This is a genomic window from Cyanobium sp. FACHB-13342, from assembly GCF_014697415.1.
Lineage (GTDB): Bacteria > Cyanobacteriota > Cyanobacteriia > PCC-6307 > Cyanobiaceae > Cyanobium_A.
This window is the reverse complement of sequence record NZ_JACJRT010000007.1, coordinates 55,778-161,937: the sequence shown is the minus strand read 5'-3', so window position 1 is coordinate 161,937 and position 106,160 is coordinate 55,778. Positions and strand designations below refer to the sequence as shown.

The following is a 106,160-nucleotide window of genomic DNA, read 5'->3' as shown; positions in this document are numbered from 1 at the left end:
AGCACCGGCTCGCCGCTGCGACTTACCTCCCGGCTGGCCAGCGTGAGTTCCAGATCCGCCAGTCGCAGGCTCTCCTGCGCATCCGTGCCATTGCTGCGCCGCCGCAGCCGGGCCCGCACCCGGGCCAGCAGTTCTTCGATCGAAAAGGGCTTGGTGAGGTAGTCGTCGGCGCCCGCATCGAGGGCCTCCACCCGCTCGCGCACGTCGTCGCGGGCGGTGAGCATCAGCACCGGCGTGTGGTCGCCGCTGCCCCGCAGCCGGCGGCAGATCTCCACACCGCTGAAATCCGGCAGGGTCCAGTCGAGCAGCAGCAGGTCCCAGCGTTCAGCGCGGATCTGGGCCAGGGCCTGCTGGCCCGTGGCCGCTTCGCTGCAGCCATAGCCCTCGATCTCCAGCTCGGTGCGCAGGAAGTGGCGCAGTTCCGGGTCGTCGTCGACGATCAGCAGCCGGTGGATAGACATGCGCGGAGGTTAGGGGGCGGTGGCGTCGGTGGGAATCAGCTCAAGGGCGCCCTGGCCGCCTGTCACGGCAAGGGTGCTGAGGCGTTTGTCGAGGCTGGCCAGTACCCCTCCCTGGTGCACCGCCAGAGCCAAGAGATAGGTGTCGGTGATTTGGCCCGATTCCACTAGGGCCCTGGGGTTGACATGGTCAAGGCTCAGGAGGCTCGGGGCTTCTGCCCAGAACTGATGCTGGGGATGGGAGACCAGCTCCAGCAGGATCTGGCTCACCACCGCCGGGGATCCCGGGCAATTGGGATAGCGCGGATGTCCCACGATGTGCAGCACCGCGTTCTGGGTCACCGCGCAACTGGCCCAAGGTGCCTTTCCCCGGCTGGAAAACCAACGGTGGCAGCTCTCGTGATGCACATGCCTGGGGTCGATTAAGGCAATCAGCACGTTGGCGTCGAGAAGGGCGACCGGGATCAATTCCCGTCCTCCCGCAGGCTGTTCACCAGCTCGAGATCCACGGGGCCTCCAGTGGGCTGCAGGGGCAGCAACGGAAAGCCATTGCGGTGGGGCTGAGAGGGGCTGGCTGGATCCGCTGGGTTTGGGCTGGTTAGGGCGCGGCGCAGCAATTGGCTGATCACGCTGCCGATGGGCTGGCGCCGTTCCCGAGCCAGAACGCGCGCTGCCGAGAGCACGTCGTCATCCAGCCGCAGGGTGGTGCGCATCTGATGTTTGACATCAAGCATCAAAGTTAGCTCTGCTCGCCATGGCGCTGGAGCCCCGTCTCTGCTCAACTGGTGCCCATTGCTGTCGCCGGCCCTGTGTTTGCAGGCTTCGCCCTTCGCCGTGCCACCAGCCTCTCGGGTCGCATGGCCCGCTGGGGTCTGGTGATCGTGGTGACCTACGCCCTGGTGGCCCTGCTCACACCCCTGCTGGTGCACGCCGGTTGGTTGGCCGATCCCAATGCCGGCCTCCAAAACCCGATCTACGCCGCCCCGTCTCTTGAGCACTGGTGCGGCACCGATCGCCTGGGCCGTGATGTGTGCGTGCGCACCCTCGCCGGCAGCGGCGTGGCCCTGCAGGTGGTGCTGCTGGCCCTGGTGATTGCCCTGGTGATCGGGGTGCCCCTGGGCATGGTGAGCGGCTACCTGGGCGGCTGGGTGGATCGGGTGCTGGTGCTGCTCATGGATACCCTCTACACCCTGCCCGTGCTGCTGCTCTCGGTGGTGCTGGCCTTCCTGCTGGGCCGCGGCCTGCCCAACGCCGCCGCCGCCCTGTGTGTGGTGTACATCCCCCAGTACTTCCGGGTGGTGCGCAACCAAACGGCCCAGGTGAAGGCGGAGTTGTTTGTGGAGGCGGCCCGCTCGCTGGGTGCTGGCCCGATCTGGATCCTGCGCCGCTACCTGCTGCGCAACGTGATCACCTCGGTGCCGGTGCTGCTCACCCTCAACGCCGCCGATGCGGTGCTGGTGCTGGGGGGTCTGGGTTTCCTGGGCCTGGGCCTGCCCGAAACCATCCCGGAGTGGGGCGGCGACCTGCAGCAGGCCCTCACCGCCGTGCCCACCGGCATCTGGTGGACGGCCCTCTATCCCGGGCTGGCCCTGTTTGTGCTGGTGCTCGGCCTGTCGTTCCTGGGGGAAGGGCTTGAGAGCTGGCTCAGTGGGGGCGCCGGTCAGCGCACAGGATCCTGAGGCCGCGCCAGAATTGATCCAGCCGTAGGTCGAACCCATGCCTTGGTGGTTGGATCTGCTCCTGCTGGCCGTCGCGGCCGCCCTGTGGTGCAGCGGCAGCGCCAATGCCGACGACGTCTGGAGTCTGTTCCAGAAGCTGATCGCTGCGGTGGCCCTGGCCGTGGTGTTGCTGGGCGGCCGCCAGATTCCCCTCGAGCTGGCTGCCCTCGGCCTGGCCCTGTGGCTGCCCAGTGCCCGCCGGTTTCAGTAGCGCAGCTTGACCGTGCGGGGCAGGGTTTCGCTGATGGCGCCTTCCGCATCCAGGGCCGGGTAGGGGCGCCCCTCCTTGCGGCACCAGGCCGCCACCTCCGGGTAGGCCCACTCAAACAGCAACGGCCCGTAGCGCCCGGCTGGCACCCCCTCGCCGTGGCTCGGCAGCACCCCGGCCGCCTGCCGCTGGCGCAGCGCTTCAAACAGCAAGGTGGCGCAGGCCACGCTCACGTTCAGCGACTGCACCATGCCCTGCATCGGGATCACGATCGGCTGGTCCACCAGCGCCGCCGCCGCCGCGCTCAGCCCCCACTTCTCGGCCCCCAGCACCAGCGCACTGGGGCCGGTGAAGTCGCACTGGCGGTAGTCCACCGCCTCCACCGAGAGGTCGGTGCCATAGAGCCGGAAGCCCTGGGCCTTCAGCTGGGTGAGCAGCGCCACGCTGTCGCCGTCGCTGTGGCGGTGCAGGGGCACCCACTTCTCGCTGCCCTTCGCCGTGCAGTTGAAGGTGGGCGTTCGGCCTGCCAGGCTCACCACATGGGCCTCCAGCACCCCCACGGCGTCGCAGCTGCGCAGGATCGCCGAGAGGTTGTGGGGTTTGTCGACGTGCTCCAGCACCACGGTGAGATCGCCCATGCGGCGATCGAGCACGGCCTTGAGCCGCTCGAAGCGGCGGGGCAGCAGGGGCATGGGCGGCAGCACTCCTTTGATCAGAGGGTATGGGATGCCGTGGCCCAGATCCCCCCGGGCCAGCTCGCCACCTACGGCCAGATCGCCGAGCTGATTGGTGTTTGGGGTGCGGCGCGCCAGGTGGGTTGGGCCCTGCGCCGCCTGCCCCTGCCCTCGCCGATTCCCTGGCACCGGGTGGTGAATGCCCGCGGCCAGATCAGCTTCACGCCCAGCCGCGAAGGCAGCGACTGGATCCAACGGGAGCTGTTGCTGGCCGAGGGCATCCCGGTGGACGCTGCCGGCCGCTTGCCCCTGGCCCGCCACCGCTGGCAGCCGCGCTAGGTGTGGAGCCATGCCCCAGCCAGCCGCCACCCCTGAGTCGAGCGCCATTGGTTTGGCGCCGCGCCAGCTGGCCTGGCAGGTGTTGCTGGCGGTGGGCGGCGGTGCCTATGCCGACGTGGCCCTGGAGCGGGAGCTGCAGCGCCATCCCCTCGACGGTGCCGACCGCGCCCTGGCCACCGAGCTGGCCTACGGCGCCATCCGCCAGCGGCGCCTGCTGGATGCCTGGCTCGATGCCCTCGGCAAGGTGCCCGCCGCCCGACAGCCGCCCAAATTGCGCTGGCTGCTGCACCTGGGGCTCTACCAGCTGCTGTTCAGCAGCCGGGTGCCCGCCTCGGCGGCGGTGAGCACCACCGTTGAGCTGGCCAAGCGGGGGGGGCTGGGCCGGCTTGCGCCGGTGGCCAATGGCCTGCTGCGGGCCTGCGGGCGCCGGCGCGCGGGGGCCGGGCCTGAGCCCTGGGACGGATTGGGCCCCCTCGCCGACGATCCCGCCGCCGCCTTGGGTCTGCGCCATTCCCTGCCCCCCTGGTTGGCGGAGCTGGTGCTGACCTGGCCTGATCCGGAAGCCTTCGGCCGGGCCTGCAACCAGCCCCCCGCCCTCGACCTGCGCGTCAATCCCCTGCGCACCACGCCTGCTGGTGCTTTGGAGGCCTTCACCATCGCCGGCATCGAGGCGGCCCCCCTGCCGGAGCTGCCCGGCGGGCTCACGCTCCTGGGCCGCAGCGGTGAGTTGCGCGCCCTGCCGGGCTATGCCGAGGGCCACTGGTGCGTGCAAGACCGTGCTGCCCAGGCGGTGGGCGTGCTGCTTGATCCCCAGCCCGGCGAGCGGATCCTCGATGCCTGCGCCGCCCCCGGCGGCAAGAGCACCCACCTAGCCGAACTGATGGGCGACCAGGGCGAGGTGTGGGCCGTGGATCGTTCCGAGGGCCGGTTGCGGCGGGTGGGCGTTAACGCCGCCCGCCTCGGCCTGCACAGCATCCACACCCTGGCCGCCGATGCGGCGGAACTGCTGGCCCAGAAGCCGGAGTGGCGCGGCTGGTTCGACCGCATCCTGTTGGATGCACCCTGCTCGGGCCTCGGCACCCTGGCCCGGCACGCCGATGCCCGCTGGCGGCTGTCCCCTGAGGCGATCGGTGAGCTGGTGGCGCTGCAACGCCAGTTGCTGGAGGCCCTGCTGCCCCTGCTCAAGCCGGCCGGCCAGCTGGTGTATGCCACCTGCACCGTGCATCCGGCAGAAAATGGCGAGCTGATCGAGGCCTTCCTCGCCGACCATCCCGGCTGGGTGCGGCACCAGCAGTGGCAGCGCTGGCCGGGGCCTGCCGGGGGGGATGGCTTCTTCGCGGCCCGGTTGCAGGCGCCGGCGGGAGCTCCCGGCTAGGGCTGCTGCTTTAAGGCAGTGGTGGCGCCACCACCGGCGGCGGCGGCGCGTCCAGCGGGGGGGGCGTAGCCGGGCCGGGGGCCGGCGCCGGTTCGCTGGGCGCAGCGGCCTGGGGAGCGGCGGGGCTGGGGGCCGGAGCGGCGGGGGCGCCGCTGCCGTCGGCGGGGCGCTCCTCAACGCTGGGGGTGGGATCGAGATCCCAAGGCTGGGGCGCGGCGTCCCGCGGGGGGGTGTTGGGGGGCGGGCCGTCGTTGCGGCGGAATGGGCTCTTGCGGCCCGGCTTGTAGCTGTCCTGCAGCAGGGGCCTCGGCGGGAACTGGCGCACCGGCAGGTCCTTGCTGATCGGCGCCATGAAGGCCCGCCAGGCGTAGGTGGCCACCACACTGGTGTTCTTGGTTTCGCGGCTGCTGTCGTAGCCCAGCCACACCCCGGTGGTGAGCTGGGGGATGGAGCCGATGAACCACAGATCCCGGCCCCCCTCAGACGTGCCGGTTTTGCCCGCCACGGGCCGATCGGGCAGGGCCGCCCCACCGCCGGTGCCCGACTGCACCGCCCGCTGCAGCATCCACAGCATCATGGCGGCGATGTCGCTGCTCACGGCGCGCCGGCCAGCATCGCCATCCACCCGACGGCTCCAGAGCAGCTCACCATCGGGGCCAAGGATCTCCTCGAACGGTGTGGGCTTCACATAGATGCCGCCGTTGTTAATGGCCGCATAGGCCGCGGTCATGTCCACCACGGTCTGCTCATAGGCCCCCAGGGCCATCGGGTAGAACCGCCCCATCTCCCGCGTGATGCCCAGGCTCTTGGCCGTGTCGATCACCTTCTCGAAGCCCAGCTCCTGCAGCAGTGCCACCGCCACGGTGTTGAGCGAGTTCTGCAGGGCCACCACCATCGACACCGCGCCCATGTAGCGGTTGCCGAAGTTTTTCGGGCAGTAGCCGGCGAAGCAGCGGGCCGAATCGCGGAACACCCGCTCCGGCAGCATCCCCTCCTTCAGCGCCGTCAAATACACGAACAGCTTGAAGGTGGAGCCGGGGGAGCGCAGGGCCTGGGCTGCCCGGTTGAACTGGCTGGTCTTGAAGTCGGTGCCGCCCACCATCGCCCGCACCAGGCCGGTGCCCGGTTCCATCGCCACCAGGGCCCCTTCCATGCCGCCGGTGGCATAGGTGTCGATCGCCTTCTGGGCCTGGCCCTGCCAGGCCAGATTCACGCTGCTGCGCACCGTCAGGCCGCCTACCTCCAGCTGCTCCTTGGTGAGCACGCTCGGTAGTTCCTGCTGCACCCAGCTGCTGAACCAGGGGGCCTGGCTATCCCAGTATTTGGGCTCCGCAGGCTTCAACTGCAGGGGAGAAGCCTGGGCCTGCAGCTGCTCCGCCTCACTGATGAAGCCCGCCTCCTGCATGCGGCGCAGCACCACGGCCCGGCGCTCCAGGGCCAGGTCGGGGTTCACCAGCGGTGAATACACCGAGGGGGCCGGAGGCAGCCCGGCGATCAGGGCCGCTTCGGCGAGGTTGAGCTGGTCGGGGGATTTCGAGAAGTACACCCAGGCCGCATCGGCCACGCCATAGGCACTCGAGCCCAGATACACCACATTGAGGTATTCGGTGAGGATCTGGCGCTTGCTCAGCTGGCGCTCGAGCTTGCCGGCCAGGGCCGCCTCCTTCACCTTGCGCACCAGGGTGCGGTCCTGGCTGAGGAACACCGTGCGGGCCAGCTGCTGGGTGATCGTGCTGGCCCCTTCCTCCACCGACCGCTGGGTGATGTTGCGCACCAGGGCCCGGCCAATGCCCACCGGGTCGATGCCATCGTGCTGGTAAAAACGCCGGTCTTCGGCGGCGATGAAGGCCTCCTCCACCAGGGCCGGCAGGGTTTCGGGGGTGAGCTTTTCGCGGGTCACCGGCCCGATCTTGTGCACCACCTGGCCATCGGCCGAGAGGATCGTCAGGGTGCCGGGGCGGTTGAAGTGGTTGATGCCGCGGGCGTCCGGCAGCAGGCTGTCAAAGCCCGCCACCAGGGCCGCCTGACCGCAGGCCACGCCGCCCCCGAGCAGGGCCGCCAGCACCCCCACCCCCACCAGATTGGTGCGCCGCAGTTGGCTTGGGGCCTTGGGAGCGGCCTTGGTGCCGGGGCGGCCCACCTCAGGCAACCAGCACGCTGTGGCCGATCGCCAGGGCCGTCACCAGCATCCCCAGCACCAGGAACGGCTGGGCGCTGGCCTGGTATTTCACGTCGAAGGCCACCGGATCGCGCAGCAGCCAGATGTCCTGGAAGGTGATCTGGGGAATGATCAGCAGCACCAGCAGCACCGCGGCGAAGTGCTGGCCGATCGCGATCAGCACGGCCACCATGGCCAGTTGAAACACATCGATCATGCCGGCGCTGATCCAGCTGGCCTTCTCGATGCCGAACACCACCGGCAGGCTCTGCAGGCCCAGGGCCCGATCGCCCTCCACGCTCTTGAAGTCGTTCACCACGGCGATGCCGAGCCCCGCCAGGGAATAGGCCAGGGTGAGGATCGCGGTGGTCCAGGTGAGCTGGCCAAACAGCGCCTGGCCGGCCCACCAGGGCAGGGCGATGTAGCTGGCACCCAGGGCGTAATTGCCCAGCCAGCCGTTCTGCTTCAGCTTCAGGGGAGGGGCCGAATAGATGAAGCTCACAAAGGAGCCGCCCAGGGCCAGCAGAAACACCACCGGCGTGCTGTGGCCTGCCCAGAGATCCAGGCCGTAGGCCACGCCGAGGCCAGCCAGCAGCAGGATCCAGATCTGGGCCTTTACCTGGCCGAGGGGAATGGCCCCGGAGGGAATGGGCCGGTAGGGCTCGTTGATCGCGTCGATGTCGCGGTCGTAGTAGTCGTTGATCGTCTGGGTGTAGCCGGCCAGCAGGGGGCCGCTCATCAGCATGCAGGCGATCGAAGCGCCCACCTCCGGCAGGGTCCAGTGGAAGTTTCCCGACGCCGCGGCGCCGCACAGCACCCCCCAGATCAGGGGGATCCAAGTGACCGGCTTCATCAGCTGCAGCCGGATCTTCCAGATCGAGCTGGTGCCGCTGGCACCCTTCATGCCCAGCAGCTGGCGGGCTCCGGCGCCGCTGGCCGCTTCGGGATTGGGGCTGTTGCTCAACGGCTTAGGCCTCAGGCGAGGGTGATTTCGTCGTCGAAGAACCAGGCGGTCTGGCCACCGCTCAGCTCCACCACCACGCCGATGCCCTTGCCGTCCACGGTGCGGAAGCCGGTCACCGTGCCCGTGGAATCGGCCTTGAGCGAATCCACCATCTCCGTGGAGATGCGGTCGCGCACCCGGGTGACCCGCACCTTCGAGCCGATGTTGATGGTGGCAGCCTGGGACATGGCCGGCGCGACTGGAAAGTGGCGCAACATTAACAGTGCCCAACGGAGCTTCCGGTCATGGTTGCCAAGCGGATCATTCCCTGTCTCGACGTGGCCGATGGCCGGGTGGTGAAGGGCGTGAACTTCGTGGGGTTGCGGGATGCCGGCGACCCGGTGGAGCTGGCCTGCCGCTACAGCGCCGCCGGTGCCGATGAACTCGTGTTCCTCGACATCGCCGCCAGCCACCAGGGCCGCGGCACCCTGGTGGACTTGGTGCGGCGCACCGCAGAGGCCGTCACCATCCCCTTCACCGTGGGGGGTGGCATCAGCAGCGTTGAGGGCATCACCGCGCTGCTGCGGGCCGGCGCCGACAAGGTGAGCCTCAACTCCTCGGCCGTGCGCGATCCGGAGTTGGTGGACCGCGGGGCCGAGCGCTTCGGCTGCCAGTGCATCGTCGTGGCGATCGATGCCCGGGCCCGCGCTGGTGGGGGATGGGATGTGTATGTCAAGGGTGGTCGCGAGAACACGGGCCTCGATGCGGTGGCCTGGGCCCGGCAGGTGGTGGCCCGGGGGGCGGGCGAGATCCTGCTCACCTCCATGGATGGCGATGGCACCCAGGCCGGCTACGCCCTCGACCTCACCCGGGCGGTGGCCGATGCGGTGGAGGTGCCGGTGATCGCTTCGGGTGGTGCCGGCTGCATCGACCACCTCGCCGAGGCCCTCGATCCCGGCCCCGAGGGCGGCCACGCCTCCGCCGCCCTGTTGGCCTCGTTGCTCCATGACGGGGTGCTCACCGTGGAGGCGATCAAAACCGAGTTGTTGAGCCGTGGTCTACCGATCCGGCCGCTCGCCCTGTCGCCCACGTCGGCTTGTTAACGCTTGTAACATCTCGATAAGAGCCCCGTCGAGGCCTGCTTCCTGCCCTGTTTCCGTCCGGTGTTCACCGCCCTGCCTGCCCTCCCTCCCCCCGCTTCCACTGCGATCGCCCTGGGCATGGTGGCGGGCGTGGTGGCCTTGGTGGCCTGGGCCCTGCAGTTGATGCAGGCCGCCAACGACCGGCGTGAGTTTTCGCTGATGCTCGCCGGCTGCATGGTGTGCTCCGCCGCCGTGGGGTTGGCCACGGTGATGGTGCTCACCTTCACCAGCCCCGGCCGCCTCGAAGCCCGCGGCCTGCTACCGCCCTTGCCTGCCGATTCCGGTGTGAGCCTGGATTCCATTGTGTTGCCCTGGGATGGGCAGCTTTAGGCCCGGCGATCCGGCGGCGGTTCAGGAGCTGTTTGAGCAGATCGCCCCGCGCTACGACCAGCTCAACGATTGGCTCAGCTTCGGCCTCCATCGGCTTTGGAAGCGCCAGGCCGTCGCCTGGTTGCAACCCCGGCCCGGGCAGCAGCTGCTGGATCTCTGCTGCGGCACCGGTGATCTGGCCCTGGTGCTGGCATCCCGGGTGCGACCCGGGGGATCGGTGCTGGGTCTCGATGCGGCGGCAGCGCCCCTGGCTGTGGCGGCCCGGCGTGCGGCGTTGCAGCCCTGGTTGCCCGTGCGCTGGCAGCAGGGCGATGCCCTGGCCACCGGCTTGGCGCCTGGCCGTTGGGATGGTGCCGCCATCGCCTACGGCCTGCGCAACCTGGCCGACCCAGGGGCGGGCCTGGTGGAGTTGCGGCGGGTACTGCGCGATGGCGGCCGGGCGGCGGTGCTCGATTTCAACCGACCCAGCGGCGGCGTGGCCGCCTTTCAGCGCTTCTACCTGCGCCGTCTGGTGGTGCCCACCGCGGAACGCTTCGGCATCCCGGAGCATTACGCCTACCTGGAGGAGAGCTTGCAGCGTTTTCCCACCGGCCCTCAGCAGCAAGCCCTGGCCCTGGAGGCCGGCTTCCGTGCGGCGCACCATCGCCCCCTGGCCGGCGGGCTGATGGGACTGCTGGAGCTGGTGGCCTGAAGCCAGCCGCCTGAACTCAGCCGTCTGAAGCGAGTGGACAGCTTGGATCCTGGCTGCTGGTGTTCGCTGCGATTGTGATTACGCTTTCCATATCTCCACCGCGTAGGGGTTGACGCCCCGCAGGGTTTTGGAAAACTTTCACATCCAGCCCATCATCGATCTGGCCTCCGGCCGCGTCTGCGGTGGTGAGGTGCTGTGGCGCCCCAACGACTCGCCCCCCAGCATCGAGGAGCTCCAGGCCCTGGAAGAGGATCCGGCGCTCAACATCTCCGTCACCCAGGACTCCTTCGTGTTCGCCCTGCGGGCCCTCGATCGGATGCAGGCCAACGTCTGGCTGTCGGTGAATCTCTCCTGCCGGTACATCGGCTCGGGCAAGATGTTTTTCAGGCCCATTTCCAAGGCGGTCGGCGACCTCGACAGCATGCGCCGCAAGGTGGGTCGTCGCCTGGTGGTCGAAGTCACGGAGAAGGGGGTTGCGGGTCAGCACGAGTCGTCGTTCATCAACGAGCTCACCTCCCTGCACACCATTGCGGTTGACGACTTCGGCACCGGCGATGCGCCCCTCTCCCACATGCTGAACCTCAACTTCAGCAAGGTGAAGGTGGATCGCTCGATCGTGTCCGGTATCGATGCCGATTCCTTCCGCCAGCGTTTCCTTAAGTGGCTCGTGTCCGGTTGTCACGCCATCAACGTGGACGTGTGCGCCGAGGGCGTGGAAACGGAGTCGGAGGCCACCTTCCTGCGCCGCATCGGCGTCAACCAGGGCCAGGGCTGGCTGTGGAGCAAGGCCATCCCTGCTGAACAGTTCGAAAGCCTCACCGTGCCTAGCGCTGCGGTCACCGAGTCCCTCGGCCGGATGCTCAACGCCTCCTGATCCAGGGCCCCGTCGCCATTGACAATGGCGGCACGACAGGCGCCCATCTCCCGTGCATTTCCAGGACATCATTGCGACCCTGAACCGCTTCTGGGCTGACCAGGGCTGCCTGATCCTGCAGCCCTACGACACCGAGAAGGGCGCCGGCACGATGAGTCCCCACACGGTGCTGCGGGCGATCGGGCCGGAGCCCTGGGCGGTGGCCTATCCCGAGCCCTGCCGCCGCCCCACCGACGGCCGCTACGGCGACAACCCCAACCGGGCCCAGCACTATTTCCAATACCAGGTGCTGATCAAGCCCAGCCCCGACGGCATCCAGGAGACCTACCTCGCCTCCCTCGAAGCCCTGGGCATCCGAGCTCGGGAGCACGACATCCGTTTCGTGGAGGACAACTGGGAATCCCCCACCCTTGGGGCCTGGGGCGTGGGCTGGGAGGTGTGGCTCGATGGCATGGAAGTCACCCAGTTCACCTACTTCCAGCAGTGCGGCGGCATCGACTGCCGGCCGGTTTCGATCGAGATCACCTACGGCCTCGAGCGGCTGGCGATGTATCTGCAGGATGTGGAGAGCATCTGGGACCTCTCCTGGGATGGCCATCGCTCCTATGGCGACATCTGGCTGCCGTTTGAAAAGGGCCAGTGCACCTACAACTTCGAGGCGTCCAATCCGGAGCGGCTCAAGCAGCTCTTTGCCATCTATGAGGCCGAGGCCGCCGATCTGGTGGCCAAGCAGCTGCCCGCCCCGGCCCTCGATTTCGTGCTCAAGTGCAGCCACACCTTCAACCTGCTGGAGGCCCGCGGCGTGATCTCCGTCACCGAGCGCACCGCCACGATCGGACGCATCCGCAACCTGGCCCGTCAGGTGGCGGAGGCCTGGCTGGCCGAGCGCGAGGCCCTGGGCTTTCCGCTGCTGGCCCCGGCCGCGCTGTGAAGCGGCTGCTGCAAAGGAGTCTGCTGGTGGTCGTGTTGGCCGGCGGCAGTTTTCAGTTGGGGCGGCTCAGTGAGCGGGCCGTCTGGCCCTGCCGTCTGCGGCCCGTGGCCCGCTTGGTGGCACCCCTGCTGGGTCAGCAGATGCCCAGCCGGGAACTGTGCGATCTGCTGCTGAAGATCCCCCGTTTCTAGGGCTGTGGGAACCCTGAGGGGTCCCAGTGCGGAGTGGGCGCTTGGCCGAAGAGGGGGGTGTGGCTCGGCGTGGCCGGATGGCCTGGCTCTGGGCTGGGGTGCTGGCCCTGCTGCTGTTGCGGGTGGTGCTGGTGGCCTTCACCCCGGCAGTGCCCGCCGCCGGCGATCCAGTCTTGCGGTTGCAGGCGGCCAGTTCGCTCCCCCTGGAGGTGGAACTGCGGGGGCGGCTGCTGGCGGATCCGGTGGCCAGCGCGGGCAGCGGGCATTCCTGTCGCGCCCTGATGGAGCTGCCCGTGGGGCGCACCGAACTGCGCTTCCCGGTTTGTCCGCCGCTCCAGGAGGGCTGGCGGTTGCGGGTGTGGGGTCGCCTGCGCCGGCCCCAGGCGTCGCCCCATCCGCTGCTGGCGGCCCCCGCCGCGCGACTGGCCCGCCAGGGGGCCTTCACCCAACTGCAGGTCCAGGAGTTTGAGGTGCTGCAACGGCCGGCCACGCCGGTGGCGGATCTGCGTCGGCGCATGGCCCAGGCCCTGTTGCGGCAGGCCGGCCCCGATCGCGGCGGGGTGCTCGCCGCCCTGGTGCTCGGCAGTGCGGTGGTGCCGGTGCCGGCGGAGCTGCGCGAGGCCTTCCGGGCCTCGGGCCTCTCCCACGCCTTGGCGGCCTCGGGCTTTCACCTGTCGGTGCTGCTGGGGGTGGTGCTGCCCCTTGGCAAGCCCTTGCCGCGATGGGGTCGGTTGGGGCTGGCCGCAGCGGCGATGGCCCTGTTTGTGCTGCTGGCCGGCCCCCAGCCTTCCGTGCTGCGAGCCGTGTTGATGGGGGCGCTGGCGCTGGGGGTGGTGGAGAGCGGCCACCGCAGCCGGCCCTTGGGGATCCTGCTGGCCAGTGGGCTGGCCCTGCTGCTGGTGCGGCCCGACTGGCTCTTGGATGTGGGCTTCCAGCTCAGCGTGGTGGCCACCGCCGCCCTGGTGATCTCAGCGCGGCCGCTGGAGCTGGGTTTGCGCCGTTGGCTGCCCGGCTGGCTGGCGGCGGCCACCGCGGTGCCCCTGGCGGCTTCGCTCTACACCCTGCCGCTGCAGCTGCTGCACTTCGGCGTGGTGCCGCTCTATGCCGTGCCCGCCAACCTGGTGGTGGCGCCCCTGCTCACGCCCCTCACCCTGGGGGCGATGGCCCTGGCCGTGATGGCGGTGCTGCTACCGCCGCTGCTGCCCCTGGCCACGGTGCCCGTCGACTGGCTCTGCGGTGGGCTGGTGTTGGTGGTGAAGGCCTTTGCGGCCCTGCCCATGGCCCAGTGGCAATTGGGGCGGCCGGCGCCCTGGCTGGTGCTGTTGCTCAGCCTGGCTGTGGGCGGCCTGGCGGTGCCGGCTCTGGCCCGCCGCTGGAGGGTGCTGGGCCTGGGGCTGCTGGCCCTGGCGGCGGCCCTCCATCTCAGCCTGCTGGGCGCCGACCAGCTGCTGCTGGTGCACCAGGGACGGCTGGATCTGCTGGTGGCCCGGCATCGGGGTCGGGCGGCCCTGGTGAGCGGCGCTGCCGATGGCTTCAGCTGCAGCCAGGCGGGCCAGCTGGCCCGGGGGCTGGGGGTGCAGCGCTTCGACTGGGCCCTGCTGCTTGATCCCGTGGCGCCGGAGCAGCCGGCCTGCTGGCAGGCCCAGGCTGGGTTGGTGCTGGCCAGTGCGGATGGCAGCCTGCCCCTTCACCCCGGCCAGCGCCTGGCCAGCCGCGGTCTTAGTGCTGCCCCCGTGGCGATCGAGAGCCGGGCCATGCAGCTGCAGCTGGGCCCGTGGCGTTGGCTGCTGCTGCCCGATCGCCAGGCGCTCTGGGCCTGGCAGCGGCAAGCAGGAGGGCAGGAGCCTCGAGCTCCGCAGCCTCGAGCTAGGCAGCGGTTGGATGGGGTGTGGCTGGGGTTCCAGCCATCGGGGCGGGAGCGCACCCAGCTGCGCGGCCTGGGCGCCGAACGGGTGTGGCTGAGCGGTGCCAGCCCACCGGGGTGGCCGTCGTCCTGGGCGGCCAGCGGCCCCAGTGGATCCCTGCAGGCGGTGCGGGGCTGATCGATCCTTAAAGTGCCATCGGGCCTGCGGCCCATGGAGAGGTGGCTGAGTGGTCGAAAGCGAACGACTCGAAATCGTTTGAAGGGCAACCTTCCGTGGGTTCGAATCCCACCCTCTCCGTTTTGAGAAGGTCCTGCGAAGACCGTCCGAGTCCCGCTCCTTTGCTTGGGTTGGACTTTGGCGATGCGAGTCGCCTCAGGGCGTCCGCTGCTGCGAATTGAGGTCCAGCTCGACTCTGGGTCTATGAAGGGTGTACCGCGGTCAGCTGCGTCGTTGGCTTCGTTGTTATCGGCGTTCATGGATCGGTTCCCACTCTGCTTTGATGCCGATATCTGGCACTCCTGATTCCTTGTTGGTTTTTTCCATCCACGTTGTTTTGGTCATCCTGTGACCCTTGAGCACCTTTCGCAGTCCTGGGGGTGCATCGGCTGCGGCGCACAAGGCCCCGCCCTTGAGGCAGGCACTCTCTTCTGCGCCACGCTTCTGTTTCCCGCAGGATCCAAGCAGCACAATCAGTGCAAGGGGTAGGGCCAGCACCACGATCGCCTTCATCGTGTCGTTGGACTCAGGGGTTTCGGGAGAGGTCTTGACCGGGCCAAGGATCGCGTGCTCCGCTTGGGCGCGTGAACGCCATCCCCCGAGCCCTCACCCTGACCCTATGTCCCTGATCCCTCGCTGGCGTTACATGACCGATGAGGCAAAGGCGCTCACGCGTCGCTCCGCTGTGTCGGCTTTGGTTGTGCTCTTGGTGCTGGTGGTTTTCAGGGCCCTGTTGCCCTGGGTGCTGCTGGCTGTGGTTGGCTGGTGGGTCTGGAAAGCCGTCAGCAAGTAAGCCCTGCAACCCAACCCTAGGGCTGTCGATACCAAAGTTTTACTGTCTTTCCGCACCACACAAGGCGATGCCATTTACTCTCAAAACCCACGACGCTTGGGGAACGGTCAAAGTCGGGCAGTTCCAGTCATTGGAGGAAGCAAGAAGCGCATTTTCTTCCCTCTGCCAAGATCCTTGGTACACCAGCGATGGAACGGTTAAGGGTATCGAATTGGTTGAGGATGGAGACCAGGCGCAGGATATTCGAGTCGAGTGGTTTGCCTTCAAATGATCCTGGTAGTCGCCCGTTAAATCCACCCATTTCTATAGTCCAAGAAGCGCTATTCAATGACGTATTGGATTGGCTGCTTTTGAAAACACTGCTTTGATCAACCGTGTGCTGGTTTAATCAGTAGTTGTCGCCGTACTTGACATCGGTACTTGCATTCATCAGCTCCACGGTGGTTTGGTAGCCCTGGGCCACGGTGATTTCATGTTGAATGCCGATGTCCCGGAGGGCGTCGACGTCAAATTTTGGAGCGGTGATCCAGCTGAATCCCTTGCCGAAGGTGTTGTCGGGATTCACGATGTACCAATGGCAGGCCGTATCGGGAACGGCCACCGAACACTTGGTCCAGTCGTTGTCCCACTGCGGAACTTGCACGAAGGATAGAGCTGCAAAAAGAAAGCTAAAAATATGAATCACTCGAGGACTCCCAATTTCTTCATGATGATAGCTTATTTTTGATGGCCTTGGGCTTGCGCCCTGAGGATGGGCGCCATGCTGAGTACCGCAGCCCATGGTTAGCCCCGGCTTGGTAGCAGCTCCATTCAGAACGTCTCAAGCGAGAACATCTCAATCGAGAACGTCTCAATCGAGAAACACGTACGTGATGTGCAGGCTGTCGCTCACGTACTCGTGCCGATAGCCGCCTTCGTAGGCGGTGCCCCGGTAGTAGGCGGGCAGGGCCTTGGCTTGGCCCGGTGGCGTGAAGATCTTGGCGTCGCAGGTTCGCACCGGTCCGTTCTGCTTGCAGCGGGTTTCATTGCGCAGCACCTCCACCACGGTGTGGTCGGCAAACACGATCCGGGCCAACTCCTGGTGGGGTGGGGTGGCGCCAGCCACCTGGGTGATGGCGCAGAAGTCCTTTTTGCCGTTGCGCCAGCAGTTTGGGGAGTATTGGGCCTGGGCCGCTGGGCCGTGAAGCAGCAGCTCCAGGGCCGCCAGGGTGAACACGGCAGCGAGGCAACCAGGGTTCGGTGGTCGGTTCATCGCGCGTGGAGCTGGTGCTGGCCTGGACGGTACCTTCAGCGGGTGAGCGATGCCAATGGGCTGGAGAGGGTGCGTGCCCTGGTTTGTGAAGCTGGAAGCTGGTGTGGTGGCCAAGCCGCAGTTTGATGCGGTGATCCCAGCCCATCTCGCCTGGCTGGCGGAGTTGGAGCGGTGCGGCCATGAACCCCGCAGCGGCTATTGGGCTGATCGGGTGGGCCGCAGTGGTGATGGGGCCGGCGGCATGTTGCTGTTCCGCGCGGGCGATTGGGCTGAAGCCGAAGCCCTGGTTCGCACCGATCCGCTGATCCTCCAGGGATGCGTGACCTGGACCCTGCACGAATGGGCCGTGGTCTTCCCGCGCACCGCGGCTGCGGATCAGCTGTGAAACAGCAGCACCAGCCCCGAGTTGAGCTGGTGGAATTCCCGTTCTTCGCGGCTCAGGTCGAGCCCCACCTGCAGCCCTTCCTTGAGGGCATCCTCAAAGGGCGGTGAGCTGGGGGCCGAGCCGGCCTGCCACAACGCCGCGATGCCCACCGGCGTGGCATGCCAGCGGAAGCAAGGCGTCAAGCCGATCTCCGGCTCCAGCAAGGCTTCTTCGAGCAGCTCGCGAATCGGCATGGGTGCAGGGGGCGTGCCCGCAGCTTCGGCAGGCCACCCCGGCGGGGCAATCAGCTGAGAGTTTTCGTGATGAAGGAGCCCAACATGGCCGCCGGCAGGGCGGTGGCGGCGAGCCAGAGCCATTCCAGCCTGCGGTTGAGCTGGAGCATCTGCTGCACGGCTGGCCGATCGGCAGGGGGACAGCCTGCTGCGAGCAGCGGTTTGTCGCGCACCTGGGTGCCGTAGCGGTTGCTGCCCCCCAGCTGGACGCTGCAGGCATGGGCATAGGCGGCCTGGGACACCCCCGCATTGGGGGAGGGATCGGCGGCCCCATCCCGCAGGGCTGCGCTGAGGAGTGGGAGGCAGCGCCACCCTTTCCCGGCGGCCAGCGGCAGGCTGAGGGCCACCAGGCGGCAGGGCAGCCACACCAGCAGGTCGTCGAGGCGGGCACCGGCGGTGCCGAGCCAGCGCAGGCGCCCCTGGCGGTAGCCCAGCATCGAGTCGAGGGTGCTGGCGGCCTTGAAGCCCCACGCCAGGGCCAGGGGGCCGGGCAGGGCGGGGTTCAGGCTCCAGAGCCCGGCCCCCACCAGCATCCAGAACAGCGGCGCAAACAGGCCATCCACCGCGTTTTCGCTGGCGGTTTCAGCGGCCGCCCGCAGAATTTCCGGCACCTCAAGATCGGTGGTGTCCCGACCCACGATCCAGGCCAGGGCCTGGCGGGCGGCGATCAGGCTCTCGGAATCCTGGAGAGGGTGGGGTGCCTCAGGATTCTGTACGGGTTGTACAGAGTCTTGACGGCTGGCTGGAGGTTTGGCCGGCGGCAAGGCTCGCAGCACCTGTTGCACAGCCTGCTCGAGGCTGCGGCCCGCTAGGGCGCTGGCCAGGGCGAACGTCAAGGCGGCGAGGCCCCAGCCTGCGGCCACCGCGCCGCGCCGCGCCAGCTCCTGCACCAGCTGCTCGAGGCCCCAGCCCGCCAGGCCACTGCCGCCCACCAGGAGCAGGGTGATCAGGGCGCCGGCCAGCCGCAGCTTCCCGGGGGCATCACCCGCCCAGGCTTCGGCGAGCCGGCGCAGGCCCGTGATCCACCAGCCCATCACCACCACCGGGTGGAGGCACCAACGGGGGTCCCCCACCAGCCGATCGAGGCCGCAGGCGGCCAGCACCAGCAGCCAGGGCCAGGGGCTCAGGCTGCCTTGAGCCAGCTGAACATCGAGCGCAGGCCCTTGCCCACCTGCTCGATCGGGTGCTGGGCATCCCGCTCGCGGATCTTGGCCATCTCGGGCTTGCCGGCGTCACACTCGGCCACGAAGTTGCGGGCGAAGGTGCCGTCCTGGATGTCGGCGAGGATGCGCTTCATCTCGGCCTTGGTTTCGGCGGTGATCAGGCGCGGGCCGCTCACGTAGTCGCCGTACTCGGCGGTGTTGGAGATGGAATCGCGCATGGCGGTGAGGCCGCCCTTCACCATCAGATCCACGATCAGCTTCACTTCGTGCAGGCACTCGAAGTAGGCCAGCTCGGGCTGATAGCCGGCTTCCACCAGGGTTTCGAAGCCCGCCTTCACCAGCTCGGAGAGGCCGCCACACAGCACGGCCTGCTCGCCGAACAGGTCGGTTTCGGTTTCTTCTTTGAAGTTGGTTTCGAGGATGCCGGCCCGGGTGCCGCCGATGCCCTTGGCGTAGGCCATGGCCAGGCCGCGGGCGTTGCCGCTGGCGTCCTGGTGGATGGCGAACAGGGCGGGCACGCCCATGCCGTTCTGGTATTCCCAGCGCACGGTGTGACCGGGGCCCTTCGGGGCGATCATCACCACATCCACATCGGCGGGGGGCTTGATCAGCTCGAAGCGGATGTTGAAGCCGTGGGCAAAGCTCAGCACCTTGCCGGCGCTCAGATGGGGCGCAATCTCCTTGTCGTAGACGGCTTTCTGGAATTCATCGGGCAACAGCACCATGATCCAGTCGGCCTTGGCGCAGGCGTCGGCGACGCTCAACACCTCCAGGCCGTCCGCCTTGGCCTTCTCGGCCGAGCGGCTGCCTTCGTAGAGACCCACCACCACGTTGACGCCACTGTCCTTGAGGTTGAGGGCGTGGGCATGGCCCTGGCTGCCGTAGCCGATGATGGCCACCGTCTTGCCGTTCAGCAGCGAGAGATCGGCGTCGGAGTCGTAGTAGAGCTTGGCCATCGAGGCGTCAGGGCTGGGCAGGGCAAGATGCGAGCTTACGCAAGCGCCCTTCAGGAGCCGCTCAGGCCTCGCTGGGGTGGGCGATCACCCGGTCGATCAGGCCGTACTCCTTGGCCTCGGCGGCACTGAGGAAGTAGTCGCGGTCGGTGTCCTTCTCGATCTTCGCGAAGGTCTGGCCGGTCATGTCCGCCATCGAGTGGTTGAGCATGTCCTTGATGCGCAGGATCTCCTTGGCCTCGATCTCGATGTCACTGGCCTGGCGCTGGCTGGTGCCGCCCAGGGGCTGGTGGATCATGATCCGGCTGTGGGGCAGGGCCAGCCGTTTGCCCTTGGTGCCGGCCCCCAGCAGGAAGGCCCCCATCGAGGCGGCCAGGCCCACGCAGATGGTCACCACGTCACTTTTGACGTACTGCATCGTGTCGTAGATGGCCAGGCCGGCGGTCACCGAACCCCCTGGGGAGTTGATGTACAGGTAGATGGGTTTGGAGTTGTCCTCGGAATCCAAATAGAGCATCTGGGCCACCAGCGCATTGGCCACCGCATCGTTCACCTCCGAGCCGAGGAACAGGATCCGTTCCACGCCGAGCCGGGTGTAGATGTCAACCCAGCGCTCGTACTGGCTGCCGGGAAGGCGGTAGGGAACGCTGGGGGTGCCGATGGGCATGGGTTTGGTTGGGGTGGTCGGTGGAACGCGGGATGGCTGGCGTAGGGCGGGGGCCTGGCGGGGGCTCAGCCGAGGCCGGCCGCGGAGGGGGGCGGGGCGGGCAGGTCTTTCTGACTGGTGAGCACCCGATCGATCAGGCCGTACTCCTTGGCTTCCTCGGCGGTGAAGTAGGTCATCCGGTCGGAATCGCGGGAGAGCTGTTCCACGGTTTTGCCGGTGTTGACCGACAGCATCTCCATCAGGGTGCGCTTGTTGTGCAGCACCTCCTGGGCCCGGATCTGGATGTCGGTGGCCTGGCCGCGCGCCCCGCTGCGGGGCTGGTGCAGCACGATCGAGGCGTGGGGCAGGGCTGCTCGGTGGCCCTTGGTGCCGGCGCTGAGGATCATGGCCGCGGTGCCCATCGCCTGGCCGATGCAGATGGTGTGCACGGGCGGCTTCACGTAGCTGATCGTGTCGGCGATGGCGAAGGCTTCGGTCTCGAAGCCCACCGCATCGCCGGAGTACCAGCTGGTGCCCGTGGAATTGATGTAGAAGAAAATCGGCTTATCCGGGTTGTCAAACTCCAGATAGAGCAGCTGGGCAATGATCAGCTCGGTCACGTCGATGCCCATCTGGCGCTTGGCGTCGTCGTCGCTGAACAGGGGCAGGCCCAAGTAGACGATCCGCTCCTTCAGCAGCAGGCTCGGCAGATCGGGGGGCGGCGTGCGCATGACCGCGGAATCGCCGTAGTAGGGGGCTGACACCGACATCCGCGGTTGATGGGAAGCACGTTTGCGGAGCCTAGCGGGGGCCGCCGGCCTGCGGATTCGCTGGGCCCGGATTGGTGGGGCTGGCTTTGGTGCGGTTCCGCTCGCTGCGGCTCTTGCGCTTGGCGGCCTCGGCGCCCTCGCCGGCCCCGTTCTCCGTGGCCGGGCCCTCGCTGCGGGCGAACACGATCCGGCCGGTGGGGTTCTGCAGCGCTCCGGTGACCACCACCGGCAGGCGCTCGCCGATGCGGCCCCGCGCCCCTTCCACCACCACCATCGTGCCGTCGTCGAGGTAGCCCACGCCCTGGTCGGCCTCCTTGCCGTCACGGGCGATCTTGAGCAGCAGTTCGTCGCCCGGCTGCACCTCGGGCCGCAGGGCGATCACCAGCTCGCTGAGGTTGAGCACCTGCAGGGCTTTCACCTCGGCCACCTTGGCCAGGTTGTAGTCGGCGGTGAGCAGGGTGCCGCCGGTGTCGGCGGTGAGCAGCAGCAGCTTGTCGTCGACGCCGTTGCCCTCGTAGCGGGTGCTGTTCACCACCAGCCGGCGGCCGTACTGCTCGCGCAGTTCGCTGAGCAGCTTCAGGCCGCGGCGCCCCCGCCCGCGCTTCTCCGCATTGGCCGAGTCGGCCAGGGCCTGGAGCTCATCGATCACGCTCTGGGCCACGATCACCTGGCCCTCCAGCAGCCCCGAGTCCAGCAGGCCGCGGATGCGGCCATCGATGATCACGCTGGTGTCGAGGATCTTGGCGCTGGCCGGCATCAGCACCCCATCGGCCACCAACAGGGCTTCCGTGCTGCTGGGGTTGAACAGGCGCAGCAGGGTGCGGCCGTGCACCTCCGCCAGGTTGTAGCCCGACACCCCGAAAAACACATTGCTGAGCACGGCCGCCAGCGGTTTGACGAACACCACCTCCCAGGGCAGGGGCAGCAGCAGGATCGGGGCGAGCAGCAGGTTGGCCACCAGCAGGCCCAGGATCAGGCCCACGGCCCGGCTCACCAGCAGGTCGGTGGGCATGGAGCGCACCTGGGCCATCAGGCGCTTGCGCAGCTGGCCAAAGAAGAAGCCCGCCAGCAGGCCGAAGAAGGCGCCGAAGCCCCCCAGCACCGTGCGCAGTCCTTCCGGGTTGTCCACCTGCAGCAGCAGGGGCTCGGGCAACAGGTCGACCCCGAGCCAACCGGCTGCCGCCCCGGAGATCAGAAACAGGATCAGGATGAGGGAGTCCACCATTCCCGTCGTGTGTGGCTGCCCATCCGTTCAGGCTCGCAGCATGCCTGATTTCGCCGCCGTTGGCCTGAAGGGGTTTCCGCACTTCACGATGTGTGTACCGCCCCGCAGCGCCTATCTCCACATTCCCTTCTGCCATCGGCGCTGCTTCTACTGCGATTTCCCGGTGGTGCCCCTGGGGGACCGGGCCGGCGGGGAGCCGGGAGAGCCCGGTTCCGCCTCAATCGCGGCCTACCTCGCCCTGCTGGAGCAGGAGATCGCCGCCTCCCCGCCCGGCCCACCCCTGGCCACGGTGTATTTCGGGGGCGGCACCCCTTCCCTGCTGACGCCGGATCAGGTGGCGGCCCTGCTGCAGGCCCTGTGCCAGCGTTTTGGCCTGGCTCCGGGCGCCGAGATCAGCCTGGAATTGGATCCGGCCAGCTTCGATCAGGACCGTCTGGCCGGCTATCTGGGGGCCGGGGTGACCCGGGTGAGCCTGGGGGGCCAGAGCTTTGATGACGCCGTGCTGGCGAGTCTGGGGCGCCGTCACCGCGGCGCGGACCTCCTCGAGGCCGCTGGCTGGCTGGGCGAGGCCCGGCAGCGGGGCCAGCTGGCCAGCTGGAGTCTCGATCTGATCCAGGGGCTGCCTGGGCCGGCGGCCTCGGCGTCATCCGAGGCGGAACAGGCCCTGGCGTCCTGGCGCCAGCAGCTGGGCCAGGCGATCGCCCTGGCGCCACCCCATCTCTCCGTCTACGACCTCACGCTCGAGCCCGGCACGGTGTTTGCCCGCCGCCACGAGCGCGGTCAGCTGGCGTTGCCCGATGCCGATCTGGGCGCCGACCTGATGGAGCTCACCTGGGCCGAGCTCAGCGCCGCCGGCTACGGCCACTACGAGATTTCGAACTACGCCCTGCCCGGCCACGCCTCCCGCCACAACCGCGTTTACTGGAGCGGCGCCGGCTGGTGGGGCTTCGGCATGGGGGCCACCTCCGCCCCCTGGGGAGAGCGCCTCGCCCGGCCCCGCACCCGCGACGGCTACGTCCGCTGGCTGGAGGAGCTGCCGCCGGATCCCCAGCCGGAGCACCGGGGGACGGGCATGCCCCTCGATGAGCGGTTGCTGGTGGGTCTGCGCCGCCGCGAGGGGGTGCACCTGCCCCGGCTGTTGGCGCAGGCGGGCTGGGATGGGGCGTCGCAGCAGCGCTGCCTGGAGGAGCTGCGCCGGCGGCTGGAGCCCTGGTGCCGCGAGGGGCTGCTGCGGATCGAGGGACCCCGCTGGCGGCTGAGCGATCCCGCCGGGCTGGCCCTCAGCAATGGGGTGCTGCGGGAGCTGTTGGCCTGGTGGCAGGAGCAGCCCCAGGGTTCTGGCTGGGATGGCGCTGGCCCGCGATCCAGCGGCGCAACGCCTCCACCCCCAGGCTCCGGCCCGGCAGTAGCGGCGGGCTGAAGGGGGGCTGGCGGCTGGTGAGGCCCAGCAGGTCGGCGGTGACGCGCACCTGGCCGTCGCAGCCCTCACCCGCCCCGATGCCGATCACCGGCAGGGTCAGCTCCCGTTGCAGGGCGGCGCCCAGGGCCTCGGGCACGTGCTCCAGCACCAGGGCGAAGCAGCCGGCCGCCTGCAGGGCCAGGGCCTGGCGCCGCAGCTGCTCCTGGCTGGCTTCGTCGTTGCCCTGGCGGCGGTAGCCCAGCCGGTGCACCGATTGGGGGGTCAGGCCGATGTGGCCCATCACCGGGATGCCGCTACGCACCAGCCGGTCGATCACGGCCAGGGTTTCGGGCTCGGCGCCTTCGAGCTTCACAGCAGCGGCGGGGGTTTCCTTCAGCACCCGGCCGGCGGCGGCCACGGCGTCGTCGGCGCTGCACTGGTAGCTGAGGAAGGGCAGATCGCAGATCAGCAGCGGTTCCTGGCCGGGCGAGCAGCTGCTGGCCAGGCCCCGGGCGGTGGCGCGGGTGTGGTGCAGCATCTCCTCGAGGGTCACCGGCAGGGTGGTGGCATGGCCCAGCACCGTCATCGCCAGGGAATCGCCCACCAGCACCGCATCGGCTCCGGCCTCGGCCACCAGGGCTCCGGACAGGGCATCCCAGGCCGTGAGCACGGTGATGGGCAGTCCGGCCTGTTTGCGGCTCGCCAGGTCAGCGGGGCGCAGGGGCACTGGCGTCGGGGCGGGGGATGCCATTGCTAGCATCCAATCGACTCGGACCCATGCGGCTCCGACGCCCAAATCTGGTCAGGACCGGAAGGGAGCAGCCACACGGGATGCTCAGGGCAGGCGTGGACTCCGGGTCACCACCTTCAACCCATCCGGCCAGGCTTCAGTCGCCGGACTGGCTCTGACGGTTGAGCAGGAACGGGGGGATTTTGGCGCCGCGCTCTTCCTGGGGGCTGTTGAACAGGGTCGTGCCGGCGAAGCTCACCGTGGTGCGCTCGCTCCGGTAGGGGGCACCGCTCTCGAAGCCGGTGGCAATCACCGTCACGTGGATTTCGCCTTCCAGGCGCTCATCCACCACGGCACCCACAATGATGTTGGCGTCGGGATCCACCACCTCGTAGATCACTTCTGACGCGGTGGTCATGTCCTCGAGGGTCATGTCCTTGCCGCCGCTGATGTTGATCACGCAGCCCTTGGCCCCGTCGATGCGGGCCGACTCCAGCAGCGGGCTGCTCATCGCCGCCTGGGCCGCTTCGCTCGCCCGGGAGCGACCGGACCCCACGCCAATCCCCAGAAGGGCCGTGCCGGCATCCGCCATCACCGAGCGCACGTCGGCGAAGTCCACGTTGACCAAACCCGGCTTGGTGATGATGTCACTGATGCCCTTGACGCCCATGCGCAGCACGTCGTCGGCGGCGCGGAAGGCTTCCTGCAAGGGCGCGCCGGCGATCGCATCCCGCAACCGGTCGTTGGGGATGACGATCAGGGTGTCGACACTTTCTGCCAGGCGGGCAATCCCCTCCTCGGCTTGGCGCAGCCGCTTGCGGCCTTCGAAGCCGAAGGGCTTGGTGACGATGCCCACGGTGAGGGCGCCCACTTCCTTGGCCACCTCGGCCAGGATCGGGGCGGCACCGGTGCCCGTGCCACCGCCCATGCCCGCCGCGATGAACACCAGGTCGGCGCCCTGGAGCGATTCCTGCAGTTCGGCCCGGGATTCCTCGGCGGCCTTTTGGCCGATTACGGGGTTGCCCCCGGCGCCGAGGCCGCGGGTGAGTTTCTGGCCGAGCTGGATGCGTTTCTGGGAGGCCGACTGCAGCAGGGCCTGGGCATCCGTGTTGAGCACCCGATAGCCCACCCCCTGGAGGTCGGAGGCGATCATCCGGTTCACCGCATTGCTGCCGCCACCGCCCACGCCAATCACTTCGATCCGGGCCGACTGGCTCGGAACAATGCCGCCCGAGCCAGCGCTGCCCGAGGGCTGCAGACCGTTGGACTGGGGGGTGCCGGATTGGGAGGAGCTCTGGGTCATAGCGGCATCGGGGGAAGCTGGGCTGTGAATCTGCGGCTGCATTATGTCGGCGATTGGAGCCCCTGGATTCCGGCAGTGTCCCACCTTTGCGGGATTCCTGCTGTGGCCCTTGCCGGATTGCTCACCGAGCCGCGACGGGGGGAGCTGCCGGGGTGGGGAGGCCCAGTTCCGGCTGTTCGGGATCACTGAGGTCGATCGACTGGAGTCGGCGACCCTTCACCCGGGCCGGGAGTTCCTGCTGCAGGTGGCTGAGCACCTCGAGTCGCCGGGCCAGTTGGCCATCCGCCGGACCAAGGCGCACCTGGCCTAGCCGGGTGCTCTGCAGCCAGAGGCTGCCGCCCGGTTCAAAGCGGATCTGGCTCAGGTCCGTGCCCAGCCGCTCGCGCTGCTCCAGCACCAGGGCCAGGGCTGGACGGTAGTGGGGTTGCCAGCCCACCACCGTCAGGTTGCTGCTGGCTTTGGCGGCTACGCCCTGACCCTGGCGGCTGCTCATCCAGTGGCCCAGCCGGTCGACGTAGCCCGTTTCGATGCCCTGGGGGGTGCGCCGCTGGGCCCGGGCCACCGCCTGGCGGTCGATCAGTTCCACCCGGAGCCGTGGCGGCGCCATCAGCCGACTGACCTGCACCTGCTCCACCGGCAGGGCCCCGGCGATGGCCTCGGCGATCCGCCGGGGCTGGAGGCCCAGCAGCGGCTGGGGAAAGGTGATCTGGGCGGCCTGCACCACCTGCTCCGGTCCCACCTGCTGGCTGCCCACCACCTCCACCTGGTCGGGGCCCGTCAGCACCCAGCCCTGGCGCAACAGGCCATAGCCCAGGCCGCAGGACAGGCTCAGCAGCACCACCAGGCGCCAGAGATTGCGCAACCGTTCCCGCCGCCGCTGTTGCCGCAGCACACGTCGGCGTTCCGAGCCGGGCGGGGCGGGGGGTGAACTCACCACGGCAGGCTCACAGCTCGCAGCGGGAGCGGGACATCAGTTCGTCGATCCAGCGCCGGGCCCGCTCCGCATCGGCGAAGGGCAGATCCTTCTGGTCGCCCCCTCCCACGAGCCGCAACCGGCAGGCCCCCTGGCTCTCCTCCGTGAGCGGCGCTTCGCCGGAACGCAGGGACAGCAGCTCCACGAGCTCGAGCTGCTTTATCACGAAGGAGCCCTCCTCCTGGAGCTGGCCGGCCTCGAAGGTGCACCAGGTGAGCACCCCATCCACCAGCCGGGCCGCTCCGCAACTGTCGAGTTTGGCCAGTTCCGAGCCTTCGGCCCATTCGCGGAAGAGGCGTTGACGCCGCCGCTCAAGCCAGCCCAGGGCGGTGAGCAGCACGAATACCAGAAGCAGTGGAAGCCACAGCAGCCCGTGACTCATGCCGAAGGGCCTCCCAGGAGTGATGCCTGGTGCCATTCTCGGGCCCCTTCCAGCAATTCGCGCACCAAGATCGGCAGGGGCACACCGGAGGCGGCCCACAGCATGGGGTACATGCTCTGACTGGTGAACCCCGGCAGGGTGTTGATCTCATTGAGCCAGAGCTCGCCGTTGGGGTGGCCTGGGCTGGCCTCGCTGTAGAAGAAATCCACCCGGGAGAGCCCCATGGCGGCCACCGCTTCACAGGCCTGGATCGCCATGGCCCGGGCCCGCTCGGCAATCGCTTCGGGCACCACGGCCGGAATCACCGTGTGGCTTTTGCCCTCGCTGTATTTGGTGTCGTAGTCGTACCAGTCGGCGTCGAAGCAGATTTCCCCCAATACGGAGGCCTGCAGGGGTTGGTGGCCGCCACCGCGCACGGCGCACTCCAGCTCCCGGGCCGTCACCCCCTGTTCGATCACCAGCCGCGGATCCAGGGCGGCGGCGGTCTGCAGACCCGCCAGCAGGCTGGCCCGGTCGGTGGCTTTGCTGATCCCCACCGAGGAGCCCAGGTTGGCCGGTTTCACGAAGCAGGGATAGCCCAGCTGGGCCTCCAGCCGATCAAGCAGGGCATCCGGATCCTGGGCCACCTGGCTGGCGCTGGCGCAGGCGTAGGGCACCTGGGGCAACCCCGCGGCGGCGAAGGCGGCCTTCATGGCCTGCTTGTCCATGCCCACGGCCGAGCCCAGCACGCCCGAGCCCACAAAGGGCACCTGCATCAGGGTGAACAGCCCCTGGATCGTGCCGTCTTCCCCGTTGGGACCGTGCAGCACCGGCAGCCAGATCGCCACCTCGAGAGCTCCGGCCGGGAAGCCGCGGAAGCCCGGTTCGGGCAGGGGCTGGGGCAGTTGCTCAGGCCGCACCGGGGTGCCCTGCTCCAGCACGGCTTCGGCCACGTCCGAGCCCCACCAGCGCCCTTCGGGATCGATGTAGAAGCAGCGCAGGTCGTAGCGGCCGGCGTTGTCGGCATGGCGCACGGCGGCGGCCACGGTGGCTGCCGAGCGGATCGAGACGGCGTGCTCACCGGAGGCCCCCCCGAAGATCAGGCCAACGGGAAGGGGGGAGCGGGTCATGCCGGCCGGAAGGGCCCCGGGGGCCAAAGCTCAGGTCAGTTTGCCGCTGAGGGAGAAGGCGCGCACCCCTTCGATTTGCACCGTCACCAGCTCCCCGGGCTCGATGGCGCGTCCATCGGCGCGTGCGCCGGGGAAAAAGGTGAGCCGGTTGGTGCGGGTGCGGCCCATCACCTGCTGGGGATCCTTGGGATTGGTGCCCTCCACCAGGATCTCCTCGATCCGGCCGGCGTAGCGGGCACTGCGTTGCCGGGCCTGCTGCTCCACCAGGGCGTTGATCTCCTGCAGGCGCTCCACCTTCACCGCTTCGCTGAGTTGGTCGGGCCAGTCGGCGGCCGGGGTGTTGGGCCGCGGCGAGTAGGCGGCGGTGTTCACCGCATCGAAGCCGATCTCCTCAATCAGGGCGAGGGTGCGGCGGAATTGCGCCTCGGTTTCGCCCGGGAAAGCCACGATCACATCGGCGCTGATCGCGGCATCGGGCATGCGCTCCCGGATGCGCCCAACAATGCGGCGGTAGCGCTCCACCGTGTAGCCCCGCGCCATCGCCTTGAGCACGGTGTCGTCGCCGCTCTGGAAGGGGATGTGGAAGTGTTCGCACACCTTGGGCAGGTCGGCGCAGGCGTCGATCAGCCGCTCGGTGAAGTAGCGGGGATGGCTGGTGGCGAAGCGGATCCGCTCGATTCCCTCCACCTCGTGCACGTGATGGAGCAGGTCGGTGAGGGTGTGGGCGCGGCGGCCTTCGGGGGTGATGCCGGGCAGGTCGCGGCCGTAGGCATCGATGTTCTGGCCCAGCAGGGTGATCTCCTTGAACCCCTGGGCGGCCAGGCCCTCCATCTCCAGCTTGATGGCGTCGGGCAGTCGCGACTGCTCCTGGCCCCGCACCGACGGCACCACGCAGTAGGTGCAGCGCTCGTTGCAGCCGTAGATCACGTTCACCCAACCGCACACCTGGCTGTCGCGCCGGGCGGTGGTGATGTCTTCGAGGATGTGGTGCTCTTCGGTGGCCACCACCTGCTGGCCCTGCTCCACCTGGGCCAACAGCACATCGAGCCGGTTGGCGTGCTGGGGGCCCATCACCAGATCCAGCTCTGGCACCCGCCGCAGCAGGGATTCCCCCTCCTGCTGGGCCACGCAGCCCGCCACCACCAGGGTGAGGTTGGGGTTGGTGCGTTTGCGCTGGGCCTGGCGCCCCAGGTAGCTGTACACCTTCTGCTCCGCGTTGTCGCGGATCGTGCAGGTGTTGTAGAGCACCAGATCGGCGCTGTGTTCGTCGTCGCCGGCCCGGTAACCCATCGATTCCAGGATCCCGGCCATCCGCTCGGAATCCGCCTTGTTCATCTGGCAACCAAAGGTGGTGATCCAGTAGCTGCCGCGTGGGCTGAGGATGGGGGCCGTCATGCCATCAGTTTCGGCCATCGGGGTCACCCATCGGCTTCTGCGGCTGGCCTGGCCCGGCGGTGATCGGTAAGGGCCCCGGCCGGTGTCGGAAGTCTGTACATCCTGTACGGAAGGCTGGACGCGTGTCAGCGTGAGGGCAGCGCCCCAGCCCTGATGCAGCTTCGCCTGCAACGCTTTCAGCTCACCAAGGCCGTGCCCCTGGCCATCAGCCGCGGCACGACGGCGGCGGTGGAGCACCTGCTGGTGAGTCTGGAGCACGACGGGCTCACGGGCATCGGCGAGACCGGCGGCTTCGACACCGGCCACCGCCAGTACACCACCGATGCCGTTGCGGCGGAGCTGGAGGCGGTGGCCCCCCAGCTGGAGGCCCTGGCACCCCAGCCCCTTCAGGCCCTGGAGCCCCTGCTGGCGGCCCTCAGCCCGCCGGCCCGCTGTGGCCTCGATCTGGCCCTGCACGACTGGTGGGGCAAGCGGTTGAACCAGCCGCTGCACCGGCTCTGGGGGCTGGATCCGGGGGCCTGTGTCGCCACCAGCGTGACCCTTGGCTTAGGCCCCCCCGAGGCTGTCCTGGCGCGGCTCGAGCGCTGGTGGCTGCAGCTGCCTGCCACCCGGATCAAGCTCAAGTTGGGGAGCCCCGAGGGGGTGGCCCACGACCTGGCCCTGCTGGCCGCCGTGGCCGCGGCCCTGGAGCAGCGGCGCCAGAGCACCGGAGGGGCCTGTGAGCTGCAGGTGGATGCCAATGGCGGCTGGGATCTGGGCACGGCCCGGGCCATGCTGGATCCCCTGGAGCGCGCTGGGGTGGTGCTGCTGGAGCAGCCCCTGGCGCCGCTGCTGGATGAGCAGCTCGATACGGCCGGCTTTGAGGCCCTGGAGCTCGACTGTCCGATGCCGTTGGTGGCCGACGAGAGCTGCTGGAACCTGGCCGATCTGGTGCGGCTCGCCCCCTACGTGGATGGCATCAACATCAAACTGCTCAAAAGCGGTGGCCTTGCCGAGGCTTGGCTGATGGCCCAGGTGGCCCGGCGGTTGGGGTTGGGGGTGATGGTGGGGTGCTACTCCGATGGCGCCCTGCTCAACGGTGCCGCTGCCCAGCTGCTGCCCCTGGTGACCTGGCCCGATCTCGACAGCCACCTCAACCTGGTGGACGACCCCTTCACCGGGCTGAACCTGGCGGGGGATGGGCTGGTGCCGCCCCCTGGCCCCGGCCTGGGGATTGCTCATGACGCCGGCCTGGGAGGCGATCGAGCGTGTTGAGCGCGTCCGCTCCGATCGTGCTGCTGCAGCACGGCGGTCTCGACGACCTGTCCGGCAAGACCGGCCTGGCCATGCTGCGCTACCGCTCCGGGCCGATCGTGGCGGTGATCGATCCGGCCTTCGCTGGCGCCGATCTGAAGGCCACCACCGGCATCGATCGCGCCGTTCCGGTGGTGGCCGACATGGCGGCGGCCCTGGCCTACGGCCCCGCGGTGGCCGTGGTGGGGCTGGCCCCCTCCGGCGGCCGGTTGCCGCAGGGGATGCGGGCCGATGTGCGGGCCGCGCTGCAGGCGGGGCTGAGCCTGGCCAGTGGCCTGCACGGCCGGCTGGCTGACGACCCGGAGTTTGCCGCCATTCCGCTTCGGCCCGGCCAGTGGATCTGGGACCTGCGCCGGGAGCCCGAGGGGCTGGAGGTGGCCACCGCCCGGGCGGCCGCCCTGCCCTGCCGGCGGCTGCTGGCGGTGGGCTCCGACATGGCCGTGGGCAAGATGAGCGCCTGCCTCGAGCTGCAGGCCGAGGCCCGCCGTCGGGGCCTGGATGCCCGTTTTGTGGGCACGGGCCAGGCGGGGATCCTGATCGCCGGCAGCGGGGTGGCCCTCGATGCGGTGCGGGTGGATTACGCCGCCGGCGCGGTGGAGGCGGCGGTGCTGGCGGCCGCGGCTGGGGCTGGGCCGCAGACGCTCGTGCTGGTGGAGGGCCAGGGATCCCTCTGCCATCCGGGCTCCACCGCCACCCTGCCCTTGCTGCGCGGCAGCCAACCCACCGATTTGCTGTTGGTGCATCGGGCCGGCCAGACCCATGTGCGCACCCGGCCGGGGGCGGCTCCGGTGCCGATCGCCCCCCTGCCGGAGCTGATTGGGGCGCTGGAGTCCCTGGCCGCCCTGGCCCGCCCCGATGGCCTGCGGCCGCGGGTGCGGGCCGTGGCACTCAACACCGCCCGGCTCTCCAGCGCGGCAGCCAGTGCCGCCCTGGTGTCCACGGCCGCGGAGACCGGCCTGCCCTGTGCCGACCCGGTGCGGCAGGGGGCCGCTCCCCTGCTGGATGCCCTGGTGGCCGTTTGAAGTCAGAAAAAAACCACCTCGACGCGGGGACGAGGTGGCTGGGTCAACAAGGGCGAGCGAGGGGACTCGAACCCCCGAATAGCGGCGCCACAAGCCGCTGCCTTAACCACTTGGCGACGCCCGCCGTGATCAGCGTCAATGTACCAAGCCACCTGGAGTCCCAGAACCTGACGTCAGTGGGGCTTCAGCCAGAGGATCGGGATCGCCACCAGGCAGAGGATCCCAGCCACCGTGGGCAGCTGGGGCAGGACCGCAGTCAGCTCGGGGCCCAGCTGGCCCAGCGAAGTTGTGAGCTGACTGCGCACCAGGTCGGCTGAACTGGGATCGAGCAGAAAGGCCGCGATGGCTGCGAGGAGGGCCGTGACGACGAGTTTTTGTTCCATCTCCGCCATCCTGATGCCGCATTCAAGCGTGATTGGCGGCTGGCACAAGGATTTGGTGCCAACGTGGGCGTGCCTGATCACCCCATTGGTTTGTCTGGACACCCGGACGTTTCCGCCCGCGCTCCCTGGGCATCGGGGTTGACCGTGGTGGCCCTGGCCGCGGCTGGGCTGGCCATCACCAATCCTGCCCCTGCCGACTTTCAGGCCTTTGCGGCCGAGCGTCTGGTGGATGAGATCAGTGAGGAGCTCTGCGGGGATGGCGGCTTGCCGGTGCTGATGCGCATGGCGGTCACCAACTGCCAGGAGCTGGTGCGGGCCCAGCGGGCTGCCCTGGGCACCGTGGTGGCCGACCACACCCGTCGCAGCAACTTCGGTGTGCTGAGCGTCTACACCAGCGAGATCGGCGGCCAGAGCCTGTTGCGCTGGCGGGTGCCGCGCTTCCGTTCCACGGTGATTGCGGTGGCGGGTCAATTTGTGCTGGTGCGTGCCGCCAGCGACCGCCTCCAGAGCGAACCGTGACCCTTGCTCTGGACCTGCGCCTGCCCCGGGGACTGCTGGATCCCCGTTTGGGGAGTGGCTTTGGCGCCAACGCCGATGGCCTGGTGCCGCTGCGCATCAGCGTGGCCGGGGCCTCCATCGCCGCGATCGAGCCCTTGGCATCGCGAGCTCCCGACGCGGGGCAGGCCCTGCCGCTGGCCCTCACCCCTTTGGTGGAGCCCCACGCCCACCTCGACAAGGCCTTCAGCGGCGATGCCTTCCCGAATCGGCAGGGCACCATGGCGGCGGCCCTGGCGGCCAACCAGCGGGAGTATGCCGAACGCACCGCCGACCAGGTGGCGGAACGGGCCGGCCGGGCCCTTGAGCGGGCCTGGCGCAACGGCGTGCGGGCGATCCGCAGCCATGTGGACAGCGTGGGGCCGGGGGCCCAGCCCAGCTGGGACGCCCTGCTGGAGGCCCGCCAGCGCTGGAGCGGCCGGGTGGAGCTGCAGCTGGTGGCCCTGGCGCCGATGGCCCATTGGCTTTGTCCGGAAGGGGAGGCCCTGGCCCGGCGGGTGGCCGCTGCCGGGGGATTGCTCGGCGGTGTGATCGGTCCTCCCTATGGCCAGGGCCGGTCCCGCCGCGCCGCCGACCGGGAGGCCCTGCTGGCCCTGCTCGATCTGGCCGAGCGCCTCGGCTGTGGCGTGGATCTGCATGTGGATGAATCCGACGCCCATCCCGGAGTCGGCGTGGATCTGGTGGTCCGCGGGGCCCTCGAGCAGCGCCGGGCCGTGCCCATCACCTGCAGCCACGCCAGCAGCATGGCCCTGCTGCCTTCCCGGGCCTGCGACCGGCTGGCCGAGCGACTGGCCGCGGCGGACATTGCGGTGGTGGCCCTGCCCACCACCAACTTCTGGCTGTTGGCGCGCGCCGCTGGCCGCACCCCTTGCCGCCGGCCCCTGGCGCCGATTCGCAGCCTGCAGCGGGCGGGGGTTCGGCTGGCCCTCGGCGGCGACAATGTGCAGGACCCCTGGTATCCGGGCGGCGATTTCGATCCGGTGGAGCTGCTGCGCTGGTCGGCGCCGCTCTGCCAGCTGATGCCCTGGCAGCGCCTCGGTCTGGCCCCATTCAGCACGGCGGCAGCAGCCGTGCTGGATCTGGCCTGGGATGGGGTGCTGCGCGTCGGCGGACCGGCCGACCTGGTGCTCCTGGGCGCGGGCACCTGGGGCGAGCTGCTGGCCCGGCCCCCCCAGCGGCGGGTGCTGCGCGCCGGCCAGTGGCTGCCGCCCCCCGAGGCCGAGCAGCCCTCGGCCCTGCTGCTTCCATGGGGTTGAGCCCCTTGCTCCAACCCGTGGCTGATCCCGCACCCGACCGCTGCCCCGAGGCCCGGATCGCCGCCCTGGCGGCGGAGTTGCAGCGCGAGGATCCGGCGCTGCCGCTGCTGGGGGCGGAGTCGCCTGCTGAGCTGGAGCGCCTCTCGCGCGACTACTACGACTACTCGCCGGTGCTGGTGGCCCTGTTGCAGGGCTGCCGGGCCCAGGTGGTGGCGGCGGCCTCCAGCGTGGAGCAGGTGCGGCTGGTGGCCGGAGCCTGTGCCCGCCACGGCGTGCCCCTGACGGTGCGGGGCGCCGGCACGGGCAACTACGGCCAGTGCGTGCCGCTGCACGGGGGCCTAGTGCTGGATCTGTCCGGGCTCAACCAGCTGCGCCATCTGGACGACGCCACCGGGGTGATCGAGGTGGAGGCGGGCGCCCTGATGGGGGCGATCGACCAGCAGCTGGCGCCCCGGGGGCGGGCCCTGCGGCTGGTGCCCAGCACGGCCCGCAGCGCCACCATCGGCGGTTTTATTGCCGGGGGCTCCGGCGGCATCGGCTCCCTGCGCTGGGGCTTCCTGCGGGATGCGGGCAACCTGCTGGGCCTGGAGGTGGTCACCTGTGAGCCCGAGCCGCGCGTGCTGCGCCTCGACGCGGCCGCCAGTGCCCCTCTCAACCATGCCTACGGCACCAACGGCATCCTCACGGCCCTGCGCCTGCCCACCACGGAGGCCGGGGCCTGGCAGGAGCTGGTGGTGGGCTTCGACAGCTGGGCCCAGGCCCTGGCGGCGGCCCAGGCCCTCCCCGCCACGGCCCTGCTGCTCAATGCCCTCAGCCTGATGGAAGCGCCGGTGGCCCAGCAGCTGCCCTGGCCGGCGAGCTGTCCGAAGCCCGGGGCGGGGGAGCATCGGCTGCTGCTGCTCGCCGCTGCCGACAGCCTGGAGGTGCTGCCGGACTGGCTGGCGGCCCGCGGTGGGGCGTTGCGCTGGCAGGCTCCCCAGGGCCAAAGCCGGCGCCTGCCCCTGCGCGAACTCAGCTGGAACCACACCACCCTGCACTGGCGCGCCCAGCACCCGGGCTGGACCTACCTGCAGATGCTCCTGCCCCAGCCGGAAGCGGCCTGCCTGGAGCGGCTGCGGGCCGACTGGGGGGACGACCTGCTCTGGCACCTGGAGGCCGTCAGGCAGCAGGGGGCAGCCCGGTTGGCGGCCCTGCCGCTGCTGCGTTGGCGGGGTGAGGAGGCCCTGCAGCGTCTGATGGCCGACTGCCGGGCCGCGGGAGCCGTGCTGTTCAACCCCCATGTGGTCAGCGTTGAAGATGGCGGCCTGGGGGTGGTCGATGCCGACCAGGTGGCGGCCAAGGCCGCCTACGACCCCGCCGGTCTGCTCAACCCCGGCAAACTGCGCGGCTGGCTTAGCAACCCAGGCTGAGACGGGTGTCGACGCCGGTCACCGGGTTGGTGCCTTCGGCGTCGCGGCAGAGGGAGCGCTGGTCAACCCGGTCGATCAGGGCGTCGCTGAAGTCGGCATCGGTGACGGTGGCGCCGCGGAAGCTGCTGCCGGAGGCTATGGCGCCGCTCAGCACCGCCCCGGTTAGGTCGGCGCCGGAGAAGTCCACCTTGTCCATCAGGGTACCGCTGAGGTCGGCCCCGGCGAAGTCGGCATCCGGGAAAGCGGCCTGGGTGAGGATCGCGCCATGCAGGTCGGCCCCGCGGAAGTTGGCGTGGCGGCCCGTGGCGCCGGCGAAGGAGGTGTTGGCCAGGTTTTGGCCACTGAAATCCTGCTCGTTCTGGTTGGTGAGCGTGTAGTCCACCCCGGAGAACTCGGCGGCCACCGGCAGCGGCGCCAGCCCCAGCAGCCCGATCAGCAGCAGGAGGGCCAGGCCCAGGCTGCGCCGGCGCAGGGCGGTGGCCAGTCGGCCGAGGAGGGGGGACATGGGGAGCAGGGCCGCGGCCCCTCACTCTGGCTCAGCCCACCCGTGGATCGCCCAGCAGGTGGCCGATTAGGTAGAGGGAGCCCGCCACCACAACCGGCACCGGCGAGCCCGCCTGCTCCAGGCCCCCCTCCAGGTGCGGGGCGGCATGGAGCTGGGCGGCCAGGGCGGGGCAGGCGGCGGCCAGGGCCTCCAGGCTCCAGCTGGGGTGGCCGGGCACCGGCACGATCCAGGCGTGGTCGGTGGGGCCCAGCAGGGCCTGGAGGATCTCCGGCCCCTGCTTGTTGGCCAGGATTCCCAGCACCCAGTGGCGCGGTCCGGGGAGCAGGCCATGGCGCTCGGGGTGGCTATCGAGTTCGGCCCGCAGGGCGATGGCGGCAGGGTGGTTGTGGGCCCCATCGACCAGCAGGGGCTGGCCGCGCCAGCTCAGCCGTTGCAGCCGGCCTGGCCAGCGCGCCGCGGCGAAGCCCTGGCGGATGGTGGCCGCGCTGATCGGCCAGCCCCGTTCGGCCAGGGCCTGCAGCATGCCCAGGGCCACGGCGCCGTTGCTCGCCTGCACGGCACCGGGTAGCCCCAGGGGCCACTGCGCCAGATCCAGGGGCGCCACCCAGCGCAGCTCGGCTCCCACCGCCCCGGCCTGGGCGTTCAACACCGCCGCCACCTCCGGACTCTGGGGGGCGCTGATGGCCACGGCCCCTCGCTGGAGCACACCCGCTTTTTCGGCGGCAATGCGGGCTGGATCCGGCCCGAGAAACTCGGCGTGGTCGAGCCCCACCGAGGCAAAGCCGATCACGGGCCGCTGGGGATGGCAGGTGGTGGCGTCGAGCCGGCCCCCCAGTCCCACCTCCAGCACCACCAGCTCCAGATCCGCTTCGGCAAAGGCCAGGAAGGCCGCGGCGGTGACCAGCTCAAACGGCGTGAGCTGGTGGTGTTGGGCGATCGCAGCCGCGGTTTCCAGATGGTGACGCAGGGCCGGAGCGCTGATCGTGGTGGCGCCCAGGCGGATGCGTTCGGTCCAGCTCACCAGGTGCGGCGAGGTGTAGAGGCCGGCGCGGAGGCCGCTGGCCAGCAGCGCCTGGTGCACCAGGGTGCAGATCGAGCCCTTGCCGTTGGTGCCGGCCACCTGCACGGCGGTGAAGCGGCGCTCGGGATGGCCCAGCTCGGCCAGGGCATCCTGGAGGCGATCAAGCCCCAGGTCGACGCCGCGGCGGCTGAAGGGCTCGATCAGGTCGGCGAAGGTGTCGAGCTCAACGCCCAAGGCTGGCTCAACGCCCAAGGCTGAGCAGGGCCCGCTCGAGGCGATCGACGGCGAAGCGCAGATGGTGGGGTTGGATCACCAGCGGCGGCACGAAGCGCACCACTTCGGGGCCGGCCGGCACCAGCAGCAGACCCTGCTCCATGGCCGCCTTGACGATCTCCGGAGCGCTCGGTGCCTCGGCCCGCAGCACCAGGCCCTGGAGCAGCCCCCAGCCCCGCACCCCCTCCAGCAGGGTGGGGTGGCGGCTCACCAGTTCGGCCAGCAGCTCCTGCAGCAGTCCCCCCATCCGTTGCACATGGTTGAGCAGGTCGCGGCGCTCCAGCTCGGCCAGCACCGTGAGACCGGCCCTGCAGGCGAAGGGGTTGCCGCCAAAGGTGCTGGCATGCTCCCCGGGTCGGAAGTGATCCACTGCGCTCTTCACCGCCAGGGCGCCGATCGGGATGCCGCCGCCCAGCCCCTTGGCCAGGGTGATCGCATCGGGCTCGACACCCAGCTGCTCGTAGCCCCAGAGCTGGCCGCTGCGGCCGACGCCGATCTGCACCTCGTCAAAGATCAGCAAGATGTTGTGGGCGTCGCAGAGCTCCCGCACCCGTTGGAAGAAGGCGCGGTGGCCGGGGTGCACGCCCCCCTCGCCCTGGATCGGTTCGAGCAGCACGGCGGCCACCCGTGGACCCTGCACCTCGCAGGTGGCCAGCAGGGCTTCGAAGGCGGCGGTGTCGTTGTAAGGGAAATAGCGGAAGCCCTGCACCATCGGCTCAAAGCCCTGGTGGTATTTGGGCTGGCCCGTGGCGGTGACGGCGGCCAGGGTGCGGCCGTGGAAACTGGCCTGGGCCGTGAGGATCAGGGGGGCCAGGTCTTCCCCGGAAGGTCCTGTGGTGGGAATGCCGCGGACGGTGTGGCCGTGCTTGCGCGCCAGCTTGATGGCGGCCTCATTGGCTTCGGCGCCGGAGTTGCAGAAGAAGACCCGATCCATGCAGCTCCGGGCCGTGAGGGCGGTGGCCAGCTCCTCCTGCTCGGGGATGCGGTAAAGGTTCGAGACGTGCTGGAGCTTGCCGAGCTGGCGGCCCAGGGCCCGCCGCATCCGCCCGTCGCTGTGGCCCAGGGTGCAGACGGCGATGCCGGCCACGCAGTCGAGGTAGCGCTTGCCCGTGCTGTCCCACACCCACACCCCCCGGCCCCGGGTGAGGCTGATCGGGAAGCGGGCATAGGTGTCCATCACGGCTGAGGCGGACAGGCCTGAGCTGGGGATGGGCGAGATGGGAGCGGTGGGACTCGAACCCACATGCCCGAAGGCGCTCGATTTTGAGTCGAGTCCGTCTACCAATTCCGGCACGCTCCCGCAGTCGAGAGTTTAGGCGGCGATGCTGGCGCCGCTGCCCGGGGCGTTGACGCGCTCAATGCAGGCTCCGGCGGCGTTGAGCTTGCCCTCCAGATTCGCGTAGCCGCGGTCGAGGAATTCCAGGCCCCGCACGCTGGTGATCCCTTCAGCCGCCAGGCCGGCCAGCACCATGGCGGCAGAGGCCCGCAGGTCGGTGCCCTGCACCGGCGCTCCACTCAAGCGGGACACCCCCTCGACGAAGGCGGTGTTGCCTTGCATGCGGATGGCCGCGCCCATGCGCTGCAGCTCAGCCACGTGTTGCAGGCGGTTCTCGAAGATGTTTTCGGTGATCACGCTGGTGCCTTTGGCCGTGGCCAGCAGGCTCATGAACGGGGCCTGGAGGTCGGTGGGGAAGCCGGGGAAGGGCTGGGTGCGCAGGTCGACGGCGTTGAGGTGGTCGGCCTTGAGGGTGAGGCCGATGCCGTCGTGTTCCAGGCTGCAGCCGGCTTCTTCCAGTTTGGTGAGCACGGCGCCAAGGTGCTCGGGGATCACCGGTGCCACGCGCAGGTGGGAACGGGTGATGGCCGCGGCCAGCAGGAAGGTGCCGGCTTCGATGCGATCGGGGATCACGGCGTAATCGGCGCCATGGAGGCGCTCCACCCCCACGATCGTGATGGTGGGGGTGCCGGCACCACGCACCTTGGCTCCCATGGCGATCAGCAGACCGGCCAGATCCACCACCTCCGGTTCCAGGGCGGCGTTGTCGATCACCGTCTCGCCATCGGCAAGGGCGGCCGCCATCATCAAGGTCTCGGTCGCTCCGACGCTGGGGCAGTCCATGTGAATGCGGCCGCCGGTCAGGCGATGGCCTCTCCCGGGCACCACCGCGGTGACGACTCCATGCTCAATGGTCACCTGGGCGCCCAGGGCCTTGAGCCCCTTGACGTGTTCCACCACGGGCCGGGTGCCGATCTGACAGCCGCCGGGCAGGGGCACCTTGGCCATGCCCATCCGGGCCAGCAGCGGTCCGATGCAGAAGAAGCTGGCCCTCAGGCTGTTGACCAACTCATAGGGGGCTGTGGAGTTGTTGATGGCGTCGCCATTGAGCTCCAGGGCATCGCCGTGGCGCGCCACCCGTCCCCCCAGGCTGGCGAGCATGTCGCCCATGGCCGCGATATCCGTCAACGGCGGCACGTTGCGCAATCGGATCGTGTCCCGGGTGAGCAGGCAGGCGGCCATCAGCACCAGCGCCGAATTCTTGGCGCCGCTCACCTCCAACTCGCCGGACAGGCGCCGTCCGCCCCGGATTTCGAGCAAGGGGTTGGCCGTCGTCTGAAAGGAGGAGGACTGGGTGGGGGAGGGGACAGCGATCAAGCCCATGGAACGACTGCCCAGCTCTAGAAACCGCATCTTGACAACAAACCGTGAGACCGTCTAGACGGCCGCTGTCCAAACTGTCTCATTTGGTCCTGGCCTGGGTCGGCCGGAGCGGGGCGTCTGGTCGCGCGATGGCGTATGTTTTGGCTGTCGCTCAGGCGGCAGCCACGCGGATGTGGCGGAATTGGTAGACGCGCTAGTTTCAGGTACTAGTGGCAGCAATGTCGTGGGAGTTCAAGTCTCCCCATCCGCACTTTTATCCATGATCGTCCTCAAGATCACCAATGCCTCCGAGGTGATGGCCTCGAAGCTGGGCAAGTTTCTTGAGAGCCTTACCCCCGATGGTCTCGATCAGTCGACGATTGAAGACATTGTGCTGAAAAAACTGGTCCAGAACCTGCAGGCCGAGGGCCTCAAGGGTGAGGTGGCCTCCGTTCGCGGCCTGGACCTCGACGGCAAGGAGCTGAACATCCACGACGGTCTGCACGTGCGGCGTCACCAGGCCTTCTGAGGTGGTTTGGGGCGGGGACTCCTTGAACGGCCCGGAGCCGATCACCAGCCGCCGCAACCCCCTGGTGAAACGGCTGCGCCAGCTCCATGACGCCCGCGGACGACGGGAGGAGGGCCTGATCCTGTTGGAGGGCACCCACCTGTTGCAGGAGGTGCTGCGGCTCCAGCTCCAGCCCCGGGATCTGCTGGTTACCCCGGCCTGGTTGGAGGCCCACCCCGCCCTGGCGGCGGCCTGGCCGGAGGGATGGGAGCCCCGCTTGGTAGGGGAGGAGGTGCTCGAGGCCGTGGCCACCACCCGCCAGCCCGATGGGGTGGTGCTCACCCTGCCGCCGCCCCCTCCAGCGCGGAGAGCTCCAGCTCCTTTTGTGCTGGCCCTCGATGGCCTGCAGGATCCCGGCAATCTCGGCACGCTCATGCGCACGGCCTTGGCGGCTGGGGTGGGAGCCCTGTGGTTGGGTGATGGGGCCGACCCCTTCCAGCCCAAGGTGCTGCGGGCTTCGGCCGGGGCGGCCCTGGCCCTGCCGCTGCGGCGGGGGAGTCGGCTGGAGCTGGAGCAGTGGCTGGCGGCGGCGGCGGCCGAGGGCTGGCAGGTGGTGGTGACCGTGGTGCCCGGGGCGGGGCCGGTGCCGCCCCAGCCCTATTGGCAACTCGACTGGACCCGACCCACCGTCTTGCTGCTGGGCAATGAGGGGGCCGGCGTCTCCCCCGGCCTCGCCGCCCTGGCCAGCCAGCGGGTCACGATTCCCCACAGCCCCGCTGTGGAATCCCTGAATGTGGCGGTGGCGGCGGCTCCGCTGCTGCTGGAGCGCCTGCGCCAGCGCGCCGGAGCCTGACAGGGGAGAATGCCCGGCAACAACCACAGTGCTGCCCGGTGAGCGACGCCCCCCTCCACGGATCGAGTTTCGACTACGACGTGATCGTCATCGGTGCCGGTTACGGCGGTTTCGACGCGGCCAAACACGCCGCAGACCATGGCCTGCGCACGGCGATCATCGAGAGCCGCGACATGGGCGGCACCTGCGTCAACCGCGGCTGTGTGCCCTCCAAAGCCCTGCTGGCCGCCAGTGGCCGCGTGCGCGAGTTGGCGGATGCCGATCACCTTGCCGGCTTCGGCATCCATGCGGCGCCGGTGCGGTTTGAGCGGCAGAAAATCGCCGACCACGCCAACCAGCTGGTGGCCACGATCCGCACCAATCTCACCAAGACCCTGGAGCGTGCCGGTGTCACGATCATCCGCGGCACGGGCCGGCTGGAGGGCAGCCAGCGCGTGGGGGTGCGGGAGATCAACGGGGTGGATCGGGTGCTCACGGCCCGTGAGGTGATCCTGGCCACGGGCTCGGAGCCCTTCGTGCCCCGCGGCATCGAGACCGACGGCCGCACCGTGTTCACCAGCGATGAGGCGGTGAGCCTGGAGTGGCTGCCCCGCTGGCTGGCGATCATCGGCAGCGGCTACATCGGCCTGGAATTTGCCGATGTGTACACGGCCCTTGGCTGCGAGGTGACGATGATCGAGGCCTTGGATCGGGTGATGCCCACCTTCGATCCCGACATCGCCAAGATCGCCGCCCGCAATCTGATTGACGGCCGCGACATCGATGCCCGGGCCGGTGTGCTGGCCCAGTCGGTGCACCCCGGGGCCCCGGTGCGGATTGAGCTGGTGGACATGCAGACCCGGGAGCCGGTGGAGACCCTGGAGGTGGATGCGGTGCTGGTGGCCACGGGACGGGTGCCCAGTAGCGCCGAGCTCAACCTGGCCTCGGTGGCCGTGGAGACCGAGCGGGGCTTCATCCCGGTGGATGACCGGATGCGGGTGCTGGTGGGCGGCGAGCCCGTACCCCACCTCTGGGCCGTCGGGGATGTCACCGGCAAAATGATGTTGGCCCACACGGCCGCTGCCCAGGGCACCGTGGCCGTGGACAACATCCTGGGCCACAGCCGCAGCATCGACTACCGCTCCATCCCGGCGGCCACCTTCACCCACCCGGAGATCAGCTCGGTGGGCCTGAGCGAGGCCGATGCCAAGGCCCTGGCGGCCCAAGAGGGGTTTGAGCTGGGCACGGTGCGCAGCTACTTCAAGGCCAATTCCAAGGCCTTGGCCGAGCTCGACAGCGATGGCCTGATGAAGTTGCTGTTCAACAAGACCAGCGGCGAGGTGCTCGGGGCCCACATCTATGGCCTCCATGCCGCCGACCTGATCCAGGAGATCGCCAACGCCGTGGCCCGTCGCCAGAGCGTGGTGCAACTGGCCACCGAGGTGCACACCCACCCCACCCTCAGCGAGGTGGTGGAAGTGGCTTACAAGCAGGCTGTGGCGGCCATGCACCCCGCCGCCGTGGGGGCCTGAGATGGAGATCCGTCGCCGGCCTCCCAATCCCAAGGTGAAGGTGGCCTTCCTCGAATACGCCATTCCCCACGAGGAGGGGGAGCCCCGTCACATTCTTGAAAAGATCGTCTGGGAGAAAGACCGGGAGGTGGCCGCCGCCCGCGAGCGGGTGCCCCTGGAGAAACTCAAACAGCAGGTGGCCGAGTTGCCGGCGCCGCGCGACTTCCTAGCGGCCCTGAAGGCCAGCTGCCGCAAGCCGGCGGTGATCGCCGAGGTGAAGAAGGCCAGCCCCAGCAAGGGGGTGATCCGCGAGGATTTCGATCCGGAAGCCATCGCCAAGGGCTACGCCGCCGGTGGGGCCAGCTGTTTGTCGGTGCTCACCGACAAACAGTTTTTCCAAGGGGGCTTTGAGGTGCTGGTACAGGTGCGCCAGGTGGTGGACCTGCCCCTGCTGTGCAAGGACTTCATCCTCAGCCCCTACCAGCTGTATCAGGCCCGGGCCGCCGGGGCCGATGCGGCCCTGCTGATCGCCGCCATCCTCACCGACCAGGACCTGGGCTATCTGCTCAAGGTGGCCCGCAGCCTGGGCCTCACCGTGCTGGTGGAGGTCCATGACGCCGAGGAGATGGAGCGGGTGCTGGCCCTCGACGGGGTGCAGTTGATCGGGATCAACAACCGGGATCTGGCCACCTTCCACACCGATCTGGCCACCACCGAGCAGCTCACCGCCCGCTACGGCGACCAGATCCGCGCTAAGGGTTGCCTGCTGGTGAGTGAGTCGGGCCTGTTCAGCCGCGACGACCTCGACCGCGTGCAGGGCGCCGGCGCCGATGCGGTGCTGGTGGGTGAATCCCTGATGCGCCAGGCCGACGTCACGGCCGCCTTGGAGACCCTGATCGGCGGGTAGATGACGGATTCTCTCCCCCCGGTTCCAGGCTTACCCCCCAAGCCCCAGCCCAGTCAGCAAGAGATCGAGGCGATTCTGGCCAGGACGGAACGGGAGCACCGAGCCCGCTTTCCGGTGGAACAACGATCTCCCTTTGAGATCCTGTCCAACTGGCTGTCGCGCGGTGTGATCGCCCGGGTTCTGTTTGTGATGTCTGGCCTGATTTTGATCAACAATGGCCTGGGTGGACTGAAGGTCAGAGCTGTATCCAGCGACAGTTTGATTGCGGTCAGCATCAACAATCAAGGCGGTCAGTCGGTTGGACTCGGCTTGGCCATGTTTGCTTTCGCCGCCATGCCATTTCCCTCCCGCAAACGCGATTGAGGGAGGACACTCCTGGTCAGCTCCTGGCCTCCCCTTTGGTGGGGCTACAACAAAAAAGCCCCCGCCGTGAGGCGAGGGCTGGGAAACGACCCGGGCAGCTGCCGGATCACACCTTGCGGGAGTAAAACTCCACCACCAGCAGTTCGTTGATCTCGAGGGCGACCCACTCGCGCTCGCACTTGCTGATCACCTTGGCGACGAGCTTGTTCTTGTCCAGCTCGAGGTGGGGCGGGATGTTGGCCAGACCAGGAAACTCCAGGTTGCCCTCGGCCAGTTTCTTGCTTTGCTTGCGCTCGCGCACGGCCACCACATCGCCGGCCCTGCATTGGTAGCTGGGGATGTCCACGACGCGACCATTCACGGTCACGTGGCCATGGTTCACCAGCTGACGGGCACCGGGCACGGTGGGGCCGAAGCCGAGGCGGAAACAAATGTTGTCGAGACGGTTCTCGAGCAGTTTGAGCAGGTTGGTTCCGGTGGAACCCTCCTGGGCACGGGCTTTCTTGACGTAGCGAACCAGCTGACGTTCGGAAATGCCGTAGTTGAAGCGAAGCTTCTGCTTCTCTTCCAGGCGGATGGCGTATTCGGAGCGCTTGCGACGGGCTTGGCCGTGCTGACCGGGGGGATAAGACCGCTTGGCGGACTTACGGGTGAGACCGGGAAGGTCTCCCAAGCGCCGCGTGATCCTCAGACGAGGGCCGCGGTAGCGAGACATGAAGTCGAGTTCGAAGGACGAAGGGCTCCCGAGGGAACACCCGATGGCGATGGGGGATCGAGCATGCTGGGAAAACCCCGCAAACCCGCGCCTTGCCGCGCCAACGGTCGATCCTATCGGTTGGTCCGCCCAGCCTTGAGCTGCAGCCCCAGCCTGGCCTCGCCTCGCTGGAAGCCTCGGATCGGGGGCTGCTGGCCCGGTGGGCTGGGGCCCTGTTGCTGGCCCTCATTGGTCTCTACCGCCAGTGGATTTCCCCCCTGCTGGGTCCCCGCTGCCGCTTTATCCCCAGCTGCAGCGCCTACGGCCTGGAGGCGATCAGCCGCCATGGGGCCTGGCGGGGCAGCTGGCTCACCCTGAAGCGCCTGCTGCGCTGCCATCCCTTCACCCCCTGTGGGTGTGATCCCGTTCCCGATTGACGGCCGGTTCGCGTGATGCCCGTTCTGGTGTTGATGACCCGTCAGGGCTGCTGCCTGTGTGAGGGCCTGGCTGAGAAGCTGCAGGCCCTGGCCTTGCCCCAGGCGATTGAGCAGATCGACGTGGATGGCGATGCCGCTCTCCAGGCCCGCTTTGGCCTGGATGTGCCGGTGCTGGTGCTGCGCTCACCCCAGGGGGACCAGGTGTTGCCCCGGGTGCCCCCACGGCTGATGGGGGACAGCCTGCGGGTTTGGTTGCAGAAGCACGGTTTTTCAGGCCAGGACGCTTAGAAAGGCGCCATTCAGCCATCTGGTGCCATGACCCAGCTGCTCCATCCGATCCTGCGGGACGTGGGTCTGGAGCTGCCGGAGGGCTTGCCCAACGGGGAGGTGAGCGGCATCAGCTGCGACTCCCGGCGGGTGGGCCGGGGCACTCTGTTTGTGGGGTTGCCAGGGACCCAGGTGGACGGGGGCTGTTTCTGGCCCCAGGCGCTGCAAGCCGGCGCTGTGGCGGCCGTGATCAGCCCGGCGGCCGCGGCGGCCCAGCCCCCGGGCCCCGGCGATGCGGTGCTGGTCAGTCCCGAACCCCTGGCGGGCTGGGCGGGTCTGCTGGCGGCTGCGTTCTGGGCCCAACCCAGTCGACGCCTGGCCCTGATCGGCGTCACCGGCACCAACGGCAAAACCACCACCACCCATCTGATCGAACACCTGGCCAACCGTGCCGGCCGCCCGGCGGCCCTGTTCGGCACCCTGGTCAACCGCTGGCCTGGTCACAGTGTGACCGCCCAGCACACCACGGCCTTTGCCGATCTGCTGCAGGCCCAGCTGGCCCAGGCCGTGGAGGCCGGTGCCCAGATTGCGGCCATGGAGGTGAGCTCCCACGCCCTGGATCAGCAGCGGGTGGCGGGTTGCCGCTTCGCAGGGGCGGTGTTCACCAACCTCACCCAGGACCACCTCGACTACCACCCGTCGATGCAGGCCTACTTCGAGGCCAAGGCCCGGCTGTTTGCTCCGCCCCTCTGGGATGGCAGCGGCAGCCGCGCCGTGGTCAACGGCGATGACCCCTGGGGTGCCCCGTTGGCCGCGCGGCTCGGTTCGGCCTGCTGGCGCAGTTCCCTGGAGGATCCCGGAGCCGAGCTGTTCATCCGGGATCTGGTGCTCGGCGCCGACGGGGTGCGCGGGGTGCTGCAGACGCCGCTGGGGGAGGGGGCCTTCCACTCCCCCCTGCTGGGCCGCTTCAACCTGATGAACCTGTTGCAGGCCGTGGGAGCCCTGGTCCAGCAGGGCATCCCGTTGTCCCAGTTGTTGGCGGGCCTGGCCAGCTTCCGCGGTGTGCCCGGGCGGATGGAGCGGGTGCTGGTGGGCGATGGGGCTGGCGACCCGGCGGTGTTGGTCGACTACGCCCACACCCCCGATGGCCTGGCCAATGCCCTGGCCGCCTGCCGCCCCTTCACCGCCGGGCGGCTGATCTGCGTGTTTGGCTGCGGGGGTGACCGCGACCGCAGCAAGCGGCCCCAGATGGGCGCCATCGCGGCTGAACTGGCCGATCAGGTGGTGGTCACCTCCGACAACCCCCGCACGGAAGATCCCCAGCAGATCCTGGCCGACGTGGTGGCCGGTAGCCCGGTGGATCGTCCTGTGGCGGTGGAGGGGGATCGGGCCACAGCGATCGCCACCGCCATTGCGGAGGCGGCGCCGGGGGACCTGGTGCTGATCGCCGGCAAGGGCCATGAGGATTACCAGATCCTCGGCACCACCAAGATCCACTTTGACGACCGCGAGGAGGCGGAGAAGGCGCTGCGGAGGCGCCGGGCCTGAGGGGCAGGACGGTCCAGGGGGATCGCCAACAATCACGACGGACCTCTGGCCGCTCCCCGTTGCGCTGCTTACCGTGCGCGGATCTGTTGACACCCCTGGTTTTTGCCGATGTCCCAGGCCCAACCCCTGTCCAGGCGCTTCCTGGCTGAGCTGATCGGAACGTTCTGGTTGGTGTTCGGTGGCTGCGGCAGTGCCGTGCTGGCTGCCGTGTTCCCCTATGCCCAGGCCGATGCCAACCCCCTGGGCCTGGGTTTCCTTGGGGTGTCCCTGGCTTTTGGTCTCACCCTGCTCACCATGGCCTATGCCATCGGCCATATCTCCGGTTGCCACATCAATCCGGCCGTGAGTTTTGGGCTGTGGGCGAGTGGCCGCATGCCCGGATCCCATCTGTTGCCTTACATCGTGGCCCAGGTGCTGGGCGGCACGCTGGCGGGCGGCTTGCTGTACGGCATTGCCAGTGGCCGGCCGGGCTTTGAACTCTCCGGCTCCAATCCCCTGGCCACCAACGGGTTCGGAGCCCACTCCCCGGGCGGCTACGGCCTGGTGTCGGCCCTTCTGATCGAGGTGGTGCTCACCTTCATCTTCCTGCTGGTGATTCTCGGCACCACCCACCGGGATGCCATCGCGAGCATGGCCGGGGTGCCGATCGGGCTGTCGCTGACGCTGATCCACCTGATCAGCATTCCGGTCACCAACACCTCGGTGAATCCCGCCCGCAGCACGGGTGTGGCCCTCTGGGTGGGCGGGGATGCGATGGGCCAGCTGTGGCTGTTCTGGCTGGCCCCCATCGTCGGGGCCCTGCTGGCGGGCTGGGTGCAGCGGCAGCTGCTCGAGGGTGGTCGCCCCAGCTCCTGAGGCGGCAGCCTGCCCATTCCACGATCAGGCCGCCACCAGCAGGGGGGCTTGATCAGTGCGGGGTTCCTTCCTGGGAGCGCAGGGCCCCGTAGCTGATCACCGCCAGTCCCACCGGCAGCAGCAGCCACCAGAGTTTGGTGCGGTCCACCCGCAGCGCCGCTTGGGTGGCGCCATCGCTCTCCTTGGCCCCGGCAAAGGGTGACTCCTTGGCGTTGCCGGCTTCGGCCTTGCGATCCGTTTCGTCCTGGGGGGCGGCGTAGGGAGAGGCTTTTTGCTCTGTCGTCGCCTGGGCGGCGGGCGGAGCCACCAGTGGGGTGCCCAACAGTGCGGTGCAGCTCAGGCCGGCGCTGCAGGCGCTCAGCAGCAGCAATTGCCCATGGGTGCGGAGGGGTCTCATGAACGGACTCCGGGTTTCCTTCACTGTGGCCAGGGTTGTTCTGTTTGGCAGCGTGGGCCTGGGGGCGTCGGCCCTAAAGGCTGCCCAACAGCTGGTCGATCTCCGCATCCGTGGTGGTGATGTGGGTGCAGGCCCGCAGGCAATGGGGCTCGTCGAGGCTGCGCAGCCAGATGGCCTGCTGGCCTAGGCGGGTCACCGTCGCCTCGGGGACTTCGCCCTCCAGTTCAAAGCTCACCAGGCCTGCCGGCGGGGCCTCCTTCAACAGCGGGCGCACCCGTGGGTGGGCCTGAAGCCCCTGCCAGAGCCGTTGGCTGCGCCGTTGGATTCCTGCCAGCCGCGCTTCGGCGCTGCCTTCGGCCTCCAGCAGCTGCAGCGACTGCTCCAGTCCGGCATAGAGGGGCACGCAGGAGGTGGCCACCTCAAAGCGCCGACTATCGCGGTGGAAGCCGCTGCTGCCGCTGGCCTCGGAGCGGAGACTGCGCCAGCCGATCAGGGTGGGCTGGGCCTGCTCCAACACCCGTTCGGAGAGGGCCACGGCCCCCAGACCTTCAGGGCCGCAGCACCACTTGTGGCCCGTGCAGGCGTAGATGTCGGCGGCGGCGGCGGCTTGTGCCAGGGGGATGCAGCCCAGCGACTGGGCCCCATCCACCAGCAGCCAGGGGTGGCGGCTGTGGACGGCCAGCGCCTGGGCTACCGCGCTGATCGGCATCAGCTGGCCGGTGTTCCAGAGCAGGTGGGAGAGCACCACCAGTCGGGTGGCGGGGGTGAGTCGCTGCTCCAGCCGCTCCAGCACCAGGGCGTCGGTTTCGGCGGCGCTGCCGCGCAGATCGGCCACGGGCAGGGTGGCCAGCTGCAGCCCCTGGCGGCGCGCCAGTTCCCGGCAGGCGGCCACCACCCCCGGGTGCTCGCAGTCGCCGATCAGCAGTTCGTCACCTGGTTGCCAGGGGAGTCCCCAGAGCGGCAACACGCAGCCGCTGGTGACGTTTTCGGTGAAGGCGAGCCGGTGCGGGGGCACGCCAAACCAGCGGGCCAGGTGCTGGCGGAGTCGGCCGGTGGTCTGTTCGATGAAGGGCCACACCGCGCCGGTGAACGGACCCAGCTCCTGGATCTGCACCCAGGCGCCGGTGATGGCCTGGAGCGAGGGGGTGGGGAGGGGGCCCTGGCCGCCATAGTTGAAGTAGGTCTTGTTGGCCAGGGCGGGCAACAGGGCCCGGAAATCAGCGGCCATCAGCGACACCCGTTTTCCGGGATCCTGGCATTGGATTGACGGCTGGGGGAGTGATCCACGAAGGTGATGCCTTCCCCGTGTCGGTTCACCTTGGCGATGCCTATTCCGGATCTTTCTGTGCTCGTGGCGAGCACGATCGTGCCCTTTGTGTTGAAGCTGGTGGGGGCGGTCGCCCTGTGGATCGCCGGTGGCTGGCTCATTCAGATGGCGATGCGCATTTTGCGCAAAAGTTTGCGCCACAGCAGTCTGGATGTCACGGTCGTTGGCTATCTGATCAACATCCTCGCGGCGGTGTTGCGGGTGATCCTGGTGGTGGCCATTCTGGGCTTCTTCGGCATTCAAACCGCCAGCTTCGCCGCCCTGCTGGCCGGTGCCGGCGTGGCGATTGGTGCGGCCTGGAGCGGCATGCTCGGCAACTTTGCTGCCGGCGTGTTTCTGCAGATCTTCCGTCCCTTCAGTGTGGGTGACTTCATCACCGCTGCAGGCGTCACCGGCACGGTCGAGGAGATCGGCATGTTCGTCACCTCTCTGCTGGCGCCCGACAACGTGCGCAACATCGTGCCCAATGGCAAGTTGTTCGGCGACACCATCCAGAACTATTCGGTGCACAGCTTTCGCCGTGTGGATCTGGTGGCCCAGCTCGACAACTCCGCTGATGTGGACCGTGCCATTGCCCTGCTGAAGGAAGGCATCAAGCGGGTGCCCAACCAGGCCGAGGGCAAGCCGGCTGATGTGGAGGTGCTCGAATTCAGCGAGCGCGGTCCTCGCCTCGCCGTGCGCCCCTACACCCACACCAGCACCTACTGGCAGGTCTATTTCGACACCAACCGCATGATTGTGGAGGTGCTGGGCAACAACGGGTTCCCCGTGCCCCGGATTCCGGTGGCGATGGCGACCCCGTCGGTGAACTAGATCGCCTGGCCCACCATCACGGCGGCCACCGCAGAAAACAGGGTGATGCCGAGGGCGGTGAGGGGGTTCTGGCCCTGGGCCACCGCCACGGTGGTCACAACTCCCGCACCCAGGCAGGCCACGGCCAGCTGGCTCACCACTTCTGGACGGCTGTTGGGGGTCGGGGTCATGGTGCGGCGGGCGGCATGGGCCAGACCGTAGGGGTGTTGGCCCTGGTGGTCCCGGCCTCCGCTGGAGCTTGTTACCTGGTGTCGGAGTTCGTTACGCCCCGACATCAGGGCCGCCCTTCAAGCCCGACTCGCTGGCCGGGCCCGACCGCTGCTGGCCCAGATCTGCAGGGCTTCCAGCTGCTCCCTGGCGGTGCGCGAGAGGGGCACCACCTGGCTGGCGGCGGCGATCAGGTCGGCCTCCCCAAATTCCCTGTGTTCCGCAAAGGCCAGGTGCATGGCCTCGATCACGGTTTGCTCCAGCTCAGCCCCCGAGAAGCCGGCGGTCCGGTCCACCAGAACCTCCAGGGGAATGGTGTGCTCGGGCCGGCGCCGCCGCAGTTGCAGGTCGAGGATGGCCCGCCGTTCCTCGGCGCTGGGCAAATCCAGCAGGAAGATCTCGTCGAACCGGCCCTTGCGCAGCAGTTCGGCCGGCAGCTTGTCGACGCCATTGGCGGTGGCCACCACGAACACGGCGCTGGTTTTCTCCGCCATCCAGGTGAGCACCGTGCCCAGCACCCGCTGGCTGGTGCCCCCGTCGCTGCGGGCGTCGCCGCCGAATCCCTTGTCGATTTCGTCGATCCAGAGCACGCAGGGGGCCATGGCTTCCGCCCGCTGGATCATGTCGCGGGTGCGGGCCTCCGACGCTCCCACCAGGCCGGCGAACAGCCGCCCCACATCCAGCCGCAGCAAGGGCATGCTCCAGCTGTGGGCGATGGCCTTGGCGGTCAGCGACTTGCCGGTGCCCTGGGGCCCCACCAGCAGCACCCCCCGGGGCAGGGGCAGGCCGTAGCGCATGGCCTCCTCGCTGAAGGCCATGTGGCGCTGCTCCAGCCAGTGCTTCAACGCCTCCAGGCCGCCAATGTCAGCCGGGGTGGCCTCGCTGGGGCAGTACTCGAGCAGCTCGCTCTTGGCGATCGCCTGGCGCTTCTCCTCCAGCACCTCGGCGAGATCCGCTTCCCCCAACTGGCCCCGCCGGGCGAGGGCCCGGGCGGCCAGTTGGCGCACCCGTTGTTCGCTGAGACCATGGCAGGCTGCCGTGAGCTGCTCACACACCGCGGCAGCCAGCGGCTGGCCGCTGGCGTTGGCGATCGTGCTCAGCAAGCCGCGGATCTCTTCGGCATCGGGTAAGGGCAGATCCAGCAGGGTGATGCTGTCCTCGAGTTCCCGGGGGATCGACCAGTCGGGGGCGGTGATCACCAGGGTGCGGGGGGCCTGACGCAGGCTGGCCGCCAGGTTGCGGAGCCGGCGGCACACTCCCGCGTCTTCGCAGTAGCGATGGAAATCCCGCAGCACCAGCAGGACCCCCTGCTCGGGCGGCAGCGGGTCGAGGCAGGCCAGGGCCGCCATCGGGTTGCGGGCGGCTTCCCCGCTGCGGTTCGGGGCGCCGCTCAGACCATCGATGAAATCCCAGCGCAGCAGGGTGCGGGCCCCCAGCCGTTGGGCGGCCTGCTCGAGGAGGGTCTCCACCCGTTCCTCCTCCAGGCTGCGGATCCAGAGGATCGGGGTGCGGGCCCGGATCAGCAGATCGAGTTGGTCAGCCCAGCTGTCGGTCACGGCGAGATGCTTAGGGGTTGAGGCCCCGCAGGGCGCTCCAGCGGGGATCGCCCCCGGAGCTGTCGCTGGTCCAGGTGGCAGGGCCCGGGCAGTCGCTGCCGCAGTGGTTGACGATGGGTAGCTGCAGGTTGAGCTGCTCGAAGATCCAGTGCTCCGGATCGAAATGGCCGCGGGGATCCAGCTGCTCCATCAGCCCACTGTCGTCGCTGGCTTCCTCCAGTGCTTCCGGATCGCCTGCACCCTGGTTGCTCTCGCCGACCCAGAGCAACTCCCGGCTGGAGGCCTGCAGCGGATGGTTGAAATGCTGCAGGCAGCGGTCGCAGCAGAGGGTGACGATGGTGGCGGCTTCGCCCTCCACCTCCAGCACGTTGCCGCGGTGGGTGGCATGGAGGTGGCCCCGAACGGGGGTAAGGCTGCTGAGGCCGGCGATGGGTTGTTCAATGTTCCAGTGACGCCCGTCCTCCAGGTGTCGCAGCTCCTGCAGGGGCACAGGACGCAGGGCCTCTTCGCTGGGAGAGGGGGGACCCGATTCCGGGATGATGGATTCCGGCGGGGCAGATCTCTCGGGCACGGCGCAGCGGAGGGGGGTTATTTCTTGCCCTTGGGTTCGAAGGGCAGGCGACCGCCGCTGGCACTGACGGTGACGGGTTGCTGGGCCAGTTGCTGATCGAGAATGGCCTGGAGGTTGTCGGGCAGGGCTTCGCGGCTCAGCAGGAAGGTCTGCAGCGCCTGGAAGATGTTGGCCACCACCATGTAGAGCAACACCCCGGCGGGCAGGGGGAAGAACAGAAACATGCCGGTGATCATCACCGGGGTGATCTTGTTGGCGGTGGACTGCTGCGGATTGGGCGGCATGCCCATGCCCGAGAGGATCTGGGACGCAAACAGGCTCGCCCCAAAGCCGGCCACCAGGATGGCGATGTCCCAGTTGACGGCGCCATCGGTCATGAAGCCCACCTGGCCGAGGGCCTTGATGAACAGGAAACCGCTGCGGGCCGCCAGACCAGGAATCTTGCCCTCCACGGTGGCGTCGCCGGTGCCCAGGGCAGTGATGGTGCCGTCGGCATCCACACGCACCACCCCGTCACCCTTGGTGACAGTCCAGGTGGGGGCGAAGGCGTCGCCATGGTCGATGCCCTGCAGCACTGAGGCGAAGCTGTCGCCCTGCTTGGTGTGCAGCTTCACCTGGGCCGAATCCCCCACGCCCAGTTTGGTGCCCCCCTCCAGGGTGGCGATCACGGGCACGTGGGTGGTTTCCGTGACGAAAATCGAGTGGCTGGGGCTGTTGAACGGCTTGGGTTCCACCGCCGCGATCTGCTCGGCCGGCAGCACCTTGAGGTTCAGGGTGTAGGGCACATCGGCGAAGGGTGACCCGCGCAGGGTGGCAAACAGGGCGAACAGAATCGGCATCTGCACCAGCAGGGGCAGGCAGCCAGCCAGGGGGCTGCCGAACTCCTTCATCAGCTGACCCAGTTCCTCCTGCTGTTTCTGGGGGTTATTGGCGTACTTCGCCTTGATCTCGGCCTGCCGCTTCTGCATGGCGGGCTGGGCGATGCGCATGCGCCGGGCATTGCGGATCGAGCCGGCGCTCAGGGGAAACAGGGCCAGCCGGATCACCACGGTGAGCGCAATGATGGCGAGCCCATAGCTGGGCACCAATCCGTAGAAGAAATCGAGGATTGGGAGCAGCAGGTTGTCGGAGATGTAGCCGATCACGGCAGAGGAGCTCTGGGGGTAGGGAGGAGCGTGGGCTCAGTGTGACTGATGGTCTAGGCGGCCATGCCCTTCGGTGTGGAGCTCTTGGCCTGACGACGCTCGTCGATGTACGTCTCGAGCTCGCGGAAGCGGGGCACCGAGCGCATCTCCAGCTTGGAGCCGTCGCTGAGCACCAGCACCATGTCGCCCCAGAGGCCGAAGCCCCGGGGCACGCTGCGCACCTCCCGGATCTGGCTGTACACCACCTGGGTGCGGTCGCGGCCGAGCCAGCCGCCATTCACCTCGATGCGGCGGCTGGTGATGCGGAAGCGCAGCCATAGGGCCCGCACAATGGCTCCCACGGCAAAGGGGATGCCGATGATGGTCAACCCCAGCAGCAGGTTGAACACCAGATCGCCTTTGGCAGGACCGCCCTCGTAAAAGACGGTCTCCTGAATGTTTGCGCCGGTGCCGGTGCTCATGGCGTCAGACCTGCCTGGTGGAGAAGTTGGCTGCATTCTCCCAGCAAGGCCTGGCTGGGGAGATCGGCGCAGCCGGGTTTGAGGCTCAGCAGCAGCCAGAGGCAGCGGTCGCCGGCCTCGATCGGCTGGGCCAGAAGGTGGGTCTGCAGCAGACGACGCAGCCGGTTGCGCCGCACGGCCCGCTTGTGCACCTTGCTGCTCACCACCACCCCACAGCGCCAGGGACTGGGCGGGCAGGCCCGCTGTTCGGCCGGAAGCAACGGGGGGAGAGCGTCGAGAATCCGGAGCACCAGGTGCGGACCGTGGATGCGGCGGCCCTTCTGGTACACCCGATCAAACACGCGTTGCCCCTTGAGCCGGTGGCGCTGGGGCAGGGCCAAGGGCCTCAGACGGCGAGACGGGCGCGGCCACGGCGGCGGCGGGAGCGGATGACGCGACGGCCGGTGTGGCTGCGCATGCGCACGCGGAAACCAGACACCCGCTTGCGCTTACGGCTTGTTCCTTCCAGGGTGCGCTTGGTCATGGCTCTCTGCTCGCTGCGCTCGTCGCGTCGGTAATGGGCGTTGAAGCCAACCTATCAGGCGGGGTTGGCGAGTCCGGCAGGGTTGCCGACTCAGTTGGAGGGGGGATCGATCTGGATCAGCCAGCTGCCGAGGTAGCCGGCGATGGGCACATCTCCCGGTGCCTGGGCCAGGGCATTGAACTGGTACATGCCGATGTTGAACGGGTTGAAGATGTTCATGTACACCCCGATCGTGCCGGTGTCAGGCACGGGGGTATCCGGGAAGATCTCGATGGCGCTGCCGTTTTCGGCAATCTCGATCGTGGCCGGAATCGTTTCCTGGCACTTGGTGCGCGCCATCATGCCCCCCTCGCTCATCTTGCAGAGCTTCACCCGCTTGGGATCGATCTTGGCGTCGAAATACTTCGGGATGCTGATGCTCAGCTTCAGAATCGCGGTCTTGCGATCCTTCGGTTTGAGGATCAAGTAATACTCCGAGCGCTTGAGGCGCTGGGTATCGGTCATGAAGTAGTAGAGCTTGCGGTAGTCCTTGGTGTTGTCCCAGCGGAACTCCATCAGGCTCGGGGTGCCCTGGGCCTGCACGGCTTCGGGCTGACTGCTAAGGGCGATGGCCCCCACTCCGGCGAGGGCGGCGCTGGTGGCCAGGGCGGCGGTGCGCCGGCCCAGCTGGCGGCGGAAGGAGGGGAGACCCATCAGGGCGATACCGATCAAGGATTCAATTCTCATCAGCCGGCGCCGACGCCGGTGGGCCGGGTGGCCGGCGCCACAGCTGGCGGTCCTGCCTAGGGGTGGGCGCGGTCGGGGCGCAGCCGGGCCGCATCCCGCAGGTAGGGATGCACCGGCTCCTGATCTGGACGCAGCCAGGCATGGGCCAGCAACCGGATGCAGCGCGGTAGATCGCCTGCCACGGCCATCTGCTGGCAATCCAGCAGGGCCACCTGCTCCCAGCCGACCTGGCGGCGGGCAATGGCGGCTGGGAAACAGGCATCCAGATCCCGGGTCACCGAAAAGGTGACCGAAACCAGGCGATCTCCGCTCAGGCCGTTGCGGGCTACCAGCACCTCCACCAGCTCCGCCACGGCCGCGTCGATCGCCGCCGCCGTGTTGGCCTCGGCGGTGGTGGCCCCGCGCAGGGCCCGCAGCACAACGTGTTCGTTCATGGCCGATACAGCCACAGGGGTTGGCCGCTCCAGGCCAACTCCAGGCTGAGGGCCTGACGCAGTTGGCGCAACTGGCTGCGGCCGGGCAGCACCCCGGCGAAGCGTTTCGGCGGGCTGCCGAAGGTGATCGGCTGGGTTTTTTCAGGATCGAGACCCGCCAGCTCCGCCGTGAGTCGACGGGCCGTCTCCTCATCCCCCAACACATCCACCAGGCCAAGCTCCTTGGCCTGGGCGCCACTGAACACCCTGCCATCGGCAAAGCTGCGCACCGTGTCGGGGCTGAGCCCCCGGCCACTCGCCACCGCGTCGACGAACTGGGCATAGCTCGAGTCGATCAGGCTCTGCAGCAGCTCCCGTTCCCCCTCGGTGAGGGCGCGATCGGGCGACAGGATGTCCTTGTAGAGGCCGCTTTTCACGGTTTCAAAGCTGACGCCCACCCGCTCCAGCAGTTTGGAGAGGTTGTTGCCCCGCAGGATCACCCCAATGGAGCCGGTGATCGTGCCCGGATTGGCCACGATCTGTTCGGCGGCCACGCCGATGTACACGCCACCGGAGGCGGAGATGTTGCCAAAGCTGGCCACCACCTTGCAGCCCTTCTCCCGCAGGCGCAGCAGGGCGCTGTGGATCTCCTGGCTGTCGCCCACGGTTCCTCCGGGGCTGTCGATGCGCAGCAGCAGGGCGGGGCATTCCCGCTGCTCCACCTGGCGGAGCGCCTTGAGCACCCGGGTGCGGGTGGCTCCGGCGATGGCCCCCTCAATGGCGATGCGCGCCATGGTGCGACGGGTCTTGCGGCGCCAGGGCCAGGGCATCGGGGCGATGTGAAGTGGTTGGATCTTAAAAAGAAAGCCCCCATCGGCCCGGAAGCGCCATGCCCCAGGCCCTGCGTTGGCCCCTGATGCTGTTGCCCTTTGCCCTCTGGGGCACGGCGATGGCTGCCATGCGCCCCCTGCTCGACGGGGGCACTCCCCTGCAGGTGGCGAGTCTGCGGCTGCTGCCCGCCGGTGGGCTGGTGCTGCTGGCGGCCGTGTTGCTGGGGCGCTCCCTCCGGGTGGCCGCCGCCGACTGGCCCTGGCTGCTCGCCTTTGCCCTGGTGGACGGCAGCCTGTTCCAGGGGTTGTTGGCCCAGGGGTTGGGCCAGACCGGGGCGGGATTGGGGTCGGTGCTGATCGACTCCCAGCCCCTGCTGGTGGCGCTGCTGGCGCGGAGCCTGTTTGGCGAGGCGATCAATCCAGTGGGCTGGATCGGCTTGCTGCTCGGCTTGCTGGCCATCCTCTGTCTGGGTTTGCCGGCCCCGGTGTTGCAACACTGGTGGCTGGAGGGCCCGGTGGCCCTGGGTGAGCGGGCTTGGAGCCACGGGGAGCTCTGGATGCTGGCCGCGGCGGCGGCGATGGCCCTGGGCACGGTGCTCTCCCGCTATGCCAGCCGCCAGAGTGATCCAGTCGCGATCACGGGCTGGCACATGCTGATCGGAGGGGTGCCGCTGCTGGCTGGTGTGGGATGGGAAGGGGCCCTGCTGCCCAGCTGGACCGTGGCGGAATGGGGGCTGATGGCCTATGCCACCGTGCTGGGCAGTGCCCTGGCCTACGGCCTGTTTTTCTGGTTTGCCAGCAGCGGCGACCTCACCGGATTTACCGCCCTCACCTTTTTGACGCCGGTGTTTGCCCTGCTCTGCGGGGTGTGGCTGCTGGAGGAGCAGTTGCAACCGCTGCAGTGGCTTGGGGCGGCGCTGGCCCTGGTGTCGGTGGTGTTGATCAACCAGCGGCAGCAGCTCTGGCGCGGAACGGTGCCGGCGGAGCAGCCCTGATGCGGATTCTGGTGGTGAGCACCCCGGTGGGGGCCCTGGGCAGCGGTCGGGGCGGTGGCGTGGAACTCACGGCCACCACCCTGGTGGCCGGCCTGCTGGAGCGGGGCCATGGGGTCACGGTCTTGGCGGCGGAGGGGTCGGTGTTGCCGCCGTCCTGTGGGGCCGCCACGCTCTGGTTGGAGCGGGGGGCCGACCAGCCCAGCTGGCAGCACCGCAGCCGTCAGGACCCGGTCGAACTTCCCGTGGATGCCCTGCTCGGCCGGCTGTGGCGCCGGGCCCTGGCGCAGCAGGCCGACTTCAGCGTGATCCTCAACCTGGCCTACGACTGGTTGCCGCTGTGGTTGACGCCCCACACCGCCACACCCCTGGCCCATCTGGTCAGCATGGGTTCGGTGGGAGAGGCCATGGATGGGGTGATTGCCGAGGTCAGCCGATTGCGCCCCCGTCACCTGGCTTTCCACACCGCCACGCAGGCCGCCGATTTCCAGCTGGCGGAGCCCCCGATCCTGGTGGGCAATGGCTTTGACCTGAGCCGCTACCAGCTGTGTCTGGAGCCGGAGCCCGTGCTGGGCTGGGCCGGACGCATCGCCCCGGAAAAGGGCTTGGAGGACGGGGCGCTGGTGGCAGCCCGGCTGGGCTTGCCCCTGCGGATCTGGGGCTACAAGGAGGACCGGGCCTATGCGGATCGGGTGGCGGCCTCCGTGCCGCCGGGGACCCTGGAGTGGCGGGGGTTCATGCCCACGGAGCAGCTGCAGGCGGAGTTGGGACGCTGTGCGGCGCTGCTGAACACGCCGAAGTGGAATGAGGCCTTCGGCAATGTGGTGGTGGAGGCCATGGCCTGCGGCGTGCCCGTGGCCGCCTATCAGCGGGGAGGTCCCGGAGAGCTGGTGGTGGAGGGGGTGAATGGGGCCCTGGCCGCCCCCGATGATCGCGAGGCCCTGGTGGCCGCCACCCACCGGGCTCTGGCGTTGGGGCGCCAGGGCTGTCGGGCCTGGGTGGAGCAGCACTGCTCCCAGCAGGCCTTTGCGGCCCGCGTGGAGACCTGGCTGCAGGACCTGGCGGGATAGGTTCAAAGCTCCTGTTCCGGCTGGATGTCCCTGCCGCCCGTCGCCCCGGTCCGCCGCCGCCAGGTGTTGCTGCTCACCGCGGTTGCCGCGGCTGTGCTCTTTGTCTGGCGCCTTGGCAGCACCGGCCTGGTGGACGAGACCCCGCCCCTGTTTGCCGCTTCGGCGCGGGCCATGGCCGAAACGGGCGACTGGTTGATCCCCCGGGTCAACGGGCTGCCCCGCTACGACAAACCGCCGCTGATCTACTGGGCGATGGGGCTTCTCTATGCCCTGCCCGGTCAGGACCTCTGGAATCCCCTCGGCACCTGGGCGGCGCGGCTGCCCTCCGCCCTCGCCTGTGGCGCCGTGATGCTCGGCCTGGCGGGCACCCTGCTGCGCTGGCCCCAACGGCCTGAACGCCCAGCCCTGGCCGCCCTCACCGCTGCCCTGGCCTACGGATTGTCGCCGCTGGTGCTGCTGTGGGGGCGGATCGCCGTGAGTGATGCCCTGTTTTCCGGGTTGCTGGCCGGCAGCCTGCTCCTGGCCTGGCAGGCCTATGCGGCCCCGGGACGGGGCTGGCGCAGTGGCTGGTGGTGGCCCTGGCTGCTGCAGGGTCTGGCGGTGCTGGCCAAGGGGCCGGTGGCCGTGGTGTTGCTGGGTCTCACCTTGCTGCTGTTCGGGTGCTCCCAGCGCGACCTGGGCACCCTCTGGCGGCGACTCCGGCCCCTGCCCGGGCTGGCGATCACCGCCGTGGTGGCGCTGCCCTGGTATGGCCTGGCGTTGCTCCAGGAAGGGGAGCCCTTCTGGCGCAGCTTCTTTGGCTACCACAACCTCCAGCGCTTCACGGCGGTGGTGAACAACCACCAGCAGCCCTGGTGGTTCTTCGCTGTGGTGCTGGTGATCGCCAGCCTGCCGCTCACGCCCCTGCTGCTGCTGGGGCTGGTCCAGGGCCTGGGCCAGCCCGTGGCGCCGCCGCTGTCGTTGCAACGCTTCGCTTCCTGCTGGTTGCTGGCCGTGCTGCTGTTTTTCACCGTGGCCGCCACCAAACTGCCCAGCTACTGGTTACCGGCCACTCCGGCGGCGGGGCTGCTGATCGCCCTGGCGGCTCAGCGGGGTGGCCAGCGCTGGTGTTGGACGCTCACCCTGCTGCTCACGGCCGTGCTGGCGGCCGGCTGGCTGGCGTCTCCCCTGTGGGTGCCCCTGATCGTCGCCCCGGAGATGCCCGGCCTGGTGCCGCAGCTCTTGGCTGGCCGCTGGTTGCTGCTGGGCGGCCTTCTCTACGGCCTGGCCGTGGTGCTGGGTCTTGGCCTGGGCCGGTACGGGGGGGCGGCGGCCCTGCTGGGCCTGCAGGGGCCCCTGTTGGCGTTTGTGCCGCTGGTGCTGCAGCCCGCTTGGGAGCTGGGCGATCGCCTGCGGGGCCACCCCGTGCGGGAGATGGCCGCGGCGCTTGTGCGGCAAGCCCGTCCCGCCGAACCGGTGGCGATGGTGGGCATGCTCAAACCCTCCCTCCACTACTACGGCCGTCGGGTGGTGATCTACGAGGGGGCCGAGCCCCACAACCTGGTCAACCTGGCCGACCGGCTGCGGGGGGAGAGCCGCCCAGGCCAACCCGCCAGCAGCCCAGAGGCCCAGCCCACCGTCTTGGTGGTGATCGATGCCGGCACCGCCGGCCTGGTCCATTGGCAGGGCCTGACGCCCCAGCCCCTGGGACGCAGCGGCATCTATGGGCTCTGGCGCCTCGATCGCCGCCAGTTGGAGCAACGGGCCGCGCAGCTGCGTCGTCAGGGCGTGGCGGCGGACTGGCGGGTGCCGCGCCCCGAGCGCTACTGAACCGGCCCTTCCCCAGGGGGCTGGGCCAGCTGCTTCTGGCGGCAGAAGCTGCAGTGGCCCCAGCGGGCCATCTCCCCGGCGGGCGCCGGACTGCCGCAGCTGGGGCAGGTGGCCATGCCGTGCACGTCCACCCGGCTGGGGTGGGCGGCCCACACCGCCGCTTCCTGCAGGCCGCCCGGTGGGGCGACGGCGCCTGGGTGGTGCTGTTCAAGGCGCAGGTCGCGCACCGTGAAGCCATTGGCGCGCAAGGCTCCCAGCAGTTGGTGGCGGTTGTACTGGAGCGCCTGCAGCCAGGGGCCGGGGGCGGCCCCCACGGTGAGCAGGCCGCTGTGCAGGCGCAGGGGGCGGCAGTGGGGGGCCAGCTGGGCTCCGGCGATGCGGGGCCAGGCCTGCCACAGGGCCGCCAGATGCCCCCCCTGGCGCCAGCGCTGCTCCAGCTCCTCCAGACAGCTGGCCAGGCCGCTGGCGGGCGGCCGTGGCGCTGGCATCAGCAGCGTCAGGTTGCCGATCTGGCGGCTTTGCTGGCGTGGTGCCCTGCCCATGGACCGACCCTATCCGGGGTGCGGCAATCTCGCTGGTGAAGAGTGGCGTGAGCTGGCTACCCTCGGGCCCTGCACCTGCAGCCCCAGCCTTTCGCCATCAATGGGCTTTTTTGATCGCCTCAGCCGCCTGATCCGCGCCAACGCCAATGCAGCGGTGGGTGCCATGGAGGATCCGGCCAAGATCCTGGATCAGTCGGTGGCCGACATGCAGTCGGATCTGGTCAAGCTGCGGCAGGCCGTGGCCACGGCCATCGCCAGCCAGAAGCGCATCCAGAACCAGGCGGAGCAGGCCCAAGCCCAGGCCAACACCTGGTACGAGCGGGCCGAACTGGCCCTCAAAAAGGGTGAGGAGGATCTGGCCCGGGAAGCCCTGGGCCGCCGCAAGACCTGCCAGGACACCGCCACCGCCCTGAACACCCAGCTCCAGAGCCAGGCCGGTCAGGTTGAGCAGCTCAAGAAGAGCCTGGTGTCTCTGGAAAGCAAGATCGCCGAGGCCAAGACCAAAAAGGACATGCTCAAGGCCCGGGCCCAGGCGGCCCAGGCCCAGGAGCAGCTGCAGAGCGCCGTGGGCAGCCTGGGCACCAACAGCTCGATGGCAGCCTTCGAGCGCATGGAGGAGAAGGTGCAGACCTTGGAGGCCCGCAGCCAGGCTGCGGCCGAGTTGGCCGGTGCCGATCTCGAAAGCCAGTTCGCAGCCCTGGAGGGAGCCCCGGAGGTCGACGATGAATTGGCGGCTCTGAAAAATCGCCTGGCCGGAGCGACGCCCGTATCCCTGCCTGGGAACAACCCGGCTGCCCCCCAACTGGAGCCTGTCCAGGTGAGTGAGGTGGATCCCGAGCTGGAAGAGCTCAAGCGTTCGATCGACAAGCTCTGAGTCGGAGTGGCCGGTGGTCACTCCGACCGGTGGCCCCGCTCCATACAATCGCCCTAGCACCCGTCGTTCCAGGGCCTCCGCCGTGTCTGTCGCTCACCTCACTGATGCCAATTTCCAAGCCGAGGTGCTCGCGGCGGCGAACCCGGTGCTGGTGGATGTGTGGGCCGAGTGGTGCGGTCCTTGCCGGTTGATGGCGCCGATGATGGACTGGCTGGCCACGGAATACGCCGGCCGTCTGGCGGTGGGCAAACTCGAGGCGGACACCAATCCCACCACCCGTGACGCCCTCCAGATCCAGGGCCTTCCCGCCCTGATTCTGTTCAAGGACGGTCAGGAGCTGGCTCGCCATGAGGGCGCCATGGCGAAACCCCAGCTGCAGGCTTTTGTGGATGCCCATCTCTGAGCGGCTGTCCCGGCTCGGCAGTGGGGTTTTTGCCCGCAACGACCAGCGCAAATCCGCCTACGTCGCCCGGGCGGCCCGCGAGGGCCTGCCTCCCCTGCTCGACCTCTCGCTGGGCTCCACCGACCTCCAGCCACCCGCCGCGGCGATCCAGGCCATGGCGGACCAGCTCCGAGCGCCAGCCAGCGCCGCCTACTGCCTGCATGGGGCCACCCGGCCCTTCCGGCAGGCGGTGGCCCATTGGGCGGAGCGGCGCTTCGGCGTGGCGGTGGATGCGGATGCCGAAGTGCTGCTGCCGGTGGGATCCCAGGAGGGCACGGCCCACCTGCCACTGGCGGTGCTGAATCCGGGTGATCGGGCCCTGGTGCTCGATCCCTATTACCCCTCCCACATGGGCGGTTTGCACCTCGCCTCCGCCGAGCCGGTGCTGCTGCCCCTGGATCCCTCAGCAGGCTGGCGGCCCCGGTTCGAGGCCCTCAGCCCCGAGCAGTGGGATGGCCTCAAGTTGATGGTGCTGGGCTTTCCCCATAACCCCACGGCCACCACCGGTGAGCAGGCCTGGGTGGATGAGGCCGCGCAGCGGGCCGTTCGTCACGGGGTGGTGTTCGCCCACGACAACCCCTACGTGGATCTGGCCCTCGATGGGGAGGCCCCGGCCCTGTTGCGATCACCCCTCTGGCGAGATTGTGGCATCGAGTTTTTCTCCTTTTCCAAGAGCTGGTGCCTCGGGGGCTACCGCCTGGCCTTCGCCATCGGAGCGGAATGGTTGATCACGGCCCTGCGCCAGCTCAAGGGGGTCGTCGATTTCAACCAGTCGTTGGCCCTGCAGGCCGGGGCCATCGCGGCCCTGGAGCAGGCTCCCGCCTGGCCCGGGCAGCTGCGCACGGTCTATCGCCAGCGCCGCGATCGCATGGCCGCAGCGCTGGAGGCGGTGGGTTGGCCGGTGCGGCGGCCCTCGATGGCCCTCTATCTCTGGCTGGAGCTGCCGCCCCAGGTCCGGGGCATGGGCTCGGAGGCCTTCGGTGCGGCCCTGCTGGAGGCCACCGGCGTTGCCCTCACCCCCGGCAACGGCTTTGGTCCGGCGGGGGAGGGCTGGATGCGGCTGGCGCTGGTGCATCCGGAGGAGGAGCTCGCCGCTGGTGCGGCCCGCATCGGTACCTGGTTGGCCAGCCTTTGACCTGGCAGCTGCGCCGCCTGCCGGTGTGTGCCAGCACCGAACGCGAACTGGATCGCTGGCTTGCCCAGCGCCAGTCCCGTGGGCTGGTGGCAGACCCCTTGCTAACGACCCGGTTGGCGGTGCAGGCCCGGCGCCAGCGCTTTGGCCATGGTCAGCAGGGGCGTCCCTGGCTCTCCCCTCCGGGCGGCCTCTGGCTTAGTGCCGCCTTCCCCTGGGCCGGCGGGGTGGCGGAATCGGCCTCCCTGGGGCTGGCGGTGGCCGTGGGGCTGGCCCAGCAGCTGGAGGCCCTCGGCTTGGCGGTGCAGCTCAAGTGGCCGAATGATCTGCTCGTGCACCAGCGCAAGCTGGCCGGCCTGCTGCCCCGGCTGCGGCTGCGGGGCAGTCGGATTCGCTGGGCCCAGGTGGGGGTGGGGCTCAATGGCTGCAACCGGGTTCCGCTTGGCGCCATCTCGGTGGCCGAGGCTCTGGGGCCCGCTCGGAGCCATCCCCAGGCCCGCCCGGAGCGGCTGCGGGGGCGGGTGCTCGCCGCCCTCGACTGGGCGTCGGCCCATGCTGACCAACCCGAGCTGGTGAGGGCTGCCGCAGAAGCGCGCCTGTGGCGGCCGGAGCCGGGTTGGCGGCACGGAGGGGAGGCCTGGGAGGTGCTGGGACTGCACACCGATGGCCGCTTGCGTCTGGCTCGAGGCGGACGGGAGATCGCCCTGCAGCGCCAGTTCTGAGGCCGTCTGCTCCCCGGTGCTGGGACGCATGTGCCGGGGATTTTTACAATTCACTCCATGACCGACCGGAGCCGCTCGCCCCAACCCGCTCGCCCCCGGTGGGCTTCGGCCCTTGCGGGGCTGCTGCCGCTGCTGTCGGCTCCCCTGCTTGGGGTGGGCCTCGCCTGGGGCCAGGACCAGCTCACGCCCGAGCCTGGCGCTGGGGCCCCTGCCGCCATGCCCCCCGCCGGCCCCCAGGCTCCCCCCCTGCCGCCGCCGCCGGTGCCACTGGCCCAACCGCTGCGGCCCGATCCGGCCGCCCTCCCCAGCCGCCCCCCGGCCCGGTTTGACGCTTCCCTGGACGCCCTGGTGCGTGATGGGGTGGTGAGCCCGGCGGAGCGGGCCCGGATCCGCTCCGGCTCGGGCATGACCCCCTTCCATGTGCCCGCCCACCAGCAGGCCTGCCGCAGTGGTGCCCTCTCCCAGCAGGAATGCACCAGCGGCCTGGTGGTGCGCTGGCGGGGGCGGTTCAACCAGGGCTCAGGGGCCGATGGCGGCGGGGACGGCGGCTCCGGCTTTGCCGGTCAGCCCCTTCCCCCCCTCACGGTGCCGGTTTCGGCCCTGCTGGCAGGTGCAGGGGGCACGTTCCGACTGGCGGATGTGTTTGGGGTGACGCCGCGGCCGGCGCCGATTGGCGGCAATGGCAACCGCCAATTGCTGTTTCCCCTGATCGGTTCGGCCGTGACCAGCAGCAATTTCGGCTACCGGCTCCATCCGCTGCTGGGCAGCTGGCTGATGCATGCCGGCCGCGACCTGGCGGCGCCGGAGGGCACGCCGGTGGTGGCGGCCCTCGGCGGCCGGGTGGTCAGCAGTGGCCTGGCGGGGGGCTACGGATTGGCGATTGAGGTGGAACACGACCGCCCCCGCCGCCGCACCCTCTATGGCCACCTCAGTGAGCTGTATGTGAAGGAGGGGGATCGGGTGCGCCAGGGGGAGGTGATCGGCCGGGTGGGCAGCACGGGCCTGAGCACCGGGCCCCACCTCCATTTCGAGCTGCGGCTGCCCGGGGATGGGGGCTGGGTGGCGGTGGATCCCGGGGATCTCGACCCCGGCGGTGGTGCTGCCGGCAGTGACGCCATTGCCCTGTTGATGGGCCAGCTGCTGCAGAGCCTGGAGCGCCCCCGTCCCGTCAGCTGACGATGCGACCGTCGCGGAAGCGCACGATCTTCTCGGCCCGGGCGGCCACATCGTCTTCGTGGGTCACCATCACCACGGTCATGCCGCCGCGATGCAGGGCATCGAAGATGTCCAGCACTTCGGCGGTGGTCTGGGAATCCAGGGCTCCGGTGGGTTCGTCGGCCAGGAGAAGGGCCGGCTGGTTGATGATCGCCCGGGCGATGGCCACCCGTTGTTGCTGGCCGCCGGAGAGTTGGTTGGGCTTGTTGTGCAGCCGCTCCCCCAGCCCCACCCGCTCCAGGGCGGCCTGGGCCCGCTGCTGGCGTTCGGCGGCGGGCACCCCGGCGTACACCATCGGCAGCATCACGTTTTGGAGGGCACTCAGCTGGGGCAGCAGGTGGAACTGCTGAAACACAAAGCCCAGATCCCGGTTGCGCAGATCGGCCAGCTGGTCGTCGCTGAGCTGCTCCACCGGCGTGTCGTTGAGGCGGTAGCTGCCGCTGCTGGGCCGGTCGAGGCAGCCCAGGATGTTCATCGCCGTGCTCTTGCCCGAGCCCGAAGCCCCCATCACGGCCAGGTAGTCGCCCCGGTTCACCGTGAGGTTGAGCTGGTCGAGGGCCTTGACCGCCATTTCACCACTGCCGTACACCTTGCAGACGCCCGCCAGCTGGGCCACCGGAGCGCTCATCGGGCCTCAGCCAATGGCCTGCATCAGCATGGGGGTGCCGGTCACGGCCTGGCTGGCCCAGGTGAACAGGGGGTTGGAGAGGATGCCACCCACCGCCGTGACGATCACGCAGCCCACGAGGGCCGTGCGCAGGGCCGGCATGCCGACCACGTTCCAGCTGATCGTTGGGTAGGTCTTGACGACATCGGAAGCCTCCTGGGGCTCCTTCACCACCATCATCTTGATCACCGAGATGTAGTAGTAGATCGACACCACCGACGTGACCAGGCCCACTACCACCAGCAGGTACTGGTGATCCGCCCAGCCGGCGAAGAAGAGGTAGATCTTGCCGAAGAAGCCCAGCATCGGCGGGATGCCGCCGAGGGAGAGCAGGCAGAGGCTGAGGCCGAGGGTGATCAGCGGATCCTTCTGGTAGAGGCCGGCGTAATCGGCGATGCGGTCGGAGCCCGTGCGCAGGGAGAACAGGATGATGCAGGCGAAGGCGCCCAGGTTCATGAACAGGTAGGCGGCCATGTAGAGCACCATCGCCGCAAAGCCGTCCTCGGTGCCGCACACCAGGCCGATCATCACGAAGCCGGCCTGGCCGATCGAGCTGTAGGCCAGCATTCGCTTCATGGAGGTCTGGGCTAGGGCCACCACGTTGCCCAGCACCATGCTCAGCACCGCCAGCACGGTGAACAGCAGCTTCCACTGGGCATCGAAGCTCTCAAAGCAGCCCACCAGGATGCGCAGGGCCAGGGCAAAGCCAGCGGCCTTCGAGCCCACCGACAGGAAGGCCACCACCGGGGTGGGGGAGCCCTCGTAGACGTCGGGCGTCCATTGGTGGAAGGGCACGGCCGCGATCTTGAAGGCCACCGTGGCCAGGACGAACACCAGGGCCAGGGCCGTCACCGGGGAGGCACTGGTGCGCAGGGCCACCGCCACCGCATCGAGGCCGGTGGCGCCACCGGTGAGGCCGTAGAGCAGGGAAGCGCCGTAGAGGAACACCGCCGCCGCCGCGGAGCCCACCAGCAGATATTTCAACGCCGCTTCGGAGCTGCGGGCATCCCGCTTCATGTAGCCCGCCAGCAGGTAGCTGGACACCGAGAGGGTTTCCAGCGACACGAAGATGCTCACCAGGTCGGTGGCACCGCAGAGGAACATGGCCCCCAGCGTGGCCGCCAGCAAGATGCCGGCGAACTCGCCCACCGGCGTGCCGCTGCGCTCCACGTAGCGCCAGCTCAGCAGTAGGGAGATCAGGGTGGAGGCGGCCACCACGGCCCGGAAGGCGATGGCCAGGTTGTCGGCCAGGAAGGAGCCCACGAAGGAGGGCTGCAGGTCGGGGGTGTTCCACTGCAGGGCCAGGAGCACCAGGGCACCGCCCAGGCCGGCGTAACAGATTGGCGGCACCCAGCGGCTGGCGGCCTGTTCGCCGGCCAGGTCCACCAGTAGGCAGGTGATCAGGGCAATCAACACCGCCGCTTCAGGGGCGATGGCACCGGCGTTGAGCTGGAGGTTCAACCCCCCGGTTCCGGCACCACTGCCGATCGCATCCGCCACGGTGGAGAGGGCGCCGAGCAGGAACATCAGCGAGAAAACCGCGAGGCGGGAGCTGTGATGTGGGGGACTGTAGCGGCGCTTCGCCGTCGACTTGGTCCCTGGATGCGATAAAGAGGGAAGCGGTTATGCGCTGGTCTGTGGGTCACACCCTGGTCATTGTCGAGAGCCCCACGAAGGCCCGCACCATTCGCGGCTTCCTTCCGAAGGACTTCAAGGTGGAAGCCTCCATGGGGCACGTGCGTGACCTGCCCAACAACGCCAGTGAGATTCCGGCGGCCCACAAGGGTGAGAAGTGGGCCAACCTCGGCGTCAACACCGCAAGCGCCTTCGAGCCCCTCTACGTGGTGCCTAAGGACAAGAAAAAGGTGGTGAAGGAGCTCAAGGACGCCCTCAAGGGGGCCGACCAACTGCTGCTGGCCACGGACGAAGACCGGGAAGGGGAGAGCATCAGCTGGCACCTGCTGCAGCTGCTCAGCCCCAAGGTGCCGGTGAAGCGGATGGTGTTCCATGAGATCACCAAGGAGGCCATCGGCCGCGCCCTGGAGCAGACCCGCGAGCTCGACATGGAGCTGGTCCATGCCCAGGAAACCCGGCGCATTCTCGATCGGTTGGTGGGCTACACCCTCTCGCCGCTGCTCTGGAAGAAGGTGGCGTGGGGGCTGAGCGCCGGTCGCGTCCAGTCGGTGGCGGTGCGCCTGCTCGTGCAGCGCGAGCGGGCCCGCCGGGCGTTTAAGAGCGGTAGCTACTGGGATCTCAAGGCCCGGCTGGAGCAGGCCGGCGGCGGCTTTGAGGCCAAGCTCACCCATCTCAAGGGCGAGCGCATCGCCGGCGGGTCCGACTTTGACGAGAGCACCGGCGACCTCAAGGCCGGCAGCAAGGTGAAATTGCTGAGCGAGGCCGAGGCCAAAGCCCTTCAGAGTCAGCTGCAGGCCGCCCCCTGGACCGTGGCGGAGGTGGAGGAGAAGCCCACCGTGCGCAAACCGGTGCCCCCCTTCACCACCAGCACCCTGCAACAGGAGGCCAACCGCAAGCTGCGGCTCTCGGCCCGGGACACCATGCGCACGGCCCAGGGGCTGTACGAGCGCGGCTTCATCACCTACATGCGCACCGACTCGGTGCACCTGAGCGACCAGGCGATCAACGCCGCCCGCAGCTGCGTGGCAGCCAAATACGGCAAGGACTACCTGAGTCCCGCGCCGCGGCAGTTTTCCACCAAGGCCCGCAACGCCCAGGAGGCCCACGAGGCCATCCGCCCCGCGGGCGAAGCGTTCCGCACGCCCAATGAGACGGGTCTGAAGGACAAGGATCTGGCCCTCTACGAGCTGATCTGGAAGCGAACGGTGGCCAGCCAGATGGCCGATGCCCGGCTCACCATGCTCTCGGTGGAGCTGCAGAGCGGCGATGCCAGCTTCCGCGCCTCCGGCAAACGCATCGACTTTGCCGGCTTTTTCCGCGCCTATGTGGAGGGCTCCGACGATCCCGACGCCGCCCTGGAGGGTCAGGAGGTGCTGCTGCCGGCCCTGAAGGTGGGCGACAGCCCGACCTGCAAGGCCGTTGAGGCCCTCGGTCACCAGACCCAGCCCCCCGCCCGCTACAGCGAAGCGGCGCTGGTGAAAATGTTGGAAAAGGAGGGCATCGGCCGTCCCTCCACCTACGCCTCGATCATTGGCACGATCGTCGACCGGGGCTACGCCACCCTGGCCAACAACGCCCTCACCCCCAGCTTCACGGCGTTCGCCGTCACGGCCCTGCTGGAGGAGCACTTCCCGGATCTGGTGGACACCAGCTTCACCGCCCGGATGGAGACCACCCTCGACGAGATCTCCCAGGGTCAGGTGCAGTGGCTGCCCTACCTGGAGAGTTTCTACAAGGGCGAAAAGGGCCTGGAAACCCAGGTGCAGCAGCGGGAGGGCGACATCGACCCGGGGGTCTCCCGCACCGTGGAGCTTGAAGGCCTTCCCTGTGTGGTGCGCATCGGCCGCTTTGGCGCCTACCTGGAAACCAAGCGGGTGGCCGACGACGGCACCGAGGAGCTGCTGAAGGCCACCCTGCCCCAGGAGATCACCCCGGCCGATCTCGATGCCGACAAGGCCGAGCTGATCCTGCGGCAAAAGGCCGATGGCCCCGAATCCCTCGGCGAGGATCCGGAAACGGGCGACCAGGTGTATCTGCTGTTCGGCCAGTACGGGCCCTATGTGCAGCGGGGCCAGGTGAGCGACGAGACGCCCAAGCCCAAGCGGGCCTCCCTGCCCAAGGGCGTGAAGCCGGAGGAGCTCAGCCTGGAGGACGCCCTGGGCCTGCTGCGGTTGCCGCGGCACCTGGGTGAGCATCCGGATGGCGGCAAGATCGAGGCGGGGCTGGGTCGTTTCGGGCCCTATGTGGTGCACCACAAGGGCAAGGGCGAGAAGGACTACCGCTCCCTCAAGGCCGAGGACGATGTGCTGATGGTGGGGCTGAGCCGCGCCGTGGAACTGCTGGCCATGCCCAAGAAGGGCCGTGGTGGCCGCACCGCTCTCAAGGATCTCGGCACCCCCGAGGGGGGCGATGAGGCCATCCAACTGTTTGACGGCCCCTACGGCCTCTATGTGAAGCAGGGCAAGGTGAATGCCTCCCTGCCGGAGGGCACCACCGCCGACACCATCACCCTGGAGCAGGCGGTGGAGCTGCTGGCGGCCAAGGCCGCCACGGGCAAGGCCAAGGGCCGCAAGCCGGCTGCAGCGGCTGCCAAGAAACCCGCGGCCAAGAAGCCCGCCGCCGCCAAGACGACCACCCCCAAAAAGCCCACCACCACCAAGACCGGCCGCCTCCGGGCCAGCGCCGTTCGGGTGATCAAGGCGGCCGACCGCTGATGGCAGCAGAGCCGCTGAGCTGGGTGGTGTCGGCCCGCCGATCGGTGCGCCATGCTCTGGCACTCTCGGCCTGCGGGCTGCTGCTGGCGAGCTGCAGCGGCACCCGCTTCGGCGACCAGCTCGCCCGCAGTTTCTCAACCCCCCAGGCCCAGCCTGCGGCACCGCCCCCGGCGCCCATCCAGACCCCAGCCCCTGGGACGCCAGCCCCGGGCACGACAGCCGCCACCAGCAAGGGCGCGAAAGCCCCAAAGGCCCCCGTGCCTCCCGTACCGTCCTTGCCCCGGGCCACCCAGCCCAGCAAGCCGGCTCCCTACCGGATCACGATCCAGCTGCCCTCGGCGGATCCGGCAGCCCCCGCCGAGGCGGTCACCGAGGCGCTGCGGGCCGCCGGGGTGAGTTTTGAAGTGGAGATGATCGAGCGCATCGGGGCATCGGCTGGCGGGGAGGCGCCCCCGGCCGCTCCCCTCCCCGTCGCCCCCACGGTCAGCCCGGCGCCGGCTCCGCGCTGATGGCACCCCACCGGCAGGATCGGCCGTTGTCCGGGCGTCAGCTGAGTCGACGCCAGGCCCGCCAGTTGATGGACACCGCCTACCTGGCCGCTGCCACCGCCCTGCTCTGGGTGGCGCTCTATTACCTGCCCGTGGGGAGTCCCCTGTTTCGCCTGGCCCTGCCCCTGCCCCTGGCCCTGTTGCAGTTGCGTCACGGTTGGCGCTGTGCCCTCGAGGGGCTGGTGGTGACGGCCCTGCTGCTGGTGGCCCTGATGGGGCCGATCCGGGGGCCCCTGGTGATCTTTCCCTATGGATCCCTGGCCCTCTGGCTGGGATGGTGTTGGCGGCGGCGAACCAGCTGGTGGCTCAGCTGGGGGGTCGGCAGCCTGATCGGTGCCGCCGGTTTTCTGGTGCGGGTGGCGGTGCTGTCGGTGCTGGTGGGCGAAAACCTCTGGGTGGTGATCACCACGGCGGCTGCCGGGCTGCTGGAAAAACTGGCCGGCTGGGTGGGGATGGCCGCAGGCGTGGAACTGGCCCAGGTGCAGCTGGCTGCCCTGGGGCTGGTGTGGGTGCAAAACGTGATCCTGGTGCTGGCCCTGCACGCCGTGGCCTACTGGATCTTTCCCAGGCTGCAGTCGCCGATCAGTGAGCCCCCTGACGCCCTGCGCGCCCTGGTGGCCCTTGATCCCCTCTGAGCGGGTTGATGGCCCCTGATTCCTGGCGTCAGGAGCTGCAGCTGGGCTGGTCGGCGAGCCGAACCCTGCTGCTGCTCGCCGCCACCGATACGGCTGCGGTGCCTGGAATCTCCGCCGCCGGAGCCTCGCCCACAGCCCGGCTCGGCACCGCGGCGGCGGATGCCGAGCTGCTGGTGCAGGGGCCGGGTGGCAGCCGTTGCCATGCATTGCCGCCCCTGCCGGCGGGGGTGAGTCCGGCCCTGATCAGCCATGTGGTGCTGCGGGAGTTGGGCCTGCTGGAGCGCACCCTGGTGGTGGATTTGGGCTGCCCCCTCGCGGCGGCGGTGCCGCACCTGCGCCTGCCCGGCTTTGAGAGTGCCGGCCCGGCCCGCTGCCTCAGCACCGGCCGGGCCCTGGATCCGGCCCGGGTGGTGGCCCTGTTGCAGCGAGGGACTGAGTGGGGACAGCGCTGGGATCCCACCGAGCCCCTGGTGGTGGCGGAGTGCGTGCCGGCTGGCACCAGCACGGCCCTGGCCGTGCTGCAGGGGCTTGGGGTGGCGGCGGCCGGATTGGTGAGCGGCAGCCTGCACCAACCCGCCCACGCGCTCAAGGCGGCCCTGGTGGGCCAGGGCCTGGCGGCGGCCGGGCTGTCGGGCGGGGGGAGCGGTGTGGCCGATCCCCTGGCGGTGTTGGCGGCGGTGGGGGATCCGATGCAGGCCTTCGCCACGGGCCTGGTGGCGGCCGCCGCGGCCCGGGGCACGCCCGTGCTGCTGGCCGGGGGCAGCCAGATGGCGGCCGTGCTCGCCCTGGCCCTGGCTCTGGCACCGGTGGCTGCCCGGCCGGCCCTGGCGGAGCGCCTCGTGGTCACGACCACGGCCTGGGTGGCAGAGGAGCCCACCAGCGATCTGAGGCTGTTGTTGGGGCGCATCGGCGCCCGCTGGCAGGTGCGGCCGCGGCTCGAGGTGGCGGCCCTGCGCTTCCACGGCTGTGCCTGTGCGGCCCTGCGGGATTACGAGCGCGGCTATGTGAAGGAGGGCGTCGGGGCGGGCGGCCTGGCCGTGCTCTGGCAGCTGGCCGGCCGGGACCCGGCGGCCCTGGCGGTTGCCTGCGATCGTGCCTGCCGGATCGAGCTCGGTCTGGACGAACGTGGTGGGGGGAATCGCGGTGTTTAGGGTCGCTGCCATGGCTCCTGTCTCCGGATCGCTCTCCCGCCGCCAGCTCCTGCAACTGGGCATGGCGGCCGGCCTGCTGGCCGCCTGCCGCCCTGCGAACGGTCCCGAGCTGCTGCTGGTGGAGGGCGAGCTGCCGGCTGCCTGGTTGAAGCAGCTACCGCCCCCCTGGCGTTCCCGGGTGCTGGCGGATCCCGCTGCGGTTCAACGGGCCGGCTTCCCAACTGGGCAGCCTGGGCCAGGCCTGGTGGCCCTGAGTGACGGCTGGGCCAGTGGTGTGGGCCGGGAGCGGCTGCAGGCCTTTGGGGCGCCCCGGCTCTGGGCCCGTCTGGCGCCCTTCAGCGCGGAGGTGGCCCGGCTGTTCGGCCCAGCCGGCCAGGCTGGGGAGCTGGCCTTCCCCTGGGCCTATAGCCCCTGGGTGATCGCCCTGCGCAACCGTGCCGATCTGGTGGCCCGCCGCCAGCAGGGCTGGTCGCTGCTGCTTGACCCCAGCCTGCGGGGTCGGTAGGTGCTGCCGTCAAGCCCCCGCATCAGCCTGGAGATTGTCAAAGGGGATTTTGCGCAACTGGAGCGGCTGCGGGCCCAGGCCCTGGCCTACGACGACCGGGATGGCCTCAGCCTGTTGCTCAGCGGCAACGCCGAGGCGGCCGTGCTGCCGTTGCAGCGGCTGATTCCCCTGCTGCGCCGCGACCAGCGCTTGGCGGTGATCTGGCCTGAGAGCGGGGCTCCGCTCAGCTGGCAGTTGCTGCTGCGGCCGGCGCCAGCCCCAGCCCAGGCTGGCCAGGCGTCCCTCCCACCGCTGGAGTGGCTCGGGGCGGTCCTGGAGCCGTCCCTGCTTGAATCGCTGCTGGCCAAGGGCTGGGTGCCGCCCCTGCCCCAGGCGGTGTTGGCTCCGGTGGCCCGGCGTTTTCCGGCGGCCATGGCGGCCTTGCTGCTGCCCGGCGATGCCCTCCTGGACCGCTGTTGGAGCCTGCCGCCCTTGACCCTGGCCCAGCAACTGGCCCAGCAGAACCTCTGGGATGCGGCCGCCCCTAGACCCTGAGTTCTCGCGGTCCTGTACGGCTTGTACAGAATTTGTAGCGAAGAGGACCATGAGTATCCAGCCTCGCTCCTTGGCCCATTAGCCCCAGAGCCGCCGCCGCGGAGCGGCGGCCAGGCGCCGGTGGGTGTCGGCCAGCAGCGCCGGGATCGGCAGCTCGTGGGGGCAGCGGGGCAGGCAGGCTCCACAGGCCTGGCAGGCCTCGGCCTGGCGCTCCTCCCACCAGTGGCCGGCGCGGCCGATCAGGTTGTAGCGCTCACCGGCAAACGCCTCCATGCCGTGGCCCACGGCCAGGTTGCGCAGGCGCAGCAGTTCGGGGATCGGCACGCCGTTGGGGCAGGGCAGGCAGGCCCGGCACTGGCCGCAGCGCTCGGCCCCCAGCCGCTGGCGGCCGGCGGCGTCGAGCCTGGCCAGGGCCTGCTGGTGGGCAGGGCTGAGCCAGGCTGCGGGCTCTGTGGCGATGGTGGCGGCCCAGGCCAGATCCCCCGGCTGCTCAGCCCCCAGGCTCAGGGTGGAGATCCCCTGATCCAGCAGGAAGCGGTAGGCCAGCTCCAGGGGGTGGAACGGGGCGCAGTCGGCCAGGAGTTCAGGCGGTGGGTCGTAGAGGCGCCCCCCCTTGTCGGCGGGGGAAATGGCCAGCACGCCGATGCCGCCGGCCAGGGCGGCGCGGGCCAGGGGCAGGCGGGTCTGGTCGAACAGATGCAGGTGCAGGCTGCAGAAGCTGAAGGTCCCGGATGCCAGGGCCGCTTCGATCAGCTCCGGACTGCCGTGGCTGGTGAAGCCCACCTGGCCCACCAGTCCTTCGCCGCGGGCCCAGGTCAGCAGCTTGGCGCCGGGGCCCCGCAGGGCCCAGTCCAGGTGCTCGGGGGTGTTGAGGCCGTGTACCGCCAGGTTGGTGAGCGGGCCTGGGCCCAGACGCTGCAGGATGGCGCCCAGCTGCCCCTGGGCGGTGGCCAGATCGGGCCCAGGCAGCAGCTTGCTCGTGATGCGCCAGCCCCCCGGGGGGGCCAGGTTGTCCCGGGCCAGGGCGGTGAGGGCCTGGCCGAGAAAGATTTCGGCGGGGCCGTAGGCCGGGGCCGTCTCCAGATGGTTGATGCCAGCGGCCAGGGCGGCCCGCAGCACCGCCTCCATTTGGGCCGGGCTGCCCAGGGCGCGCATGGTGCCCAGGCTGAAGGCCGAAACGGGCGGCCCGGCGCCGAAGGGGCGCAGCCGCTGCTCAGCCGGCGCCGGGACTGTCGTCATGCTCCTCCCCGGGGCCGGTGGCGGGGGGGTCAGGCTCCGTTTCCGCTGCAACTTCCGTGTCCGACCCAGGCTCGGGGTGGGCCTGGCGCAGATGGCGCACCAGGTCGGCCGGGCTGGTGCTGTCGAGGAAGCGGCGGAAGTTGTCCTGGTCTTCCGCATCGGCCTCCGCGTCCACCGGGATGGAGGCATCGGCCACCACTTCCTCCAGCATCCAGATGGGGCTGTGGGTGCGCAGGGCCAGGGCGATGGCGTCGCTGGGCCGGGCATCCAGCTCCAGGCTGGTGGCGGGTTTGGCGTCGCCAGAACCGGAATCCCCAGGCCCGGTCTCCCCGGCGCCAGCGGTCTGGGCGGGGAGCAGTTTCAGCACGGCCCGGAAGGTGCTGTCCTCAATCGTGTGGATCACCACCCGGTCGAGCCGCAGCCCGCCCGCGTCGATCAGGGCGGCCATCAGGTCGTGGCTGAGGGGCCGCGGCGGCGGCTCGTCACTGAGGCCGGCCAGGATGTTCTGGGCCTGGGCCTGGTCGATCCAGATCGGCACCTGGCGCCGGCCCGAAGGATCGCGCAACAGCACGATCGGGCTGCGACTGGCCGCATCCAGGCCAATTCCGGCAACGCGCATCTCGACCATCGCTTGCCCGCCGAGCCCTTTGTCCGATTATGGCCAGATTGGTTCTTCCTGGGCTGGACGGCGGATGTTTACCGGGCTGGTGCAGGCCACAGGGGTGATCCGCCGCAGTCCCCGCGGGGTGCAGGTGCAGTGGTCGCTAGCCGCCGCAGGGGACTGGGGGCCCCAGAGCCTGGCCCTGGGGGACAGCGTGGCGGTGGATGGGGTCTGCCTCACCGTGGCTGAGCGCCTGGCCCATGGTTTTCGCGCCGATGTGAGTGAGGAAACCCTCGGGCGCACCACCCTCGCGGCCAAGGCGGATCGGGGTGGGGCGGTGAATCTGGAGCCCGCCCTGCGCCTGGCCGATCGCCTCGGCGGCCATCTGGTGAGCGGCCATGTGGACGGCTTGGGGGTGGTGCGCGCCATTGCCCGCCAGCCGGCCTCCTGGCGCCTGGAGCTGGGCTGGAGTGACCCCGCCTATGGCCGCTACATCTGCGAGAAGGCGAGTGTTGCCGTCGATGGCATCAGCCTGACGGTGGCGGGCTGCGAGCCCAGTGGTGCCGGCTTCTGGATCGCCGTGATTCCCCACACCTGGGCCAGCACCACCCTGGCCCAGCTAGCCGTGGGCGATGGGGTCAACCTGGAAGCCGATCTGTTGGCGAAATACACCGAACGTCTGCTGTCGGCCGCCGGCGCCGCCGCTGGCCCGGCTGGGGAGTCGATCAGTGGTGCCTGGCTGGCCGACCACGGCTGGGTCTGAGCCAGGCTGACGCCTGCCGATGGCGTGACTACGGTCCGGGTGACGTCGGTTGCACACGGATGGGCTCAAGTTTGCTGTCCCCCAATGGCGCGGGACTCAAGGCCTTCACCCTGTTTGAGGGGGTGCTGATGCTGGTACTGGGTGTGCTGGCCCTGATCTTTCCGGTGGTGGCCTCGGCCTGGATCACCGTGATCGTGGCGGTGTCCTTCCTGGTGGGCGGCATCGTGGGCTGGGTGAGCAATCTGGCCCGCTCGCGCCAGCTGGGGCGTTGGTACTGCTTCTGGCGCCTGGTGATCTCCACCCTGTTCATCGTGGTGGGGGCCTGGATGATTCAACAGTTCCGCGGCGGTCCGCTGGACGGCGGCGTGGTGGTGGCCAGCCTCGCCTTTGCCATCGGCCTTGTCTTCATCTTGGAGGGCGTGGTGTCGATCCTGATGTCCCTGGGACACACCCAGATGCGGGGCTGGGGGTGGGGCCTGCTCAATGGCATCGTCACCCTGATCCTTGGCCTATTGATCGTCACCATGCAGGCTTGGGGCCTGCTTTGGGTGATTGGCGTGCTGGTGGGGATCAGCTTCCTGTTCAGCGGCATCGACTTGCTGGCCTTCAGTGCCCGCTTTCATGGCGATGACTGAAGACCGGCGACGGCAGACCGCCGAGGGCTGAGCGAGAGGACAGGGCGAGGGCGAAGGGGCTCCTAGTTCTCCAGGGGCAGGAGCCAGATGGAGCCGGTGTCCCGGTGAATTTCGATCCGGAATTCCTGGCCGGGCTCCAGTCCCAGCCGGCGGGTGTAGGCCTGGCCAATCAGCAGGTTGCCATTGCCATGCACGCGGGTGCGGAATTCCGCTTGCCGGCCTTTCCCTCCACCACTGCCGCGGCCGCTGGGGCTGGTGGGGAGGTGGTAGCCCTTGGCGGCCACCAGGGCTCGGTAAAAACTCTTTTTCAGCACCCGACCACTCGGACCCACGTAGCCACAGGCCCGGGCAATCTGATCCTCGGGGCGATCGCTCAGGGCCCGGGCCCGATCCAGCAGGGCCTGGCCTTCCAGCATTTCCGGTGGGCTGTCGCCCGTCCTGGCCGCCATGGCGCTTGCCTGCCCTCTTCAGTGAATTGAATCGATTCTGCCGAGTGTGCCGAAAATCGCCACCCGCGTCAGGGTGAAGACACTGCGGATCTGATCGCTTTCAGAGCAGATAGAGAATTCCGTAGAGCACCACCCAGATGCCATCCACGAAGTGCCAGTAGAGCTCGGCCGCCTCGAGGCCGAAGTGATCGCTGGCGCTGATGCGGCCGCCGCGGCGGGTTTGCAGGGCCACGATGGCGATGCAAATCACCCCGAGGGTCACGTGCAAGCCGTGGAAGCCGGTGAGGGCATAGAAGGTGCTGGCGAACAGATTGTCGGTGAGGCTGAAGGGCAGGCTGAAGTACTCCACCATCTGGCCTGCCAGAAAGATCGCCCCCAAGGCACCGGTGATGGCCAGCCAAAGACGGCTGGCCCCCAGGTTTCCGCCTCGGCATTCCTTGCCGGCCCGGTGGAAGGTGAAGCTGCTGATGATCAGCACCACGGTGTTGATCGTGGGGAGCAGCAGCTCCAGTTCGTAGGTGCTCCCTTCCTGCAGGGGGTTGACGGCCCGGAAGGTGAGATAGGCGGCGAAGAAGCCCGCAAAGGTCATGCCATCGGCCACCAGGAAGGTGGCCAGGCCAAACAGACGAAAATCGCCATGCTCGGCATGGTCCTGGCCGGCCGCTGCGGCGTGGCTGGCGTCGGGACTCAGGTTGGGGCTGCCGGAATCCTGGAGGGGAGCGGTGCTGGTCATGCCTTCACCTCCTGGGGCTGCCCGTGGTGCTGGCCGTAGCCGTAGGGCTCGGTGACCAGCGGGGCTTCGCCAATCCAGTTTTCCACCGGCGGCGGCGAACTGGTGAGCCATTCGGGGGTGAGGGCATTCCAGGGGTTATCGCCGGCGGGCTTGCCGTTGAGGGCTGTGACCACCACGTTGATCAGCAGGGGGATGGTGCTGATCGCCATCAAAAGGGCTCCGACGCTGCTCACCTGGTTGAGGGTGGTGAAGGTGGGGTCGTATTCCGCCACGCGCCGGGGCATGCCATTGAGGCCAAGCCAGTGCTGGGGAGCAAAACAGAGATTGAAGCCGATGAAGGTGAGCAGGAAGTGGAGCCGGCCCAGATCTTCATTGAGCAGGCGGCCAGTGAATTTCGGATACCAGTGATACAGCGAACTGAAGATGACAAACACCGTGCCGCCATAGACGATGTAGTGGAAATGGCCTACCACGAAATAGGTGTCGTGAACGTGGATGTCAAAGGGCACCTGGGCGAGGGCAACCCCGGTGATGCCACCAAACACGAAGTTGACGATGAAGGCGCAGGAAAACAGCATGGCTGAATTCAGGGCAATCTTGCCGCCCCACAGGGTGGCCAGCCAGTTGAAGAACTTGATCCCTGTGGGAACGGCAATGAAGGAGGTGGCGATCGTGAAGAACAGGCGCATCCAGGGCGGGGTGCCACTGGTGAACATGTGGTGGGCCCACACGATCAGCCCGAGAAACACAATGGCCATGATCGAATACACCATGGTGGTGTAGCCGAACAGGGGTTTGCGGGCATGCACCGGCAAGATCTCGCTCACCAGGCCGAAGGCCGGCAGCACCATGATGTAAACGGCCGGGTGGGAATAGAACCAAAACAGGTGCTGGTACACCACCACGTTGCCGCCCAGGCTCGGGTTGAAGAAGCCCGTGTGGGCAATGATGTCGAAGCTGAGCAGGATCAGGGTGCCCGCCAGCACCGGCGTGGACAGCACCACCAGGATGCTGGTGCCGAGCATGGCCCAGCAGTACATCGGCAGCTGCATCAATTTGAGGCCCGGACGACGCAGTTTGAGGATCGTGGCGATGAAGTTGATGCCACCGAAGATTGAGCTACCCCCCAGCAGCAGCACGCTCAGAATCCACACCACCTGGCCTGCGGCCGGTGTGGTGAGGCTCAGGGGCGGGTAGGCGGTCCAGCCCGACTGGGCGGCGGCCCCGGCAATGAAGTAGCTGCTGATCAGCAGGATGCCTGCCGGAGGGATCAGCCAGAAGGCCACGGCGTTCAGCCGCGGGAAGGCCATGTCACGGGCCCCGACGTAGAAGGGGATCAGGTAATTGCCGAACGCCCCGTTCACCACCGGCACGATCCAGAGAAAGATCATCACCGTGCCGTGCAGGGTCAGCACCTCGTTGTAGGTGTCCCTTGGCATGAAATCGGAGAGCGGCGTCGCCAGTTCCGTGCGAATGGCTCCGGCCAGGGCACCGCCCACCAGATAAAAGAGGAAGCCGCACACCAGATACTGCAGCCCGATCACCTTGTGGTCGAGGCTGAAGCTGAAATACCGCAGCCAGCCCTGGGGTTGGAGGCTGCCGTTGAAGTCGCTCGGATTGGCGAGGGTCATGGCGTCTCAGGTGGTGGTGCGGATGGGGCTGTTCTGTTGCAGCCAGGCGTCGTAGGCCTCGGGCTCATGCACCACCACATTGGAGCGCATGCCCCCGTGGTAGGGCCCGCACAGTTCGGCGCACACGATCGGATAGGTGCCCGCCTTGGTGGCGGTGAACGACAACACGGTCGGCTGTCCGGGGATCACGTCCTGCTTGAGGCGGAACTGGGGAACCCAGAAGGCATGGATCACGTCGCGGGCCTCCATGTGCAGCTCTACCTGTTGGCCGGTGGGAACGTGCAGCTCCCCGCTGGTGATCTGGGCGTCGGGGTAGTGAAAGATGAAGGCGAACTGCATGGCGGTGACCTCCACGGGCAGCACCGGCCCGCTGGGGGCGGCGTCCATGCCGGCGGCTCCGATCCCACCCCAAACCCGACCAGGGGCCTGGGCTTGTTGCACCGAGTGGTCCATGGCCATGTGATCCATGGCGGAGTGGTCGTTGAGGGCCACCATGCCGCCCATGCGCTCGTAGATGTCGTAGCTGTAAATGCCGACGAACAAGACGACGACTGCGGGAATGGCGGTCCAGACGATCTCAAGGGGCAGATTGCCTTCGATGGCGAGGCCATCACTGAAGTCGCCAGCCCTGCGTCGGAATCGAAACATGCTGTAAACAAGCAAGATCACAATGCCGAGAAACAGCATGGTGCCAATGCTGAATAAAACCTTAAACAGGGCGTCGTAGGTGGGGGCGTTGCTGCTCGCATCCAGGGGCAGCATGTTGACGTTGTTACCCACCCACAACCCTGTCAGGACAAGGGCTGTGGTGGCCGCGAGAACAGCCAGGGCGGTGCGAATCGGCACGGTGCACGTGGCGCGTGCGGACAGCCTATGAGGGGAGGGGCTGTGGTGCGTGGTGAACGTTGTTTTGGTTGGCAAATCAACGCCTCGGACGCTTCTCCTGAGGGGCGATGTTTCAGGTTTGAGATGTGCGGGATTGCCCATCCCCCGTTTTGAACAACCTGGCTAACTTGTCAGCCAACCCAGGGACAGTCACCGCCATGGCGGCCCCTCTGCAGCCAGAGTCCAATCCCCTCCCGGGCACCCTGCTGCGCCAGCGACTGGCCCTGCTCGCCTCCCACCTGGTGGTGGCCCTGGTGGCCCTGGTGGCCATCGGCGGAGCTACCCGGGTGATGGAGGCCGGTCTGGCCTGTCCCGATTGGCCCCTCTGTTACGGCCGCCTCCTGCCCGGCCATCAGATGAATCTCCAGGTTTTTTTGGAGTGGTTCCACCGGCTGGATGCCTTCGTGGTGGGGGTGGCCCTGCTGGTTCTGACCGGCACCAGCTGGATCGGACGCCGGCAACTGCCGGGGTGGCTGCCCTGGGCCGCCAGTGCGGCCCTGCTGATGGTGGCCGTGCAGGGTGGCCTGGGAGCCCTCACCGTGACCCAGCTCCTGGCGGCTCCCCTGGTCACGGCCCATCTCGCAACGGCCCTGCTGCTGGTGGCTCTCACCAGTGGCCTGTACCAGCGACTGGCCATGGTGGGCCGCCATCTCCAGGCCCCGCCACTGTGGTGGTTGGCCTTGGCTGGGTTCGCCCTGGTGCTGGTGCTGGCCCAATGCCTGCTGGGGGGCTCGATGGCCAGCCAGTGGGCTGCTGACCAGTGCTTCAGCTCCGGAAGCGGTTGCCAGTGGCTGCTGGCCCATCGCCAGCTGGCCATGCCCGCCGCCCTGGCGGTGCTGGCGCTGGCAGCCACCACCCCCTTCCTGCCCGAGGGCCTGGGCCAGCTGCCCCTTCTCGCCCATGCCGCTGCGGCCCTGGTGGCTGTTCAGGTGGCGTTGGGGATCTGGACCTTGCGTCTCCAGCTCGATGCCCCGCTGGTGACGATTGCCCATCAGCTCAGCGCAGCCCTGCTGGTGGGCCTGCTCGCGGCGGTGCTGGCCCGTTCCCTTGGCGGCCGTGAGCGGTCGCGTCTCTCCTCCGAGGTGGTCCATGGTTAGTGCAACGGTTCCAGCCTCGGTTGCGCTCGCCCCTGCGGCGGCCCCGGCGATCCGCCCTTCGGTGAAATTGCCGGCCTGGCTCGAGGTGGCCAAGCCCCGGCTGATCCCCCTCCTGCTGGCCACCACCCTGGGGGGGATGGCGCTCAGCGCCGGCGGCTCCCCCAGTGCGGGCACCATTGCCTGCACCCTGGTGGGCGGCAGCCTGGCCTCGGCCGCAGCTGGGGTGCTCAATTGCCTGTGGGAGCAGGAGCTCGACGGCCGCATGCAGCGCACCAGCCGCCGCGCCCTGCCCTCGGGACGGCTGGCCCAGCGCCAGGCCTTTGCCCTGGCCATCGGGCTCACGCTCCTTTCGGTGGCCGTGCTGGTGATCGGGGTCAATCCCCTGGCCGCCAGCCTGTCGTTGCTGGGGCTGTGCAGCTATGTGCTGCTCTACACGGCCCTGCTCAAGCCCCGCACCACCCAGAACATCGTCATCGGCGGCGTGGCTGGGGCGATCCCGCCCCTGGTGGGGGCGGCTGCGGCCACCGGTGGCCTGGGCTGGTCGTCGTGGTGGTTGTTCTCCCTCGTGATGCTCTGGACCCCGGCCCATTTCTGGGCTCTGGCCCTGCTCCTGAAGGACGACTACCGCTCGGTGGGTATTCCGATGCTGCCGGTGGTGAAAGGAGTGGTGGTCACCACCCGGGCCATCAGCCACTACGCCTGGGCCACGGTGGCCTTCAGCCTGCTGGGGGTGTTTGCCCTACCCAGTGGGGGCCTGCTTTACGGCCTGATGGTGTTGCCCTTCAACGGGCGTCTGCTGCAGCTCAGCTCCCGGCTGCGGGCCCAGCCCAATGACCCCCAGCGGGCCCGCGCCCTGTTCCGCTGGTCGATCTTCTATCTTTTCGGCATCTGCCTGCTGTTGCTGCTGGCCCGTCTTCCCCAGGCGTCCCTGCTGGGGCCAGACCTGTTCAGCGTCCCGCTGGCGGCGCTGCCTACATTGGTCGGCTGATTGGGGCGGCCTGGCTCGGTGATCGAACTGCAGCAGCTCTGCAAGCGCTATGGGGGGCGCAAGGGAGGTCAGGGGGTGGTGGCCCTCGATGGCCTTTCCCTCCAGGTTCCGGCCGGCAGCCTTTATGGCCTGCTGGGTCCCAACGGCGCCGGCAAGACCACAACCCTCCGCATCCTCTGCACCCTGCTGGCCCCCGACAGTGGCAGCGCGCGGGTGGGAGGGGTGGATGCCCTAGCCGATCCGCGGGCGGTACGGCGTCTGCTGGGCTACGTGGCCCAGGAGGTGGCGATCGACAAGATCCTCACCGGCCGGGAATTGCTGCAGCTCCAGGGCGATCTCTATCACCTGCCCTCCGCTGCCCGGAACCAGCGGATCGCCGAGTTGATCGAGCTCCTCGGCATGGCCGACTGGATCGACCGCCGCTGCGGCGGCTATTCGGGGGGCATGCGGCGCCGGTTGGATCTGGCCGCCGGCCTGCTGCACCGCCCCCAGGTGCTGGTGCTGGATGAACCCACCGTGGGCCTCGATATTGAAAGCCGCGCCGCCATTTGGGGCGTGCTGCGCCAGTTGCGCGACGGTGGCACCACCGTGTTGCTGAGCAGCCACTACCTCGAGGAGGTGGATGCCCTGGCCGACCACCTGGCGATCATCGAGGCCGGCAAGGTGATCGCAGCCGGGGCACCCTCGGCACTCAAGGCGGCCCTGGGGGGCGATCGCGTCACCCTGCGGGTGCGGGAGTTCAGCGATGCCGCTGAGGCGGCCCGGGTGCAGGGCATCCTGAATGCCTGCCCAGGGGTGCGCCAGGTGGTGGTCAACCAGGCCCAGGGCTATTCCCTCAACCTGGTGATCGAGCACGACGGTGTGATCGAGCAGCTGCGTCGCCAGCTGGCCGCGGCCGACCTGCCGGTGTTCGCCCTGGCCCAGAGCCGCCCCAGCCTCGATGATGTCTATCTCCAGGCCACGGGCCGCACCTTGATGGATGCGGAGCTGGCCGTAGCCGGCAGCCGCGATCCCAAGGCCGAACGCAAAGCGAGCATGTGATGACCACCACCCTTCCCGCCCCTCCCCCAGTTCGCGATCCCGCTCCGGGTTCCCCGCCCGAGGCCTCCGCTTGGGCTGAGATCAGCCAGGAAACCTTCGCCCTCACCCGGCGGCTGTTCGTGCAGCTGCAACGGCGTCCTTCCACCCTGGTGGCGGGGGTGTTGCAGCCGCTGATCTGGTTGGTGCTGTTCGGGGCCCTGTTCGCCAAGGCGCCCGCCGGGCTGCTGCCGGGGGGGACCAGTTACGGGCGCTTCCTCGGGGCCGGGGTGATTGTGTTCACCGCCTTCAGTGCCGCTCTCAATGCGGGCCTGCCGGTGATGTTTGACCGGGAATTCGGCTTCCTCAACCGCCTGCTGGTGGCCCCCCTGCGCTCGCGCAGCTCGATTGTGTTCGCCTCCGTGCTCTACATCACGTCACTGAGCCTGGTGCAGAGCCTGGCCATCATGGGCACGGCGGCCCTGCTCGGTTACGGCTGGCCGGGGGGCGCCGGACTGCTGCTGGTGCTGGTCACCCTGTTGCTGCTGGTGTTCGCTGTGACGGCCCTGAGCCTGGGGCTGGCTTTTGCCCTGCCGGGCCACATTGAGCTGATTGCGGTGATCTTCGTGGCCAACCTGCCCCTGCTGTTTGCCAGCACCGCCTTGGCCCCGTTGTCGTTCATGCCGGCCTGGCTGGGCTGGCTAGCGGCCCTGAATCCCCTTACCTTCGCGATTGAACCGATTCGTGCCGCCTACGCCGGACAGGTCTCCCTCACCGCCGTGGTGCTGGAGGCCCCCTACGGCCAGCTCAGCAGCGCCACCTGTCTGGGGGTGCTCGCCCTGTTGGCCGCCGGGTTGTTCCTGCTGATCCGGCCCCTTCTGGATCGCAAGCTCACCTAGCCAGCCCTCCCGTGACCCAGCCCCCCAGTTTTCCCCCGCCAGCCCGTCCCGACCTGGCGGATCGTCTGCTGGCGGCGGTGGCCGAACGGGACCAGCCCATGGCCGAACGGCTGGTGCAGCAGTGGGTGCACCGCCGAGGCCTGGTCGCCCTGGACGCCTTGATTGCAGGCCCCCTGCTCGCCAGTCAGGGGGCGGATGCGGCCGCTTGGCTGCAGGATCGGGCCGGGCTTCAGCAGACCCCCAGCCGCCTGCCGCAGCCCGTTGCCCAGCCCGCTCGCGTGTGGCCCCAGCTCCGCGTGGTGCCGGGGGGTGCCGCCGCACCGGCGCCGCCCTCGCTCCAGCCCTTGCGGGCCTGGTTGCCCGATGCCGAGGAGCTGGAGGCCGATGGCCCCGCCGGCGTGGGCTCCGCGGCCGACCCCTTCCCCCTGGCCAGCTGAGTGAAACCCTCCGGACTGATCGTGTCGGTGCAGGCCCCCGAGGGCTCCCCCATGCGCGATCCCGATGTGATCGCCGCCATGGCGGAGGCCAGCCTGCGCAATGGCGCCACCGGGGTGCGGCTGGAGAGCCCCGAACACATCGGTGCCGTGCGGCGCCGCTGCCCGGGGGCCCTGATCGTGGGGCTGTGGAAGCGCACCTATCCGGACAGCTCCGTTTACATCACCCCTGGCTGGGAGGAGATTCGGGCGGTGTGGGGGGCCGGGGCCGATGTGGTCGCGATCGATGCCACCGAGCGATTCCGACCTGGCGGTGAGGCATTGGAGGCGTTGATCCAGCGGGCCCGGCGGGAGCTGGGGGCCCCGCTGATGGCCGATGTCGACTCCCTGGCCAATGGCCTGCGAGCCGCCGCCCTCGGCTGCGACTGGGTGGGAACCACCCTCTATGGCTACACCGAAGCCACGGCGGGCCAGCGGCCCCCCGCCTGGGAGCTGCTGCCCCTGCTCCGGCAGCAGCTGCCGGAGGCGGTGAGCCTCATCTGCGAAGGCGGCATTGCCAGCCCCCAGCAGGTTGGGCAGGCCCTCGCCGCCGGTGCCGATGCCGTGGTGGTGGGCACGGCCATCACTGGCGTCGATCTCCAGGTGGCGGCCTACGTGGCGGCGTGTTGAACTGCGCTGCACACTGAAGGGGGCAGTGGCTCCCGCGACGGATGGGGGCAGGGCAGGAGGCCGCCATGACCCAATCACCCCTGGCGCTGTTGAGCCTGGTGGTGCTCACCATTCCGATCAGCAGCTTTCACGTCAACCAGGTGCAGGCGCTCAACCGGGAACTGGGAAAGCTCTGCAGCAGCCCCCCACCCCAGGCCCTCACGGTTTGCCGCATCCACGCCCGGTTGGTGAGCTCCCTCTGAGCCTCACATCATGCCGGGCATGCCCATGCCACCCATGCCACCCATCCCGCCCATGCCACCCATGTCGCCGCCGGGGGCAGGTTCGGGTTCGGGCTTGTCGGCGATCACCACCTCAGTGGTGATCAGCAACGAGGCGATCGACACGGCGTCCTGGAGGGCCAGGCGCACAACCTTGGCGGCATCGAGGATGCCCGCGGTGAGGAGATCTTCGTAGACGCCCGTGAGGGCGTTGTAGCCCTTGCTCAGCCGCAGCACCTCCGCGGCCACCACGGCGCCATCGGCCCCGGCGTTGTGGGCGATCTGGCGCACCGGTTCGGCCAGGGCCCGCTGCACGATCTCAATGCCGGTGCGCTCATCCCCCTGACAGGAGGCGGCCAGGGCGGTGAGGCCCTCCGCCAGCTCCAGCAGGGTGCACCCACCGCCGGCGATGATGCCCTCCTCGACGGCAGCCCGGGTGGCATTGAGGGCGTCTTCAATGCGCAGCTTGCGGTTCTTGAGCTCGGTTTCCGTTGGGGCGCCCACCTTGATGACCGCCACGCCGCCGGCCAGTTTGGCGATCCGCTCGTTGAGCTTTTCCCGGTCGTAGTCGGAGTCGGTGTTGTCCAGTTCCCGCTTGATCGAGGCCACGCGGTCGGCCACGGCGGCCTGGTGTTCACCGCTGGCCACGATGGTGGTGGAATCCTTGGTGATGGTGATGCGACGGGCCTGTCCCAGGTCTGCCAGGCCGGTCTTCTCCAGGGTCATGGCCTGGTCTTCGCTCACCACGGTGGCGCCGGTGAGGATGGCGATGTCGGCCAGCATGGCCTTGCGGCGATCGCCGAAGCCAGGTGCCCGCACGGCGGCCACCTGGAGCACGCCGCGGTTTTTGTTCACCACCAGGGTGGCCAGGGCCTCACCCTCAACGTCCTCGGAGAGGATCAGCAGGGGCCGGCCGCTTTTCGAGACCGCCTCCAGCACGGGCACCAGGTCGGTGATGCTGCTGATCTTGCGGTCGGTGATCAGGATCAGGGCGTTCTCGAAGACGCACTCCCGCCGCTCCTGGTCGGTGACGAAGTAGGGGGAGCTGTAGCCCCGGTCGAAGGCCATGCCCTCGGTGATCTCCAGCTCGGTGGCCAGGGAGGTGGACTCCTCCACGGTGATCACGCCGTCGGCGCTCACCTTGTCCATGGCCTCGGCGATCATGCGGCCGATCTCGTCGTCGTTGCCCGAGCTCACGGCCGCCACCTGGCGAATGGCGTCCCCAGCCACGGCCTGGGAGCGCTCGGCGATGCCGGTGACGATGTGGGCGGTGGCCTTTTCCATGCCCCGGCGCAAGCCCACGGGGTTGGCCCCGGCGGCCACATTCCTGAGGCCTTCGCGCACCAGGGCCTGGGCCAGCAGGGTGGCGGTGGTGGTGCCGTCGCCGGCGGTGTCCTTGGTCTTGCTGGCGACCTGCTGCATCAGCTTGGCGCCCACGTTCTCGAAGGGATCCTCGAGTTCGATCTCCTTGGCAATGGTCACGCCGTCATTGACGATGTCGGGCGCGCCGAATTTCTTCTCGAGCACCACGTTGCGGCCGCGGGGGCCGATGGTGACCTTCACCGCATTGGCCAGGGCGTTGACACCCCGTTCCAGGGCGCCGCGGGAGGCATCCGAGAAGCTGATCAGCTTGGCCATGGAACCGGAATTGACGCAATGGTTTTCAGGGTCCCACAGCGGCCTGCCGCCCGGGAGGTGGTGCGGGGTGGGGAAAGCCGAATCGATGGGCGGCCGCGGGCAGCTGAACGGCGCCTGCCTCGATAGGGTCTGCCTACGGCGTGGGTCTGGGGATGGAAGATCTGCTGCAGACGGCCCTCGAGAGTGCCGATGAGGCGATGGCCCTCGATCAGGTCTCCAGTGCCAATGGCATGGTGTTTGTGCTGGTGGCGGTGTTCGGGGTGGCGATGGCGCTGGTCTACGTGCCGGTGCGGTTGTTTCTGACGATCACGGCCCGCAGCCGGCGGCTGCGGCTGCTGCAGCGGATCCGCCGCCTGCGGGAGGAGCTCGGGCAGCCGATCACCAACCCCTGATTCGCTCCTGGTTGGAAGGGTTACCGCATCACCATGCCGCCATCCACCTGCAGCACCTGGCCGGTGATGTAGGCGGCGGCGGGATCGGCGGCCAGGAAGCGCACGGCACCGGCCACCTCGGCGGCGCTGCCCATCCGACCCATGGGAATGGCCGCCAGGATCGGCTCCTTCTCGAGCTCGGCGGTCATGTCGCTCTCGATGAAGCCGGGGGCCACCGCATTGACGGTGACGCCCCGGGCGGCGAATTCCGCCGCATTGCTACGGGTGAGGCCGATCACGCCGGCCTTGGCGGCGCTGTAGTTGGCCTGGCCGGGGTTGCCCATCAAGGCCACCACCGAGGTGATGTTGATGATGCGGCCGGAGCGGGCCTTGAGCATGGCCCGGCTCACGGCACGGGTGCAGAGGAACACGCCGGTGAGGTTGAGGTCGATGACGCTTTGCCAGTCGGCGGTTTTCATGCGCATCAGCAGCCCGTCCCGGGTGATGCCGGCGTTGTTGACCAGCACATCGAGTCGGCCGGCCTTCTCGAGCACGGCCTTGACCATGGCATCAACCTCCGCTTCATCCGCCACGTTGGCCCGGTGGCTCCAGGCCTGGCCTCCGTTGGCCGTGATCGCGTCCACCACAGCCTCGGCGGCCTCGGGCGAGCTGGCGTAGTTCACCACCACCTGGGCTCCGGCGGCGCCCAACTCCAGGGCGATGGCCCGGCCGATGCCCCGGCTGGCACCGGTGACCAGGGCGACGTGACCGGCCAGGGGGGCGGAGCTGGACATCGCAGGTCGGGCGGCAGTGCCGGTGATCGTATGGCGGAGCTAGCCCAGGCCCAAGGCGGCCAGCACCTCGGGGGCGCCGAGCTGGGCCAGGTTGGTGGCCGTGCCCAGGCCCTGAACCCCGGCCCGGCTCGGCAGGCTGGCGGCTTCCCGGCCCAGGGCTACGAGCGGTAGGCCGAGCAGCAGGGCCAGTTCGATCGCCACCGGATCGCTGGCCAGCACCACATCGGCGCTGGCGACCTGGGCCGCGCGTCCGCGCAGCTTGGCGCTGGCGGGCAGGGCGGGCAGGGTCCGCAGGTTGGGCAGCTTGCTGCGGATCGCGGCCGGCAGGCCTGCCCATTGGTCAGCGGGCCAGTCGCCGGCGCCACCGGATGGGGCCAGCAGCAGGACCGGGCCATCCCCGGCGGGCAGGGCCGCTGCGGCCGCCTCCAGATCCGCCTGGGCCAGGGGCAGCCGGAAGGTGTCGGCATCCAGCCGCAAGCCGATCGGTCGGAGGAAGGCCTCCAAGGCCTGGTTGGGCCAGCCGCCTGGTGCGGGAGTGATCCGCTCGGTGGCCGAGAAGCCGGCCGCGGCCACCCGGGTGGGGATGTGGCTCATCGACAGCATCAGGTCCATCTGCCGGCTGGGCGCCAGGTTGATGCACAGCTGGAAATCCGGTTCCCGCACCGAGCCCATCAGGTTGGCCCAGTCGGCCAGGGTGGCCTGGTCGTAGGCAAAGGGCATGGCCCGGTTCACGGCTGGATGCAGGCCCCAGAGGGGCACGGCGGCAAGTGGACAGACCACCTGCACTTCGGCCCCCAGTTGGTCGGCCACCGCAGCCACGGCGGCGAAACTCTGCAGCTGCTGGCTGCTGCCGCCCGGAATCAGAAACAGGGCGCGCATCGCAAAGGCACGGGTTCGGCGGCCTGATTGTATGGATCGAATCCGGTTTGCCCCGTTTACCAGGAGTCGCTTGTGCATTTGCTGATCGCCGCCGCCGGTAGCGGCCGCCGCATGGGAGCCGAGGGCAACAAGTTGCTCCTGCCGGTGGCGGGCCGGCCCGTGCTGGCCTGGACCCTGGACGCCGCCCTGGCCTGTCCGGCCATTCATTGGATCGGCATCGTCGGCCAGCTAGTGGATGCGGAGGCGGTCGCGGCGATCGTGGCGGCGGCCAGTCCCGACCGGCCCGTGCGCTGGATTCTGGGTGGGGACACCCGCCAGGAGTCGGTGTGCCGCGGGCTGGCGGCCCTGCCGGCGGAGGCCGAGGGGGTGCTCATCCACGACGGCGCCCGCTGCCTGGTGGAGCCGGCCCTGCTGGAGCGCTGCGCCGCCGCCGTGAGCGGGGGCGCAGCGGTGATTGCGGCCACCCCGGTCACCGACACGATCAAGCAGGTGGATGGCACGGGCACGATCACCGGCACCCCGGATCGTCGCGGGCTCTGGGCGGCCCAGACCCCCCAGGGGTTCCCGGTGGCCCAGCTCCGCACCGCCCACGCCACCGCCACGGCGGAGGGCTGGAGCGTCACCGATGACGCGGCCCTGTTTGAACGGCTGGGGCTGCCGGTGCAGGTGCTGGAGGCGCCCCCGTCCAACATCAAGCTCACCACGCCCTTCGATCTCACCGTGGCGGCAGCGGTGTTGGCGGGCCGGAGCTGAGCGGCTCGGGCGCTCAGCTGGGCAGCACCCGCAGCCGGCCCCGGTCGCCGTCGAGTTCGGCCCAGGCCCCCAGGGGCAGGGCCGCATTGCCGGCGACGTGGCCGACGGGCAGGCCACTCACCACCGGCACGCCGAGGTCGGCCGTGCGCTCGCGCAGCACCTGCTCCAGGCTGAAGCGATCCAGATCCTGTTCGGTGCAAGGGGCATCCTCAGGTGGGGCGTCCTCGCAATCGGTGAACTGACCCAGACCGATGCCTGCGAGTTGCTGCAGGGCGCCACTGAGGCGCCAGTGGGTGAGCATCCGCTCGATCCGGTACGGGGCCTCGCCCACGTCCTCCAGCACCAGGATCGCGCCGCGCAGATCCGGCAGGTGGGGTGTACCCAGCAGGTGGGTGGCCACCGTGAGGTTGGCTGCCAGTAGGGGGCCTGCGGCGGTGCCGCCGCTCCAGCCCACCCCTTGGAGGTCGGCCAGGGGGTCGCCGAACAGCAGCCGTTGCAGCCGCTCCTGGCTCCAGGCCGGCTCGGCGGCCAGGGTGGTGAGCAGGGGGCCGTGGATGGCGCCGCCCCGGCCCTGGGCCAGCTGGGCCCAGAGCAGGGAGGTGACGTCGGAGAAGCCCAGCAGCCAGCGGTGCGGCAGGCCCAGGGGCTCTTCCAGCAGGCGGGCGGCTCCCCACCCCCCCCGCACGCAGGCCAGCAGCTCCGCCCCCCGCCGGGCCGCCGCTTCCAGGTCGCCGCGCCGTTCCGGATCGCGGCCGGCCAGGTATCCCCACCGGCGACCCTGCAGCGGGGCGCCCTCCACCTGCAGCCCCCAACCCTCCAGCACGGCGATGCCGGCCTGGAGGCGTGCCTGGGCCTCTTCCCCCAGCAGGGCCGAGCTGGCCGCCACCAGCTGGACCCGATCCCCGGGCTGCAGGGGCGCGGGCAGGCGGATGGTGCGGCCGAGGGGATGGCTCATGGCAGTTGCCCGAGCACCAGGGCCAGCAGCAACAGGCCGCCGAGTTGCACCTGGCGACTGAAGTGGCGGCCATAGGCGGAGCGTGGCAACTGGGGGCGGCGCAGCAGGGCGGCTTCGCGTTGCATGCCCGCGGCGGCCAGCAGCACCAGCGGCCAGGTGATCCAGCCGCAGCCCTGCAGGCCGGCGGCCAGGCTCAAAGCCAGGGCGGCGAGGCCGTAGCTGACCCCCACCGCCAGGGGGGCCTGCTGCCCCAGGCTGAGGGCACTGCTGCGCACCCCGATGGCCCGGTCATCGTCCCGGTCGGCCATGGCGTACACCGTGTCGAAGCCGAAGGTCCACAGCAGGGTGGCCAGCCACACCAGGGCCAGGGGCCAGCCGCCGGCCAGGGAGCCCGTGGCGGCGGCCCAGGGAATCAGCACAGCGAAGCCCCAGCACAGCGCTAGCACCACCTGGGGGTAGCCGAACCAGCGCTTGGCGGAGGGATAGAGCAGCACCGGGGGCAGGGCGGCGAGCGCCAGCAGCAGGCAGAGGCTGCGGCTGCTGGCGGGTAGGCCTCCCATCAACACCAGCAGCACCGCCAGGGCCAGTAGCAGGGCCAGCACCAGCAACGCCGTCGCTTCCACCACTCCGACACGCCCATCGGCGATGGGCCGGCTGCGGGTGCGCTCCACCAGGGGGTCGATGCGCCGGTCCCAGAGGTCGTTGGCGATGCAGCCGGCGGCGCTCACGGCCAGTCCTCCCAGCACGATCAACCCCACCAGCAGCGCCGACGGCGGGGCGTTGGGGGTGAGCCAGAGGCTCCAGCCGGCGGGAATCAGCAGGATCAGGCGGCCACTGGGCTTGTGCCAGCGCACCAGTTCGAGCCAGGCGCGCAACCTGGCGCCGATCGCGGAGTTGGCCATGCCCGGTTTCTGTGCCCAATTTCCGTTGCGCCGCACCCTAGGTGTGCCGGTGCAATCGGCTGGGGATGGCAAAGTGGCGCCCCACCGGCTGTCGCCGAGCTTGATGGTTCAGGCCCCCTCCCTCACGCAGGCCGGCCGGCGCCGGGTGGCCGCGATTGACATCGGCACCAATTCGATTCACCTGCTTGTGGCGGAGGTGGATCCAGAGCTGTGCAGCTTCTCCGTGGTGCTCGCCGAGAAGGCCACCACCCGGCTGGGGGAACGGGATCCCCAGACCGGCGACCTCAGTGCTGAGGCGATCGAGCGCGCCTTTCGCACCCTCCGCCACGATCGCGATCTGGCCCTCAGCCATGGCGTAGAGCAGATCGTCACCGCGGCCACCAGTGCCGTGCGGGAAGCCCCGAATGGCCGCGACTTTCTGGTGGCGCTTCAGGAGCAGCTCGGCCTGGATGTGGATCTGGTCAGTGGGCCGGAGGAGGCCCGGCTGATCTACCTGGGGGTGCTCTCGGGCATGGCCTTCGGCGACCAGCCCCATCTGATCATCGACATCGGAGGTGGCTCCACCGAACTGGTGCTGGCCGATGGCCGGGATGGCCGCTCCTTCAGCAGCACCCGCATCGGTGCGGTGCGACTGCAGCGGGAGTTCTGCCAACAAGATCCCCTATCCGCTGACCGCCGTTCCTTCCTGCAGGCCTACATCCAGGGCGCCCTCGACCCAGCCGTGGCCGAGGTGAAAGCAGCGTTGCGTCCGGGGGAACAGCCGCTGATGGTGGGCACCAGCGGCACGGCCCTGGCCCTGGCGGCCCTGGCGGCGGCGGAGGATCCCAAACCCCCGCTGAAACTGCAGGGCTACCGGCTCAGCCGGGAGCGCATCGACCAGCTCACCGCCCGGCTGGTGGCCATGGGCCCGGAGCAGCGGCGTGCCCTGCCCGCCATCAATGAGCGGCGTGCGGAAATCATCGTGCCGGGGGCCCTGATCCTGCAGACCGCTATGGCCATGCTGCAGGTGCGGGAACTGGTGGTGTGTGACCGGGCCCTGCGGGAGGGCCTGATCGTCGACTGGATGCTGCGCAAAGGGTTGCTCGGCGATCGCTTCTCCTTCCAGAGCACGATTCGCCAGCGCACCGTGCTGCATCTGGCCCAGAGTTTCGGCGTTGATCGGACCCGGGCCGATCGGGTGGCGACCCACGCCCTCAGCCTGTACGACCAGTCCCGCGGACTGTTGCACCACGATGACGGACCGGGGCGGGAGTTGCTCTGGGCCGCCGCCCAGCTGCACACCTGCGGCAAGAGCATCAACATCTCGGCCTATCACAAGCACAGCTGGTATCTGATTCGCCACGGCGAGCTGCTGGGCTACTCCGAAGCGGAGCATCGGATGGTGGCGGCCATCGGCCGCTACCACCGGCGCAGCTTGCCGAAGAAGCGGCACGAGTCCTGGCAGCTGATCGAAGATCGCGACCAGCGCCGCACGGTGGCGTCGATGGCCCTGTTGCTGCGTCTGGCGGCGGCCCTGGATCGCCGGCCCGCAGCGGTGATTGCCGGCTTGCGGGTGCAGTCCCTCGCCGGTGCCTTGAGCATCGCCCTCGAACCGGCAGCGCCGCCGCCGGGCCAACCCGAGCTGGACCTCAGCCTGGAGCGCTGGAGCCTGCGCTCCTGCGGCCCGGTGGTGCAGGAGGCCTGTGGCCTGGGGCTCAGGGTGCCGGAGCCTTGAAGCGGCGCCAGCGCACCTGATCGATCGGGCCGAGGGGTTGGGCGGGTCCGGAACCGAGCTGGGCCTGCACCAGGTCGGGTCGGCCAGCCAGCACCAGCAGTCCTCCGGCCAGGGGGAAGGGGCGCTCACCCTGGAAGGTGCCCCGGAACAGGGTGGTGCCCGTTGCTGTCTTCACCTCCAGCCAGCTGGGCTGACGGCTGCGCAACAGGAGCTGGTCGTCCTGGCGGCCGGGCTTGGCGGGGGTTGGCTTGGCGGGGGTTGCCTTGGTCGGGGTGGAAGAGGTGGTGGTGGAAGCGGTGGTGGTGGTCGTCGTTGTGGTCGGGGGCTGGGCTGGGCGAACCTGTTGCCGGAGCCATGGCTGTCGTTGCAACTGCTGCCAGCCGGCGCTGCCGCCACCGATGATGGCCGCCAGAATGCCGGCTGCCAGGGCGATCTGGCCCATGGATTGCAGGGCCTGGGCGGAGAGGACGCCCGGTCTTCGTTCGCCGCCGCTCGCGGGGAAAGCCCCGTTCTGGCCCAGCGGTCGCTGGCTGGGGCGAGGCGTGAGTTCGCGCACCTTCAGGGGGCTGGCCTGGAACGCGTCACAGTCCCGCAAGGCCTGGAGCGGGCCGTTGACATCAATCGCCAGGCTGTTGGCCACCCGCCGGGCCTGGGCGATGACGAAAACCGGTTCCGGCAGACGGCCGGCATCCCCCTCTTCCAGGGCCAGGAGCTGTTCCTGCCCCATGTTGAGCCTGTCGGCCAGCTCGCCGAGGCCCACACCTTGGGCCTCTCGGCCCTGGCGGAGCACCTGGCCCAGGGCTCGCAGGGCGGGGATGGGCTCGGGGATGGGGGAGTCCGGCACCGGATCGGCGAGTCCAGAAGCTGAATCTCGCCATTCTGGCGGGAAAACTCCGGCCCGCCACCAGGCTGCTGGGTGGGAGCTGGAAAAACCGGTGGAGGTGCCCGGAAAGCCTGTGCTGGCAAGGCTTACGCCAGAGTGGTCGGCCGGTTTAGCCAATCAAAATGGGCGATACTGGATTCGAACCAGTGACCCCTTCCGTGTGAAGGAAGTGCGCTACCGCTGTGCTAATCGCCCGCACCCCTGGAGCTTAAAACACGGCCGGCGGGCCATCCGTCACCATGGGGGCAGATCCAGCCCCACCGTGTGAGCGCGACCACCGACATCCCGTCCCCGTCCCCCGATCCCGCCTCCCAGGACGTGGATGTGTTGATCGTGGGGGGTGGGGTGTGCGGCACGGCGCTGTTGTTCGAGCTCGCGCGCTATACCGATGTGGAGCGCATCCTTTTGGTGGAGCGCTACGACGCCCTCGCCCGGGTGAATTCCAAGGCCACCAACAACAGCCAGACGATCCACTGCGGCGATATCGAGACCAACTACACCCTGGAGAAGGCGGTACGGGTGAAGCGCACGGCCGAGATGATCGTGCACTACGCCGATCTGCTCGATCCAGCCACCCGCGATCGCTGTGTGTTCCGGACGCCGAAGATGGTGCTCGGTGTGGGGGGGCAGGAGTGTGCCTTCCTGCGGGAGCGTTTTGCCCGCTTCTCGCCCCATTTCCCGGCGATGGAACTGCTCGACAAGGAGCAAATCGCCGACTGGGAACCCCAGGTGGCCCTGCTCAACGGCCAGCCCCGTCCGGAAGAGCTGGTGGCCATCGGCATTTGCCGCACCTACACCGCCGTGGATTACGAGGAGCTCTCCGCCTCGTTTGTGGCCCAGGCTGAGGCGGCAGTGGCTGGCACCAATCGCCAGCTCACCGTGCAGCTCGGCACCAGCGTGGGCACGATCACCCCGGAGGGGGATGGGTTTCGGGTTGCGCTGGCTCCGACCCCCGGTTGTGCCAGCGCCGCCGGGCAGGAGGCGCGCAGCGTGCGGGCCCGCCACGTGGTGGTGAATGCCGGTGCCCACAGCCTGTTGATGGCCCAGCGGATGGGCTATGGCCTGGAGTATTCGTGCCTGCCGGTGGCGGGCAGCTTCTACTTCACCCCCGACCTGCTCCAGGGCAAGGTGTACACCGTGCAGAACGACAAGCTGCCCTTTGCCGCCATCCATGGCGACCCCGATGTGCGCGCCCCGGGCAAGACCCGCTTCGGCCCCACCGCCTTGCTGCTGCCGCTGCTGGAGCGCTACAAGCCGGCCTCCTTCTGGGAATTTCTGCAGGTGCTGCGGCTCGACTGGGCCGTGCTGGCTGTGTTCTGGCAGCTGTTCCGCATCGCCGATATCCGCAACTACATCCTCAAGAACCTGCTGTTTGAGGTGCCCTGGCTGCGTCGGCGCCTGTTTCTGGCTGATGCCCGCAAGATCGTGCCCGGTATGCAGCTCCGGGATCTCAGCTTCGCCGAGGGCTACGGCGGGGTGCGGCCCCAGCTGATCGACAAGACCAACCGCAAGCTGATGCTCGGTGAAGCCAGCATTGCGGCCTGTCCTGGCCTGGTGTTCAACGTCACGCCGTCACCGGGGGGCACCTGCTGCCTGGGCAACGGGGCCCGCGATGTCGAGGCGATTGCGGAGCGGCTGGGCTGCCGTTTCGACCGCGACCGGCTGGCCCGGGAGCTCTATGGCGAGCCCGCCTCAGGCGCCGCCGCGGAACAGGTGGTTGTGGCTGGCTGAGTAGAGCTTGGAGCGGGCCTCCTCCGGGGCGGCCAGGGCTGGACTCACCACGTACAGGGTGGTGCGGATCAGGGAACGCTCCCGGCTCACCTGGGCCATCTGAGCCAGGGGAACGACGCTGAGCCACTGGTCAGGCCAGCTCACCCGGTAGCCGATCGCCACAGGGGTGTCGGCGGGGTAGTGGCGCAGCAGCTCGGCCTGCACCTCATCCACATGGCGAGCACTGAGGTAGAGGCAGAGGGAGGCTCTCAGCGCCGCCAACCGCTCCAGGGCTTCCCGTTCGGGCACGCCGGTGCGGCCGCCGGCGCGACCGAGCACGATGGTCTGCACCAGGCCGGGGATCGTTAATTCGCTCTGCAGGGCCGAGGCGGCGGCCTGGTAGGCGCTCAGGCCGGGCACCACCTCCACGCCGATGCCCGCATCGGCCAGGCGGCAGATCTGCTCGGCAATGGCCCCGTAGAGGCAGGGGTCACCGTCGTGGAGACGCACCACGGTCTTGCCAGCCCTGGCCCGATCCAGCACCACCTCCATCACCTGCTCCAGGGTGAGGGTGCTGGTGCGCACCTGCTCACAGCCCTCGGGGGCGAGGGCTGCGATCTGGGGATTGACGAGGGAATCGGTCCACACCAGCACGTCGGCCTGCTCCAACACCCGGGCGGCCCGCAGGGTGAGCAGGTCGGGGGCGCCGGGGCCGGCACCGACGATCCAAACCGGTTTGGCGTTCAGGCCGGCTTCAGCGGCGGTGGGTGAGGCGGTCAAACGGACACTCCACTGGGGTCGGGAAGGGGACGGTGGCGCCGGTAGAGCCACCAGAGGCCGGCGCCGCCCAGGGCGATCAGCAGCAGGCTCACCAGCTGGGCCATGCGCAGGCCGCCCTCGCAGAAGGGGGGATTGGCCAGCAGGCAAAGGGGATCGAGCCGTAGGCCCTCAATCCACACCCGTCCGCTGCTGTAGGCCATCAGATACACGCAACTGAGGGCGCCGGGGAGCAGCTGGATGCGCCCCCGGCTGGCTTGGCGGAACAGCACCAGCAGCAGGAGGCACACCCCCAGATTCCACACCGATTCGTAGAGGAAGGTGGGGTGGAAGTGGGCCTGATCGAGGAACTCCACAGGCCGCTGGCCCACAGGGATGAACAGTTTCCAGGGCAGCTCGGTGGGCCGGCCGAAGGCCTCGGAGTTGAAGAAGTTGCCCCAGCGGCCGATGGCCTGTCCCAGGGCCACCGCGGGAACCAGCACGTCCAGCAGGGGCCAAAAGGACTGGCGCCGCCAGCGGCAAAAAAGCACGGTGGCGAGGGTGCCCCCCAGCAGGGCGCCGTGAATGGCGATCCCACCGCGCCAGATGGCGATCGCATCGAGCCAGTTGCCGGAGTACTGGCGCCATTCCAGAGCGACGTAATAGAGCCGGGCACCGATCACGGCCCCCAGCACCAGCACGGGCAACAGGTCGGCGATCAGGCCGGGCTCAATGCCGCGGGCCCGGCCCAGGCGGGTGGCCAGGCTGAGCCCCAGCAGCACGGCCACTGCGATCAGCAGGCCATACCACCGCAAGGCAACGGGGCCCAGCTGGAAAACCAGGGGCCCCGGAGAGGTGAAGGTGGCAAGCACGCTGCTCAGATGAGCCCTTCAGCGGCCTGGACCTTCTCCACTTGGCGCTTCTTAAGCACCAACATGATCTGGGCCAGGGCGATGGCGGCGAAGAAGGCGAGCAGGCCGTAGATGCGAACAGGGTTCTGCAGTACCACCTCGGCGTCGATCTGGCCGAAGCCACCGACGTTCGGATCGTTAGTGAGCGCTGCACCGGCGGTGACGGCGTCACCCACGGCGACGGTGATGGTCGGGCCGGCGGGAACGGTTTCGCTGGCCTTGCTGCCGTCGGCTGCGGTGATTTCGACCACAGAGGCCCCATTGTCCCCAGCGGTGATGGCGGAAACCTGACCGGTCACGGGAGCGTTGAAGACGCCGTTGTTGCTCTTCTCACCGGTGGGATAGACCTGGCCGCGGCCCCGGTTGCCGCCCACGTGCAGCTGGTATTTGCCGAAGTGGATGGAGCTGTCCGTGGCCGGATCAGGGGAGAGGATCGGGAAGACGATGGTCTGGTGATCGTCACCAGGCAGCGGGCCCACCAGCAGGATGTTCGGGTTCTCCTCGTTCCAGGTGGTCACGTAAACCCCGGCGGTCTCCTCCTTGAGCTCGTCGCTGAGGCGATCGGCCGGAGCCAGGGTGAAGCCGTCGGGGAGCATCACCACGGCGCCAACGTTGAGGCCACTGGGGCTGCCGTCGCCAGCCACCTGCTGCACCTTGGTGTCGTAAGGGATCTCGACTTCCACCTTAAACACCTCATCGGGGAACACCGCCTGGGGCAGTTCGACGTGGGTGGGCTTCTTGGCCAGGTGGCAGTTGGCGCAGGCCAGCTTGCCGGTGGCTTCACGCGGGTAGTCGTAGTTCTGCTGGGCCCAGAAGGGGTAGGCCCAGCTGGGGCTGGCACCGGCGAGCAGCACGGTCAGGCTCAGGGCGGTGCCCACCAAGGAGCCGAGCAGCAGGGAGAGGGAACGACGCATCACGGGATCAGGCGACAGACGGGATGGGAAGAACGGACGGTCGGGAGATCAGGCCCACCAGGGCTTGTCGCCGGTGCGGAAGTCGGTTTCGGTCCACTGGCTGAGGAACACGTTGTCGTTCTCGACCGACACATGGGCCAGGGCCAGGGAGAGGGGGGCGGGGCCCCGCACCACCTTGCCGGTGGCGTCGTACTGGGATCCGTGACAGGGGCACATGAATTTGTTGGCCGCGGCGTTCCAGGGCACCACGCAGCCCAAGTGGGTGCAGATGGCGTTGATGCCGTAGCTGCCGATGGCGTCGCTGCCCTCGACGAGCAGGTAGGTGGGATCGCCCTTGAGGCCCTGCACCAGGTTGCGGTCGCTCTCCTTGTGGGTGCTTAACCAGCCGCTGGCCGTGACGGTGTTGCCCAGTTCGTCCTTGGCGGTGGTGCCGCCGCCGGAGCCCGCGGCCTTGGGGGGGATGAAGTAGCGGGCCACGGGATAGAGGGCGCCCAGGGCCACACCAGTGACTGACCCAAAGGTCAGCAGGTTCATGAACTGCCGACGACCCATTCCGGGCACATCACCATTGGCGCCACTGGAGGCGCTCGCAGGCATCTGGGTCATGTCGGCGTGCCGGGACAACGTGGCGCCCATTATGAACCTTGCCACTGCGGCCCCGGGGCGCCGCTGCCCGGCCGCGGCTGGGCCTGCAACATGCTGTTGTGCAATCCGACCTGTGACTCCGGGCGTGTCCCAGCCCCCCAGCCCCCTTCCCCCAGCCGCCGCCGGCGATGGACCCCTGTCAGCGCAGGAGGTGTGGGACATGCTGGAGGCCCGCTGGCAGGTCTCCTATGACCTCCAGCTGGTGCAGCGCCGGGGAAGGGTGTATCTGCAGGTGATGTGGGCCTACCTCGAGCAGCAGTCCTTTCCGCTGAGCGAGGAGGGCTACCGGGCCAAGCTCGAGGAGCTGGTGGGTCTGCTCAACGGGCTGGGGGTGGCGGGCCAGGTGCGCCGCTGGTTGCTCACCACCACGGACAAACCGCGGCTCGGCAAGGCCCTGGGGCTGGCCCTGGAGATTCCCGCCGGTCGGGCCAGTGAATTTCTGCTTTAGGCCGGGCGGAGCCGCTCGGTGAAGGCCACCAGTCCCACCCCGATCAGGTAGAGGGCGGTGATGGCTCCGGAGAGCAGCAGCATCGTGACCGGATCGGTGGAGGGGGTCAGCACGGCGCCCGCCAGGGCGCTGGCCAGCACCACCCAGCGCCAGCCGGCCAGCATCGGCTGGGCCTTCACCAGGCCCAGGGCGCCCAGCAGCAGCTGCAGCACCGGCAGTTGGAAGGCCAGGGCGGTGGCCACCATCAGCAGCAGCACGAAGTCGAGGTAGCGCTCAATCGACCAGCTCGGTTCGACCACGTCGGCGCCGTAGCTCACCAGGAAGCGGAGGGCGGCCGGCACCAGGGCCCACCAGGCGAAGGCCAGGCCGGCGGCGAACAGCACGGCTGAGCCCGCCACCGCCGGCGCCACGAGGTTCCGTTCGCGCCGGGTGAGGCCGGGCAGCACGAAGGCCAGCCCCTCGTAGAGCACGTAGGGCAGGGCCAGGGTGAGGCCGGCGTAGCCCGCCACCTTCAGGGAGACAAACAGGAACTCCCCCGGGGCCAGCTGCAGGAAACGGATGCCCTCGGCCGGCATCTCCAGCAGCCGCACCAACGGTTTGACCGCCAGCAGGCAGGCCGCTGCCGCCACCACCACCGCCAGCAGGCTGCGCAGCACCCGCCGGCGCAGCTCCTCGAGGTGGTCCACCAGGCTCATCTCGACTTCGTCGGGGAAGTCGTTGTCGGGTGGGTCTCCAGCGCCGGAGGGGACAGGGACCCGTATCGGGGCTGGGGCTTCCAGGGGCTGGGCTGCGGTGGTCGGGTTGGGGGAGGGGGTGTCGGGTTCGGGGCTCATGGTCACGGCTCCGGCAGCAGGCTAAGAGCGCGTTGCGGTTCGCCCCAGAGAACGGTGCCGCCCCGATGACGCACCGTACCGGGGGCGGCACCGGGAATGCGTTGCAGCTCCTCGGTGGGCACCATCACCACCGGCACCCGCCGGTTGCCGCGGCCCCGGCTGAAGTGGGCTGCCAGATCGGCGGCGGCCTGTAGATCCCCCTCGCTCGGTGGCTGTTGGGAGCTCTTCAGCACCACGTGGCTGCCGGGGATTTCCTGGGCGTGAAACCAGAGATCGCCGCGGCGGGCCTGGCGAAAGGCGATCCATTCGTTCTGGCGGTGGTTGCGGCCCACCTGCAGGGGCAGGCCGGCGGCGGTGTGCAGCTCCAGGGGCTGGGGCTCCCCCTCGGCGCCCTGGCTGGCACGGGCCTGGCGCCGGCCCCCCTGGCTGCCGTGTTTGCGATCGCCCAGTAGGGCCTCTAGCTCACGGGCCAGGCTGGCCACCTGATCGGAGCTGTCGGCCTGGTCGAGGTAGGTGAGGCTGGCCTCCAGCCCGGCCAGCCGCTGCCGGTGCAGCTCCAGGCGGGGGGTGATCGCCGCCACGGAACGGCGCCGTTTGCGGGCGGTTTTGTAGAGCTTTTGGGCCTCATCGATGCACTGGCGGCTGGGTTGTCGCTGGCTCAGCAGGGCATCGGCCCGGCGCTGCAGGGCTTCCCCTTCCGGCACTGCCGCCAGCAGGGCCTCTTGCTCGCTGGCCTGGCGGGTTTCACGGGCGGCCGCGGCCTCGAGCCGGTGGCGCAGCTGCTGGCGCCGTTGCAGCAGGTCCTGGGCGCTGAGGTGGGCGGCGAAATAGGTCGCCAGGCCCCGGTTCACCGCGAGGGGCCCGGGGGCCGTGTCCGTGCCCCAGCAGCAGTAGCCCTCGGCGCTCTGCTGCCAGCCGAAGTGCTCGCCCTCCACGGCCGTGAGCCAGCGACGCCAGATCTGCCACAGCTGCTGCCACTGGGCGGGGCTGAGGGTGTCGACGGCCCGATCCCCCCAGTCGGTGGGCAGCAGCTGGCGCACCAGGGCGGGACTGATGCCCTGGTAGCTCTCCCGCAGGGCCTGCTGCAGCGGCAGGGGCACCAGGCTGAGCCGCCGCTGCCAGCTCTCGAAGCCCTCCTCCAGCCGCGGCGGTTCCCCCGCCAGGGGCGGCGGCGGTTGGTAGGGGTCGCCGGTGCCGATCGGCCGCAACCGTGATTGCTGCGGCTTCACCTGGCGCGCCAGGGCCACCACCTGGCGGTCAGCGTCCAGCAGCAGCAGGTTGCTGTGGCGCCCCATCAGTTCGGCCACCAGCCAACGCAACGCCGGTTCGCCGGGGCGCCGGGCAAAGCCGAGCTCCACCACCCGTTCCCAGCCCTGCTGGCGGATCTCCACCAGGGCCAGGCCCCGCAGGGCGTGCTGGAGCTGTTGGGCCAGGGTGCTGCCATCCCCCTGGCGTGGCGGCGGCGGGATCGTGTGCAGCCGGGCCGCTTCCGCCTGCCAGCTCAGCTCCAGCCAATGGGCCCCGCTGAGGCTGCGCAGGCCGATCTGCAGGGCATGGGGGCTGGCCTGTTGGGCCTTCTCAAACCGGCTCGGCAGCAGCAGCGGTCGCCATTCGGCCAGCACCGCCCGCAGTGTGGTGACGTCTAGTGCCTGAAGACGGGAGGGGGCCATGGGCTTCGAGGCTGGCTTCTACTCTGCTGGCCAGAGCTGATGCCTGCCATGAGCGCCCCGCCCGGCCGCCTCACCCTGATCACCGGCCCCAGTGGGGTGGGCAAGGGCACCCTGGTGCAGCGGCTGCTGGCCCACCACCCGGAAATCTGGCTGTCGATCTCGGCCACCACCCGCTCCCCCCGGGCTGGGGAAGTGGAGGGTGAGCACTACTTCTTCTTGAGCCGCGAGGCCTTTGAGCGGCAGGTGGCCGAGGGCGGCTTTCTGGAGTGGGCCGAATTTGCGGGCAATCTCTATGGCACCCCCCGCCAACCGGTGGAAGCCCAGCTCGCCGCGGGCCGACCGGTGCTGCTGGAGATCGAACTGGAGGGCGCCCGCCAGGTGCGGCGCAGCTTTGCGGCCGGCTTTCAGATTTTTGTGGAGCCCCCCAGCTTTGCGGAGCTGGAACGGCGCATCCGGGGCCGTGGCACCGACAGCGAGGAGGCCATCGCCCGACGCCTGGAGCGGGCCCGGGTCGAGCTGGCTGCGGCGCCGGAGTTTGATGCGGTGCTGGTCAATGGCGAGCTCGACGCCGCTGTGCAGGAGCTGGAGCGGTTGATGGACCTGCGGGCCTGACCGCCTCGGGCCAGCAAACCCATGCCATCAAAAAGCGGCCCCTCGGGGCCGCTTGTGGTGCTCGGGATGGAGCCCGATCAACACCCATTCCCTTAGAGCGGGTGGAAGAGCAGGTCGGGGAAGAAGCGGTTGAATTCGATCAGGATGCCGGCGGTGACGCTGAACCAGATGGCGGCGAACACCGGGGCGGTGGTGAGGAACTTTTTCATGGCTGGAATTCAGGGGAGTTGAAACGGCGCAGGGAGCTGCCGATCAGCGGGGTGAAACCGTGACTTTGTCGTCAGATTCCAGCAGCTTGCCGCTGGTGAGCTCGCCGAAGGCGGCCAGGGGCCAGGTGGCGGCAGCCAGGGTGCTCTTGAAGGCCAGCGGCAGGTCGATCTGGATCTCCTTCATGGCCGCATCCTTGTCGTTGCGGATCGCCCGCAGGTAGTTGCGGCCAGCCCAGCCGATGCAACCGGCGATGTAGAGGAAGGCAATACCCGGGATCATGAAGTCACCGGCGTGGCTCCAGCGGCCGTCCACGATCAGGTGGGGCAGGCCATCGGCGCCGCAGACGGCCTGGCTGTACATCGCGAAGCGAGCCTTGGCCTGCTCGGTCTTGGCTCCGGCGGCACGCTGCTGGAAGCGGGCGCTTTCGGAGCAGGGGGTCAGCCCCGCCACATCCGCCTTGGCCACGGGAGCGAAGCCGAGAAGCAGGAAGGCGGAGAGCAGAACTGCGAAGAGTCTGCGGGAAAAAAGACGGCGCATCGGACGCAGGGCCGCGGGGCAGGATGACACCACTGGACAGTACGGGAGCTCCCCGGAACGGATGGCGACGGTTCTTGCCCTCGAAACAAGTTGTGACGAGTCGGCGGCAGCGATTGTGCGGGATCAGACGGTGCTCGCCAGCGCCGTGGCTTCCCAGGTGGAGGAGCACGCCCGCTGGGGTGGGGTGGTGCCGGAAATCGCCTCCCGTCGCCACGTGGAGGCCCTGCCCCAGTTGATCGACCAGGTGTGTCGGCAGAGCGGCTTGGCCCTGGCTGAGCTGGACGGCATTGCGGCCACCGCGGCTCCGGGCCTGGTGGGGGCCCTGCTGGTGGCCTCGGTGACCGGCCGCACCCTGGCCCGTCTCCATGGCAAACCGTTTGTGGCCGTGCACCATCTGGAGGGTCACCTCTGTTCGGTGCAGCTCGGCGATCCCCTGCCCCCCGGGCCGTACCTGGTGCTGCTGGTGAGCGGCGGCCACACCGAACTGCTGCGGGTCGACGGACCGGGGCAGTACCAGCGCCTGGGCCGCAGCCACGACGATGCGGCCGGAGAAGCGTTCGACAAGGTCGCCCGGCTGCTGGGCCTGGGCTACCCGGGCGGTCCGGCGATTGAAGCGGCCGGCCGCGACGGGGATCCCCGTCGCTTTGCCCTGCCCAAGGGTCGGGTGTCGCGGCCCGAGGGGGGCTACTACCCCTACGACTTCAGTTTCAGCGGCCTCAAAACGGCGATGCTGCGCCAGGTGCGGGCGCTGGAGGCTAAGCACCAGGGGGATGGCGAGCCCCTGCCCCTGGCCGACCTGGCCGCGAGCTTTGAGCAGGTGGTGGCGGAGGTGCTGGTGGAGCGCAGTTGTCGCTGCGCCCGGGAGCAGGGTCTGGGCACCCTGGTGCTGGTGGGCGGCGTGGCCGCCAACCGGCGGCTGCGGGCCCTGCTCGAGGCGCGCTGCCAGCGGGATGGCCTGGCCTGGCGCGTGGCGCCGCTGGCCTACTGCACCGACAATGCCGCCATGATCGGGGTGGCGGCGGCCCAGCGGCTGGCGGCCGGCCAGCACAGTTCCCTGGAGCTGGCGGTGGCGGCCCGGCTGCCCTTGGAGCAGGCGGATCGGCTGTATGAACCGCAGGCTTGCTTTTAATGCCCGTAGGCTGGTGCTCCTGCGGGATCGGTGTGGCGCCATGGCCCCCCTCAACGGTGAGCGCGAAGTCCGGCAGGATCAGGAGTGTTCGACCCTCGAGCGGGAACCTGACATCCGCTTGGAATCCGGCGTTGACGCTGACGCCGGTTCCGAGTTGGTCAGTGGCACCGAGCTGAACGCCTGGCGCCGCGGCTTCACCCCCCAGGCCGAGATCTGGAATGGCCGGCTGGCCATGCTCGGGCTCTCGGTGGGGCTGTCGGTGCTGCTGGTGGCCCGGCTGGCGAGCCACTGATCGCCAACCAGGGCCCTCGCCGCCCCTGATTCAGGTGCGGCCCCGCAGGGCCTGGGCGAGCTCGTTGGGCTTGAGGCTCTGGGCCAGGGCGTCTTCCGGAGTGACCCGCTTCTCTTCCACCAGGTGCAGCAGGGCCTGGTTGGAGGTCTGCATGCCGTCAAAGGCGCTGCGCTTCATGATCTCCTCGATCTCGTCGAGTTCGCCGCGCTGGATGTAGTCCTTGCAGGCGTCGGTGTTGATCAGGATGTCGTGGTAGGCGGCCCGTTTGCCGTCGGTGGTTTTCAGCAGACCCTGGGCAATCACGCCCAGCAGGGATTCCGACACGGCCCTCCGGACGCTGTCCTGCTCGCTGGGGGGGTACATGCCGAGCACCCGTTCCACCGTCTTGACGGCGGAGTTGGTGTGCAGGGTGCCGAACACCAGGTGACCGGTCTGGGAAGCCTCAATGGCGGTGGCCAGGGTTTCCTGGTCGCGGATCTCACCGATCAGGATCACGTCCGGGTCTTCCCGCAGGGCCGCCCGGAGGGCGTTGTGGAACACCTTGGTGTGCTGTCCCACCTCCCGGTGGCGGATCAGTGACTGCCGGCTCTCGTGCACGAATTCCACCGGATCCTCGATGGTGAGGATGTGGCGGCTCATGTTGCGGTTGATCCAGTCGATCATCGCCGCGAGCGTGGTGCTCTTGCCGGAGCCGGTGGGCCCGGTGATCAGGACCATGCCCTTGGGTCGGGCGCAGAGCTCCTTGAGCACCGACGGCAAGTTCAGATCTTCGAGGGTGGCGATCTTCTGGGGGATCAGCCGCAGCACCATCGCCGGCCCCCGCAGCGAATCCATCAGGTTGATCCGCACCCGCACGAACGGGAAGGCGTGGGATCCGTCGTATTCCTTGTCGCGCTGGAAGGCGTCGATTTCAGCGGGGCTGAGCATCTCCCGCATCCAGGCGTTGAAGGTGGCCGCATCGGTCACGGGCCAACCGGTGCCGGCCATTTCGCCCCGGGCCCGGTAGCG

Annotated in this window: 123 protein-coding genes, 5 tRNA genes, 1 other RNA gene and 1 pseudogene (2 of these 130 running past the window's edge); 63 read left to right on the top strand and 67 right to left on the bottom strand. The window is 69.1% G+C overall.

The annotated features are described in order from the left end of the window. The 3 genes in view from H6G16_RS04585 to H6G16_RS04575 are tightly spaced (at most 9 nt apart) and all read right to left on the bottom strand, a layout consistent with a single transcriptional unit that may run on beyond the window. On the bottom strand, positions 1–461 hold the 5' portion of the coding sequence (locus tag H6G16_RS04585; protein WP_190389110.1) for a response regulator transcription factor. The gene continues 238 nt to the left of window position 1, outside the view; 461 of the gene's 699 nt are visible here — the first part of the coding sequence; its start codon is at positions 459–461; its stop codon lies off the left edge, out of view. 9 nt (positions 462–470) lie between these two features. After that, positions 471–926: a TA system VapC family ribonuclease toxin gene (locus H6G16_RS04580; RefSeq protein WP_199289185.1), complete on the bottom strand. Its 456-nt coding sequence runs from the start codon at positions 924–926 to the stop codon at positions 471–473. Beyond that, positions 923–1,192, bottom strand: a complete 270-nt coding sequence (locus H6G16_RS04575) for a CopG family transcriptional regulator (protein WP_242036171.1) — start codon at positions 1,190–1,192, stop codon at positions 923–925. Before H6G16_RS04575 ends, H6G16_RS04580 begins: the two co-directional genes overlap by 4 nt. 123 nt (positions 1,193–1,315) lie before the next feature. Between H6G16_RS04575 and H6G16_RS04570 the strand changes: the two genes are divergently transcribed. Continuing rightward, the gene (locus tag H6G16_RS04570; protein WP_190389281.1) at positions 1,316–2,137 is read left to right on the top strand and encodes an ABC transporter permease; all 822 of its coding nucleotides are present in this window, start codon (positions 1,316–1,318) and stop codon (positions 2,135–2,137) included. 37 nt (positions 2,138–2,174) lie between these two features. Continuing rightward, positions 2,175–2,387: a hypothetical protein gene (locus tag H6G16_RS04565; protein WP_190389109.1), complete on the top strand. Its 213-nt coding sequence runs from the start codon at positions 2,175–2,177 to the stop codon at positions 2,385–2,387. On the opposite strand, the gene H6G16_RS04560 is transcribed toward H6G16_RS04565, so the two are convergent. Further along, complete coding sequence (locus H6G16_RS04560) at positions 2,381–3,076, bottom strand: TrmH family RNA methyltransferase (RefSeq protein ID WP_242036170.1); 696 nt, start codon at positions 3,074–3,076, stop codon at positions 2,381–2,383. The genes H6G16_RS04565 and H6G16_RS04560 overlap by 7 nt on opposite strands. Here H6G16_RS04560 and H6G16_RS04555 point away from each other — a divergent pair. Next, on the top strand, positions 3,029–3,397 hold the full coding sequence (locus H6G16_RS04555) for an MGMT family protein (protein WP_347238801.1): 369 nt from the start codon (positions 3,029–3,031) through the stop codon (positions 3,395–3,397). The two genes, H6G16_RS04560 and H6G16_RS04555, sit on opposite strands and share 48 nt — an antisense overlap. Positions 3,398–3,407: 10 nt before the next feature. Beyond that, entirely contained in the window at positions 3,408–4,772 is a 1,365-nt protein-coding gene (locus H6G16_RS04550) for a 16S rRNA (cytosine(967)-C(5))-methyltransferase (RefSeq protein ID WP_190389106.1), read from the top strand. Between the two features lie 10 nt (positions 4,773–4,782). Here the strand turns inward: H6G16_RS04550 and H6G16_RS04545 are convergent, their stop codons facing one another. From H6G16_RS04545 to H6G16_RS04535, 3 genes are read right to left on the bottom strand one after another with little or no spacing between them, the layout of a single operon-like run. Beyond that, positions 4,783–6,867, bottom strand: coding sequence for a PBP1A family penicillin-binding protein (locus H6G16_RS04545; RefSeq protein ID WP_190389280.1), 2,085 nt, complete (start codon positions 6,865–6,867; stop codon positions 4,783–4,785). A 46-nt stretch (positions 6,868–6,913) separates the two neighbouring features. After that, positions 6,914–7,894 carry a chlorophyll synthase ChlG gene (chlG, locus tag H6G16_RS04540; RefSeq protein ID WP_190389105.1) on the bottom strand — a complete coding sequence of 327 codons (981 nt, stop codon included), beginning with the start codon at positions 7,892–7,894 and terminating at the stop codon, positions 6,914–6,916. A gap of 11 nt (positions 7,895–7,905) precedes the next feature. After that, positions 7,906–8,121, bottom strand: coding sequence for a DUF2862 domain-containing protein (locus tag H6G16_RS04535; RefSeq protein WP_190389104.1), 216 nt, complete (start codon positions 8,119–8,121; stop codon positions 7,906–7,908). A gap of 57 nt (positions 8,122–8,178) precedes the next feature. Between H6G16_RS04535 and hisF the strand changes: the two genes are divergently transcribed. From hisF to H6G16_RS04495, 8 genes are all read left to right on the top strand, one after another. Continuing rightward, positions 8,179–8,976 (top strand): imidazole glycerol phosphate synthase subunit HisF, encoded by a 798-nt coding sequence (gene hisF, locus H6G16_RS04530; RefSeq protein WP_190389103.1) that lies wholly within the window; start codon positions 8,179–8,181, stop codon positions 8,974–8,976. A 60-nt stretch (positions 8,977–9,036) separates the two neighbouring features. After that, positions 9,037–9,345: a hypothetical protein gene (locus H6G16_RS04525; protein WP_347238792.1), complete on the top strand. Its 309-nt coding sequence runs from the start codon at positions 9,037–9,039 to the stop codon at positions 9,343–9,345. Next, positions 9,332–10,036: a bifunctional demethylmenaquinone methyltransferase/2-methoxy-6-polyprenyl-1,4-benzoquinol methylase UbiE gene (ubiE, locus tag H6G16_RS04520; RefSeq protein ID WP_190389102.1), complete on the top strand. Its 705-nt coding sequence runs from the start codon at positions 9,332–9,334 to the stop codon at positions 10,034–10,036. Before H6G16_RS04525 ends, ubiE begins: the two co-directional genes overlap by 14 nt. Positions 10,037–10,163: 127 nt before the next feature. Continuing rightward, positions 10,164–10,910, top strand: a complete 747-nt coding sequence (locus H6G16_RS04515; RefSeq protein WP_190389101.1) for an EAL domain-containing protein — start codon at positions 10,164–10,166, stop codon at positions 10,908–10,910. Positions 10,911–10,962: 52 nt separating this feature from the next. Next, entirely contained in the window at positions 10,963–11,841 is an 879-nt protein-coding gene (gene glyQ, locus H6G16_RS04510) for a glycine--tRNA ligase subunit alpha (RefSeq protein ID WP_190389100.1), read from the top strand. Further along, positions 11,838–12,032, top strand: coding sequence for a hypothetical protein (locus H6G16_RS04505; RefSeq protein WP_347238791.1), 195 nt, complete (start codon positions 11,838–11,840; stop codon positions 12,030–12,032). Before glyQ ends, H6G16_RS04505 begins: the two co-directional genes overlap by 4 nt. 77 nt (positions 12,033–12,109) lie before the next feature. Next, positions 12,110–14,074, top strand: a complete 1,965-nt coding sequence (locus H6G16_RS04500) for a ComEC/Rec2 family competence protein (RefSeq protein WP_190389099.1) — start codon at positions 12,110–12,112, stop codon at positions 14,072–14,074. A 35-nt stretch (positions 14,075–14,109) separates the two neighbouring features. After that, positions 14,110–14,194, top strand: a tRNA-Ser gene (locus H6G16_RS04495). Positions 14,195–14,359: 165 nt separating this feature from the next. Here the strand turns inward: H6G16_RS04495 and H6G16_RS04490 are convergent. Beyond that, a complete protein-coding gene (locus H6G16_RS04490) occupies positions 14,360–14,626 on the bottom strand; it encodes a hypothetical protein (RefSeq protein ID WP_190389098.1) in 267 nt (88 codons plus the stop codon). A 106-nt stretch (positions 14,627–14,732) separates the two neighbouring features. On the opposite strand from H6G16_RS04490, the gene H6G16_RS04485 reads away from it, so the two are divergent. Continuing rightward, the gene (locus H6G16_RS04485) at positions 14,733–14,906 is read left to right on the top strand and encodes a hypothetical protein (protein ID WP_190389097.1); all 174 of its coding nucleotides are present in this window, start codon (positions 14,733–14,735) and stop codon (positions 14,904–14,906) included. Positions 14,907–15,294: 388 nt separating this feature from the next. Here the strand turns inward: H6G16_RS04485 and H6G16_RS04480 are convergent, their stop codons facing one another. Continuing rightward, positions 15,295–15,549 carry a hypothetical protein gene (locus H6G16_RS04480; RefSeq protein ID WP_347238790.1) on the bottom strand — a complete coding sequence of 85 codons (255 nt, stop codon included), beginning with the start codon at positions 15,547–15,549 and terminating at the stop codon, positions 15,295–15,297. Positions 15,550–15,756: 207 nt separating this feature from the next. Next, a complete protein-coding gene (locus H6G16_RS04475; protein ID WP_190389096.1) occupies positions 15,757–16,158 on the bottom strand; it encodes a hypothetical protein in 402 nt (133 codons plus the stop codon). 73 nt (positions 16,159–16,231) lie between these two features. On the opposite strand from H6G16_RS04475, the gene H6G16_RS04470 reads away from it, so the two are divergent. Further along, positions 16,232–16,543 carry a YciI family protein gene (locus H6G16_RS04470; protein WP_190389095.1) on the top strand — a complete coding sequence of 104 codons (312 nt, stop codon included), beginning with the start codon at positions 16,232–16,234 and terminating at the stop codon, positions 16,541–16,543. Here the strand turns inward: H6G16_RS04470 and H6G16_RS04465 are convergent. From H6G16_RS04465 to H6G16_RS04440, 6 genes are all read right to left on the bottom strand, one after another. After that, positions 16,534–16,776 carry a hypothetical protein gene (locus H6G16_RS04465; protein WP_190389094.1) on the bottom strand — a complete coding sequence of 81 codons (243 nt, stop codon included), beginning with the start codon at positions 16,774–16,776 and terminating at the stop codon, positions 16,534–16,536. The genes H6G16_RS04470 and H6G16_RS04465 overlap by 10 nt on opposite strands. 50 nt (positions 16,777–16,826) lie before the next feature. Then, positions 16,827–17,918 carry a cobalamin biosynthesis protein gene (locus H6G16_RS04460; protein ID WP_190389093.1) on the bottom strand — a complete coding sequence of 364 codons (1,092 nt, stop codon included), beginning with the start codon at positions 17,916–17,918 and terminating at the stop codon, positions 16,827–16,829. 20 nt (positions 17,919–17,938) lie between these two features. Further along, positions 17,939–18,934: a ketol-acid reductoisomerase gene (gene ilvC, locus H6G16_RS04455; RefSeq protein WP_190389092.1), complete on the bottom strand. Its 996-nt coding sequence runs from the start codon at positions 18,932–18,934 to the stop codon at positions 17,939–17,941. 61 nt (positions 18,935–18,995) lie between these two features. After that, on the bottom strand, positions 18,996–19,598 hold the full coding sequence (locus H6G16_RS04450; RefSeq protein ID WP_190389091.1) for an ATP-dependent Clp protease proteolytic subunit: 603 nt from the start codon (positions 19,596–19,598) through the stop codon (positions 18,996–18,998). Between the two features lie 65 nt (positions 19,599–19,663). Beyond that, positions 19,664–20,347, bottom strand: a complete 684-nt coding sequence (locus H6G16_RS04445; protein ID WP_190389090.1) for an ATP-dependent Clp protease proteolytic subunit — start codon at positions 20,345–20,347, stop codon at positions 19,664–19,666. 31 nt (positions 20,348–20,378) lie between these two features. Next, on the bottom strand, positions 20,379–21,572 hold the full coding sequence (locus tag H6G16_RS04440) for a TRAM domain-containing protein (RefSeq protein WP_190389089.1): 1,194 nt from the start codon (positions 21,570–21,572) through the stop codon (positions 20,379–20,381). Positions 21,573–21,612: 40 nt separating this feature from the next. On the opposite strand from H6G16_RS04440, the pseudogene H6G16_RS04435 reads away from it, so the two are divergent. Further along, positions 21,613–22,893, top strand: a pseudogene (locus tag H6G16_RS04435) (coproporphyrinogen-III oxidase family protein); the annotation flags it as partial. Here H6G16_RS04435 and panB read toward each other — a convergent pair. Continuing rightward, positions 22,853–23,692: a 3-methyl-2-oxobutanoate hydroxymethyltransferase gene (panB, locus tag H6G16_RS04430; RefSeq protein WP_190389276.1), complete on the bottom strand. Its 840-nt coding sequence runs from the start codon at positions 23,690–23,692 to the stop codon at positions 22,853–22,855. The pseudogene H6G16_RS04435 and the gene panB sit on opposite strands and share 41 nt — an antisense overlap. A gap of 45 nt (positions 23,693–23,737) precedes the next feature. On the opposite strand from panB, the gene ffs reads away from it, so the two are divergent. Next, positions 23,738–23,834: signal recognition particle sRNA small type (ffs, locus tag H6G16_RS04425), an RNA gene on the top strand. 24 nt (positions 23,835–23,858) lie between these two features. Here the strand turns inward: ffs and ftsZ are convergent. From ftsZ to miaB, 5 genes are all read right to left on the bottom strand, one after another. Beyond that, on the bottom strand, positions 23,859–25,004 hold the full coding sequence (ftsZ, locus tag H6G16_RS04420) for a cell division protein FtsZ (protein ID WP_242036168.1): 1,146 nt from the start codon (positions 25,002–25,004) through the stop codon (positions 23,859–23,861). Between the two features lie 121 nt (positions 25,005–25,125). Beyond that, positions 25,126–25,938, bottom strand: coding sequence for an FtsQ-type POTRA domain-containing protein (locus H6G16_RS04415; RefSeq protein WP_190389088.1), 813 nt, complete (start codon positions 25,936–25,938; stop codon positions 25,126–25,128). A gap of 10 nt (positions 25,939–25,948) precedes the next feature. Continuing rightward, entirely contained in the window at positions 25,949–26,359 is a 411-nt protein-coding gene (locus H6G16_RS04410; protein ID WP_190389087.1) for a hypothetical protein, read from the bottom strand. Next, the gene (locus tag H6G16_RS04405; RefSeq protein ID WP_190389086.1) at positions 26,356–27,468 is read right to left on the bottom strand and encodes a D-alanine--D-alanine ligase family protein; all 1,113 of its coding nucleotides are present in this window, start codon (positions 27,466–27,468) and stop codon (positions 26,356–26,358) included. The genes H6G16_RS04410 and H6G16_RS04405 overlap by 4 nt, the downstream gene beginning before the upstream one ends. Before the next feature lie 30 nt (positions 27,469–27,498). Then, positions 27,499–28,863, bottom strand: coding sequence for a tRNA (N6-isopentenyl adenosine(37)-C2)-methylthiotransferase MiaB (gene miaB, locus H6G16_RS04400; protein ID WP_242036167.1), 1,365 nt, complete (start codon positions 28,861–28,863; stop codon positions 27,499–27,501). Positions 28,864–29,016: 153 nt separating this feature from the next. Here miaB and H6G16_RS04395 point away from each other — a divergent pair, with 153 nt between their 5' ends. Both H6G16_RS04395 and H6G16_RS04390 read left to right on the top strand, forming a co-directional pair. Further along, positions 29,017–30,117, top strand: a complete 1,101-nt coding sequence (locus H6G16_RS04395; RefSeq protein ID WP_190389084.1) for an enolase C-terminal domain-like protein — start codon at positions 29,017–29,019, stop codon at positions 30,115–30,117. Continuing rightward, entirely contained in the window at positions 30,111–31,178 is a 1,068-nt protein-coding gene (locus tag H6G16_RS04390) for a DUF1611 domain-containing protein (protein ID WP_190389083.1), read from the top strand. The genes H6G16_RS04395 and H6G16_RS04390 overlap by 7 nt, the downstream gene beginning before the upstream one ends. A 51-nt stretch (positions 31,179–31,229) precedes the next feature. Here the strand turns inward: H6G16_RS04390 and H6G16_RS04385 are convergent. Continuing rightward, a tRNA-His gene (locus H6G16_RS04385) sits at positions 31,230–31,302 on the bottom strand. Positions 31,303–31,351: 49 nt separating this feature from the next. Then, positions 31,352–31,561 (bottom strand): hypothetical protein, encoded by a 210-nt coding sequence (locus H6G16_RS04380; protein WP_190389082.1) that lies wholly within the window; start codon positions 31,559–31,561, stop codon positions 31,352–31,354. A 90-nt stretch (positions 31,562–31,651) separates the two neighbouring features. Between H6G16_RS04380 and H6G16_RS04375 the strand changes: the two genes are divergently transcribed. The 3 genes from H6G16_RS04375 to H6G16_RS04365 are packed head-to-tail and all read left to right on the top strand — an operon-like array spanning position 31,652 to position 34,781. Further along, entirely contained in the window at positions 31,652–32,080 is a 429-nt protein-coding gene (locus H6G16_RS04375; RefSeq protein ID WP_190389081.1) for a DUF4359 domain-containing protein, read from the top strand. Then, positions 32,077–33,372, top strand: a complete 1,296-nt coding sequence (locus H6G16_RS04370; RefSeq protein ID WP_347238789.1) for an amidohydrolase family protein — start codon at positions 32,077–32,079, stop codon at positions 33,370–33,372. The genes H6G16_RS04375 and H6G16_RS04370 overlap by 4 nt, the downstream gene beginning before the upstream one ends. Then, positions 33,363–34,781, top strand: coding sequence for an FAD-binding oxidoreductase (locus H6G16_RS04365; RefSeq protein WP_190389080.1), 1,419 nt, complete (start codon positions 33,363–33,365; stop codon positions 34,779–34,781). Before H6G16_RS04370 ends, H6G16_RS04365 begins: the two co-directional genes overlap by 10 nt. Here H6G16_RS04365 and H6G16_RS04360 read toward each other — a convergent pair. The 5 genes from H6G16_RS04360 to murA form a co-directional block, all read right to left on the bottom strand. Then, complete coding sequence (locus tag H6G16_RS04360; RefSeq protein WP_190389079.1) at positions 34,765–35,286, bottom strand: pentapeptide repeat-containing protein; 522 nt, start codon at positions 35,284–35,286, stop codon at positions 34,765–34,767. The genes H6G16_RS04365 and H6G16_RS04360 overlap by 17 nt on opposite strands. Positions 35,287–35,317: 31 nt before the next feature. Then, positions 35,318–36,541: a bifunctional folylpolyglutamate synthase/dihydrofolate synthase gene (locus H6G16_RS04355; protein WP_190389078.1), complete on the bottom strand. Its 1,224-nt coding sequence runs from the start codon at positions 36,539–36,541 to the stop codon at positions 35,318–35,320. Positions 36,542–36,548: 7 nt separating this feature from the next. After that, positions 36,549–37,757, bottom strand: coding sequence for an aspartate aminotransferase family protein (locus H6G16_RS04350; RefSeq protein WP_190389273.1), 1,209 nt, complete (start codon positions 37,755–37,757; stop codon positions 36,549–36,551). A 41-nt stretch (positions 37,758–37,798) separates the two neighbouring features. Then, a tRNA-Leu gene (locus tag H6G16_RS04345) sits at positions 37,799–37,880 on the bottom strand. Between the two features lie 12 nt (positions 37,881–37,892). After that, positions 37,893–39,239, bottom strand: a complete 1,347-nt coding sequence (gene murA / locus H6G16_RS04340; RefSeq protein ID WP_190389077.1) for a UDP-N-acetylglucosamine 1-carboxyvinyltransferase — start codon at positions 39,237–39,239, stop codon at positions 37,893–37,895. A gap of 166 nt (positions 39,240–39,405) precedes the next feature. Here murA and H6G16_RS04335 point away from each other — a divergent pair. From H6G16_RS04335 to H6G16_RS04310, 6 genes are all read left to right on the top strand, one after another. Next, positions 39,406–39,489 (top strand) — tRNA-Leu (locus tag H6G16_RS04335). Positions 39,490–39,498: 9 nt separating this feature from the next. After that, the gene (locus tag H6G16_RS04330) at positions 39,499–39,747 is read left to right on the top strand and encodes a hypothetical protein (RefSeq protein ID WP_190389076.1); all 249 of its coding nucleotides are present in this window, start codon (positions 39,499–39,501) and stop codon (positions 39,745–39,747) included. A gap of 22 nt (positions 39,748–39,769) precedes the next feature. Beyond that, positions 39,770–40,579 carry an RNA methyltransferase gene (locus H6G16_RS04325; protein WP_190389075.1) on the top strand — a complete coding sequence of 270 codons (810 nt, stop codon included), beginning with the start codon at positions 39,770–39,772 and terminating at the stop codon, positions 40,577–40,579. A gap of 38 nt (positions 40,580–40,617) precedes the next feature. After that, entirely contained in the window at positions 40,618–42,090 is a 1,473-nt protein-coding gene (gene lpdA / locus H6G16_RS04320; protein ID WP_190389074.1) for a dihydrolipoyl dehydrogenase, read from the top strand. Between the two features lies 1 nt (position 42,091). Next, positions 42,092–42,976, top strand: coding sequence for an indole-3-glycerol phosphate synthase TrpC (trpC, locus tag H6G16_RS04315; protein ID WP_190389073.1), 885 nt, complete (start codon positions 42,092–42,094; stop codon positions 42,974–42,976). Beyond that, on the top strand, positions 42,977–43,339 hold the full coding sequence (locus H6G16_RS04310) for a hypothetical protein (RefSeq protein WP_190389072.1): 363 nt from the start codon (positions 42,977–42,979) through the stop codon (positions 43,337–43,339). It begins immediately after the preceding gene. 106 nt (positions 43,340–43,445) lie between these two features. Here H6G16_RS04310 and rpsD read toward each other — a convergent pair whose 3' ends face one another. Beyond that, positions 43,446–44,054, bottom strand: coding sequence for a 30S ribosomal protein S4 (rpsD, locus tag H6G16_RS04305; RefSeq protein ID WP_190389071.1), 609 nt, complete (start codon positions 44,052–44,054; stop codon positions 43,446–43,448). A 167-nt stretch (positions 44,055–44,221) separates the two neighbouring features. Here rpsD and yidD point away from each other — a divergent pair, with 167 nt between their 5' ends. The 4 genes from yidD to aqpZ all read left to right on the top strand — a co-directional run bounded on the left by yidD (position 44,222) and on the right by aqpZ (position 47,140). Next, positions 44,222–44,470 carry a membrane protein insertion efficiency factor YidD gene (gene yidD / locus H6G16_RS04300; RefSeq protein ID WP_190389272.1) on the top strand — a complete coding sequence of 83 codons (249 nt, stop codon included), beginning with the start codon at positions 44,222–44,224 and terminating at the stop codon, positions 44,468–44,470. Between the two features lie 15 nt (positions 44,471–44,485). Further along, positions 44,486–44,758: a glutaredoxin family protein gene (locus tag H6G16_RS04295; RefSeq protein ID WP_190389070.1), complete on the top strand. Its 273-nt coding sequence runs from the start codon at positions 44,486–44,488 to the stop codon at positions 44,756–44,758. A 27-nt stretch (positions 44,759–44,785) separates the two neighbouring features. After that, complete coding sequence (locus tag H6G16_RS04290) at positions 44,786–46,285, top strand: UDP-N-acetylmuramoyl-L-alanyl-D-glutamate--2,6-diaminopimelate ligase (RefSeq protein WP_190389069.1); 1,500 nt, start codon at positions 44,786–44,788, stop codon at positions 46,283–46,285. Between the two features lie 108 nt (positions 46,286–46,393). Then, positions 46,394–47,140 carry an aquaporin Z gene (gene aqpZ / locus H6G16_RS04285; protein WP_190389068.1) on the top strand — a complete coding sequence of 249 codons (747 nt, stop codon included), beginning with the start codon at positions 46,394–46,396 and terminating at the stop codon, positions 47,138–47,140. Positions 47,141–47,192: 52 nt separating this feature from the next. Here aqpZ and H6G16_RS04280 read toward each other — a convergent pair whose 3' ends face one another. Continuing rightward, entirely contained in the window at positions 47,193–47,537 is a 345-nt protein-coding gene (locus H6G16_RS04280; RefSeq protein ID WP_190389067.1) for a hypothetical protein, read from the bottom strand. A 73-nt stretch (positions 47,538–47,610) separates the two neighbouring features. Next, entirely contained in the window at positions 47,611–48,765 is a 1,155-nt protein-coding gene (locus H6G16_RS04275; RefSeq protein WP_190389066.1) for an aminotransferase class V-fold PLP-dependent enzyme, read from the bottom strand. A 96-nt stretch (positions 48,766–48,861) separates the two neighbouring features. On the opposite strand from H6G16_RS04275, the gene H6G16_RS04270 reads away from it, so the two are divergent. Further along, a complete protein-coding gene (locus tag H6G16_RS04270) occupies positions 48,862–49,677 on the top strand; it encodes a mechanosensitive ion channel family protein (RefSeq protein ID WP_190389065.1) in 816 nt (271 codons plus the stop codon). Here H6G16_RS04270 and H6G16_RS04265 read toward each other — a convergent pair. The 10 genes from H6G16_RS04265 to sppA all read right to left on the bottom strand — a co-directional run bounded on the left by H6G16_RS04265 (position 49,674) and on the right by sppA (position 56,109). Further along, positions 49,674–49,847, bottom strand: a complete 174-nt coding sequence (locus H6G16_RS04265; RefSeq protein ID WP_190389064.1) for a hypothetical protein — start codon at positions 49,845–49,847, stop codon at positions 49,674–49,676. The genes H6G16_RS04270 and H6G16_RS04265 overlap by 4 nt on opposite strands. A gap of 117 nt (positions 49,848–49,964) precedes the next feature. After that, positions 49,965–51,440: an AAA family ATPase gene (locus H6G16_RS04260; RefSeq protein WP_190389063.1), complete on the bottom strand. Its 1,476-nt coding sequence runs from the start codon at positions 51,438–51,440 to the stop codon at positions 49,965–49,967. 10 nt (positions 51,441–51,450) lie between these two features. Further along, complete coding sequence (locus H6G16_RS04255) at positions 51,451–52,011, bottom strand: DUF177 domain-containing protein (RefSeq protein WP_347238788.1); 561 nt, start codon at positions 52,009–52,011, stop codon at positions 51,451–51,453. Positions 52,012–52,028: 17 nt separating this feature from the next. Then, complete coding sequence (gene yidC, locus H6G16_RS04250; protein ID WP_190389062.1) at positions 52,029–53,156, bottom strand: membrane protein insertase YidC; 1,128 nt, start codon at positions 53,154–53,156, stop codon at positions 52,029–52,031. 53 nt (positions 53,157–53,209) lie between these two features. Next, positions 53,210–53,617 carry a PH domain-containing protein gene (locus H6G16_RS04245; protein ID WP_190389061.1) on the bottom strand — a complete coding sequence of 136 codons (408 nt, stop codon included), beginning with the start codon at positions 53,615–53,617 and terminating at the stop codon, positions 53,210–53,212. Continuing rightward, complete coding sequence (rnpA, locus tag H6G16_RS04240) at positions 53,614–53,997, bottom strand: ribonuclease P protein component (RefSeq protein WP_190389060.1); 384 nt, start codon at positions 53,995–53,997, stop codon at positions 53,614–53,616. The genes H6G16_RS04245 and rnpA overlap by 4 nt, the downstream gene beginning before the upstream one ends. Before the next feature lie 5 nt (positions 53,998–54,002). Beyond that, the gene (gene rpmH / locus H6G16_RS04235; protein ID WP_190389059.1) at positions 54,003–54,140 is read right to left on the bottom strand and encodes a 50S ribosomal protein L34; all 138 of its coding nucleotides are present in this window, start codon (positions 54,138–54,140) and stop codon (positions 54,003–54,005) included. 90 nt (positions 54,141–54,230) lie between these two features. Further along, positions 54,231–54,833 (bottom strand): DUF2808 domain-containing protein, encoded by a 603-nt coding sequence (locus tag H6G16_RS04230; RefSeq protein WP_190389058.1) that lies wholly within the window; start codon positions 54,831–54,833, stop codon positions 54,231–54,233. Positions 54,834–54,922: 89 nt separating this feature from the next. After that, the gene (gene aroH, locus H6G16_RS04225) at positions 54,923–55,300 is read right to left on the bottom strand and encodes a chorismate mutase (protein ID WP_190389057.1); all 378 of its coding nucleotides are present in this window, start codon (positions 55,298–55,300) and stop codon (positions 54,923–54,925) included. Then, positions 55,297–56,109, bottom strand: coding sequence for a signal peptide peptidase SppA (sppA, locus tag H6G16_RS04220; RefSeq protein WP_190389056.1), 813 nt, complete (start codon positions 56,107–56,109; stop codon positions 55,297–55,299). The genes aroH and sppA overlap by 4 nt, the downstream gene beginning before the upstream one ends. A 59-nt stretch (positions 56,110–56,168) precedes the next feature. On the opposite strand from sppA, the gene H6G16_RS04215 reads away from it, so the two are divergent. Genes H6G16_RS04215 through H6G16_RS04205 form a run of 3 tightly spaced genes read left to right on the top strand, consistent with a single transcriptional unit; the run spans position 56,169 to position 59,980 of the window. Continuing rightward, a complete protein-coding gene (locus H6G16_RS04215; RefSeq protein ID WP_190389055.1) occupies positions 56,169–57,104 on the top strand; it encodes a DMT family transporter in 936 nt (311 codons plus the stop codon). Beyond that, positions 57,104–58,171: a glycosyltransferase gene (locus H6G16_RS04210; protein ID WP_190389054.1), complete on the top strand. Its 1,068-nt coding sequence runs from the start codon at positions 57,104–57,106 to the stop codon at positions 58,169–58,171. Before H6G16_RS04215 ends, H6G16_RS04210 begins: the two co-directional genes overlap by 1 nt. A 24-nt stretch (positions 58,172–58,195) precedes the next feature. Next, on the top strand, positions 58,196–59,980 hold the full coding sequence (locus H6G16_RS04205; protein WP_190389053.1) for a glycosyltransferase family 39 protein: 1,785 nt from the start codon (positions 58,196–58,198) through the stop codon (positions 59,978–59,980). Here H6G16_RS04205 and H6G16_RS04200 read toward each other — a convergent pair. Next, entirely contained in the window at positions 59,974–60,522 is a 549-nt protein-coding gene (locus H6G16_RS04200) for a DUF721 domain-containing protein (RefSeq protein WP_190389052.1), read from the bottom strand. The two genes, H6G16_RS04205 and H6G16_RS04200, sit on opposite strands and share 7 nt — an antisense overlap. A gap of 100 nt (positions 60,523–60,622) precedes the next feature. On the opposite strand from H6G16_RS04200, the gene H6G16_RS04195 reads away from it, so the two are divergent. The 5 genes from H6G16_RS04195 (at position 60,623) to H6G16_RS04180 (ending at position 64,868) form a co-directional block, all read left to right on the top strand. Continuing rightward, positions 60,623–61,396 (top strand): PspA/IM30 family protein, encoded by a 774-nt coding sequence (locus H6G16_RS04195; protein WP_190389051.1) that lies wholly within the window; start codon positions 60,623–60,625, stop codon positions 61,394–61,396. 82 nt (positions 61,397–61,478) lie between these two features. Then, positions 61,479–61,799 (top strand): thioredoxin, encoded by a 321-nt coding sequence (trxA, locus tag H6G16_RS04190; protein ID WP_190389050.1) that lies wholly within the window; start codon positions 61,479–61,481, stop codon positions 61,797–61,799. Further along, positions 61,786–62,973 carry an aminotransferase class I/II-fold pyridoxal phosphate-dependent enzyme gene (locus H6G16_RS13000; RefSeq protein WP_242036166.1) on the top strand — a complete coding sequence of 396 codons (1,188 nt, stop codon included), beginning with the start codon at positions 61,786–61,788 and terminating at the stop codon, positions 62,971–62,973. The genes trxA and H6G16_RS13000 overlap by 14 nt, the downstream gene beginning before the upstream one ends. Then, the gene (locus tag H6G16_RS12995; RefSeq protein WP_242036165.1) at positions 62,970–63,692 is read left to right on the top strand and encodes a biotin--[acetyl-CoA-carboxylase] ligase; all 723 of its coding nucleotides are present in this window, start codon (positions 62,970–62,972) and stop codon (positions 63,690–63,692) included. The genes H6G16_RS13000 and H6G16_RS12995 overlap by 4 nt, the downstream gene beginning before the upstream one ends. Before the next feature lie 57 nt (positions 63,693–63,749). Next, complete coding sequence (locus H6G16_RS04180) at positions 63,750–64,868, top strand: M23 family metallopeptidase (RefSeq protein WP_190389048.1); 1,119 nt, start codon at positions 63,750–63,752, stop codon at positions 64,866–64,868. On the opposite strand, the gene H6G16_RS04175 is transcribed toward H6G16_RS04180, so the two are convergent. Both H6G16_RS04175 and H6G16_RS04170 read right to left on the bottom strand, forming a co-directional pair. Continuing rightward, positions 64,861–65,535, bottom strand: a complete 675-nt coding sequence (locus H6G16_RS04175; RefSeq protein ID WP_199289181.1) for an ABC transporter ATP-binding protein — start codon at positions 65,533–65,535, stop codon at positions 64,861–64,863. The genes H6G16_RS04180 and H6G16_RS04175 overlap by 8 nt on opposite strands. 6 nt (positions 65,536–65,541) lie before the next feature. Then, positions 65,542–67,101: an NAD(P)H-quinone oxidoreductase subunit N gene (locus H6G16_RS04170; RefSeq protein ID WP_242036164.1), complete on the bottom strand. Its 1,560-nt coding sequence runs from the start codon at positions 67,099–67,101 to the stop codon at positions 65,542–65,544. Positions 67,102–67,211: 110 nt separating this feature from the next. Here H6G16_RS04170 and topA point away from each other — a divergent pair, with 110 nt between their 5' ends. The 6 genes from topA to H6G16_RS12985 are packed head-to-tail and all read left to right on the top strand — an operon-like array spanning position 67,212 to position 73,296. Continuing rightward, the gene (topA, locus tag H6G16_RS04165; RefSeq protein ID WP_190389268.1) at positions 67,212–69,923 is read left to right on the top strand and encodes a type I DNA topoisomerase; all 2,712 of its coding nucleotides are present in this window, start codon (positions 67,212–67,214) and stop codon (positions 69,921–69,923) included. Continuing rightward, positions 69,923–70,432 (top strand): hypothetical protein, encoded by a 510-nt coding sequence (locus H6G16_RS04160; protein WP_242036163.1) that lies wholly within the window; start codon positions 69,923–69,925, stop codon positions 70,430–70,432. Before topA ends, H6G16_RS04160 begins: the two co-directional genes overlap by 1 nt. Continuing rightward, positions 70,432–71,106 (top strand): DUF2232 domain-containing protein, encoded by a 675-nt coding sequence (locus H6G16_RS04155; protein ID WP_242036162.1) that lies wholly within the window; start codon positions 70,432–70,434, stop codon positions 71,104–71,106. Before H6G16_RS04160 ends, H6G16_RS04155 begins: the two co-directional genes overlap by 1 nt. A gap of 8 nt (positions 71,107–71,114) precedes the next feature. Then, the gene (locus H6G16_RS04150; protein ID WP_190389047.1) at positions 71,115–72,257 is read left to right on the top strand and encodes a nicotinate-nucleotide--dimethylbenzimidazole phosphoribosyltransferase; all 1,143 of its coding nucleotides are present in this window, start codon (positions 71,115–71,117) and stop codon (positions 72,255–72,257) included. A 10-nt stretch (positions 72,258–72,267) separates the two neighbouring features. Further along, entirely contained in the window at positions 72,268–72,762 is a 495-nt protein-coding gene (locus H6G16_RS12990) for a hypothetical protein (protein ID WP_242036161.1), read from the top strand. Continuing rightward, entirely contained in the window at positions 72,763–73,296 is a 534-nt protein-coding gene (locus H6G16_RS12985; RefSeq protein ID WP_242036160.1) for a hypothetical protein, read from the top strand. 78 nt (positions 73,297–73,374) lie between these two features. Here H6G16_RS12985 and H6G16_RS04140 read toward each other — a convergent pair whose 3' ends face one another. Together H6G16_RS04140 and H6G16_RS04135 are read right to left on the bottom strand one after the other, a co-directional pair. Next, positions 73,375–74,535 (bottom strand): aldo/keto reductase, encoded by a 1,161-nt coding sequence (locus tag H6G16_RS04140; RefSeq protein WP_242036159.1) that lies wholly within the window; start codon positions 74,533–74,535, stop codon positions 73,375–73,377. Beyond that, on the bottom strand, positions 74,510–75,163 hold the full coding sequence (locus tag H6G16_RS04135) for a bifunctional nuclease family protein (protein ID WP_190389046.1): 654 nt from the start codon (positions 75,161–75,163) through the stop codon (positions 74,510–74,512). Before H6G16_RS04135 ends, H6G16_RS04140 begins: the two co-directional genes overlap by 26 nt. Positions 75,164–75,227: 64 nt before the next feature. Here H6G16_RS04135 and H6G16_RS04130 point away from each other — a divergent pair, with 64 nt between their 5' ends. After that, positions 75,228–75,899, top strand: coding sequence for a riboflavin synthase (locus tag H6G16_RS04130; protein ID WP_190389045.1), 672 nt, complete (start codon positions 75,228–75,230; stop codon positions 75,897–75,899). A gap of 59 nt (positions 75,900–75,958) precedes the next feature. Next, positions 75,959–76,534 carry a DUF308 domain-containing protein gene (locus tag H6G16_RS04125; RefSeq protein WP_190389044.1) on the top strand — a complete coding sequence of 192 codons (576 nt, stop codon included), beginning with the start codon at positions 75,959–75,961 and terminating at the stop codon, positions 76,532–76,534. A gap of 62 nt (positions 76,535–76,596) precedes the next feature. Here H6G16_RS04125 and H6G16_RS04120 read toward each other — a convergent pair whose 3' ends face one another. The 4 genes from H6G16_RS04120 to H6G16_RS04105 all read right to left on the bottom strand — a co-directional run bounded on the left by H6G16_RS04120 (position 76,597) and on the right by H6G16_RS04105 (position 80,193). Beyond that, positions 76,597–76,950, bottom strand: a complete 354-nt coding sequence (locus H6G16_RS04120) for an AbrB family transcriptional regulator (RefSeq protein WP_190389264.1) — start codon at positions 76,948–76,950, stop codon at positions 76,597–76,599. A 133-nt stretch (positions 76,951–77,083) separates the two neighbouring features. Next, the gene (locus H6G16_RS04115; RefSeq protein ID WP_190389043.1) at positions 77,084–77,716 is read right to left on the bottom strand and encodes a cytochrome c oxidase subunit 3; all 633 of its coding nucleotides are present in this window, start codon (positions 77,714–77,716) and stop codon (positions 77,084–77,086) included. Continuing rightward, positions 77,713–79,347, bottom strand: a complete 1,635-nt coding sequence (gene ctaD, locus H6G16_RS04110) for a cytochrome c oxidase subunit I (protein WP_190389042.1) — start codon at positions 79,345–79,347, stop codon at positions 77,713–77,715. Before ctaD ends, H6G16_RS04115 begins: the two co-directional genes overlap by 4 nt. A 6-nt stretch (positions 79,348–79,353) precedes the next feature. After that, on the bottom strand, positions 79,354–80,193 hold the full coding sequence (locus H6G16_RS04105) for a cytochrome c oxidase subunit II (protein ID WP_347238787.1): 840 nt from the start codon (positions 80,191–80,193) through the stop codon (positions 79,354–79,356). A 197-nt stretch (positions 80,194–80,390) separates the two neighbouring features. On the opposite strand from H6G16_RS04105, the gene H6G16_RS04100 reads away from it, so the two are divergent. From H6G16_RS04100 to H6G16_RS04070, 7 genes are all read left to right on the top strand, one after another. Next, entirely contained in the window at positions 80,391–81,329 is a 939-nt protein-coding gene (locus tag H6G16_RS04100; protein ID WP_190389041.1) for a COX15/CtaA family protein, read from the top strand. After that, on the top strand, positions 81,322–82,317 hold the full coding sequence (locus tag H6G16_RS04095) for a heme o synthase (protein ID WP_190389040.1): 996 nt from the start codon (positions 81,322–81,324) through the stop codon (positions 82,315–82,317). Before H6G16_RS04100 ends, H6G16_RS04095 begins: the two co-directional genes overlap by 8 nt. Positions 82,318–82,335: 18 nt before the next feature. Then, the gene (locus tag H6G16_RS04090) at positions 82,336–83,358 is read left to right on the top strand and encodes an ATP-binding cassette domain-containing protein (RefSeq protein WP_190389039.1); all 1,023 of its coding nucleotides are present in this window, start codon (positions 82,336–82,338) and stop codon (positions 83,356–83,358) included. Beyond that, positions 83,358–84,233 (top strand): ABC transporter permease, encoded by an 876-nt coding sequence (locus H6G16_RS04085; protein ID WP_190389038.1) that lies wholly within the window; start codon positions 83,358–83,360, stop codon positions 84,231–84,233. Before H6G16_RS04090 ends, H6G16_RS04085 begins: the two co-directional genes overlap by 1 nt. An 11-nt stretch (positions 84,234–84,244) precedes the next feature. Beyond that, on the top strand, positions 84,245–84,670 hold the full coding sequence (locus H6G16_RS04080; RefSeq protein ID WP_190389037.1) for a hypothetical protein: 426 nt from the start codon (positions 84,245–84,247) through the stop codon (positions 84,668–84,670). Then, positions 84,671–85,336 carry an N-acetylmannosamine-6-phosphate 2-epimerase gene (locus H6G16_RS04075; RefSeq protein ID WP_347238786.1) on the top strand — a complete coding sequence of 222 codons (666 nt, stop codon included), beginning with the start codon at positions 84,671–84,673 and terminating at the stop codon, positions 85,334–85,336. It begins immediately after the preceding gene. Positions 85,337–85,401: 65 nt separating this feature from the next. Continuing rightward, positions 85,402–85,578 carry a hypothetical protein gene (locus H6G16_RS04070; RefSeq protein ID WP_190389036.1) on the top strand — a complete coding sequence of 59 codons (177 nt, stop codon included), beginning with the start codon at positions 85,402–85,404 and terminating at the stop codon, positions 85,576–85,578. 3 nt (positions 85,579–85,581) lie between these two features. Here the strand turns inward: H6G16_RS04070 and groL are convergent, their stop codons facing one another. Continuing rightward, positions 85,582–87,234 carry a chaperonin GroEL gene (gene groL / locus H6G16_RS04065; protein ID WP_190389035.1) on the bottom strand — a complete coding sequence of 551 codons (1,653 nt, stop codon included), beginning with the start codon at positions 87,232–87,234 and terminating at the stop codon, positions 85,582–85,584. 152 nt (positions 87,235–87,386) lie between these two features. On the opposite strand from groL, the gene H6G16_RS04060 reads away from it, so the two are divergent. Then, positions 87,387–87,626, top strand: coding sequence for a hypothetical protein (locus H6G16_RS04060; protein WP_190389298.1), 240 nt, complete (start codon positions 87,387–87,389; stop codon positions 87,624–87,626). A gap of 20 nt (positions 87,627–87,646) precedes the next feature. On the opposite strand, the gene fabG is transcribed toward H6G16_RS04060, so the two are convergent. Then, a complete protein-coding gene (gene fabG, locus H6G16_RS04055; protein WP_190389034.1) occupies positions 87,647–88,399 on the bottom strand; it encodes a 3-oxoacyl-[acyl-carrier-protein] reductase in 753 nt (250 codons plus the stop codon). A 39-nt stretch (positions 88,400–88,438) separates the two neighbouring features. After that, entirely contained in the window at positions 88,439–89,278 is an 840-nt protein-coding gene (locus H6G16_RS04050) for a lipopolysaccharide heptosyltransferase family protein (protein WP_190389033.1), read from the bottom strand. A 72-nt stretch (positions 89,279–89,350) separates the two neighbouring features. On the opposite strand from H6G16_RS04050, the gene ispD reads away from it, so the two are divergent. After that, the gene (gene ispD / locus H6G16_RS04045; protein ID WP_190389032.1) at positions 89,351–90,031 is read left to right on the top strand and encodes a 2-C-methyl-D-erythritol 4-phosphate cytidylyltransferase; all 681 of its coding nucleotides are present in this window, start codon (positions 89,351–89,353) and stop codon (positions 90,029–90,031) included. Positions 90,032–90,044: 13 nt separating this feature from the next. On the opposite strand, the gene H6G16_RS04040 is transcribed toward ispD, so the two are convergent. Further along, positions 90,045–90,986: an LD-carboxypeptidase gene (locus H6G16_RS04040; RefSeq protein WP_190389031.1), complete on the bottom strand. Its 942-nt coding sequence runs from the start codon at positions 90,984–90,986 to the stop codon at positions 90,045–90,047. After that, positions 90,983–91,888, bottom strand: a complete 906-nt coding sequence (locus H6G16_RS04035) for a 4-hydroxybenzoate polyprenyltransferase (RefSeq protein WP_190389030.1) — start codon at positions 91,886–91,888, stop codon at positions 90,983–90,985. Before H6G16_RS04035 ends, H6G16_RS04040 begins: the two co-directional genes overlap by 4 nt. Positions 91,889–91,991: 103 nt before the next feature. On the opposite strand from H6G16_RS04035, the gene H6G16_RS04030 reads away from it, so the two are divergent. Then, positions 91,992–93,602, top strand: coding sequence for a Ppx/GppA phosphatase family protein (locus H6G16_RS04030; RefSeq protein WP_190389261.1), 1,611 nt, complete (start codon positions 91,992–91,994; stop codon positions 93,600–93,602). Here H6G16_RS04030 and H6G16_RS04025 read toward each other — a convergent pair. Further along, a complete protein-coding gene (locus H6G16_RS04025; protein ID WP_190389029.1) occupies positions 93,583–94,446 on the bottom strand; it encodes a helix-turn-helix domain-containing protein in 864 nt (287 codons plus the stop codon). The genes H6G16_RS04030 and H6G16_RS04025 overlap by 20 nt on opposite strands. A gap of 162 nt (positions 94,447–94,608) precedes the next feature. Beyond that, a tRNA-Val gene (locus H6G16_RS04020) sits at positions 94,609–94,680 on the bottom strand. A gap of 69 nt (positions 94,681–94,749) precedes the next feature. On the opposite strand from H6G16_RS04020, the gene H6G16_RS04015 reads away from it, so the two are divergent. Next, a complete protein-coding gene (locus H6G16_RS04015) occupies positions 94,750–96,216 on the top strand; it encodes an FAD-dependent oxidoreductase (protein WP_347238785.1) in 1,467 nt (488 codons plus the stop codon). Here H6G16_RS04015 and cobM read toward each other — a convergent pair. From cobM to petC, 4 genes are read right to left on the bottom strand one after another with little or no spacing between them, the layout of a single operon-like run. Further along, complete coding sequence (gene cobM, locus H6G16_RS04010) at positions 96,178–96,975, bottom strand: precorrin-4 C(11)-methyltransferase (protein ID WP_242036158.1); 798 nt, start codon at positions 96,973–96,975, stop codon at positions 96,178–96,180. The genes H6G16_RS04015 and cobM overlap by 39 nt on opposite strands. Then, complete coding sequence (gene lgt / locus H6G16_RS04005) at positions 96,972–97,832, bottom strand: prolipoprotein diacylglyceryl transferase (protein ID WP_190389258.1); 861 nt, start codon at positions 97,830–97,832, stop codon at positions 96,972–96,974. Before lgt ends, cobM begins: the two co-directional genes overlap by 4 nt. Further along, complete coding sequence (locus tag H6G16_RS04000) at positions 97,829–98,776, bottom strand: apocytochrome f (RefSeq protein ID WP_190389028.1); 948 nt, start codon at positions 98,774–98,776, stop codon at positions 97,829–97,831. Before H6G16_RS04000 ends, lgt begins: the two co-directional genes overlap by 4 nt. Positions 98,777–98,824: 48 nt before the next feature. Further along, a complete protein-coding gene (petC, locus tag H6G16_RS03995) occupies positions 98,825–99,382 on the bottom strand; it encodes a cytochrome b6-f complex iron-sulfur subunit (RefSeq protein ID WP_190389027.1) in 558 nt (185 codons plus the stop codon). A gap of 124 nt (positions 99,383–99,506) precedes the next feature. Here petC and H6G16_RS12980 point away from each other — a divergent pair, with 124 nt between their 5' ends. Continuing rightward, the gene (locus tag H6G16_RS12980) at positions 99,507–99,869 is read left to right on the top strand and encodes a DUF3067 family protein (RefSeq protein WP_347238784.1); all 363 of its coding nucleotides are present in this window, start codon (positions 99,507–99,509) and stop codon (positions 99,867–99,869) included. Here the strand turns inward: H6G16_RS12980 and tatC are convergent. Further along, a complete protein-coding gene (gene tatC / locus H6G16_RS03985) occupies positions 99,866–100,564 on the bottom strand; it encodes a twin-arginine translocase subunit TatC (RefSeq protein ID WP_242036193.1) in 699 nt (232 codons plus the stop codon). The genes H6G16_RS12980 and tatC overlap by 4 nt on opposite strands. A gap of 140 nt (positions 100,565–100,704) precedes the next feature. Then, entirely contained in the window at positions 100,705–102,372 is a 1,668-nt protein-coding gene (locus H6G16_RS03980; RefSeq protein ID WP_190389024.1) for an NFACT family protein, read from the bottom strand. A gap of 48 nt (positions 102,373–102,420) precedes the next feature. Here H6G16_RS03980 and gmk point away from each other — a divergent pair, with 48 nt between their 5' ends. Beyond that, complete coding sequence (gene gmk / locus H6G16_RS03975) at positions 102,421–102,984, top strand: guanylate kinase (protein WP_190389023.1); 564 nt, start codon at positions 102,421–102,423, stop codon at positions 102,982–102,984. A gap of 92 nt (positions 102,985–103,076) precedes the next feature. Here the strand turns inward: gmk and psaJ are convergent, their stop codons facing one another. Together psaJ and H6G16_RS03965 are read right to left on the bottom strand one after the other, a co-directional pair. Then, positions 103,077–103,193 (bottom strand): photosystem I reaction center subunit IX, encoded by a 117-nt coding sequence (gene psaJ / locus H6G16_RS03970; RefSeq protein WP_190389022.1) that lies wholly within the window; start codon positions 103,191–103,193, stop codon positions 103,077–103,079. A 43-nt stretch (positions 103,194–103,236) separates the two neighbouring features. Beyond that, positions 103,237–103,731 carry a Photosystem I reaction center subunit III gene (locus H6G16_RS03965; RefSeq protein WP_190389021.1) on the bottom strand — a complete coding sequence of 165 codons (495 nt, stop codon included), beginning with the start codon at positions 103,729–103,731 and terminating at the stop codon, positions 103,237–103,239. Positions 103,732–103,792: 61 nt separating this feature from the next. Between H6G16_RS03965 and tsaD the strand changes: the two genes are divergently transcribed. Then, positions 103,793–104,860, top strand: coding sequence for a tRNA (adenosine(37)-N6)-threonylcarbamoyltransferase complex transferase subunit TsaD (tsaD, locus tag H6G16_RS03960; protein ID WP_190389020.1), 1,068 nt, complete (start codon positions 103,793–103,795; stop codon positions 104,858–104,860). A gap of 112 nt (positions 104,861–104,972) precedes the next feature. Further along, positions 104,973–105,152, top strand: a complete 180-nt coding sequence (locus tag H6G16_RS03955; protein WP_190389257.1) for a high light inducible protein — start codon at positions 104,973–104,975, stop codon at positions 105,150–105,152. A gap of 30 nt (positions 105,153–105,182) precedes the next feature. Here H6G16_RS03955 and H6G16_RS03950 read toward each other — a convergent pair whose 3' ends face one another. Then, positions 105,183–106,160 carry the 3' portion of a type IV pilus twitching motility protein PilT gene (locus H6G16_RS03950; RefSeq protein WP_190389019.1) on the bottom strand. It continues 237 nt past the right edge of the window, so only the last 978 of its 1,215 coding nucleotides appear in the window; its start codon lies beyond the right edge, outside the window — the gene reads right to left on this strand; it ends in the stop codon at positions 105,183–105,185.

Coding starts and splice junctions, on each gene's coding strand:
- H6G16_RS04100 (WP_190389041.1), top strand. CDS start 80,391: ATGGCGGCCCCTCTGCAGCCAGAGTCCAATCCCCTCCCGGGCACCCTG.
- H6G16_RS04475 (WP_190389096.1), bottom strand. CDS start 16,158: ATGAACCGACCACCGAACCCTGGTTGCCTCGCTGCCGTGTTCACCCTG.
- H6G16_RS04535 (WP_190389104.1), bottom strand. CDS start 8,121: ATGTCCCAGGCTGCCACCATCAACATCGGCTCGAAGGTGCGGGTCACC.
- H6G16_RS04160 (WP_242036163.1), top strand. CDS start 69,923: ATGGCAGCAGAGCCGCTGAGCTGGGTGGTGTCGGCCCGCCGATCGGTG.
- H6G16_RS04280 (WP_190389067.1), bottom strand. CDS start 47,537: ATGAGACCCCTCCGCACCCATGGGCAATTGCTGCTGCTGAGCGCCTGC.
- petC (WP_190389027.1), bottom strand. CDS start 99,382: ATGACCCAGATGCCTGCGAGCGCCTCCAGTGGCGCCAATGGTGATGTG.
- H6G16_RS04270 (WP_190389065.1), top strand. CDS start 48,862: ATGCCTATTCCGGATCTTTCTGTGCTCGTGGCGAGCACGATCGTGCCC.
- H6G16_RS04125 (WP_190389044.1), top strand. CDS start 75,959: ATGGGCTCAAGTTTGCTGTCCCCCAATGGCGCGGGACTCAAGGCCTTC.
- aroH (WP_190389057.1), bottom strand. CDS start 55,300: ATGAACGAACACGTTGTGCTGCGGGCCCTGCGCGGGGCCACCACCGCC.
- tatC (WP_242036193.1), bottom strand. CDS start 100,564: ATGAGCCTGGTGGACCACCTCGAGGAGCTGCGCCGGCGGGTGCTGCGC.
- miaB (WP_242036167.1), bottom strand. CDS start 28,863: ATGACGGCCCCCATCCTCAGCCCACGCGGCAGCTACTGGATCACCACC.
- H6G16_RS04265 (WP_190389064.1), bottom strand. CDS start 49,847: ATGACCCCGACCCCCAACAGCCGTCCAGAAGTGGTGAGCCAGCTGGCC.
- H6G16_RS04350 (WP_190389273.1), bottom strand. CDS start 37,757: ATGGACACCTATGCCCGCTTCCCGATCAGCCTCACCCGGGGCCGGGGG.
- H6G16_RS04570 (WP_190389281.1), top strand. CDS start 1,316: ATGGCCCGCTGGGGTCTGGTGATCGTGGTGACCTACGCCCTGGTGGCC.
- H6G16_RS03965 (WP_190389021.1), bottom strand. CDS start 103,731: ATGCGCCGTCTTTTTTCCCGCAGACTCTTCGCAGTTCTGCTCTCCGCC.
- H6G16_RS04095 (WP_190389040.1), top strand. CDS start 81,322: ATGGTTAGTGCAACGGTTCCAGCCTCGGTTGCGCTCGCCCCTGCGGCG.
- H6G16_RS04215 (WP_190389055.1), top strand. CDS start 56,169: ATGCCCCAGGCCCTGCGTTGGCCCCTGATGCTGTTGCCCTTTGCCCTC.
- H6G16_RS04035 (WP_190389030.1), bottom strand. CDS start 91,888: ATGGCCAACTCCGCGATCGGCGCCAGGTTGCGCGCCTGGCTCGAACTG.
- ilvC (WP_190389092.1), bottom strand. CDS start 18,934: ATGGCCAAGCTCTACTACGACTCCGACGCCGATCTCTCGCTGCTGAAC.
- H6G16_RS04575 (WP_242036171.1), bottom strand. CDS start 1,192: ATGCTTGATGTCAAACATCAGATGCGCACCACCCTGCGGCTGGATGAC.
- H6G16_RS04120 (WP_190389264.1), bottom strand. CDS start 76,950: ATGCTGGAAGGCCAGGCCCTGCTGGATCGGGCCCGGGCCCTGAGCGAT.
- ubiE (WP_190389102.1), top strand. CDS start 9,332: ATGGGCAGCTTTAGGCCCGGCGATCCGGCGGCGGTTCAGGAGCTGTTT.
- murA (WP_190389077.1), bottom strand. CDS start 39,239: ATGGGCTTGATCGCTGTCCCCTCCCCCACCCAGTCCTCCTCCTTTCAG.
- H6G16_RS03980 (WP_190389024.1), bottom strand. CDS start 102,372: ATGGCCCCCTCCCGTCTTCAGGCACTAGACGTCACCACACTGCGGGCG.
- tsaD (WP_190389020.1), top strand. CDS start 103,793: ATGGCGACGGTTCTTGCCCTCGAAACAAGTTGTGACGAGTCGGCGGCA.
- H6G16_RS04485 (WP_190389097.1), top strand. CDS start 14,733: ATGTCCCTGATCCCTCGCTGGCGTTACATGACCGATGAGGCAAAGGCG.
- H6G16_RS04490 (WP_190389098.1), bottom strand. CDS start 14,626: ATGAAGGCGATCGTGGTGCTGGCCCTACCCCTTGCACTGATTGTGCTG.
- H6G16_RS04180 (WP_190389048.1), top strand. CDS start 63,750: ATGACCGACCGGAGCCGCTCGCCCCAACCCGCTCGCCCCCGGTGGGCT.
- hisF (WP_190389103.1), top strand. CDS start 8,179: ATGGTTGCCAAGCGGATCATTCCCTGTCTCGACGTGGCCGATGGCCGG.
- H6G16_RS04565 (WP_190389109.1), top strand. CDS start 2,175: ATGCCTTGGTGGTTGGATCTGCTCCTGCTGGCCGTCGCGGCCGCCCTG.
- H6G16_RS04060 (WP_190389298.1), top strand. CDS start 87,387: ATGGAAGATCTGCTGCAGACGGCCCTCGAGAGTGCCGATGAGGCGATG.
- ctaD (WP_190389042.1), bottom strand. CDS start 79,347: ATGACCCTCGCCAATCCGAGCGACTTCAACGGCAGCCTCCAACCCCAG.
- H6G16_RS04295 (WP_190389070.1), top strand. CDS start 44,486: ATGCCCGTTCTGGTGTTGATGACCCGTCAGGGCTGCTGCCTGTGTGAG.
- H6G16_RS04450 (WP_190389091.1), bottom strand. CDS start 19,598: ATGCCCATCGGCACCCCCAGCGTTCCCTACCGCCTTCCCGGCAGCCAG.
- trpC (WP_190389073.1), top strand. CDS start 42,092: ATGGAGATCCGTCGCCGGCCTCCCAATCCCAAGGTGAAGGTGGCCTTC.
- H6G16_RS04150 (WP_190389047.1), top strand. CDS start 71,115: ATGGCCCCTGATTCCTGGCGTCAGGAGCTGCAGCTGGGCTGGTCGGCG.
- H6G16_RS04135 (WP_190389046.1), bottom strand. CDS start 75,163: ATGGTCGAGATGCGCGTTGCCGGAATTGGCCTGGATGCGGCCAGTCGC.
- H6G16_RS04200 (WP_190389052.1), bottom strand. CDS start 60,522: ATGGGCAGGGCACCACGCCAGCAAAGCCGCCAGATCGGCAACCTGACG.
- groL (WP_190389035.1), bottom strand. CDS start 87,234: ATGGCCAAGCTGATCAGCTTCTCGGATGCCTCCCGCGGCGCCCTGGAA.
- H6G16_RS04085 (WP_190389038.1), top strand. CDS start 83,358: ATGACCACCACCCTTCCCGCCCCTCCCCCAGTTCGCGATCCCGCTCCG.
- H6G16_RS04500 (WP_190389099.1), top strand. CDS start 12,110: ATGGCCTGGCTCTGGGCTGGGGTGCTGGCCCTGCTGCTGTTGCGGGTG.
- H6G16_RS04050 (WP_190389033.1), bottom strand. CDS start 89,278: ATGCGCGCCCTGTTTCTGATTCCGGGCGGCAGCAGCCAGCAGCTGCAG.
- psaJ (WP_190389022.1), bottom strand. CDS start 103,193: ATGAAAAAGTTCCTCACCACCGCCCCGGTGTTCGCCGCCATCTGGTTC.
- H6G16_RS04000 (WP_190389028.1), bottom strand. CDS start 98,776: ATGCGTCGTTCCCTCTCCCTGCTGCTCGGCTCCTTGGTGGGCACCGCC.
- H6G16_RS04275 (WP_190389066.1), bottom strand. CDS start 48,765: ATGGCCGCTGATTTCCGGGCCCTGTTGCCCGCCCTGGCCAACAAGACC.
- H6G16_RS04140 (WP_242036159.1), bottom strand. CDS start 74,535: ATGACGACAGTCCCGGCGCCGGCTGAGCAGCGGCTGCGCCCCTTCGGC.
- H6G16_RS04205 (WP_190389053.1), top strand. CDS start 58,196: ATGTCCCTGCCGCCCGTCGCCCCGGTCCGCCGCCGCCAGGTGTTGCTG.
- sppA (WP_190389056.1), bottom strand. CDS start 56,109: ATGCCCTGGCCCTGGCGCCGCAAGACCCGTCGCACCATGGCGCGCATC.
- H6G16_RS04040 (WP_190389031.1), bottom strand. CDS start 90,986: ATGAGCCATCCCCTCGGCCGCACCATCCGCCTGCCCGCGCCCCTGCAG.
- H6G16_RS04405 (WP_190389086.1), bottom strand. CDS start 27,468: ATGACCCGCTCCCCCCTTCCCGTTGGCCTGATCTTCGGGGGGGCCTCC.
- H6G16_RS13000 (WP_242036166.1), top strand. CDS start 61,786: ATGCCCATCTCTGAGCGGCTGTCCCGGCTCGGCAGTGGGGTTTTTGCC.
- H6G16_RS04395 (WP_190389084.1), top strand. CDS start 29,017: ATGCAGCTTCGCCTGCAACGCTTTCAGCTCACCAAGGCCGTGCCCCTG.
- H6G16_RS04030 (WP_190389261.1), top strand. CDS start 91,992: ATGGTTCAGGCCCCCTCCCTCACGCAGGCCGGCCGGCGCCGGGTGGCC.
- H6G16_RS04245 (WP_190389061.1), bottom strand. CDS start 53,617: ATGAGCACCGGCACCGGCGCAAACATTCAGGAGACCGTCTTTTACGAG.
- H6G16_RS04560 (WP_242036170.1), bottom strand. CDS start 3,076: ATGCCCCTGCTGCCCCGCCGCTTCGAGCGGCTCAAGGCCGTGCTCGAT.
- H6G16_RS04210 (WP_190389054.1), top strand. CDS start 57,104: ATGCGGATTCTGGTGGTGAGCACCCCGGTGGGGGCCCTGGGCAGCGGT.
- H6G16_RS04175 (WP_199289181.1), bottom strand. CDS start 65,535: ATGAGCGCTCCGGTGGCCCAGCTGGCGGGCGTCTGCAAGGTGTACGGC.
- rpmH (WP_190389059.1), bottom strand. CDS start 54,140: ATGACCAAGCGCACCCTGGAAGGAACAAGCCGTAAGCGCAAGCGGGTG.
- rpsD (WP_190389071.1), bottom strand. CDS start 44,054: ATGTCTCGCTACCGCGGCCCTCGTCTGAGGATCACGCGGCGCTTGGGA.
- fabG (WP_190389034.1), bottom strand. CDS start 88,399: ATGTCCAGCTCCGCCCCCCTGGCCGGTCACGTCGCCCTGGTCACCGGT.
- H6G16_RS04550 (WP_190389106.1), top strand. CDS start 3,408: ATGCCCCAGCCAGCCGCCACCCCTGAGTCGAGCGCCATTGGTTTGGCG.
- H6G16_RS04380 (WP_190389082.1), bottom strand. CDS start 31,561: ATGGAACAAAAACTCGTCGTCACGGCCCTCCTCGCAGCCATCGCGGCC.
- H6G16_RS04115 (WP_190389043.1), bottom strand. CDS start 77,716: ATGACCAGCACCGCTCCCCTCCAGGATTCCGGCAGCCCCAACCTGAGT.
- H6G16_RS04230 (WP_190389058.1), bottom strand. CDS start 54,833: ATGGGTCTCCCCTCCTTCCGCCGCCAGCTGGGCCGGCGCACCGCCGCC.
- aqpZ (WP_190389068.1), top strand. CDS start 46,394: ATGTCCCAGGCCCAACCCCTGTCCAGGCGCTTCCTGGCTGAGCTGATC.
- H6G16_RS04330 (WP_190389076.1), top strand. CDS start 39,499: ATGATCGTCCTCAAGATCACCAATGCCTCCGAGGTGATGGCCTCGAAG.
- H6G16_RS04170 (WP_242036164.1), bottom strand. CDS start 67,101: ATGTTCCTGCTCGGCGCCCTCTCCACCGTGGCGGATGCGATCGGCAGT.
- H6G16_RS04365 (WP_190389080.1), top strand. CDS start 33,363: ATGGGGTTGAGCCCCTTGCTCCAACCCGTGGCTGATCCCGCACCCGAC.
- H6G16_RS04290 (WP_190389069.1), top strand. CDS start 44,786: ATGACCCAGCTGCTCCATCCGATCCTGCGGGACGTGGGTCTGGAGCTG.
- H6G16_RS04310 (WP_190389072.1), top strand. CDS start 42,977: ATGACGGATTCTCTCCCCCCGGTTCCAGGCTTACCCCCCAAGCCCCAG.
- H6G16_RS04440 (WP_190389089.1), bottom strand. CDS start 21,572: ATGGTGGACTCCCTCATCCTGATCCTGTTTCTGATCTCCGGGGCGGCA.
- gmk (WP_190389023.1), top strand. CDS start 102,421: ATGAGCGCCCCGCCCGGCCGCCTCACCCTGATCACCGGCCCCAGTGGG.
- H6G16_RS04130 (WP_190389045.1), top strand. CDS start 75,228: ATGTTTACCGGGCTGGTGCAGGCCACAGGGGTGATCCGCCGCAGTCCC.
- H6G16_RS04195 (WP_190389051.1), top strand. CDS start 60,623: ATGGGCTTTTTTGATCGCCTCAGCCGCCTGATCCGCGCCAACGCCAAT.
- H6G16_RS04360 (WP_190389079.1), bottom strand. CDS start 35,286: ATGTCCCCCCTCCTCGGCCGACTGGCCACCGCCCTGCGCCGGCGCAGC.
- ftsZ (WP_242036168.1), bottom strand. CDS start 25,004: ATGACCCAGAGCTCCTCCCAATCCGGCACCCCCCAGTCCAACGGTCTG.
- H6G16_RS04445 (WP_190389090.1), bottom strand. CDS start 20,347: ATGTCGGTGTCAGCCCCCTACTACGGCGATTCCGCGGTCATGCGCACG.
- H6G16_RS12990 (WP_242036161.1), top strand. CDS start 72,268: ATGGCTCCTGTCTCCGGATCGCTCTCCCGCCGCCAGCTCCTGCAACTG.
- H6G16_RS04410 (WP_190389087.1), bottom strand. CDS start 26,359: ATGAGTCACGGGCTGCTGTGGCTTCCACTGCTTCTGGTATTCGTGCTG.
- H6G16_RS04070 (WP_190389036.1), top strand. CDS start 85,402: ATGACCCAATCACCCCTGGCGCTGTTGAGCCTGGTGGTGCTCACCATT.
- H6G16_RS04465 (WP_190389094.1), bottom strand. CDS start 16,776: ATGCCGATTCGCGAGCTGCTCGAAGAAGCCTTGCTGGAGCCGGAGATC.
- H6G16_RS04155 (WP_242036162.1), top strand. CDS start 70,432: ATGGCACCCCACCGGCAGGATCGGCCGTTGTCCGGGCGTCAGCTGAGT.